Below are 115,343 nucleotides of genomic sequence, written 5' to 3'. Positions count from 1 at the left end.
AACCGGACACCAGACGTAAACGGCTACCGCCAAGAAGGGTTCGGTCCGTTTGATAAGCACGTCAGTAATGGCCGTCGTATGTCAGCGTCACGTGCGTATTTACGTCCAGCAATGAAGCGCAAAAACTTAACGGTTAAAACACGAGCGTTCGTGCAACATATTGACTTTAGTGGTCGTCGTGCGCAAGGGTTAACGTATAAGCGAAACGGGAAGACTCAATATGTCGAAGCAGGTGAAGTGATTCTATCAGGTGGGGCGATTAACACACCGCAATTACTTCAATTATCAGGTGTCGGCGATGCGGAACATTTACGTTCAGTTGGTGTTGATCCAGTTGTTCATTTGCCAGGTGTTGGTGAAAACTTACAAGACCACTTAGAAGCGTATATTCAATATGAATGCCCAGAGCCTGTTTCAGAACAGCCGAACTTGAGTAAAGCGAAAATGCCTTGGATTGGCTTGCAGTGGATTTTCGGCCGCACGGGCCCAGCTGCGACAAACCATTTCGAAGGTGGCGGTTTTATCCGTTCGAACGAAGAAGTAGATTATCCGAACTTGATGTATCATTTCTTACCACTTGCAGTTCGTTATGATGGTCAAAAAGCTGAAGCGGATCATGGTTTCCAAGTTCACGTTGGTCCGATGTATTCGGATGCACGCGGTTCACTAAAAATTCGTTCTAAAGATCCGAAACAACATCCAAGCATGGTTTATAATTATCTTTCAACAGAGCAGGATCGTCGTGAGTGGATTGAAGCAGTCCGTATTACGCGTAAGATGATGTCGCAACCAGCGATGGCAAAATATAATGGTGGCGAGATTTCACCAGGACCAGATGTACAAACAGATGAGGAGATTTTAGACTGGGTCGCAAAAGATGCGGAAACAGCTCTTCACCCATCATGTACAGCGAAAATGGGGCCTGAATCAGATCCGATGGCCGTTGTTGATCCGAAGACAATGAAGGTTCATGGCTTAGACAATTTACGTGTTGTGGACGCATCAGCTATGCCATACGTCACGAATGGTAATATTCACGCGCCAGTATTAATGTTAGCCGAGAAAGCAGCGGACTTAATTCGTGGCAAGAAACCGTTAGAAGCTGAGGATTTACCATTCTACCGTCACGGTGTCGATTCGAAAGACGCAGGGGCAGTTGAAGCCTAAAATTTAGACAAGGCGCTGTTAATTGATTGGCAGCGTCTTGATGTTATATTAAACCTTAACCAATAGGAGTTGATCATAATGACGTTAAAACAAAAACAATACATTAACGGGGAATGGGTCGACGCGAATTCTGGCAAAACGCGTGATATCATTAACCCTTATAACCAAGAAGTCGTCGCAACTGTTCCAGAAGGTGATGAAACTGATGCACAAGCAGCGATCGCAGCTGCACGTGAAGCATTCGACCAAGGTGATTGGGCGACAATGCCAGCGACAGAACGTGGTAAAATCGTGCGTAAAATCGCTGACTTCATCGAGCGTGACCGTGAAGAACTAGCGCGCTTAGAATCATTAGATACAGGTAAAACAGTAGAAGAAAGCCGCGGCGACATGGATGATATCGCCGGTGTATTCCACTATTACGCAGAGATCGCGGACAAAAACGGTGGCGAAATCATCGAATCACCACTACCGAACTCGATTAGCAAAGTTGTCCATGAACCAGTTGGTGTTTGTGGCCAGATTACGCCGTGGAACTACCCACTACTTCAAGCGTCGTGGAAGCTAGCGCCAGCTTTAGTAGCGGGTAATACACTGATCATGAAGCCAAGTGAAATTACACCACTGACAACGCTTAAAACTTTTGAATTAATGGAAGAAGCGGGTGTACCGAAAGGCGTCGCTAACCTTATCCTTGGTGCTGGTCATGATGCGGGTTCTGAGCTATCAACGAATCACGATGTCGACTTGATTTCATTTACCGGCGGTATTGTGACAGGTAAGAAGATCATGCAAGCAGCGAGCACGAATGCTAAGAACTTAGCGCTTGAACTAGGCGGGAAAAATCCGAACGTGATTTTTGCTGATGCTGACTTTGAACTAGCGGTTGATCAAGCATTAAACGGTGTCTTTTTCCACGCGGGTCAAATCTGTTCAGCAGGTACACGTCTAATCGTCGAAGAAAGCATTCACGACGATCTAGTCGAAGCTCTTGTTGAACGCGTAAAACAATTCAAAATTGGAAGCGGGTTTGATGAAGATACACAAATGGGACCACTCATCTCAGCAGAACATCTCGCAAAAGTCGAAAAATACGTTGAGACAGGCATTAAAGAAGGTGCAACAATAGCTGTTGGCGGTAGTCGTCCAGACGATCCCGAATTACAAGACGGCTTCTTCTACTTGCCAACGATTTTCACTGGCTGCACGACAGATATGGAAATCGTTCAAGAAGAAGCATTCGGTCCGATTATTACTGTCGAGAAATTCACACGTGAAGAAGAAGCCGTGCAACTCGCAAATGACTCGATTTACGGCCTTGCGGGTGGCGTATTCACAAATGATGTCGCCAAAGCTGAACGTTGTGCTGCGAAAATGCGCATGGGTACCGTTTGGATTAATGAATTCAACGTTTACTTCCCACATGCACCATGGGGTGGCTATAAACAATCAGGTATTGGTCGTGAATTAGGTAAGCTCGGTCTTGAAGAATATACAGAAACGAAACACATCCTCCAAAATACGAAACCAGAACCACTTAACTGGTTCTAAAATGCAACCCCTCTCACTTGTTCATCTTTGAATAGAGTGAAAGGGGTTTTTGTTATTCTCTTATAAATTCATACTCATTTTCCATAGCTAAATTTATATTCATATAAAATTTTTGAAAATGGCTTACTTCATTATCATCTAGCGGTTGAAAATCAAGATTATTAATTTCTGCAGAATACTTACTAAAGTCTTTTTTACTTTCTTCTAAGTTAAAACCAATTTCTAAGTGTTCATTGTTGTTTTCAAAACGAATTGTAAATTCTTTATCATCACGATCCAATTCATATGTGCCTTTTCCAAGTTGAGTACTTGTGAATTCATTTTCATTCAAAAATTCTAATGTCAGAAAAGTTTTATACCAATCATCATCATCAATCTCTTCTCTAGATACATCTGGTGGGATCAGACTTATTGCTTTTTGACTAATTGCAAACGTTTTTCCAGATAAATCATTTTTACCATCACAAGCTGGTAAAATAAACAAAGTCAAGATTGATAGGAATATTAATCCTTTTTTCATAACGAACCCCTCCTTTCTTAATAGATATTACTTTGACCGAATTTCCATGTACCACTGAATGAAGTGTTAGTTACTCCAATCCTAAGAATAAAACCAATTAAAGTCAAATAATTCAAAAAATTAACTATATTTATTTTTAGTATCCACAAACCCAGTCCATGCAACATAATCACGGCTTAATTGTTCTTAGATTTGCACATTGTATTTTCAAGTTAATGAAACTCAAGTGATTCGACATGAGTTGATTAATGGAATATTTTTGAGTATGATGATAATTGTATGATAGATTACATTGATAACTCGAAACACCTATCCTCAAGGTCTTACTTCATAAGTATTAAAAAGTCTGTTAAGTATTTACCTCACCATTGTTCCTAACCTGCATTGATCCATGATTAATAAAAAAGTACAGAACCATGTTTAGATCTCACATGATTCTGTACATCATAACAAAATGAATCAACTGGTAAATTCATAAATGTTTCCTGTTATTCGGTACTAAAAATTTGTGACTATAAATTCATGTTAATCAATACTACCTAAATCATCTTCAATTTCTCCGCTGGTCGTCACGTAGTTGTCACCCAAGCTTGTTGAATCACTAGCTGATAAATCACCAGCAGAGTACGTTGAAGTAAATGAGACGATTAAAGAAAGACTGAATAAGAGATAAAAAACTTTTTTCATGGTAAACCCTCCTTGTCATATATGATTTCATTATATAACATTATAAAAATATCAGTATTAACTAAATATAAGCAATAGTCAAATAATTTAGGGTATTTAATACGGTTATCTAGCACAGACATCACAAAATATAAAAATAGTTATATTTTAATACTGAGGAGGAAACATTGATGGATGAACAACGGATCGGCGAAAAAATAAAGGATCTAAGAAACTATTATGGCCTATCACAAAAAGAATTATCAGATGGGATCTGTACACAGGCTTATATTAGCCAAGTTGAATCAGGCAATAAAAATGTAGCCTCACATATTTTATATCAGCTAGCAGAGCGACTCGGAGTGGATGTGGATTATATTTTGTTCGCATCTAATAATGAGAGATTTGATTATATAATGGAAGTTGAACGGCAAGCTAGGGTACTAGTTGAAACTAAAGATTTTCAGTCACTTATGAGTTTAGTTAAAGCGGAGGAAAATAGTCCTTTAATGGAAATAACACATTTCCAACAATTCTTATTATGGCATAAAGCGATTGCGATTCGTTACCTAGAAAATAATCTTGACCAAGCCTTATCAGTGCTACAAGATGCGTTGAAATTAGCCAAAACGACTAATAAAACAGCTTCTGAAAGAGAAGTGCATATACTATCAAATATAGGTAATATTTATGTCGAAAAAGAGGATTATTTATCAGCCATCAATTATTATGAGATAGCATTAAAGAATTTAAGGCTGATTCCATTGTATGAAACTAAATTAGAGACAGGATTGTTATATAATCTTGGGCGAGCACACTTAATGGATCATCAAATTGAAGAAAGCTTATCATATTGCGATGAAGCCATTCGATTGTGCAAGAGACATTTTACTTTTCATGGATTAGGAGAGTCTTATTTTATTCAAGGGCATTGCTATAAAACATTGGATGATCTTGAGGCAGCACGAACGTGTTTTATGAATGCTAGAAGTTTGTTCAGTGTGATTGATCATGAGAATTTTGTGGAAAAAGTAGATAATCAATTGAATAAATTACAAGATTGCGAGTAATTTCGACATAACTTAACAAAAAAAGACGAAAATTATTACTATTTTTATAATTATTTAGTCTATGAAAGTAATAAGTAGTATTTCAGATATAATCGAGTGACATGATGCGTGAGTCCAAACGCATCATTTTTTTGTCTGTGATAGTGTGACTATAACGCTCATTAACTTCTTCATAACTCGTTGCTGATCAATCTGAATCTAAACTAGCAAGTGATCAATCAACCAACCAAACGTAGTCTACTATTTTGTAATTGAAAAAGCAAGCCATCGAATAATCTAGTTACACATGTAGATGTTGTGTTGAAGTTAGTGGTGCGAATCAAAGTTATGATGTGAAAGTCATAACAAAAATTTGGAAAGGGGACATGATTGTGAAGAAGTTAATTGTTGTCGTGAGTATGCTGGTATTGTTCTTAGTACCAATGCATACGGTGTTCGCTGAAGAAGGTAATGGCCAAAGCACTGACGAATACTTGGTGCAGTTTGATGGCCCAGCTAAGAAAGGTTTGCTTAATGCTTTCGGTGTCGAGGGTGATAAGGTCTTACATGAATTTGATTTGTTACCCGTCTATCATTTGGAATTAACTGAAGGACAAGCAAATGGACTAAGTAATCATCCCCAGATTAAATTTGTTGAAGAAAATGCAGAAGCAGAAGCATATGCTCAAGATACACCTTGGGGAGTTCCTCATGTAGAAGGTGATACATCACAAAACAATGGCTATACAGGAGCAGGTGTTGATGTTGCGGTTCTAGATACTGGAATCGATCGATCACACGAAGATTTAAATGTATCAAGTGGCCACTCAGTGTTTGGTGATTCACCTTATGCTGATGGACAAGGACACGGAACTCATGTTGCAGGTACAATCGGTGCGAACGATAACAATACAGGTGTTGTTGGCGTCGCTCCTGATGCATCGTTACACGCTGTTAAGGTGTTAGATGACGATGGTAGTGGTTCCTATGCTGGGATTGCTGAAGGAATTGAGTGGGCTATTCAAAATGATATGGACGTTATTAATATGAGCTTAGGTGGTTCTTCAAGCTCATCAATTCTAAAAGAGTACTCAGATATGGCTAACTCTGAAGGTTTATTAGTTGTAGCTGCAGCTGGTAATAGTGGTAACTCATGGGGCTGGGGTGACACAGTTGGTTACCCAGCAAAATATGATTCGGTTATTGCGGTAGCAGCTGTTGACCAGAATAATAATCGTGCAAGCTTCTCAAGTCATGGTCCAGACGTTGAATTAGCGGCTCCAGGCGTTGGTGTGCAAAGTACTGTACCAGGTAATGGTTATGATTCATTAGATGGTACATCAATGGCTTCACCACATGTTGCTGGTGTTGCAGCACAAGTTTGGGAAGCAAAACCCAATCTTACAAATGATGAATTACGCTCGTTACTACAAACAACAGCAAACGATTTAGGTAACCCAGATTACTATGGTAATGGTTTAGTTCAATCATACGACGCGATCACTCAGTAATAGGTTGATAGATTGAGATATTAACTCTTTTAAACATTCAATAAAAAACTTGCTGGGGCAGTAGAGCTCGGAAAATAGGAGTTAGAAATTTCAATTTCTAACTCCTATTTTTATGGTAATCTGATATAATATGTAAAAATGATTGATTAAATTTGGAATTTGATACATACATAGTGTAGCAATAATGAAGGAAATTAAGTGTTTTCTATATTACTCTTTGAAAGGAAGGTTACATGATGAGAGTGTAAAATTAATTTAAGAGTGTTATTCAATTAAAGTAGCGAGTTTACTGAATTATGGGGTCTAATTTTTTCATCATGCTGACGAGTTAAATAAAGACATATGTAAAACGGAGTGGAGGGGGGATTAATAATGTTAATAATTTTGATGATTATTTCAGCTCTGTTGGGCGGAACATTTTTAGTGACACTTGGAATGTGGGAATTAAAAAAAGGGATTAACAAAGAAAGATATATTGTATATATGACAATTGGATTGTTTTTAATATTGGTCATTTTACGGATCTAGAATAGTCAAAGCTATGTCACTAGTGGATACGATTCTTAGATGAAATGGTAGTTGGGGGTACTAACATGGAAGTTAATTTTTTAGAAACACTGATATTATTTATTGGAGTTTATCTACTCTTTGCGGTCAATAAACTAGATGGTCGTGTTAAGAACATGAATTATAATCTAGAACAAATTTCTAAAAAAGTTGATGTCCCTGAAAAGCCAATAAATAATGAATTAAGAGAATTGCTTGATGAAGGTAATGATGTCGAAGCGGTAAAAAAGGTTCGAGAAACAATGGGGCTTTCATTAGTGGAAGCTAAACAGTATGTTGATGCCTTAAAACTTGAAAGTAAATAGGTGTACTTAAACAAACGAAAGCTTAGCATTTCTTGATGAGGAGTCTGAATAGATTAAAATTATTAAGATATTGCTTTTAATGTTATATGCAATCGGGTCAAATATAATTGTTAGTATAACTAATTTGAATTTGTTTCTCGAAAGGAAGGTAATATGACCAAGACGTATGAATTTTTTAGTTTGTTTTTAAAAGGAAATGTTTATAATAAGATGAATTTATTTTGGGTCGTTTTCATTCCGTTAATCCTTTTCCTCATTAATTATAGCAACTGGTTTGTTAATCGACCTCAAGAGCAAGAAGCCTATTTGGTATTGGCTTTTTTTTGGAGCCTCATGATTTTAATTTCGGCGGTGATTAATACAGCTGTGTCCCTTTTTATGATGCGTGAAGAGGGGTTTTTGAAGATGTTTAGTTTTATTGCAGGGTCAAAACGCTCAATTATTTTCGGAAAAGGTTTAGCGAACTTGTTGTTTCTGATTGTATCGATGATCGTGTTCAATTTAGTCGTTGCTTTGCTATTTCAAATGAATCCATTCATGTTGATTATGAATAGTTTACTCTTAATTGCTGTGACCTTTATTCCAGTAGTGCTGTTCTTTTCGTGGATCATGACCTTACCATTTAAGGAGGATTCAATTGCGCCGGCGTTTAGTTTGCTGACCATCGTTTTAATGTATCTAACGAGCGATATGGTTGGGGTGCAATCTCCGTTGTTTCTAATTAATCCGGCTGAATTTATTTTGCGCGTAGCTGAAGCGGTTATTATTTCTGATGTTGTGGATGTAACGAATATGTTGACCCTGGCCAGCGTAGGTTGCATATATATGATCATTGGCCTAGTAACCATTAAACTTGCGAATTTAGAATCCAGGACGATTCGACAATAGGAGGTGTTGGTGTGGAAATTGTGAATATGGATTTTCGGTATCAAGAGGGCGGAAAGAAGATCTTAGACAATGTTAATGTGGGGTTAAAACCTGATCAATTAAATGTCGTACTAGGGTTGAATGGATCGGGTAAGACGACGTTGTTTAATATTATGGCTGGTTCGCTAAAACCAAATGCTGGTGAATTGAGAGAATGGGTAAAGCAGTCTGAAATAGCTTATCAAGTCCAAGGGGTTCCGTTTTTGAATGCATTGAAAGGTAAAGATTTGGTGCGATTATTTTTGAAGACGGCCTCGAAGCCATTTGACGTGCACAACCCTGTCTTCTTCGATGGTATGAATGAAAGAGAGCAATCACTTGCTAAGCATTTATGGCATTTGAAGCTTGGTGATATGTCACTTGGTGAAAGAAGATGGTTGATGGTGACGGCGATGTGTGCACTTGATCGGAAGCTATACATATTTGACGAACCGACATCAGGTGTTGATCCTGATTCGCGGTTAAACGTGTTAAATCGTTTGGAGTCTGTTGCTAGGAGTTCTGGTCAATACGTGGTCATGTCAACGCATACGCTACAAGAACTAGAGCATGTTAACTGCCATATCTTTTTGCTACATGATGGAAAAATCGTTTTTGAAGGATCATATAGCGATTTAACATCCGTGCATCAGAATCCTGATGAGGCGTTTCGTGAGTTGGTTAGTCAATAGTTAAGTAGAGGAGTGTTAGGTGTTGAAGCAATTGAAATATATTGTGTTGGCCAGTTTAATTGGTTTAACTATTATAGTATTAACAGGCTGTGGCTAGGAAGTTGGATTTGGTGAGCAGACTAAAGTCGAAACAGAGGCTTTCGTTACACCGGATTCCTTACATGATGACCGAGCCTATACTAAAGTAAATTCTCACACAGAGTTTTATAATGACGGTGAAAATGTTGTCTCGAGAGTAATTGAAGACTATTATAATGAGGATCATGAATTCGTTGAGTCACGGATTGAATATTCGGCGACTAATGGCGAAGAGGGAGAAGTGACGTTAGATCAACCTCAGACGATTTTACTGCCTGAAGAACCAGAGGAGTTTAACCAACAGGTGAGCTTGAGTGATGCAGAGGTAGAAGAACTTCAGGACCATGTGGATCAATTAGTTGATGAGCATTCGTTGGAGTGATTGTATAGTTAGGATTTGATAATCATTTGGATAAGTTAGCAATTGTTTTACGAGCGATTTATGATCAGAAAAAAATTGCTAACCCATTGGAGAAAGCTAAAATTGAAGTTCTAATCGTCATTATATACATACTTTAAAAAGGAATTTAATTGGATATTAAACTTTTGGATAGACATCTTGAATAATCGTACAAAAACTTTAAAAAGTGTATAACCCGCGAGTGTTCCAAGAAAATTAAATAAGACATCATTAATATCTACGTATCTAGTTGTAAAACCTATTAGTAATGCCATAATTAGTTGGAGCATTTCTAAAGAGATCCCAATAAGTAGACCAGCAGTCGCCATACGTTTAAAAGTAGCCTTGGCTATGAAGGGGAATCCAAAACCAAAAGGGATGGTTAAAACTATATTAAGTATTGAAGTTTTTATAGCAAAATGTTCAAGGTTGAAAGGAATTAAGTTAGCATCGGTCCATACATTTTGCCCAAAATCTTCTGCCATTTGCTCATTTAATATAATAGGGAATTGTGTATAATCAATAACGAAACATAGATATATGTAAAACACTGTGAAGAAAAAGAGATACAAATTGGTAGCTTTTGATTTTAACTTCAAATAAATAACTATAGCAATCCAAAGAATGAAGGCGACAATTAAAATGGGGCCTTCAAAGCCAATCATCATAAATTATTTCCCCTTTAATTTGTTGTACTCTCTTAGTTTTATAGATAAGTTAAGTACTAGTAGACTAGAAAAATTATAGCAAAAAAATTGAATGGTTACATATAATATTTTACAAATAAAAAATCGCACAAAGGATCAAGTCCTCAGTGCGATTTTTGTTTATTTATCCGACGTGCTGTTCGTTTTTTATTTGTTGATTGAGATAGTGCACAAGTGTTTTGGCGATTTCTTGCATGCCGAATTGTTCGACTTTAGCTTCGGCGTTTGAATTGTAGTTGGTATTCGTGTTGACGTCATATGTGTACAGGTATCCAGCTTCATCGCGAATGAATTCAATACCCGCAAATGCAATGTTATTTTGTTTCAAAAACTGCTCGTATTGGGTGATGATTGGATCATCAAAGTCTGTGATGATTTGAAATTTGTCGCGTGTATTCTCGGTCGTCATGCAAAATTGGTCTTCAATTGAACAAGCATCAGCTGGGCATAATTCGAAACCTTCTGATGTGTCGACGTTTACCGCGTAGAAAAACTGCCCATTAATAAATTCGCACCGTGTGATCGATGAATCAGGAGACTCAATATATTGTTGTAGTAATGTGATGCCATCGATTGGCTCTTCGAAATCGTCTGAGTACACGTATTGTTTCAAGCCTTCGATGCTATAAAACAATTGCACGCCAAGCCCTTTGCCGGCGCGATTATGTTTCGTAATGAACGGCGCATCCATTTTTTTCGCCGATTCGATTAGTTGATCTGTGCCAGTGGTGACGATCGTTTTCGGTGTGCGAATTCCGGCTTTTTGCAAGGCGCTATATTGTCTTGCTTTATTAATTTCTAAGTCGAGTGCATGGCTGCCATTTAAGACGACACGATCATGTTCATCTAACCAAGCAAGCACTGCTGAGGTGAACTCAGGTGCGAATCGGTGTGATCGAGTATGTGATGATGCGCTCATGCGATTATAGAAAATGCCTTCAGGTGGTGCCTCGGACAAATCAATCGATCCTTGGTCGATGAACCAATCTTCATACGGCACACCTAATGCGTCGAGCGCGTCGAAAAGGGGTTCTGACCATTCTGCGTTTTCATGGATAACATATATTTTTTGAGTCATTTCAAAAACTCCCTCAATTCTGATGTGTTTACTAGTATATTCAACTTTTAATGAAATGCCAATTAAAAGGTTTTGAGTTTAAGTGATTCCCTTATTTTACTGTGCTACTGGGATAAGCTATAATGAAAGGTCAAAGGCAAAAAGAAAGTTAGGTCATAACTATGAGTAAACGTAAAAAGCAACCAAATCATAAAAGCAACATCAATAATCTAATTATAATCAAACGAAACCACAAGGTGCTAAGCATGGCAACGTGAAACCGCATGACAAGTCACCGCAAAAAGGTTAAACGGGGAAAGTGACGTGAACAGGCTTTACGAATGACGATAAGGGAATCGCTGAATGGGAAGGTAAGCAGTTGGAAGTGCCGTATTTACTCCCAGGCGAGACCGCTGAAATTTACGTCACGAAGAATAGGGCGGTTCGTGAATGCTAGCGTGAAACGCATTCTTGAATCGGCCGATAGTCGCGTGAAGTCACCTTGTCCGTATTATTATGATTGCAGTGGTTGTCAGATTAAGCAGTTGATATGTTTCCGTAAACATATCATATTGAATGCTGTGTGTTGATAGAAGAGATATAAAAATACATTGCAAAGTACAATAATTAACTAGAGTAGTGTATAGCTATAATCTAATAGTAATAAAATGTGTAGCAAGGGGAATTTATGCTTTATTATGCGAAATATAAATATAGAAAATGTTAAAGTAAACGATATATTAGAGCAAAATATCTATAACCTTAGTGGTGCTCGATTGATCACAGAAGGAACAAAACTCCAATCCAGAATGATTGAACGATTAAAAAAGATGGGGTATCGACGTCTAACGATACGCGATGAACGATTCGAAGGTGTAGACATTAAACTCCAGGAATCGTTAACTGAAGAAACAAAAATAAAAGCTATCTCGACTACGAAAGATGTATTAGAAAATTTTCATCAATCCGATCATGTTAGAAGCATGGAAGAAATTACAGATGTGGTGGAGGATATTTTGTCTGAGGTATTGTCAAATGATGATATTGGTATAGATATTACAAGTATCCAAGGCTATGATCTTGGTACATACACTCATTCAGTTTCCGTAACAGTGTTAAGTTTGTATATAGCTAAGGAGCTAGGTTTAAGCAGGAGCCAGTTAAGTGATATTGCTGTAGGCGGGTTGCTGCACGATCTGGGCAAATTATATATCCCACAAGAGATTCTAAACAAGCCTGGTAAACTAACACAGGAAGAATTTGAGGTAGTAAAGAAACACCCCATGGATGGATTTGTGAAAATCAAGGATAAAATTAGCCTTTTAGCTGCACATATCGCCTTACAGCATCATGAAAAATATGATGGAACGGGTTATCCAAGAAATTTGAAAGGTGAAGATATTCACCTTTACGGACGTATTACGGCTATTGCTGATGTTTATGACGCGGTTACGATGGATCGTCCTTATAGGCCAGGGAGGACACCTGATGAAGCGATAGAACTACTCATGAGCAATGCTGGCACACATTTTGATCCAGAAATATTACCTTCTTTTTTGAAAATCATATCCCCTTATCCAAATGGGAAAATTGTACTTCTAAATAATGGAGATAAAGCTATTGTGACTGAGCAGAATAGTGGTTTCCCGTTGAGGCCGAATCTATTAATCTTTCAGTCAAACAACCAATTATTAACTGAATATAATAATTTGGATCTAAGTGTTGTAATGGATATTACGATTGTTGGGGTTGAAGATGAATAGTTGCCACTTTTAAACCGATATAAAAACCTCCACCAAAATCCATGATCCTTAAAAATAAAGATTGAACAGAGTAGGGAATGGAGGTTAGTTTCAAAATGATTATTAGAGTTTATTAACATAACTATCAGTAAATAGATGATCTCCTGTAAGCACATTGCTGTACCTTTGATTTGTTGCATAGTACAACGATACTATTCAAAGAAATATTTAAGGATAGGAACAATAGAGTTTTTTACATTAACAAACAATTTTCCATAAAAGAATTCTTAAGAGTGTATCTTCACGCAAAATAAAATATATGCGTATCGTATTTATTATTATCTTTCTATCAAAACACATGTGTAGTGTGTTTCAAAGGTAGTGAGGAAGTCATAACCACTTAATAAAAACCCAACCCCCGAATAAGAACTAACCCCCGAAAGTTAGATTTTTAGCTCTACTCTAATCTTCGGGGGTCTTTTTAAAACTTTGAATTTTTATTCGAAAGCAACATCAAGCTTATCCAAAATAAACGCATAGCATTCAGCTGCTTCCTTTAAATGGTTGAAACGGCCTGATGCACCGAAATGGCCGGCACCCATGTTTGTTTTGAGCAGAAGGGTGTTATCGTCGGTTTTCATGGCTCTTAGTCGTGCAACCCACTTGGCTGGTTCCCAGAAAGCAACTCGTGGATCGTTTATGCCAGTTGTGATATATAGATGTGGATAGTCTTTTGTTTCCACATTATCGTACGGGCTATATGATTTCATATAAAAATAGTCATCTTGCTTTCGTGGATCGCCCCATTCATCCCATTCTAATGTGGTAAGGGGTATGGTTTCATCTAGCATAGTCGTGACTACATCGACGAAAGGTACTTCAGGAACAATGACCTGAAATAGGTCTCCAGCCATATTGGACACTGCACCTACGAGCATGCCTCCCGCACTTCCTCCGCGAGCAGCCATTTTGCTTGGAGTAGTGTATTCATGTTCAATAAGATACTCAGCTGCAACTACAAAATCGGTGAACGTGTTTCGTTTATTCTGCATTTTTCCGTCTTCATACCAATTCCGTCCCATTTCTGATCCGCCACGCACTTGTGCTGTGACAAATACAATTCCTTTGTCCAGAAGCGGCAGGCGATAAGGACTAAAATGTGGATCGCTGTTTGCTCCATATGATCCGTATCCATCCAGAACCAATGGGGCGGGTCCAGATTTTAGTGCGTCTTCCTGATAGACAACCGTCATCGGGACTTTAACTCCATCATCGGCTACTACCCACAATTGATCTTGATGATAGCGGGATGGATCAAATTCACCGCTAATCGGTTCAACTTGCAACCTACGCTTCTCACCAGTCAACAAATTTAGCCCGTAAGTTGTTCTTGGAGTGATATGGGACTCATATTGAAGTAGTACTTCCTTCGCCTCATAGCTTTGGTGAGATATCAAAGAAACGGTATATAGGGGTTCATCCCATTCGATTTTTTCTAAACGATCATCACGTAGCATCCAAATTTGCGTTAATCCATCCTCCCGTCCAAATAGTAGTAACCTGTCTTGAAACGGATACATGGCTTGAAGATAGCGATTCTCGTTATACTCAATAACTTTTTCCCTTGAATTAAGATCATCGATAGGACAACGGAGTAGCTGAAAGTTCAACGCTTCTTCATTTGTCAGTATGAGAAGGTCATCACCCCAATGCTCAACATCATATTCGATCCCATCTCGGCGTTCATCCAACAGCTGTATCGATGATAGCGGCGAATCTGCATCTATTAGGCGGATTTCGCTCGTTGTTTTCGAACTTGACTCAACAATTATAAATCTACCACTTTGAGATTTCGACATGAATAATGTAAATGTGGTATCTTTTTCTTCATAAAGTAGTTCATCATTATTTACATCACTTCCCAGACGATGCCTCCATAGCTTGAACGGGCGCTGTTGTTCATCGACAGTCACATAAAAAATATACTTACCACAACGACTCCATTCCAAACTGCCAATCAAAAAGACATTCGGAACTCGATCAGGTAAAAGCTCACCAGTTTCCATGTTCTTTATGTAGATGGTAAAACGGTCAGAGCCATCTCGATTTTCTAAGTAAGCAAGAAGGTTATGATCAGTACTCATGCGCTGTACGGTCACATTTAAATATTCATCCTCTGTGGCTAATTCATTTAGATCGAGCACTACTTCCTCTGTTGCTTCTGGCAAAGACTCTCGACTTGCAGCGTGCTTACGTGCATAGATTGGGTATTGCTTGTCTTTGTCGAAGCGTGAATAGTAGAAAAATGGCCCATGCTCCACAGGCACTTTCACTTCTGAATCAGGAACACGGTCTACCATGCTTTGGTAAATTTGTTCGAATTGTTCTTCTAATGGATTCATGATTTCTTCGTAATAGTGATTTTCTTCCTTTAAATAATCGATGACCTCCGGATTATCACGATCCCTCAGCCAATAATAGTCATCTTCTCGTACATCGCCATGCAATTCATGAGAATGTGAAATGCGTTTTGCTACAGGTGGTTTCATAAAATTCTCCTTTCTTCTACATATTAGTTTCGTTTTAGGATCCGTGAATTCCTCTTTTTGTTTTGATTTCTAGTTAACTCTATATAGTTAGGTAAGCCTTATTATTAAGGGTGGGATGTATTGAAGTGTTATACTAACTTGAAGAACTATGTTATTTAATGTAAATGATAAAAGAAATGTTGTCCTATTTCTTAAAAGGTAGATAACTGGAAAAACCTATCCACCGCTTTTACACTAATACATTTTACGGTCAGCTTTGGGTAGTTTATAATTGAATGTCAAACATATTAGAAGAAAAGTTGGGTAGTATCTTATGACTAAACAAAAGAATCAAGGATATAAAAAAACTAGCAAGAAACAACATCAATCGGAAAAACAGAATAACAAACAATCCTCACCGCATGGAAATCGAAAAAACATAAAATCTCAAGGCAAGAATGCTACGGATAAGAGCCAGCAGGGCAAGAAAAATGTAACCACAGAGGTAACCTGCTCAGGTTTGACCATGGAAGGTAAAGGCATTGTTGAGTGGGAAGGGGAGCAGCTTGAGGTATTGAATCTGTTGCCTGGTGAAACAGCTGAAGTGACCATTTCAAAAAAAGGACGCTATTTTAACGCGGAGCTGAAGCGGGTGATAAGCCCTTCAAAAGATCGTGTGAACTCTCCAAGTTCCTATTACCGTGAGGCTGGTGGATGTCAGATACACCACATGAACGAGCAGGCACAAAAGCGTTTCAAGCAGAAAACGATCGATGAGCTAATGAAACCTTTTGGAAAGCCGGAGCCCATCATAACTATGGAAAAGCCACATGGTTACCGGAACAAAAACGTTATGTCATTTGGTTTGAATAAAAAGAAGGAGATTATTAGTGGTCTGTATGCCCCCAATACTCACCAGATTGTACCAATGGATTGGTCCCTCATCCATGATCCGAAAGCGGATGAGATTATTCAAACCATCAAGGGAATGATGAAGTCCTTTAAAATGCAGCCGTATAACGAAGACACCGAACAGGGCTTTTTGCGGCATGTAATGGTAAAGGTAGGTAAGCAGAGTGGTGAGATTATGGTAGTGATGGTAGCTGCATCACCTATATTTAAAGGGAAGAATAATTTTGTTAAAGCACTAAGAAAAACTCATCCAGAAATTACGACCATGATTCTAAACGTAAATAATAGAAATGACAGCATGGTGCTTGGTAATCAGGAAAAGGTACTATTCGGCAAGGGAACCATAACAGACACTCTTTGTGGATTGCAATTCGAAATTTCAGCGAACTCCTTCTATCAGATTAACCCTGTCCAGACAGAAAAGCTATATACAAAGGCTATTGAAATGGCAGAGCTAACTGGAGAGGAAACCGTGGTGGATGCATACTGCGGGATTGGTACGATTGGTCTGGTTGCAAGCCAGAAAGCTGGTAAGGTCATTGGCATCGAGCTTAATAAAGACGCGTTTCGTGACGCCATTCGTAATTCAAAACGTAACGGTGTAAAAAATGCCCGTTTCTATCAAGGGGATGCTGGAGAGATCATGGTGCAGATGGCGGAAAACGGTGAGAATGTAGATGTAGTGTTTATGGACCCACCAAGAAGCGGAAGCGACGAAGCCTTCTTGTCCAGCTTAGTTAAACTCAAACCGAAGCGGGTCGTGTATGTGTCCTGTAACCCTGAGACTCAAGCACGTGATTTAAAGTATTTGGTGAGGTACGGCTACAAGGTTGAAGAGATGCAGCCGGTGGATATGTTTCCACAAACAGCACATGTTGAGTCTGTGGCTAAGTTGACGTTGGAACTGTAACCCAACAATAAAGTCGTAACAGACGTCTGAGAGATAAGGGATAGAAGGTTGATGTCCTGCGTTTCTCAGGCGTTTTTGTGTTACGAATTTATTGTGAATTCATATAAAAGTGGGATCAAATGTTGTTTAACTATTTCAACAATAGCGTTCAATAAGCTGAAACAAAACCTTTTGTTCCACGTCTAATTTCTAAAATGGGGGCATGTGATATGTTTAAAAGAATTGTTTCATTGGTCTTAATGTTATCAATGGTAATGGTTGCCTGTAGTAATCAAACAACATCAGAAAAAACAGTTATTGATAATCCAACTCCCGAAGAAATTTTAACAGAGAATGAAAATGCCGATATATTTGTCTTAAATGATATTGTATATAGTAATGCAGAGGATATTGAATGGGTAAATAAGAAAGAATTAGCTTTAGGCGACGATATTGGTGAGATTAAAAAGCAGACTGAAAGTAGCGCTGATTTTGAAAACCACACTGCAACTAAATTAGAAGTAGGAACTACCATATACGAAACGGTAGAAAAAAGTGATATCTATATCGTGAAAGTCAATAATAAAGAAATTAGATATTTAGGATTAAGAGAAGGATAACTCATCTATATTGTACTAATGGATGTATTAGTCGAAGAAGAATGAGAACTTTCTGTTGATGATTTCAGTTTTTTGCTTATATTCCCCGATGGCTCCAACCGTTTAATCCCTTGTGTTGATAATAGATATTCATATTTTTGCAGAGTAAATGAAAGATTTAGGAGGGAAGAGTATGGAGATTTTCGAATTTTTCTTTGAGAATGCTTTTCTCGTTATAGTTTTACTTATTACTATTTTAATGACCTTTTTTCTGTATAGAAAAAAGAAAAAATAATACTTTGTCTTACTACGGATTACTCATTTAAACACCTCATTGGCTTTAACGTTTACATCCAACCACAACATCGCCTTTCATACCATGAAAATTAATCAGTGATGTTTATTTATCCTTTTTTTACCAAAAGTGTTATGTTACGTTAAGATAAACATAACACTAAAACTGGAGGTGATTTAGATGGACAATACTCATCTTACTTTAACGATGCTCGGTCTTATGTTAGTCATGATCGCTTTAGGCTTTCTTGATGGAGTCGGTCTTATTCAATATCTTGTAGCAGGCATGGGTGTCGTTTTATCTGCAGTAGGCACTTTCAAGTTACTCCGTCATGAGAGAAATGAAAAAGAATCGTAATGCAATAGTATCGTCATGTTAGGGACAGTACCTTTTCGATAAAATAAAGCACTTGGATAATCCAATAATTAGTTTAATTTTGGAGTACTAAATTGCAATTTGTACCCTTGATTGGACTACTTTTTTCATATTAAATTGTAGGGCTAATTGTGATTATAATTGAACAATAAAATGTGGGAAATCCAAAGGTTATTGGTGTTTTTATTGTAAAATGAGTTAAAGGACGTTCTTAAACTAACTGCAGAATAGTTTAACAAACAAATGGTTAAAATACCCGATAATTATGTATTGTCGGGAGAGATAGTAAGTGAAGGAAGAACAATTAAAAGACTTGAATAAAATCAGGTCTATGACTGAAGAGGTACATCAATTTAAATACGAGTATTGGACATCATTATCGAACTTTGGTGCATGGCAATTTTGGTTAGACATTCTATTATTAATCGTACCCCTAATCGTGCTATTCATGTTAATTGATAAAAATAAAATGTTACTTCTTGGTTTTTTTGGACTTAATTATCATGTATGGCTTTCTTACGCTACTTCTATCGCTGTTAGCCTGGGTTTGTGGGAATATCCTTATCAAATTGCCCCCTTTTTACCGGGGTTTTCCTTTAGTGCTTCACTGATACCAGTGTGTTTTATGTTGTTATATCAATGGACGTTAATTCATAAAAAGAATATCTATCTATACGCTGTAATATTATCAGCAATAATTGCCTTTGCATTAGAACCAATTATGGTAAAACTCCACTTGCTCCATCTGTTTAAGGGAGTAAATTATGTTCATTTATTTCTATTATTAGTAGCACTTTTCATTGTATCTAAACTTATTACAAACCTGTTTCTATGGCTACAAGAAAAGGAAACTAAATAAATTGTTCTTGAACAAACGGGCGCAGTAGTTGAAGAAGCAAAGCATAAAGAATTTCATAAGTATGGATTACAGTTATAAGGAATTTATTGAAGTTTTAAATTTGGGAAGTGAAGTTCATTTTATTTATAGAGACGAGAATTATTATAGTTGAAAAAATATTTAGATGAGAATATAACAGGCTGCCGAAATATTTCGGTAGCCTGTTTTATATTTTATCGCATTTTAATTAGGATTATAGAACCGACTGGCTTTAATATAGATGTTCAATTAGATTTACTTCATTATTTTTACATTCTTCCAATTAAGTTCTTCATACATATAATAGATGTAAATGAAAAAGTATAAGGGAAAATGCTAAAAAAGAAAGAAGGCGCAACAATGCACATAATCTTCTCATTATTGTTGTTGGCGTTAAACATACGAAAAAAGACGTGGCGAAACCTCCCGAAGTATTATCATGTCTTGATCTATGTCAGTGTGTTCAATTGTCTTTATTACGTTTTATGTCGAGATTTTCCTATGTGGGAATTAAAATGTAAAACATTAAGCGCTAGGGCAGTGAGGATTTTGCACATCTTAGTCGTAGTTCCGCTTCTAATTCTTTTGTACTTATCAAATGTTCCTAAATCTTTATCAAAACAAATAGTGTATATATGTAAGTGGATTATTGTTTCTATGTTTGTTGAGTTTATCGGGCAAAAATTAAAATTGATTTCTTTCTATAATGGGTGGAACTTGTACTGGTCGATTCTTATTTACACAAAAATGTACATTTACAGTATGCTCATGGTTAAGAAGCCACTACTTACTTGGATGATCTCCATAGTTTCCACCATCTTTTTTCTTCTTATGTTTAAAGTTCCGGTCAAAAACAATTTAAAAATGCAGCTAGCGGGATGTAGGTCTAAAATAAAATTCAAGTACCGCTAGGAAATAAGAAAAAGGAGGATTCGTAGACAAATTATCAATTGTTTAAAACTTAACTTGAAAATTAAATTGCCGTTTGTTTAAACCCACGCTTATTTGCTCAATATAAAGAATAAATCATAAGGTTGCACGAAAAGATAAGAGTGAGAGTGATTTTATAAAAAAGCACCTAATAAATCACCCCGTATGCTAAGTGAGGTTGATGTCTTGTGAAGTCAGACAAATCCGATGAATTGTTTCTTAGGGTTATGACAGTTTTAACCATAGGTGGTTTACTAATATTATTATTTAGAAAGCCACCCATAAAAAATTGGCTATTAGTGTATTTATTTAATGCGGTTACCAATACAATAATCGATAATTTTCTTGTTTCACACAAAATATTAAGGTATCCAGTGCGATTTTTTCCAAAAGTATTTAAAACACATATCCTATTCGATTTTTTAATGTACCCAACTTTTGACATATTATATAATCAAATAACCGAAAAAGATAAGCTTTTTTCTATTGTATATAAATTGATTTACTTTGTGGTTCCTATGTTATTTATTGAAATCTGGGCAGTTAAGAAGACAAATCTAATCGAGTGGAAAAAATGGTGGAAATGGTATCACACTTTTTTAGGCTATATTTTTAAATCTTTAGTAACAAGAAGTGTGCTAGGACTTGCGAATAAAATTGAAAATAAGCAGAAATCTAGAATGATGGCTGACGATAACGCATAAGAGGTGCTAGGAAAAGAGAAATCCTAGCACCTCTTATTTTTAAGGAATAATATTTGAAAAATAGAAAAATTATGTCATTTGTGGTAGTATAACGATTATAATATGAGTTAGGGTGATTTAAAGATGGGGGATCAGAATAGATTTGATGAGATTAATGTTGAAAAACTCAATATTGTGAATGAAAACAATGACATTAAAATGACGTTGTTTATTCAAGAAAAGATTCCGCCTTTGTTGATGAATGGTGAAGATGTGTTACCAGGTCACAGGCAAAACGAGCCGATTTCAGGCATCATGTTTTATAACGGAAAAGGTGATGAGTGTGGTGGTCTTATTTATGGAAGTGAAGAAGACGAAGATGGAAATCTCTATGCAGGTGCTTCTTTAACATTTGATGAATATGAACAAGATCAAGTGGTACAAATGCAGTTCACGGAACATAAAGGTCAATCACAATACGGCTTTTCTATTTATGATCGTCCGGATCAACCGCTTACAGAAATAATAGAAGAAGATAAAAAGATCCGAGAGTCCAATTTAACTGAAGAAGAAAAGAATCAAAAACTTAATGAATTATTCCAAGGTAATGCAACACGAGCTTTTATGGGTAAGGACTCTAATGGTGATGTGAGTGTGAGGCTTCATGATTCTAAAGGTCAACCGCGGATTCGAATGGTTGTTGATGCGAATGATGTGCCAAGGATGGAATTCTTGAATGAAGTGGGGGAAGTTACTTATTCTTTGCCGCCTCAAGAATGATTGAGTTAAAAAGGAGTGCATGGTTGTGGGGATTCTAAATTTTAAATCTATCCTGTTATAAAACTATAAATATAACAGGAGGTTGAATGATGAAACAAGATAATTGGGTCAAACCGTTTTACAAAAATCAGTTTCATATGATGAAGCATTTGCAGACGTATAGCGAATACGATGAACAAGCAGCAAAAGAGATTGTTGATCAAACAGGAAAAGAATTTTTTACGGTTTTAGAAATTGGATCGGGTAACGGGAACCTTGCTCGGGGACTTGCTGAATTTAATAAAGATGTTATGACAGTGGAGTTGGTTCCTGAATTAGTTGAGTTTGCGAAAGAAAATAGTCATCCGAATGTGACGTCGTTATGTGGAAGCTTTTATGATATTAAGTTGCCCCAAACTTTCGATGCGGTGTTGTATATCGACGGGTTTGGTATTGGTGAAGATGCTGATCAGCTCTATCTTTTGAAACGTATTCGAGAGTGGTTAACTGAAGATGGCATTGGTTTGATTGATATTTATAACCCACCATATTGGCGAGAAACTGCTGGCAAACAAATGTATATAGATTCCGATGGGGAAGTTTGTAGGAAATATGGTTACATTCACGATACCAACCACATGACAGACACATGGTGGTATACGGAGGCGCCGGAAGAATCTTTTACTCAAGTTCTAGCTTGTTATCATGTTGATGAAATAAAAACGATGTGTGAATTGGCGGGGTTAGAAGTCATTGATGTGTTTTCTGGTGGTGCCATGGATTGGGATGAGATGACTTTTAATCCAAAAGCGTCACTTTCAGCATGTATGTCATATAGAATTAAAGTAGCAAAATCATCATAAGTCAAAATTTATAATCTATAAGGAGATCAACATGTATTTAGATCAAATTGAAGGTTTTGATGTCAGGAAGGCGACAAATCAGGATTGTGATGAGGTTATTAAATTATTAAAGGTAGTCGCTCTTTGGCTGCAAAATAATGAAATCGACCAATGGGGCTTTTTGTTAGCAGGTGGTGATGATGAAGAAATCAAAGAAGCTATAGCTAACAACGAAACTTATGTAGTGGAGCGGAATGAACAAATAGTAGCGACTTTTACACTCTTATCTGAACAGAGTGAATGGGATGTACATATTTGGGGAGACGATGTTGACACTAGTTCCCTTTATTTACATAGGCTTGCGATTATTCCATCCTACATGAATAACGGACTTGGAAAAGAAATCTTGGCATGGATCGAAAATAATACAACTGATAAAACGTATCTAAGACTAGATTGTGTTGCGGACAATACGAAACTAAATGACTATTATAAGGACCATCATTTCGAATCGGTTGGTTTAACGGATGGTCATAGTCAATATCAAAAGTATATGAGTGAAGTTTAAACTTTGCTGTTTTTATCACAATTTCTGAATATGTTTGAAGCAACCTTATGATAAACTTTGGGGAAGAACTTGAATATCACAGGGGTGGTTCAAACATGGGATTAATGCACCAAGAGGCACAAGAATTTTTGAGCCTTTGTTATGAAGAATTAGGTAAATCAGAAAATGAAATGGAACAACGTATTAAAGATGTTTTTCAAGAAATAGATGAAAAAGGCTTCTATGAACATCACTTTGAAGAGTTAGAGTATGGAGCAAAGATGGCTTGGCGTAATAGTAACCGCTGTATTGGAAGACTTTTTTGGGATCAGTTGCATGTATTAGATAAAAGATATCTTAAAACAGAAGAAGCTATATATCAAGCTTTAATAGAACACATTGATTTTGCTACTAATGGTGGAAAGATAAGACCGACGATTTCTGTGTTTTCTCAGAGTATATCTGGTGAAACGGTACGGATTTGGAATCATCAGCTCATTCGTTATGCAGGTTATGAAACAGAGGATGGGATAGTTGGCGATCCTGATTCTATTGCATTTACAAATGCATGCATCGATTTAGAGTGGGAACCTAAGTATGGACAATTTGATATTTTGCCACTAGTCATTCAGGTTAATGATAATGAACCCAAGTGGTTTAATATTCCCGAAGATTTAGTATATGAGGTATCAATTAGTCATCCTGAATATGAGTGGTTTTCTGCTTTAAACTTGAAGTGGTATGCTGTTCCGATTATATCAGATATGTCACTTGATATTGGCGGGATTTTATATTCAGCAGCTCCTTTTAATGGCTGGTATATGGGAACCGAGATTGGTGCACGTAATTTGGCCGATGATAGTCGATATAACATGCTTCCAACCATAGCTGATTATATGAACCTCAATAATGATCGACCTTCCACACTATGGAAAGACCGTGCGTTAATCGAACTCAATACAGCTGTCCTATATTCGTTTAAACAAGCTGGTATTAGTATTGTTGACCATCATACAGCCGCCCAGCAATTTAAGAAGTTTGAAGAAAAAGAAGCTAAAGCTGATCGAGATGTGACTGGAAAATGGTCTTGGCTGATTCCCCCAGTATCCCCTGCAACAACACATGTTTTTCATAAACCATATCGTGATGCTATAGAGAAACCTAATTATTTTTATCAATCAAAACCATATTCACAAGGGTGATTGAAGAAAAAGAAGCAGTTCCGTTTTGGAGTACAAATGTATCCTTAATTGAACTGCTTTTTGCATATTAAACTGTAGCCTAAAATGTAGAGCTGCTTGTAATATGAATTATATTTATATAGTAAAATAAGTTAAAGAACGTTATTCAACTAACTAGGCAGGTTAATTTAATAAAAATATAGTAACTGGAAGGATAATTAGTGAAATTTGAAGAAGATAAAAACAATAAATCATTGGGGGTACTCATTATCTTTATCGTAAATGTTGAAGGTACTATCAGGAAAAATGATAAGTGGCTAATAATTGAAAGAAGTAAAAAAGAGGATCATGCTGGTGGTCTACTTTCCCTTGTTGGAGGTAAGGTTGATATAGAAGGAAATACATCAGATATATTAGAAAGAACAGTAAAACGTGAAATTTTAGAAGAAGTTGGTGTGAAAGTAAAAGAAAAGGTAGATTTTGTGCATAGTACATCTTTCGTTACAGATATTGGTGAAAATGTAGTGGATATTGTTTTTCATTGCGAATATGCATCTGGTGAGGCATATCCTAAAAATCCTGATGAGGTTGAAGAGGTATTATGGTTAACTACTGAAGAAATATTAAGCCACCCAAATTCACCTGTTTATTTAAAGGAAAGTATTAAACATGCCGAGGCTTTGATTCCAACTCATTCGTCATAATTACATTATTCATATTATTGGAGTGGTTTATGTTGAAGAAAATATATATTATTAGACATTGCGAAGCAGAAGGACAGTCGCCTGAAGCACAACTTACAGATAGAGGTCTTGATCAAGCTTTAGATTTATCTGAGTTTTTCTCCAATATTAAAATAGACCACATTATTTCAAGTCCATATAAACGTGCGATCGATTCTATACACCCACTTGCAAAGAGATTAAATATAGACGTTGAGATTGATAGAAAATTGACAGAACGTATTCTGAGCACCAAAAATCTTTCTGATTGGTTTAAAAAACTAAGAAGTACATTTGATGATATGGAACTGAAATTTGAAGGCGGAGAGTCCAGTCGAGAAGCGATGAAACGAATTGTTGAGATTGTAGAAGAAGCTTTTAGCAAAAACAATAATACAGTCATTGTTACACATGGAAATTTAATGTCCTTACTTTTAATGTATTATAACGTAAATTTTGGGTTCGATGATTGGAAAAGTCTTAGTAATCCTGATGTATTTATCTTAATAAACGAAAGTAATAAGGTAACTTTTCAACGAATATGGAAACAAAAAGGATACGCATAAGGCAGATTGTGAAGTTTTGTACTTAAACTAAATAGGGGCGTTAGTTTAATAGGAGCAAGGCATTAGTTGAAGAAGAATGAGCATAAAATTGCTATGCAATTCAATGCTCGTCCTTGAGGCTTTTCGTTATTTTCTTAACATGAAGCTAAAGTAATTGATGCTTAAAGCACACCGCCTTAATCTCTGTATAACTCACGTCATCAGGTAATGCTTCCTTAATTGGCTTAAACCGCAGTTCTTCTAAACCTAATTCATTAATCGTTTCTAAAATAAGTTTTTCTGTTTCATCTGTGACCAATCGACTGAAATCAAGTTCATAACCTTCTGAATAGGCGCGGAATAGATGGCTCTCGATTGTGTTAGGTGAAAGACCGCGTTCGTCTGAGATGTCGTTAATTGTTTTCCCGCTCGCAAATAATTCGAATGACGTGATGTAGCTTGGTTTCTCGGAAGCGTGTTCATCTTTTTTGCGTGATGGTGCCGCAGATTTCGTTACCGATTGTGTCTTTTCAATCGCATCGCCGTGCTCTGCGCGAAATGCCTGTAATTTCTCTAAAAATGGTTCGCCGTATTGCTCGTATTTCTTCTCGCCAATTCCTTTAATCCTTAGCATGTCAGCTTCTGTTTCTGGAATGTGGCTTGCGAGTTCTTTTAAGGTCGCGTCGGAAAAGATCAAGTAAGGTGGCAAGTTTTGTTCGTCGGCTATAGTTTTACGTAAGTTACGTAATGTCTGGAATAGTTCTTCAGAAAACGTGAGCTCGACTGGCTTGGCTTGTTCAGGGCGTTTCATCCAAACTTCTTTTTCGTTTTTCAGAACAGCAGCTCCCTGCGACGTTAATTTCAAAACAGGAAATTGTGCGTCAGACACGGTTAAATATTGATCAGCGACTAAATAGTTGATTAAATTAATGATTTCTTTTTCGGTGTAGTGATTCAGCAAGCCGTAAGTTGAAAGCTTATGAAAATTCATGTCTAACACCTTTTGGCTTTTAGAGCCTTTTAAGACTTTCGCCGTTAATGTAATGCCAAATGATTCGTTCATGCGTTTCACACAAGACATGATCATCTGAGCTTCCTTCGTCATATCGTCTCGTTCGCCCTCATCTAAGCAGTTGGAGCACTGCCCACAATCGCCTAAAGTCTCTTTGTCACCGAAATAATCTAAAATATAACGCTGTAAACATTGGTGCGTATGGCAATAAGCGATCATGTCTTGCAGTTTGTTGTGCTCATCTTGGCGTTGTGAGTCATCTAAATCCGATTGTTCAATCAAAAATTTCTGTAGCTGAATGTCTTGCGGTGAATAAATTAAGTGGCATTCACTGTCGACACCATCACGTCCTGCGCGTCCTGCCTCTTGGTAATAGGATTCGATATTTTTCGGTAAAGCATAATGAAGCACGTAACGGACATTTGACTTATCGATACCCATACCAAATGCGTTGGTTGCGACCATGACTTGGATGTCGTCTGCAATAAAAGCTTCTTGCGCGGCTTGGCGCTCGTCTTTCGTCATGCCAGCGTGATAACGAGCAGTCTTAATGCCTTGGTCGTTTAATAAATCATGAATTTGGTCCGTCGTTTTTCGCGTTGGCGTGTAAATAATGCCTGATTCATCTGGTCTTGATCCGACGAAATTTTGAACATATTCCTTACGATCTACACCTTTTACGACGTGAAAAGATAAATTTTCACGAGCGAAGCCAGTAACGACTGTATGTTCATTATGAATGGCTAAAAGTTGTTGGATATCATGAATGACGGTCTGTGTGGCTGTTGCCGTTAAGGCGATGACAGGTGGTTGTTGCGTTAATTCTTTCATCGCAGGAACAACTGAACGATAGCTTGGCCGGAAATCGTGGCCCCATTGGGAAATACAGTGAGCTTCATCAAATGCGATGAGCGAAATATCCAATTGGTTTAGCGTATGTAAGAAGTTCGGGGTTTCAAACCGTTCAGGTGACACGTATACCAACTTGTAGTCGCCAGCTGTCATCCTTCTTAAGCGCTGTTGTTGTTCGGATGCGCTTAAAGAACTGTTGATATAGGTTGCATCTATGTCGACTGTTTGTAAGGCTTCCACTTGATCATTCATTAACGAAATGAGTGGTGAAATAATAATCGCAGTGCCATCTTTAACAAGGCTCGGAATCTGATAGCAAAGCGATTTTCCGCCACCAGTCGGCATGATTGCTAATGTGTGGTGATTATCTAATATGGATTGAATGGCGCCTTCTTGTCCAGGGCGGAAAGAAGTGAAACCATAATAATGATTTAAAGTTCGTGTTGCTTGTTCGATCAATTGAGTCACCCTTTTTGACTTAGTGCTTCTATTATAACATGGGTGACAGGTTGAAGTTGCTCTTATTTAATTACAAATATTTATTAAAGTTAAATAATGATATTAGTTACAATAATGGAAACACCATATAATATTGTTTACCTATAATTTTTTAGTGCTTGCTTGAAGTCATTTATGTCACTTAACATTTGGTCTGGTTGAACACCAAACTCTAATGTCTGATAATTTGGCAACCAATGTACTCCGATAGTATGCACGTTAGCTTGTTTACCAGCCAAAATATCAGCGTCGCTATCTCCTAAAAAAATAGCATCGGTATTATTTATTTTAAGCTTTGCCAATGCCTTGTTCAGTCCTTCTGGATGAGGTTTTGGTGTAGAAACATCATCACCAGTGATTATCACATCAAATAAGTCACTAATATTAAGAGAATCTAAAGAGATAAATAAACTTTTGCTAGCTTTTCCTGTTACAATCCCTAATTTATAGCCTTCTTTTTTTAAAAATAGGAGTAAATCGTTAATCTCTTCATTCTTAGGAACAAGTTCTGGGTGTTTTTCACTATACTTCTCATAATATAATTCAATTGCTTTGTCATAATTTGAATCCAAAAGATTTTCTCTGATAATTCCAGTCTCAGATGGACCGAACATAGCCTTTATTTCATCTGGTGTAACCTCTTTGTTGTCAAAGTCCTTAAATACAGATTGAAATGCATAAAAACAAACTGGCAAAGTATCAGCAAGTGTACCATCAAAATCAAAAATAATCGCTTTAATATCTACACACCCTTTATCAAAATATTGTATATTAAAATTAAAAACTACTTCAAATTATTAATAATCTATATTGGTGTATATTGAATCTTTTATACCTGGGAGAAATTTTGTATATGCTTTATTGAGCAGTTTTTCTAATTCGTTTTTAAGTTGTAAAATCTTTTGCAGTGTAGAAAACTGTGTGAAGTTGATCCATGACGTAAAGTATTCGGAATCAGCAAGAGAGTTGCACAAAGTAATCACCTTGTTATGAATATCCTATGTACTGGTTTGTTTCAGATTCGCAACCAACTTTAACTTATTTTACCATATAAATGTTTGTTATTTTGAAATCACCTCAATTATTTTTGCATCTTGCAATACAAATAACCTTACAATTTAAATTAAGGGATTCCATTTTGCAATATTAGTTAGACTAGTGCTACAGTTCATGTGATAGAACTTATTATTCAATAGGTAATCGTAGTTCAACGTTGTACATTATATCTTCACTAAAATTCTGATACCGTCCTTCTACACCTAAATTCATAACCTCTTTATAATAATTAATTTGAAACAACGTTTGTCCGTTATTATTAAAGTGCACTTCATAATCCGGGCCGCGAGCAATGGACATTTCTGCTGTTGAAGCTGTTTTGGCACTATCTAATTCTTTTACAAGTTCTTCAATGAATTCTTGATCATCGATGGTAGCGACAATTTCTTCACTGTCCCATTCATACACCTCAATACTTGTAACCTCTTCATTAAGATCTAGGTTGTTGTTTTGGCATCCTATTAAGATAAAGGTGAAAAACAAGAGTGCAGAAGCGAATTTAATTTTTGCCATAATACTTACCTCCTATAGTTAAATGGACGCCTAGAGTGCTGTGTTGTGTCAGATTTTTATTTAACTAAATTGTTACGTTTGCATTAACCAAGCAATAAAGTTGAGATTGTGAATCTAGATAACCTTAGTGAATCGTACGTTAGAGTTAATCAATAAATAAGCTATTGATAACGTTAGATTGGTTTGTTATAGTATATATTAATCATTAATTATTTGAAAATCGAACGAAACGTTTTTGGATTATTAATTCGTTCGTTTTTTATAAAATTAATCTTGATTACATCTGTTAATCATGTATAATGATAGACAGAAACGAACAATTTCATAAGCTACTTGTATAATAGTGGGGATATGGCCCACGAGTTTCTACCAAGTTACCGTAAATTAACTTGACTACAAGTGATGGATGCGAATAGGGGTAGACTGTCGTTTGAGCAGGTCTAGATCCTTAGCTTTTCGTACTTATTTTGTATAGTCATATAAGTCGAATGCTTGAAATCACTTTTAGTCGAAGTGGTTTGAAGCATTCGACTTTTTTTATTTTCAAATAGTCTAAAGGAGGTTCAATTATGGAGGCATTACACCAAGCCATTCGTGAGCGCGGTCGGGTCTTATCAGAAGATATCTTGAAGGTGGATAACTTCTTAAATCATCAAATTGATACTCAGCTCATGGCGGCGGTTGGTCAGGAATTCGCCAAGCGTTTCCAAGATCAATCTGTCACGAAGGTAATCACCTTGGAATCATCAGGTATTGCGCCAAGTTTCATGGCAGCGAACACGTTAGATGTACCACTTGTGTTTGCTAGGAAGAAAAAAGCGTTAACTGGCTCAGAGGACGTGTATACGAGTCGCGTTTATTCGTATACGAAGCAAGAGCTCAATCAAGTAATTGTCTCAAAAGAGTATTTAGCTGAAGGGGATCGTGTCTTAATTATTGATGATTTCTTAGCTCATGGTAATGCGGCACTAGGTTTAACAGAAGTCGTTGAGGAAGCTGGGGCGACGGTCGTTGGCGTTGGTGCTGTAATCGAAAAGGCGTTTCAAGAAGGACGGACGCAATTGGAGATGGAAGGCTATCAAGTCGAATCACTGGCACGAATCGAATCGTTATCAAATGGCGAAGTTACGTTTATTGATGAGGTCGTAACGAATAAATAAAAAGGGGCGATGAAGATGGAGAAAGCAGTCAATTATCCACTATTTAAGAAAGAAGACACAGATGCATTTTTCGCGTTATTTCAAAATAACTTAGCTAATTTTGTATTAATTGCAGTGACGATGTTGGGGTTAGGTTTTCCGACTGGTATCGTGTTTGGTCAAGTGATCCCTGGTGCAGCTGTTGCTGTCATTGTTGGTAATTTGTATTATGCACATATGGCGAAACGTCTTGCTGAAAAAGAAGGTCGAACCGATGTGACCGCGCTGTCGTATGGGATTAGCACGCCAGTCATGTTTGTCTTTTTATTCGGGGTCTTAGTACCAGCGCATTCTTTAACGAACGACTATCAATTAGCATGGCAAATCGCAGTTGCAGCCGCGTTTTTGAGTGGCTTGATTCAAGTAATCGGTAGTGTTGCTGGTAATTGGATTCGCAAGCAAATTCCACGTGCTGCTCTACTCGGAGCACTTGCTGGTGTGGCGATCACGTTTGTTGCAGGCGAAATGTTATTTAATACGTTCTCGATTCCCGTCGTTGGTCTTGTGACGCTCATGATTATTATTGTTGGTGTGATCGGAAAAGTCGCTATGCCGTTTAATATTCCAGTATCATTATTTGCGATTGTGATCGGAACGGTTTTAGCATTTACATTGGGCTATCAGTCGCCAAGTCAAATTTCTGAAGGATTATCGAATGTGGGCTTGTATCCGATTTTGCCGACCCTCGCTGCTTTTGATGGGATGACGATGTTATTTACCGCGATGGTCGGGTTATTAGCTGTCATCATTCCGATTACCGTCTACAATTCGATTGAAACGATGAACAACGTTGATGCGATGGATGCAGCAGGTGATGGCTATGATGTGCGACAATGCCAAGCAGTCGATGGTGTTGGTACGATGTTAGGCTCTGTATTTGGTGGCCTATTTCCGACAACGGTTTATATTGCATCTGTTGGTTCAAAAGAAATGGGTGCAGGACGTGGCTATAGTATTTTGAATGCCGTTGTATTCGGCTTAGCGGCTGTGACAGGTGTTGTCGCTGCGTTATCAGCAATTATTCCGATGGCTGCGATTGCGCCGATCTTAGTCTTTGTTGGTTTGTCACTAGTCGGAAAGGCGTTTCAATCAAATGAAACGAAATATTACCCAGCTGTTGCACTCGCTATGCTTCCTTACTTTGCGAATTACGTGATGACGCGCTTTAATAGCGATGCTGGTCAAGTTGTGGCTGGTATTTCTGAAGGGATCGTCCCATTAGGTGAAGGTGCCATGTTTACCGCGATTATTTTGGGTGCCGTAACCGTGTTTATCATCGACGGACGCTTTGTAAAAGCAGCTGCTTTCTCACTAGTTGCAGCTGGCTTATCGTTCACAGGCTTCATGCACGCTTCTGAAATGGCATTTAACGCCGCGTCACAATATGCTATCGCTTACTTACTCATTGCTGTTTTCTTCGTATATTGTGCATATAAAGAAGAGAGTAGTACCATTGATGTTCCTGAGCATCGTCCGCTTAAAGAGCGCACTGCTTCATAATGATCAGTCGCCGATCTATTGAGCTAAGTCGCCGAAACAGCTGATATTTAGGCGCTCGCTGTTATATTTCAGCGAACGTCGATAAAATAAGGATGGTGCCGATATATTTGATATAGCGCCGATAAATATCAAATCGCGCCGATAAAATAGGGAAGTCGCCGAAATAGCTGATATATCGGCGCTCGCCGTTATATTTCAGCGGGCGCCGATAAAATAAGAATGGCGTTGATAAAATTTCAAAGTCGCTGTTAAAATTCCAATCGCGCCGATAAATCCAGAAAAATCGCTGATAAAATCTCAATGTCGCCGATAAATTCCACGCACGTGAGGTACTAATATCAGCTTTCAAAAGTTACACATTTTTAAACTTGCAGATCAGCTTAACGCTTTTCTGCAAGTTTTTTATTTCTCATCATTTATTGATAAAATGAAGGCAGACATTCGAAAAGAAGGAGCTTGTCCCATGAATATTGTGTGCGAAGAAAGTTGTGGCAATGCACCGCGTAAGGCTTTGTTAAGAGATTTCTCAATCGCATTGACGTCGGGTGATGTTGATGCCTTTCAAGATTTGGCGGTAGATGATTTGGAGTGGCAATATGTCGGCGGTGATAAGATCGTTGGTTTAGATCAATTACGCCATACGATTCAATCAAAAGGTGAAGATAACATTCAAGAGCTTCGTTTAGAAAATATCATTACTCACGGTAAAACAGCAGCGGTTGATGGCGTCATTCATTATGAGAATGAAACCTATATGTTTTGTGATGTATATGAATTCAATCGTGCTGATAAAAACGGCAAAGTAACAAAAGTTAAGTCCTATCTTATTCCGGTGCCCTCTTAATAATAACTCTCTAATCAAAATAGTTTGAATTAATCCGCTTATCGGGTAGACTATTCTTAAAGGAGAGTGAGACCTATGAACGCGACATTAGAACAACCATCTGGTGAGTCAGTCGAATTAGATGGTCTGATTCAGAATCAAAAATCGATTGTCATTCTTGTGCGTCATCTTGGTTGACCAGTTTGCCGAGAGCATATCACGCAGTTGCGTGAACGTTATGATGAACTGTCCCAATATGGTTATCAAGTTTTAGTGATTGCACCACATAAAGGCTCGTTTGTTCAGGAATTCTTAAACCAATTTGGCGACTATCCATTTCCGTTTTATGGGGATCCGGAGAAACAAGCCTACCGTGAAGTCGGTGCAAAATCGATGCCTAAAAGTAAATTGTTAATGAAGAGTCTGAAAGGGTTCGTAAAAGGATCGATTTCCAATGTCATGCCGAAAGAGAAAGGTCAAAAAGATGTCGTGATGAAATCGATGAAATCAGAAGATGTTTCGATTCAAGGTGCGACGTTAGTGTTTGATGAAAATGGAAATACGATCCATATGCATCTAGATTCTTCGCCTGAAGATCACATTAGTGTTAATCAATTATTCCAGATTTTAGAACAACAAAAATCTTAAGCATAAACACCACCTTATACTCGAAAAAAGATTGTGTATGAAATGGCTGATATGAAACATACTACCATTACATAGCGTCTAATAAACGAGTAGGAAAGGTGGTGTATTGTTTTGAGAAAAACAGCACTTATATTGCTCATTATTGGTGGCTTAAACTGGCTACTTGTTGGCTTGTTTGAGTGGGATTTATTAGGTGGTTTATTCGGTGGTATGGATGAATTTATTCCACGATTAGTTTATATTATTGTTGGTTTAGCTGCACTATACGCCTTGTCATTCGTTGACAAAGTTGATCATGAATAACTGTTAAAGTCGCTTCTATTTAGAGGCGGCTTTTATTTTATTCACTCATGCACCGACTTTCATGTTATTATAGACGTATAAAATTTTGACTTTTCTTATACTTTAGGATTTATTGAAGAGTACTTAAAGTGGGGGACAAAAGTGGAACGTTGTTTTTGTTATGAGAAATTTAAAGATCAATTACCCAAAGACTTTCGCCCTGAATGTTTTAAAGAACATTGTCGTAACTACCGCGAAAATATGAGGGAGTTAGGGTATAACGTAACTAAGCCGAAACCATAATGGTTAGAGATAGAATAGTTATCGTGATGATCATTGAACTTAAGGAGGCATTTATCTATGAACCAGGAAGTTACGGAGCAGCAATCACAAATTCAAGCTTTAATTGATAATATCGAAACGGTTGTTGTGGGGAAACGAGAAACGATTGAACTGACAATCGTAGCATTACTAGCAAAAGGGCATGTACTACTAGAGGATGTACCTGGTGTCGGCAAAACAATGCTCGTCCGTGCGATTGCTAAATCACTTGATTTGGATTTTCGCAGAATTCAATTCACCCCAGATTTACTACCATCAGATGTGACGGGCGTGTCGATTTATAATCAACGTGATATGCAATTTGAATTCCAACCAGGTCCGATTATGGGAAATGTTGTACTGGCTGATGAAATTAACCGAACGTCTCCAAAGACACAATCTGCTTTACTAGAAAGTATGGAAGAAAATCATATTACGGTTGATGGCATGACGCGTGATTTAAGTAGTCCCTTCTTCGTTTTAGCAACTCAGAACCCAATTGAATATGAGGGAACTTATCCCTTACCTGAGGCTCAGCTTGATCGTTTTCTTCTGAAATTAAAGATGGGGTATCCAGTCAAACAAGAAGAAATTATGATGTTAGATCGCACAACACATGAACATCCGATTGAAACAGTTCAACCTGTCATGACGCAATCAGAGCTACTAGCGAAACAAGAAGAGGTACAAGGGATTCATGTGAGTCAGTCGGTTAAGCAATATATTGTTGAAATTGTTGCGAATACGCGCAAGTACCCACTTATTCAGTTAGGTGCGAGCCCTCGTGCTTCCATTGCCTTAATGAAAGCAGCTCAAGCTTATGCGTTAGTCCAAGGCCGTGATTACGTGATTCCGGATGATGTGAAATATATGGCTCCCCATGTTCTTGCTCACCGTCTGCAATTAACGGCTGAAGCGAAGTTTGAAGGCAAGTCTGATAAAGAATTACTGGAAGATCTGATTAAGAAAACAATGATTCCTGTAGAAAGAGGATAAAACAATGATTCAATCCATTAAAACAATCGTTACCTTATCCTTAGTAATAGCGCTGATGGCGCTATTATTTACATATAGTATGTTTCAAGGTGGTTTCGTTAGTTGGTTCTTGTTTTTTAGCTTTATCCCCATATTATTATATGCGATTTTTATGATTTTCTATCCAATGGGTTTAATGAAAGTTGAAAGACATGTGCATCAACATTATCTGAAAGCCGGGCAGACTTTGAGAGTAACAGTCACAATTAGAAGACGTATTCCTTTTCCCTTGTTTTATTTAATCGTTGAGGACGAACTTCCAGAAATGGTGACATGGCATGATACGAAGCAGTATAAGTATCGGTTTTTAGGGTATCCAGACCAGTTAAAGAATCGAAATAAGGCGAAGACGGTTATGTTTCCATTCTTGCGTCAGAAATTGCAATTTAATTATGAAATTGATGCAATTCCGCGTGGGCGTCACCACTTTAATCAAATTAAAGTCGTAACAGGTGATTTGTTAGGATTTGTGAGAAGAGAACAACTGGTGAATGTTGATACTTACGTGTTAGTGGAACCCGGCGAAATTCCGCTCACTCTGGGTATTGAACAATCAACTTTTGAAGAAGGACAACAATCGAATTATACGGTGAAAGCAAATCATACGAATCTTGTCTCAGGTGTACGCGACTATGCTCCAGGAGACCAGATGTCTTGGATTGACTGGAAGACGACAGCTCGGAAGCATGCGCTAGTGACAAAGGAATTTGAAGAAGAGAAACAAAAGGACTTAACGATTATTCTGAATGGTCATGCAGAAGATGATCGGCGTTGGCTGGCATTCGAAGCAGGTGTGGAATTAACTTATTCAATCTCGTTAGAAGCATATGAGGATTATGGAGATGTCAGTGTTGTAGCATTAGGCAAAATACGCGAAGATGTAACATTAAAGCATGGGAAACAATCATTTGAAAAATTAACTCGCATGCTTAGTCAGATTCAAATGGTGAAAGAGAATCAATTCGCTAAACAGTTGAAGCGAGAAGCGTGGCATTTATCGAAGGATCGTCACCTTGTCATTTTGACGCATGATTTATCAACATCTATTTATCAAACAATCTTACAATTAAAACAACAACAAGTTGATGTACAGCTCGTCTTTGTACGTAGTAAGCATTTAATAGGTCATGATGAGCGTCATGGTATGGATCAACTCCATTATGGGGGCGTTCGTGTCACTTGGTTGAATGAGGACCGTTTGACGAAAAGACAGATTGAGGTGAGCGCATCATGAAGCTAAAACTAGAACAATCGAATCGTTTAGTTAGTTTGGCGCTCTATGTCGGCAGTATGTTCCTATTAATGGAATGGGTCTATCCACTAGATATAGTCACAGATACGGGTCAGTCTCATTTATTTATTGTTTTTATTGTTGTCATGTTTGCCTTGTCATTGATTCATTTACCATTCGGGCTAATTTCGGTCATCAAAATAGGGATTTTGCTATTATTTATTCATCATGTCTTTTTCGATACAGCTTTCTTTTCGACTGAATGGTTGAAGCTGTTCTTTGAAGAAATGGTGTTTAATGTCCAAGAATCGGTTCAGCAAAATTGGCAAACATTAACGCCCGTTTTTCGGACGTTTCTCTTTTTAATATTACTATGGATGTTAAGCTATTTATTATATTACTGGTATGTGGTTGTTAAACGTCCACTTGCGTTTATTTTTCTAACAGTATTATATGTGACGGTATTAGACACGTTTACGGTGTATGAAGCTAATATTGCTATTATTCGTGTCTTTAGCTTAAGTGCGCTGTTACTCGTGTTAGCAAACTTTCACCGGATTGTTGAAAGTGAGAGCCTAACAGAACCTAAGGCTCGCCAATTTATTAAATGGTTGGCTCCGATGATCTTAGTGATTGGCATAAGTGCTGCGATTGGTTATGCTGCGCCGAAATATGAACCGCAATGGCCAGATCCAGTCTCATTTATACAATCAGCTTCAGAGAATGGCTTTGGAAGTGGAGCTGGATTTGGCGGCGTTCAGCGTGTCGGTTATGGGGAGCATGATGACCGACTAGGTGGTGGCTTCCAGATGGATGATACGACCGTTTTTTATGCAACAGCTAGTGCTGAACGCTATTGGAAAGTCGAAACGAAGGATGTCTATACAGGCCATGGTTGGGAGCGTTCCAGTGAAGGTGAACGAATCGCGAGTGAGACAGGTCAGTTTCCAGAGATTTCGCAATATGGCGATGTGGTAGCGCGAGAAGAGTCTAGTTTAGATTTACAAATGATTGAACCAGGTAATTTAACTAAAGTTCCTTATATATACGGTACAGAACAAGTGGGAACAACCAATGACCAAATCAATTTTGAATATAATCTCGTAACGAATGAGCTCTTGTCTTTAGATAATGGTGACCAAACGCTTGTAGAGGAAGATTATTCAATACAGGCTGATCGTCCTGATTTCCCAAGGAATGCTATGCGCGAAGTTCCGGTTGCTTATCAAGAGTCGTCAGGCATTAACCAAGATTATTTGCAGTTACCAGAAAACTTACCTGACCGCGTGAGTAATCTTGCGGGTATGATTGTATCTGAAGAGGACCAGAATCGATATGATTATGCCATGGCCATTGAAGACTACTTCAGTGAAAATGATTATGAATATGCGACTGAAGACGTCGCTGTTCCAGATGAAGATGAGGATTATGTCGATCAGTTCTTGTTTGAAACGAAACGAGGTTATTGCGATAATTTCTCAACGTCGATGGTTGTGTTGTTAAGATCATTAGATATTCCGGCGCGCTGGGCGAAAGGGTTCACAGGTGGTGACCGAGCATTCGAACAAGACGCGTTCCCTGAAGCTGGATCCGATGTTTTTGAAATTCAAAATAACAATGCCCATTCTTGGGTAGAAGTTTATTTTCCTGATGTTGGTTGGGTTCCATTTGAACCGACGATCGGCTTTCAGAACCAAGTAGACGTCTCTACTGGTGAATCGATTGATGATATTTTAGATGACAATCAAGATGATGCGCTCGATCAGCCTGAATCATCTGAACAACCCGATGTTGATAATCAGCTTGAAGAAGGTGAAGAGGAAAATGATTCTGAAGCGGCTGGTACTAGTGATGACTCATCTGTTTCACCGTGGATCGTTATTTCGATAAGCGTCATCATCGTCGTCCTTGTCGGATTATTGATTTATTATCGTGATCGGTTAGTCTATGCATGGCGAAAACAGCGACTAAAACGTCATGCTAATCAAGCGACCATAACTGAATCGTATCAGTTTGTGATGAAGTTGCTGGCGAAAAAAGGCTATCCATTTAAGTCTGGGGAAACATTACGCGAGTATGCCAAACACGCCGATCAAATCTTAGACGGTCGTAGTATGAGCGAACTAACACATCACTATGAACAATTTATTTATCGTGAAGACTCCTTCCAATCAGATCAATCGGAGTATTACCGCCTTTGGAAGAAAGTCACGGATATGATTTTGTCGAAATAGTGGTTGACTAAAGTCTAGTATAAAGATAAAGTAATAGTGTAAACAAAATTCGATATGGAACACTTGTATAATATTGGGAATACGGCCCAAGAGTTTCTACCGGACTACCGTAAATGGTCCGACTATGAGTGACTAATAAACGACAGCAGAGGTGTGTGTGACGTTCTATGCGTTGATACCTTTGTGTCGGTTTGTCCTCGTATGCACTCTTGGCGATTACGCTCAAGGGTGCTTTTTTTTGGTGTTTCATAAATGGGGGAGGACAGATTGTTGAAAAATTATTTTCGTTTTGAAGAGTTAGGTACGAATTACCGCCGCGAAATCATGGGTGGGATCACAACGTTTTTAGCGATGGCGTACATATTGTTCGTCAATCCATCCGTACTGGCTTTGTTGGATGTAGAAGAATTGCCACAAGGGGTCACGCGGATGGATCCAGATGCGGTGTTCGTCGCAACAGCTCTAGCCGGTGCAATCGGGACACTCGTTATGGGACTAGTTGCACGTTATCCGATTGCTTTAGCTCCAGGGATGGGGTTAAATGCGTTCTTTGCTTACACCGTTATTTTACAATGGGGCATTCCATGGGAAACAGCGCTAGCTGGTGTCTTAGCTTCTGGATTAATATTTATGGTCTTAACATTAACGGGTGTGCGTGAGAAAGTCATTAATGCAATCCCGAATAATTTAAAACTAGCAGTTGGTGCAGGTATTGGTGTCTATATTGCGTTTATTGGTTTAACCAACGTAGGGATTATTGAAGCGGATAAAGATACGTATTTAACACTTGGAAATCTTGAAGATCCAAATACATTACTTGCGGTCTTCGGAGTGGTTGCAACAGTTATATTATTAACGCTCGGCTTTAAAGGTGGCGTGTTTTATGGCATGATCATCACGGCGGTTGCTGGCATGCTAGTCGGCTTAATCGATCCACCATCTGGTATGAATGATGTCGTCAGTAGCGTACCAAGTTTAGAGCCAACATTTGGAGCTGCATTTGGCAACTTTGGTGAGATTTTTACGTTGCAAATGCTCGTGGTCATTATGACGTTCTTATTCGTTGACTTCTTCGATACGGGTGGAACGCTAGTCGCGGTTGCCACACAAGGCGGTATGATGAAGGAAGGTAAATTACCGCGTGCCAACCGAGCACTATTCTCAGATTCAACAGCAACTGTAGCAGGGTCGATTCTCGGTACATCAACGACAACGTCATTTATCGAATCGACAACAGGTGTTAGTGCCGGTGCTAGGACAGGCTTTGCCTCAGTGGTGACGGCCATCTTATTCCTACTCGCATTATTCTTCTCACCTCTGTTAGGGATTGTGACGTCAGAAGTGACAGCACCAGCACTGATTATAGTTGGAATTTTAATGGCAGCCAACTTGCGTCATATTGAATGGGATCAATTCGAAATTGCAGTCCCAGCGTTCCTGACATTAATTGCGATGCCACTGACTTACAGTATCGCAACAGGAATCGCAATTGGTTTTATCTTCTATCCAATTACGATGTTGGTGAAAGGTCGAGCGAAAGAAATACATCCTGTTATGTATGTACTATTCGTGATTTTCCTACTATATTTTATTTTCTTACCTGAATAAATCAATTTGAGCTCATGTTCTTTCTATAGAGCATGAGCTTTATTTTATCTGAGTTCTTATTTAACTAGGTCGCTGATATTTTAGCTGATCTCGCTGATAAAAATGAGATGGCGCCGATAAAACTTAAATGGCGCTGATAAATTGAGAAAGTCGCTGATATAATTGGGATGGCGCTGATAAATTAAGTATTGAGCTGATATCACAAAAATATCGGCGACTCCCATGAAGATTAGCTCATCTTATAAGGGTCGCCGATAAATTTAGTTGAGTCGCTGATAAAATTCAAAAGTCGCCGATAAAATCAGGATGCCGCTGATATATTCCGTGAGGCGCTGAAATAAATCGCAAGTTGCCGTTAAGCAAAATATATCGGCGCCCAGGTCTGTGATTTCGCTGATATATGTGCGGGGTCGCTGATATATTCTGGAAGGCACCGATATTAGAAAAAGTCGGCTGATCAACAGTGCCTAACCAAAAAAATTTGTCACTCATTAGTGAAACATGCAAAAGATCATTTATCATGATTGATCGGTGCAAGCCGTATAATAAATGTTGTGTACAATATTGATGAAGTATTGACAATAAGGGTATTCGCTTGTAATCTAACCGAAAAATCATTTACGATATGCAATATATAAGCGTTTGGATCTTATTGGAAGAGGAGGCCCTAAATGTTAGAATCTGGACTCATAATGTTATTAATTATCTTTGGTGTTAACATTGTTTATGTATCCTTATTGACTGTTAGGACTATTTTTACGTTAAAAGGGCAAAAATATATTGCAGCTTCTGTTGGTGTATTTGAAATTACCTTTTATACAGTTGGTTTAGGATTAGTCTTGGACAACATTGGCGAAATTCAAAACTTAATCGCTTATGCACTCGGTTTCGGTGTTGGTGTTATTAGTGGTATGAAAGTTGAAGAAAAATTAGCAGTCGGCTATATTACGGTTAATGTCATTTCGTCTGATCCGAGCATTCCATTTACTGAATCCCTAAGAAATCGTGGGTATGGTGTAACGAGCTGGTATGCATATGGCATGGAAGGTGACCGTTTAGCGATTCAAGTGCTAACGCCGCGTAAATATGAATTAATGTTATATAAATCAATTAAGGAAATTGATCCGAGAGCATTTATTATTGCGTATGAACCACGCCAGATTCATGGTGGTTTCTGGGTGAAGAAAGTTAGAGGGAGTCGATTGAAGCGTGAAGAAGAAAAAATTCAGAGTCAGTGATTATCAATCGATTGATGATTGTTTGAATCAGATGCAATCAGAAGGTTATCGGCCGATTAAACGTATTGAAAAGCCTGTTTTTGAAGAGCAACAATCGGGTGAGGCTGAGCCTGTTGAACAGGAAATTGTTTTTCAAGCTGTAAAGGATGAATAATTCGATTACGAAGACATACAAAATCCGAACACGTACAGAAGACGGTTCGGAGTTTTGTATTTGATAGCTGTATTTAATCCGTAACTGGACGATCTGTGGATTGTGACGATTGGTTTTCTACCGAAGAATAATCCTCTGCAGATGATTCACCTTCGATGTTCGTTGGGTCAGAAAATAAGTTAAATGGTAAATTGGCATTGATTTGCTTTTTCACCATGTCGGTTACGGGACAATAGCGTACAATTCCTTCAGCGACCTTCATAGCTGCCGCAAGAATCAAGAGATAATAACGTTGATGCCACGGGCGTTTAGTCGCTTTGACTGTTCCGTAGCTAATCAAAAACAATCCTAATGTTATTCTTACTAATGCATTAATGGTTCCGATGTTTTGTTTTCCCATTTTACCCTTCCCTTCAAGAGTTTAATGTATTAAAATTTTACATAAGTGGATAGTGCACGTTGATGAACGGAGGCATGGATAATGAAAGAACAATTATACAGATGGCGAAATAAACAAATTAGACAACATACCGCCGTGGTTAATGGCGACATTGCACCTACTCTCGTCTTAAAAAATGCGACCTACTTAAATGTTTTTCTAAAACAATGGGTAAAAGCGAATATTTGGATATATGAAGATCGCATTGTCTACGTTGGTGACGATATGCCAGACTACGTGTCAGATCGAACGGAGATTAAAGATTGTTCTGGTCAATATCTTGTACCTGGATATGTGGAACCTCATGTGCACCCATTTCAGTTATATAATCCCCATTCATTTGTGGAATATGCATCAAAGCGAGGAACGACAACATTTGTTAATGATAATTTGATGCTGCTTTTATTATTGCAAAAAAAGAAAGCGTTTTCTTTATTGGATGATTCGCAAACATTACCAGTATCCATGTTTTGGAGTGCGCGGTTTGATTCACAGTCAGAGTTAAGAGACGAGGAAGAATTAATTAATAACGAGACAGTTTTAGATTGGCTTTCACACGATGCGGTCATGCATGGTGGTGAGTTGACGAATTGGCCAGAGATTTTGAATGAAGATGATCGTGGTTTATATTGGATGCAGGAAACGAAACGTCACCGCAAAGTAGTGGAAGGTCATTTTCCAGGTGCTTCGGTAAAAACATTAGCGAAATTAAAATTACTGGGAGCAGATGGTGACCACGAGTCGATTTCAGGTGAAGAGGTTTATAATCGTGTTAGTTTAGGTTATTATACTGGCTTACGCTACTCTTCTATTCGACCTGATTTACCTAATATTCTGGATGATTTAAAAGCATATGACGGCGATTATTACGATTATTTATTTTTCACAACAGATGGTTCAACACCATCATTTTATGAACAAGGTGTCATCGATCGTTGTGTAGAGATTGCAATTGAAAAAGGTGTTGAGCCCGAACAGGCTTACGCCATGGCAACCATCAATTCAGCGCGCTATTTCGGAATTGACCATCGACTCGGTAGTATCGCCCCTGGTCGGATCGCGCATATCAACTTCTTAGAAGCCCCAGATCAACCGAAGCCAACAGCCGTATTAGCTAAAGGCGAATGGATTACGTTTGATGGTTATGCATTTCAGCGGTTAATACCTGATATTGAATGGTTGCGTTACGGATTTAGTGAGTTGAATATCGATTGGTCGTTACGTAAAGATGATTTGATCTTCTCATCACCAATTGGTATGAAAATGTTAAATGACGTGATCTTGAAGCCATATCCTGTGAAATCAGAGTCACAAAGCCAGCATTTGCCTGAAGAAGACGACACTGCTTATGTGATGCTAATGGACCGTGATGGTGAATGGCGTATTTCTTCATTCTTAAAAGGATATACGAAATCAATCGGCGGTCTCGCGAGTTCTTATTCTAACACAGGTGATATTGTCTTAATTGGCAAAAATACAGACGATATGAATATGGCGTTCGAGCGGATGAAAGCGTTAGGCGGTGCGATTGTTGTTGTGAATGATGGTGAAATTATTTACGAATTAGCACTCCCATTACAAGGGGTGATGTCGGATTTATCAATGGATGAATTGATGGAAAAAGAACGTGAACTAAAAACGCTAATAAAGGGTCATGGTTATCCTTATAGTGATCCTGTTTATACATTGTTGTTTTTATCATCAACGCATCTACCTTATATTCGTATTACCCCAAAAGGTTTAATGGATATTAAGAAAAAAGAGATACTCTTTCCTTCTGTTATGCGTTAAAATAAAACTAGACCATTCACAAAAAGGGTGTTGGATATGAAAAAGATGATTTGGCTATGGGCGCTAGTGCTTACAGTCGTGTTAGTAGCTTGTAGTGACGGGGAAGAAAGCGAGCAAGACCAATCAACAGAAGATGAGTCAGCAACAGAAGAGCAAGATACAGAAGAAACGAATGAAACTTCAGACGAAACTGAAGAAACGTCAGAACCAGAATTCACTTATCCATTAACAGGTGAAAAGGCAGACGAAGAGATTAATCGTCGGGCACTTGCGGTTATGGTGAACAATCATCCATCTGCAAGACCGCAAACTGGATTGACAGATGCTGATGTTGTTTATGAGTTTTTAGCTGAAGGCTGGATTACCCGATTAGTAGCGTTGTACCATAGTGAAATACCAGAACAAGTCGGGCCAGTTCGAAGCGCGCGTTCGTATTATATTGAAACAGCTAAAGCTCATGATGCACTATACGTTTATCATGGAGCCGCTAATTTTATTGAAGAAGATCTTCGTAATGGCTGGGTCGATAATTTAAATGGAGCTTATCATGATGATGATAAACACTTATTTAGGCGTTCATCTGATCGGCGTGCGCCACATAATTCATACGTCTTTTTAAATAATGCATATGAGGTAGCGTCGAACAAAGGCATAGAAACTGAAATGGATCATGAAGGGTTTAATTTTAGATCCGTTAATAATGAAGAACCTGTTGAAGGTGAAATAGCTGAATCGGTTAGTATTAGTTACTCATCTAATCGAAGCGTGTCTTATCAATATGATGAAATTGAAGGTGGCTACGTTCGATCAAGTGATGGCCAACAAAACAGTGATTTAGTGACAGGGGACCCAGTTGTTCTCGAAAATGTGTTAATATACGAGACAGGGCATGAAGTCATTGATGATGCTGGTCGCCGTGATATCGATATTCAATCAGGTGGCCAAGGATATGCCTTGCAAGAAGGTAAATTAAAAGAAATCCAATGGGAAACCGTGAACGGTGTCATGACGCCAATGGTTGACGGTGAACCGTTAGAATTATTACCAGGACAGACATGGGTTAACGTGGTACCAGAATCGCCAGGATTAACTGAATCCGTTACATACGAGTAACGAAGGAGGCAAATACATGCAAATTGATAAATTACGTGGTCGTGAATTAGACCAATTATTTGAAGCGATTTTACAATTAAAAGATGTTGAAGAATGTTATCGATTTTTCGATGATGTGGCAACAGTGAATGAGATCCAAGCGTTAGCACAACGTTTAGATGTCGCACGTATGTTACGCGAAGGCCATACGTATCAACGCATTGAGGAAGAAACAAGTGCTTCAACAGCGACAATCTCGCGTGTTAAGCGTTGCTTGAACTATGGCAATGACGCTTATGAATTAGTGCTTGACCGTGTTCATGAAGAAAAATCACAATCATAAATTAAAACTTACCCATTAAGTTTCAGTAGTACAATTTTGGAGAATAAATATTCATTTTCCCTGATTGTACTACTTTTTTTATATGATAAATCACAAGAAAAACAGTAAAATAATAGTAGAAATTAAAGGATTAAAAGTATATATATAGTAAAATAAGTGGAACGTAACTATTCAATAAACATAAGCGAATAATTGTGCATGGAAACAAGATATTTAGGAGGAGTAAGATGCAAGAAAAAGCCAACTTTTGGTCATTTATCTTTTCTGTTATTTGTATACTCTTGTTTCTAACAGCTTCGTTCTCAGGTTGGATTAGTGATTCTGTAGTGGGAATCCACCCATTGACCACCGTTTTAGGGATAACATTATGTACATTTCTGCTTGGTATATTTGGTTTATCTGGGGTTAGAAACTTGATGGGTCTTGCAAGAAGTGTGTCTACAGTCGTTATTACACTTAGTTTATTAGTTTTTCTTGGGGTAATTTTACTATCTGTGAGTTTAATTAACTAACGTGAGCAAGAGTTGAATAAGGAATTGCACTACTTGTTCAACTATAGCCGCAGAAGAGTTGAAGAAGAAATTATTATTACACATCACATGAAAGAAGTTTTTACAGAATGATTAAAGGATTATATGAAGCATATTTACCAGTAAGTAACATAGCAAAATCAATTGAGTTTTATAGCAGCCTGGGGTTAGAGTTAGCGCATCATGGAGAAGCTGTAACATTTTTTGGGATTGAAAAAGGAAAAAAGTTGGATGGGTCTTTGGGAAAGCGATAAAGTTGAAACACCTTATCATCCTTCTCTAACACACATTGCATTTCATGTAGAATTAGATGATTTGTTGTGGGCGAAAGATTGTTAGAGAAAAGAGGTGTTAGTGTTCGAAAAGCCTTTGGTTTTCAACCAAAACAAAAACAATTGTTCTACCGAATAATCCACAAACTCATGCTGCTTTGTATTTTAAAGACCCAGACGGAAATTCTTTGGAGCTTATTACCACATTGAAAACAGATGAGGAAATTGATTTCATAATGATGGATTTCAAAGATTGGAATGACAATAGATTTTGTCATCTTGCTAAAGGTTGTGTTAATTCCTGTGCTAATTCAGGTTAATCTTAGAAATAAATCCCTTTGTATCAATAAAAATTAGCAGCCCAAATCTATTGCTAATTGGACTGCTATTTAGTGTGTTATTTACGGTTTTGTACTCCAAAACCGAACCCGTTACTTTTCAAGCTATTCATTTTTTTCTGGAATAATAATTGAAGAGATGGTTCTTAACCTTCTTTCACTATTTGGCTCGTTATTCATTCTTGACGTAATAATCTCATTTATTTCGTTCTGCATTTGATTTAATTCATTATCAGACAGGTGCAAACTTGCCATTGCATAAGTAGCTAAATCTGGGTCATTATCAATGTAATCCAAATAGTGTTCGTATTCAATTTGGTTTATCATCAGAAAATTTAGGAAAAGAAGTAATTTTTCATCTTTCGGCATTTTTTCTAAGTCTGATGCAGTTAACGATACTCTGTTAAAATTTAATGCATAAACACTTTCAATATTTCCTCTAACTTTTTGTTCACTTTCAACATAAAGTATTTTATTCTCTAAAAGAGTATTGATATGTCTGTATAGAGTTGCTTGAGGAACGTCCTTTATTTCCTTGAATAGTTGCATGGCCGTTAGTTCAGCGTATATGGTTAATGTTCTAATTATTTTTAAACGAACAGGATGAAATATTGTATCAATTATATTTTTAGACAGATTAATCACCTCCAGAATAGGCAATGGTCTATTTTTACCCTTCTTAACTTCCTATTATAATAAATGATAATATAAGCTCCTATCTATTTCAATGAACATAACCCATTGTTATAACTTAGTTCAATTATTAAGACATAGTTTTGACTATTTACTCTTGACCCAGTTATAAACATCAACTATAATTATCTTCAATGATTATCATTTATGGTAATCATTCATGATAATCATAATAACTTCGGAGTAGGAGGAAGAAATGAAAAAATCATTAATATGCATGATTAGTCTTTTTTTTATTGTCTCTTTAACTTTTAATGGTAAAGTAGGAGCAGAAGAAACAATTGAAAACGAACATTGGAAGGATTTCACGAACGATTTCTTTAAAGAAAAAATAGAGAATGAAGAACTTGTAGGAGTTACCCTTTCCGTTGTGGAAGATGGGGAATTAATTTTTTTAAAAGGTTATGGATATAGTGACCTGGAAAAACAAATTGAAATGGACCCATCAAATACAACGATTAGAGCTGGTTCAATAGGTAAATCATTTACTGTTACATCAATTATGCAACTAGCTGAACAAGGTATGCTTGATCTAAATGATAGTGTGTGGGAATACATAGATGTAGATATGCCACAAAAACCTAAACATTCAATAACTATCCATGACTTATTAACCCATACGCCAGGATTTGAAGAAAGTTTCTCAGGCTTTTTCGCTAATAGCAAAGATGATGTTTCAAATGAATATTATATTAAGAATTATATGCCTAAACAAAAAAATAAACCTGGAGCAGAAGTCCAGTATAGTAATTATGGTATGGGTTTGTTAGGGAAAGTGGTTGAAGATGTTTCAAACATGCCATTACATAAATATATAGAAAAAAATATTTTTGAACCATTAAATATGCAAGAATCAACCTTTATTCAAGATCATCAGGAAGAACAACTGGCAAAAAGCTATCATGGTAAAACTGAATTCCCATACCACTATTTTCATATTACTGGGGCTGGTGCATTAACAACAACATCTGAAGATATGGCTAAGTATATGAATGCACATTTGAATAAAGATGCTTTATCTTTAAATAGCAATTCTTTTTTTATGATGCATAATGCACAATATAAATCTATGGATGGAATGATAGGAGGGGTCACATACGGTTTCTTCGAAAAGAAAATTGGTTCTCAAAATATCATTCATCATGGAGGAGATATTGATGCATTCACTTCTGATATGATTCTATTTAAAGACGAAGGTGTTGGTTTGTTTATCTCTTTTAATAGTGTTTTAGGGATTGAAACTATAACGCTAAGGAATAATTATTTAGAAGAATTTGTAGAAAGAAAATTCGGTAATAACAAAGTAGATGTTATAGATAAAGCAAAACAGAAAACATCTAGAGAAATTTTAGAACAGTATGAAGGTAAATATGAAAGAAATAGAGTTATAGAAAGTGGACCAGCAAAAATTCAGAATCTTATCCCTAACCCTAACGATGCGTTGGATGTGGAAGTAGATGTATATGATAACGGTAAGTTTAAAATAGATGACCTAAGACTAAGTAATCAGGAAATTCATTTCATCGAAACGAATGATGATATGGTTTTCAAAAGTGAAGATGGACAATACACAATGGGATTTTCATCAGAAAATGGAAAAATAAAAATGGTAAACTCTGAATATCCAATGATGGAATATTATAAATCTAGCCCAATAAATGAAAAATCGATATCTTCTGTCATTGCTTTATTAATTATAATTTGGTCACTATTCTATATTTTATATTACTTGTTTGGATTTATTTATAAGAAAATTAAAAATAAATCACAGTCATTGGGAAAAATTAATTTTAAATTATTTTTAATCAGTATAAGCTTACCTCTATCGTTAGTTGCTATTACGCAAGCTTTAGATTTGATAACATTCGGTCAGATGAGTATAGCCAAAGCATTATTGATTAGTCCTTATATTCCCGTACTTTTAATAGTTTGGACAATTTATTCATGGAATAAGGCTGATAAAACTGAAAAGAAAAATAAAAAAGTATCCTTTATGGTTTATATATGGTCCTTTGTAATAGCCCTATGGTTGTTATTGTGCATCTATTGGGAAGTTACACCTTTTCATGTATAAGATGAACCTTGTCTTGTTCTACACAAAATCTTAATAAGATATTATAATTCATCATCAACAATTAAAAAATGCTAAGTTGTACACTTACACTTTTGGGTGGCGTTAGTTGAACAAGGCGATCAGGAAATTGATCGTCTTGTTTATTTTACTGATAAATTATTGGAATACTATGTTAACATTGTTTTAGATGTTTTAATTAGATCGGCTGGATGAAAAAATTGAATTGATAAGAATCATAGACTAAAGGAGTAAACCATGAAGGTAATTATTTATGTATATGATGGAATGACGATGCTAGATGCTATTGGACCATATGAAGCTTTAAGATATATGACTGATGCTGAAGTGTTATTTGTTGCAGAATAAAAAGGTGAAATAAAAGCTGACTCTGGATTCATTGATTTAAATGCTAAATATAGTAAAGGACTGGGTTTACTTGTTATACTAAAGAACTTAAAAAACATTCTCAAAATGATTAACTAAACATACTTTAACTAACGTGAGCTTTAGTAGAACATGAAGTTGTTGTTTGGATTGTTCCTATTACTTATTGATGTGAATTTGTGAAATTTTTTAATAGGGTAAGAAAATTAACTTTTAAAGGAAGATGTCTTATGTCAGAAGCTTATGAGCATAAAGATGGTGCTAATCTGTTTAAAGGAATAGAAGCTGTTGGCGGAAAATTATATTTAACCAAGGAAGCATTAATTCATCGTCCCCATAAATTCAATATCCAATCAAGAGAGACTGTTATTGAACTAAAAGATATCACAGAAGTCGTAACCAGAAATACGTTACTAGTTATACCTAATGGATTACTTGTTAAAACAACAGGTGGAAATAAATATAAATTAGTGGTGTTCGATCGAGATAATTGGATCGAAAAAATTAACTTATTCAGACATGGTTGGAATTGAAAATTTAATTACAGGCTTCAAAAGGTTGATGCAAGGGTTTTAATTTCTGATTTAAGTGGCACTTGGATCCTAACCAATAAAAACGACCAGCTTAGCTCATTAAGCTGGTCGTTTTTATGTTTATGACACCTTAGTTGCAACAGTGTTATTCACATTGATAACCCAATCAAATGGATCATCAACTTTTCCGTATTGGATTCCCATGAGTGTATCATATAGGTTTTTCGCGAGGTGACCAGTTTCGCCATTATTGAACTGCATTTGTTTATCCCCCCAATCGAGTTGTCCAATTGGAGAGATCGCCGCAGCTGTTCCTGTTCCAAAGGCTTCAATTACATTTCCTTTTTCATATTCTGTATAAAGTTCATCAATTGTAATGGCGCGCTCTGTCACATGATAGCCCCAATGTCGTAGTAAGGCCATGGCTGAATCACGAGTGATACCGTTTAAGATACTACCGTTTAACTGAGGGGTGACCACTTCATCGCCAATTTTGAAAAAGACGTTCATACTGCCGACTTCTTCAATATATCTTTTTTCAACACCATCGAGCCATAGCACTTGTGCGTAACCATCTTTAGCTGCGACTTCTTGTGCTTTCAAACTCGCGGCATAATTACCACCCGTTTTCGCTTCACCAGTCCCGCCTCGAACCGCTCGTACGTAATTATCTTCGACAGCAATTTTGACAGGGTTAATCCCTTCTTTATAATAAGCCCCGACAGGTGAGAGAATAATCATCAATGTATAATTCGTTGATGGTGCAACACCTAGAAATGGCTGGGTTGAGATAACAGTCGGACGAATATAAAGGGACATGCCCTCGCTAGTTGGAATCCAATCTTTTTCAATTTGAATTAATTCTTTTAATGCATACAAAAGAAAATCTTCATCAATTTGAGGGATACATAGTCGCTCGTTCGATTGATTAAAACGTTGAAGATTTTTCTGAGGGCGGAAGAGTAGTGGTTCGCCTTCAGGGCTAAGGTAGGCTTTTAGTCCTTCAAACACGGATTGGCCATAGTGGAATACCATTGCAGCTGGGTCGATTTGAAGCGGTTGATACGGTGTGATTCGCGCATTATGCCAGCCTGATTCCTCGGAGTAATCCATGAGAAACATGTGATCTGTGAACGTTCGCCCAAATGAAAGTTCATGATCGAAAGGTTTTTCTTGATAGGAAGTGGTTTTAAAAACAGATAGTGATTGTTCAGCCATGTTGTCATCCCCTTTTAATCAGAAAATTTTAATGGTTATCATAATACACGTGATCGCAGGTTTCAACCCCTTTTATAAATGTAAGCGTTTTTATTTGAAAATTATAAAAACTTGTCAACAAAGGGTTGAAAAGCGTAGAAGATGGGAGTAGAATACGGATTAAATTTTCTAACGCAAAGCTATGAAGCATTAATGTTTTAAAGCTTTCTAAAACTAAAGAATTTGAAAGGAGGTCCAGTGATGCTTACATTTCTTGCATCTATCTTATTTTTGATTGTAGGTTACATAACGTACGGAAAGGTGGTTGAACGAATTTTTGGGGCAGACGATTCTCGCGAAACGCCTGCTTACGCGAAGCATGATGGTTTTGATTATAGTCCAATGAGTTGGTGGAAAGGTAGTTTAATCCAGTTATTGAACATCGCTGGGCTTGGTCCGATTTTCGGTGCCATTATCGGTGCCTTATACGGACCAATTGCTTTTGTGTGGATCGTATTAGGATCGATATTTGCGGGGGCTGTGCACGATTATTTCGCTGGCATGATGTCCTTAAGACATAATGGCGAGCAATATCCGGCGCTGGTCGGGAAGTACTTAGGAAAATATGCACAATCATCGATTAACATCGTTTCAATTGCCTTAATGGTGTTGGTGGCCGCAGCGTTTACGGCGGGGCCAGCAGAGTTGATTGCTCAATTAACGCCTTTGACCTTCACTGTTGCGATCATCCTCGTCTTTGTTTATTTATTAGTCGCAGCGGTGCTACCGATTAATAAAATTATCGGAAAGGTGTACCCAGTTTTCGGTGGCATATTAATATTTATGGCTTTAGCGATTGGATTCGGCATGTTGTTTTTATTCGAACATCCGATTCCAAATTTAACTTTTGCGAGTATGCATCCTGGTGAATTACCAGTATGGCCACTCATGATGGTGACGATTTCGTGTGGTGCAATTTCAGGCTTTCATAGTACTCAAAGCCCGATTCTCGCTCGAACGATCAAAAAAGAATCAGAAGGTCGTAAAGTGTTTTACGGTGCGATGATTGGTGAAGGTGTGATTGCGCTCGTTTGGGCTGCAGCTGGTATGACGTTCTTCGGCAATACAGGCGGTTTACAAGAAGCAATCACTGCTGGTGGTGCTGCAGGTGTAGTCAACGAAATTAGCCAGACGACGCTCGGGTCTTTAGGTGGTCTATTAGCGATTTTAGGTGTGATTATTTTGCCGATTACAACAGGAGACACAGCACTCCGATCGTCGCGAATGATGTTAGGGGATGTCCTGCGTCAAACAACGAAAAAGTCATTTAATGGGCGCAAGGCAAAGTTGTTTTTAATTATTCCAGTGGCTCTTCTGGCTTTTCTATTATCTCAAATAGACTATTCATTTTTATGGCGTTATGTCGGTTGGACGAATCAGCTCGTCGCCACAGTGATGTTGTGGACAGGAGCCATGTATTTGTTAAAACAAGCTAAGTTTCATTGGATCTGCAGTGTGCCGGCAACATTTATGACGGGTGTGGTCGCGACGTATATCTTTTATGCGCCAGAAGGATTTGGATTAGACTACGGATTATCAATGATTCTCGGTTCGATTATATGGCTAGCTGTGATCAGTTGGTTCGCTTGGCAAGTTTATCAAGAAAAGCGACAAGATTATCCTAGTGTTGCACGCTCGAATGCAAACTAAGGAGGGGACATGATGAGGGTAGTTGATCAATTATATAATGCCTATCAAGGAGGCCCTGTGTTATCACGTGTTGAAGTGGGCGCTAAATCGTTAGAGCAAGCGTATCAATTACAGAAGCAGGTTGTTGAAGAAGAGGAAAAGCAAGGTAATCCACTTGCTGGTTATAAGATTAGCTTAACAAGTAGCGAAACACAAGATTTATTTGGCGCAACAGAACCGCTTTATGGTGCTTTGTTAAAAGATTCGATTGCAAATAATGTTGTGGAAATTAATAGGTTTAATGAACCACTGATTGAAGTAGAATTAATGTTTTTAATTGATCAACAGATTGATCCAGATGACGATGATGAAACAATTATGCAAAAAACTAGGGTTGCACCAGGCATTGAAATTCCTGATTCGCGTTATGAAGATTGGTTTCCAAACTTAACCTTGAATCAAATTGTGATGGATCGAGCAGTAGCAGGAAAAGTGGTTGTTGGTGAACCGCGAGAAGGGTTAACGAAAGCTGACCTCAATAATCTAAACGTCCATGTTTCCTTAGATCAACAGTTGTTAGTTACAGGGAATTCTAGTGATGTGATGGGAAATCCGTTAAATGCCGTGAAATGGTTGGTTGATGCATTAGCTCGAAATGGGCAGCGTTTAGAAGCTGGCATGGTGGTCTCATCAGGTACCTTTATGTTACCGAAACCGCTTGAAAAAGGTGTTTACCAAGCAGATTTTGAGCGAATCGGAGAAGTTAAGGTGGAGGTCATTTAGTTTGACGCAAGTAAGTTGATAAATGATTCAAGTGATTTGAAGTGTGATGCAAAGAATTTGAACTTTGAAGCAAGAAACTCAAAGGTTGAAGCAAGACATTCGAAATGTGAAGCAACGAACTCAAATTATGGTGCAAACAATCCATAGCGAGATGTTACACAATGATAAACTTGATCCTAAAAACGTTCATCACCTCAGGGGCGATGAACGTTTGTTATTGAATCATCCATGTTGTTAGCGAAAATAAACTGATCGACCCGAGAATCGTGACGAGTGTGTAAATCCAAAACAGGATATAAAAACGTTTTTCAATTAACTGGATGGCTTCAACACTAAAGGTAGAAAACGTGGTAAATGCCCCAAAGAAGCCAACACCACCTAATAGATAAAATAAACCTTCTAATTGACTTACCAACGCTAATCCAACTGCACCCAATAAATTCACGACAATCATTGCGAGGGGGAGTGCCTGTTTTGAACGATTTTGCATAATCATTTGGCCGATTATATAGCGGCTAGCTGCACCTAGACCACCACTGATTGCTAGTAAAAGAATAGTCATACGCGTTCACCTCGATGGATCAAGCGATAACCGACCAAAGCTAGGAGAAGACCGCCTGCGACGGATACAAAACTGTAGCCAACTGAAGTTAACCAAGCGTCGTTACTAGCTAAGGCATGCACGTCGCTCGCAAAAGTAGACATAGTCGTAAAACCACCTAAAAGGCCAACGCCGATGCCGACTTTAAGCCATTCAGGGATAGTTTTTTCAATTGTATAAGCTGTGAATAGTCCTAGTAAGAAGCTACCGACCAAGTTGACAATCAAAGTAGAACTATTGGGAAAGGATAAATCAATCGAATATCTTAATAAAGTCCCTATTGCTCCACCTAAAGCTACAAATAAAGCATTTTTATACATAAAGATCCCTCGAAGTGAGTCATAATGGTTTATTATAGCATATTCGTTAAAGGCGCGTGTAGCGTGGTTTAATTGACGTTATGCCTTTGTTTAGTGTAAGATATAAAAGTAAAATTAATAAATCCTCGTTAGGTGAGGCTCCTGTGTGGAGATATGCTACTGCCCAAAAACGTCCAAAGACGCCAATGGGTCAGCAAAAACGATCGACTTAAGGTGGTTTTTAACGTAGCTGGTTTATCCTATGCCGCGCAGTGCTAAAGCTTGAACGATTGGAGGAAAAATGCCAGAAGTTAATGATCGTTAGATATACACTCGCTTTTCTCCATGTTTGAGAGAGGCGAGTTTTGTTTTTTATAAACTAGGGAAAATTTAATATATTGAGTCAATCATAGTTACTATAACAACTTGGTTGAATAATACGAGCGATTAAAGGAGGTCACAAACTTGATGGTTATGCGTCGAAGTACGAAATTAAATTTATATCAACAGTTACAAGAATTGTTACAACAAGGCCATGTCGAAACGTTTCGCGAATCGCTCTTATCCTTGCATATTCAAGATCAAGTGGAATGGTTTGAAGGCTTAGAGGATTTAGAAATCAGACAGCGTGTCTATGATACGTTGACGCCAGAAGAATTGGCAGACATATTTCAAGGTTTAGAAGTCGATGAACAACAAAAAATTATGTCGGAAATGAACCGTGACAAATGGATCTTAACATTGAATGAGATGGCCTCCGATGACGTCGCGGATTATTTGGAAGAACTCGAAGATGAAGAAGTATCCACGGCCTTAAATGAAATGGATGAAGAAACAGCTGAAAAAGTTCAGCAGATTATGGAGTATCATGAAGAAACAGCTGGTGCGTTAATGGCGACTGAATTCATCGCGATCAAAACGACAGATACTGTTCAGCAAGTGATGCTTAATTTAAGAAATGATGCGCCTGAAGCGGAAACGATTTACTATCTTTATGTTGTCGATACAGAAGGGCGACTTGTAGGCGTTGTCTCATTGCGAGATCTAATTACGAGCGACCCGAGTGAAGTGATCGAAAATGTAATGAGTCAGCGTGTTGTATCGGTTAAATCTTACCAAGACCAAGAAGAAGTTGCGCGCCTCATGCAAAAATACGATTTCTTAGCGACACCAGTTGTCTCAGAGGAAAATCGATTAGTCGGGATTATCACCGTCGACGATATTATCGACGTCATTGAAGATGAGACAACAGAAGACTTTGGAGAAATCTCAGCTGTACGTGGTGCAACGGGTGCGGACATAACCGCGTGGGAGTCTACGAAAAAACGCGCCCCGTGGATCATTATGCTAATGTTTTTAGGGCTGATCACGGCTGAAGTGATTGGTTACTTTGAGGATACGTTACAAACAATCGTGATCTTAGCTGCGTTTATTCCGTTATTAATGGATGCTGCAGGTAATACAGGTACACAATCACTAGCTGTCATGGTGCGCAATATTGCGCTTGGAACGTTCGATAAACGTAACGTCTGGAAAGTATTACGGCGTGAATTGTTAACCGGGCTCATGATTGGAGCCGGAAGTGGCGTAACGATTGCTTTATTAATTATCCTATTTTATGAACAAAACTACGTCATTGCTGGCATCGTCGGGATTTCAATTATGTTGACATTGAGCGTGTCGACCCTGACAGGTTCAATCATTCCACTCATCATCAATCGATTGAAAATAGACCCAGCTGTCGCATCAGGACCGTTTATTACAACATTGAATGATATATTTGGATTGTTGATTTACTTTACGATTGCAACGTCGATGATTGAGTATTTGATGTGATTTAGTGGTGAAATACTTACCATTGATGGGTAGATAGATCAGTGATTTTTTGCGATTATCGGCGAAAGTTTCAACTCTATCAGCGAAAATCTTGAACGTTACGGCGAAAATGAGCAGTTTATCAGCGAAATTTATGATTTTATCGGCGAAAACCGAAATTGACTAAAAAAAGACTGCATGTATAACTAAATAGTTCAATCTTGGAATGTAAACAAAAACACTAACCCCAAAGGTTAGTAGAGAAGAGTGGTTAAGTGATGTATTTTCCAACTAAAAAGGATGTTTTGGCTAGATTATTTTTCTATGGCTTTTTAGCCTTTATTTTATTCATTTATAGCTTTGGTTCTGAGCCTTTTGGTTTGCAGTTGATTATCTATAATAGTCCATTGGGTTTCATCATTACGGGAGCATTATTAGTATTGGTGATCTGGATTTGGTTTGATACGAAATATTATTTAAATAGTGGAGACTTAATAATTAAATTTGGACCATTTAAATGGGTTATTGATATAAATGCTATTAAAAAAATAAGTCATGAAAGAAGCCCTTTTACAGCACCTGCTCTCTCAGTTGATCGACTATCAATTTTATATGGTAATTATAAGGTTATAAGTATTTCACCTAAAAACAAAAATGAGTTTATTCACTTACTAAAAACTAATAATCCAGATATCATCTTTGAAGATAATTAAGTATTTACCATATTTTTAAACCAATTTTTAGACTTTGCCAGACAAAATTTTATTAATCAACTGCCCTAGTATGGTTTGAGTAAACTATAAAAGTAAGGGGAAGATGTTAGATGAACAGCTCAAAACTGCATTATTTAATCGCCTTAATTTCTTATCCCACAATAATCTTGCATTTTCTTTTTAGTGATTATGAAAGTGAAAAGACTGTAACGGGAATTTCATTTTTTTCAATTGCTACTGTTATTTATCTGGTTTTTGTTTATCTGTATTCCAAGAGTGATTTAGGCAAGAAAATAGTGTTATTTGGCTTAATGTTACTTGGTATAATCTCGGTGATACTGGCTATTGTGACTGTTTAATTCTACTTTTATAACGATTACTGAGTTTGATTTATTAATGAAAAATGACCGACTCGATGTAATCGTAAATATTATTTTAAATGATAAAAAAGGTTCGCATGCCTGAATTAAGTAGCTCGATTAAGAGTGCAAAAAGAGATTTGTATCCCTAATTGAGCTACTTTTTTTATAAGTGATTGTAGGTTAAGCTATCAGGCTTTTTGCAATTCGAATTGGATCATTAATCGAGAAAATTTAATAACAATAAATTCATATATGGTAATATAAGTTAAAAGAAGTTGTTCAACTAATTGATCGGGATCATTTAACAAGAGATATGTTGTATTTGAGAAGGGAGGAGTTAAATTGTTAGAAATTCGAATGATTGATAAAGAAGATCTTGGGTTAGTGTCGGATTTTATATCACAAATGAATGCTAGTGAAGAATCTCATATTGGTTATTGCGGGAAAGATAAGAACGAAATTGCAAAATATATGATAAATGATATTTCAGATATTAAATATACTGATAGTTTTGTTGTAGCATACGAAGGTAATAAATTGGTGGGGGTTTTGGGATTTGATGCAGACCTCGATGATAATAGTGCCGAAATATGGGGGCCATTTATTTTACGAGAGAAGTGGGATATTGTTTATGAAATGTGGAAGAAAATGACTGATATACTTCCAAAGAAGATAGACTCAATGGAGATGTTTCCAAATGTGAAAAATACTCGAGTGTGTCAATTATCAAGCTCTCTTTCATTTAAAAAGTATAGTGATGAAAAAATATTGATTTTCCGGTGTAATAATAGCAATGAGTTTGAAAGTACTTTTATTGAAGAGTTGACTCCTGAGTATTACGTAGATATGGTACAACTTCATGATGAAGCTTTCCCTAACACTTATTATAGTGGACAACAAATTATTAAACGTTTAGATGATCATAAAAAGTTTTTATAATAACCAATGAAGGTCTACTCTGTGGATATATTTATGTCGAGGCGGAACCCGAATTTGGTGAAGCAAGTATTGAATTTTTTGCTGTTGAGAAATCTGAAAGAGGTAATGGAATTGGAGCGCAATTATTAACGGGTGCTTTAAAGTGGTTATTTACATTTGATGGCATGGACTCTATCACACTATGTGTCAACTCTGCTAATGTTAGTGCCATTAAGTTATATAAAAAAGTTGGCTTTGAACATCTACATGAAATGTACACATTCACTAAAAACGTAGGAGAAAAGTAGTTAGTAATAAATGTGAATTTGTTATGATTAGAATATTATACTTCGATCAACCGGGGCGTTAGTTTTTACTGACCTTCAATAAAAACTGTAGATTTGCATATGGAAGCACAGTTCCTGTGTAAATTTTGATATAAAAATGTTCGTTTTAATCTAAATAATGCCTCATCCATACATTGGGTTCAATGTAGATGCCCTTATTAGCTGTCTTATCTACGTCTAATGGTGCTAATCCTTCATTTATGATATAGCTTCCCGAAGAATGTAACTTCATACCAGTCCACTCTTCCCATTCTTCAACTGATGCTGGAATGATCATAGAGTTTTCTGCGACTTTTATTATAGAAGCACCAGTCTTAAAATGTGTTCTAATCCAAGGGTCAAAAGGAGTTCCATCATCTCTAATCCAACTAACGTATTCTTCCATAGGAATAAGCGGGTATTTGTGCTTTAATGAAGGGCGAACAGGAGCTACCATATTTTCAAAATTATTTTTAATGGCTAAACTTTTCATTTCCTTAACCATTCTTACACTCAAACCCTTCCCTCTACACTCTGGATGAATGACAATAGCTAATGCTGACAGTGAATTAGGCTGTAAATTGTTTTCGTAATCTAATACTCCTTTTTCAAAGACTTCATCCCATCCTGTTGGTAAGTTATCTTCATTACTATCCCAATTAAAAGGAATTGAATTTCCGCAAGCCATGGGTTTGAATTCCTCATTTAGGAGAATGAATTGAAATTTAGGAAACCGATAAAGTAATTTGTTCTAATACTTTACTGCTATCGGATCCTCTCCCATGAATTTTGGCCACCCTATACTATGTAACTGATCTAATTCACCTTCTAAATCAGGACGCTCTTCTAATGTAACTACGGTATATTTTTCATCCATAAATACAACCTACCTATTCGCTCATTCTTATTAAACAATCATGCCCTTTAGTTGGACAAGAACTTAATATTAGTTTGTTAAAAATCACCATTTATTTGTAATGCTTTTAACGGACTGTTAGACTTCTGAATTGATTTATTCTCGTCTCTAAACAATTCACTGTTAATTTAAATGGTAAAATCAATTATAACGCTTTGTTTCAACAAAAAATGAACACCCTCATTCATTCACATAGAACAAGCGTGTTTATAAGGTAATAGTATTCATTGTTTGCCTGACAGTATTTATAAATGACGTTATATTACTCTCTTTCATTTTCCACCCTTTTTTGCTCTAACGCTATTTTTTCTCGTTCTAATTTAATTTCCTCAAGTTTCACTTCATTTTTCTTTTTTGTTTCATATAAACCGAAAGTGAAAATTCCAATAAAAAGTATCCCCATCAGTAGATAAAATGGAATATCCATACGATTCCCCCTAATTTGAGTAGTTTTATTTAACTTATTTTACCATATAAATGTTAGCCATCAAAAAACATCCTCAAAAAGCTACACAAATTGTATTACAAAGCCTCGCATTTATGACTACACTTTCATATGAAAAAAGTAGTTCAATTAAGGGTACAAATAAAAATTTTGTACGCCAAAACTGAACTACTTAATACCAGAATGCTGTCTTTCTTAATTAGTATTGAATTTTATCTTGTAAAAAGTCTTTTAAATCCGCGATTGGCATGCGGGTTTGTTCCATGGTGTCACGGTTACGGACAGTGACTTGGCCGTCTTCTTTGGAATCGAAATCGTAAGTGATGCAATAAGGTGTACCGATTTCGTCGTGACGGCGGTAACGTTTACCGATTGAGCCAGCGTCGTCGTAGTCGACCATGAAGTCTTGGGCTAAATCCTGGAAGACCTCTTGCGCTTCGTCAGCTAGTTTTTTCGATAATGGGAATACTGCTGCTTTAAATGGTGCGACAGCTGGATGGAAATGCATCACTGTACGTGATGAACCATCTTCAAGTTCTTCTTCCTCGTAAGCGTCTGTTAAGAATGACAGTGCTAGACGATCCGCACCTAAGGCTGGTTCGATGACATATGGTATATAACGTTCATTTGTTTCTTGGTCGATATATTCCATGTCTTCACCAGAATGCTCGGCATGTTGTTTTAGATCGTAATCTGTACGGGAAGCGACACCCCAAAGCTCACCCCAACCGAATGGGAATTCGTATTCTAAATCAGTTGTTGCGTTACTGTAGTGAGATAGCTCGTCTTCATCATGTTCGCGGCGACGAACTTTCTCTTGATCTAGACCTAAGTTGAGTAACCAGTTATGGCAGAAGTCGAGCCAATAATCGAACCAGTTATGTTCTTCACCTGGTTTACAGAAGAATTCCATTTCCATTTGTTCGAATTCACGTGTACGGAAAATGAAGTTACCAGGTGTGATTTCGTTACGGAAACTTTTACCGATCTGAGCGATGCCGAATGGTAGCTTCTTACGCATCGTACGCTGAACGTTTTTGAAATTGACGAAAATACCCTGTGCTGTTTCTGGGCGCATGTAAATTTCGTCGGAAGAGTCATCTGTTACACCTTGATACGTCTTGAACATTAAGTTGAACTGGCGAATGTCCGTGAATTCACTTGATCCGCAGTCAGGGCAGGTAATGCCTTCTTCTTCAATAATTTTGACGAGTTCATCGAATGGTAAACCATCGACAACACGCTCTTCACCTTTTGCTTCGAAATGGTTTTCGATTAAGTGGTCGGCACGGTGGCGTGATTTACAGTCTTTACAGTCGATCATCGGATCATTAAAGTTACCTAAGTGACCACTTGCTTCCCATGTTTTTGGATTCATTAAAATTGCTGAATCAAGTCCGACATTATATGGTGATTCTTGGACGAACTTTTTCCACCAAGCGTCTTTTAAATTTTTCTTTAGTTCAACACCAAGTGGTCCATAATCCCATGTGTTTGCTAGGCCGCCATAGATTTCGGAGCCTTGGAAAATAAAGCCACGATGTTTACAGTGATTGACGATATGGTCCATTTCTTGAGCCATTTGAAAACCTCCCAAAATATTACTTGCAATAGCATTAAAAAACTCCCGCCCAAGAGCTAATCGAATAGCTCAGGGACGAGAGTGTATTTCCCGCGGTTCCACCCTGATTGATGTGGCAAGCACATCCACTTTCAGGCGATCACTCCAGATTGCCGTTTCACATCACCTTACTCCAGGCTCGCACCATCCCTGAATCGCTTGTTGGTAGTGGGTTATGCTACTATTAATCCTTCATTGTCATCATACGTTTATTAATTTTATTCTCATATATACTAGCATACCATATGTGTTTTCTCAACGTTTTAGCTAACAGATTGTCACTTTTTCTCGGATTGGTCGATGAAAGATGAGGGGGTTTTTTGGTATAATAGATAAGGTTAGAAGGATGTTGGAGGAATGACTGTGAGTGAACCGTTTAATAATTGGCGTCACACGTTTAAATTAGACCCGAACAAATACATAACTGATGATGACCTAAAAGCGGTTTGTCAGTCTGGCACAGATGCGATTATGATTGGTGGCACGGATGATGTCACGTTAGACGATGTTATTCATTTATTAGCGCGAGTCAGACAGTATCCCATTCCTTGTCTGTTAGAAGTCTCTAATCTTTCATCGATTACGCCAGGGTTCGATCATTATCTAATCCCGACCGTTTTAAACAGTGGTCATAAACAGTGGATGATTGATCTGCATCATGAAGCGGTGAAAACCTATGGTAATTGGATAGATTGGGACGAGCTATTTATGGAAGGTTACGTTATGCTAAATCCAGCATCCAAAGCTTATCAATATACGAAGGCAACAGCCGTTACCACTGAAGATGTCGTCGCTTATGCGCGCTTAATTGAACATTTAATGCCACTACCGATTATGTACCTAGAATATAGTGGTATTTATGGCGATCCAGCATTAGTAAAGCGGGTGAGTCATGAGCTTGAAAAGACAGTTTTAGTTTATGGTGGCGGAATTGAAACAGCTGAGCAAGCAGAAGAAATGGCTGCTCATGCCCAGGTCATTGTCGTCGGTGATGTGATTTACCGCGATATTAACCGAGCGATTGAAACGGTAGAAGCCGTGAAGCAAGTAGAACAATAAAAGGTGGGAACGTCATGAGTATGACAATGAACGATATTCTAAATGCGATGAACCCTGAGCAACAAAAAGCGGTTAAACATACTGAGGGGCCACTCCTCATTATGGCGGGAGCAGGTAGTGGGAAGACACGTGTCCTCACTCATCGTATTGCTTATTTATTAGCGGAAAAAGGTGTTCAACCTTACAATATATTAGCGATTACCTTTACGAATAAAGCAGCACGCGAAATGAAGGACCGTGTGGAGAAACTAGTTGGCGATGACGCTAAAAGCATTATGATGTCAACGTTCCACTCCCTTTGTGTGCGGATTTTACGACGTGATGGTGATCGTATTGGTCTTGATCGTAACTTTGCAATCTATGATGCGACGGATCAGAAGACGGCGATTAAAGAAGCGCTGCGCATTCAAAATCTAGATCCGAAGCAATACGATCCACGCTCAATTCAAGGGGCAATTAGTCAGGCGAAGAACCAACTAATCACACCGAAACAATTAAAACAAGAAGCGAACAACTACTACGATGAACAAATCGCATCCGTTTATGACACATACGAGACGATTTTACGTAAAAATAGCGCACTTGATTTCGATAGTTTAATTATGGAAACATTCTTCCTATTCGACCGCGTGCCTGAGGTGCTTCATTATTATCAAAATCGTTTCCAATACATTCACGTTGATGAGTACCAAGACACGAACAAAGCGCAATATCAACTGGTGAAAAAGTTAGCTGATCGCTTTCAAAATTTATGTGTCGTTGGGGACTCCGATCAATCGATTTATAAATGGCGTGGGGCCGATATTTACAATATTTTATCCTTTGAGAATGATTATCCTAATGCAAAAACGATTTTCTTAGAACAAAACTACCGCTCAACCAAGACGATTCTACAAGCGGCCAACGATGTGATTGAACGTAACACGTCGCGCAAACCGAAAGAATTGTGGACGGACAATGATGGTGGCGAACGGATTCGCTTATACGAAGCGCGCGATGAGAAACAAGAGGCGCGTTATGTACTTGATCAAATTCAAGAACTCACGCAGGAACACAGTTTTAGCTATGATGATATTGCCATTCTATATCGTACGAACGCCCAGTCACGTGCAATGGAGGATGTGTTCGTGAAATCCGATATCCCGTATCAAATTATCGGTGGCACGAAGTTCTACGACCGTAAAGAAATTAAAGATTTACTTGCATACTTACGATTAATCACGAATCCGAATGATGATATTAGCTTCCTTCGTGTCGTGAATGTTCCGAAGCGTGGTATTGGAAAAACATCGATCGATAAGCTACAAATGCACGCAGAAATGCATGATTTATCGCTATATGAAGCGGTCAAAGATATTGCCTTAGTGGGTGTCAGTAAAAAAGCTGGTCAACAACTGCAAGCGTTTCGTCACCTCATTGAAAACTGGCGATCTCAACAGGAATTTTTAGGGGTAACTGAAATTGTTGATGAGGTGCTGTCTCGTTCTGGCTATGAAGATATGTTAAAGCAAGACAAATCGCTTGAGTCTCAGAGTCGTTTAGAAAACATAGAAGAATTCAAGACGGTGACGCGTCAGTTTGAAGAAGCGAATGAGGATACGAGTTTGATTGCTTTCTTAACCGATTTAGCTTTAGTGTCGGATTTAGACCAATCGGATGATGATGCTCAAGAACAAGTGACACTTATGACATTGCACGCAGCGAAAGGGCTTGAGTTTCCTGTTGTCTTCTTAATCGGACTTGAGGAAAATATTTTCCCACATAGTCGTTCGATCTTTGATGAAGAAGAGATGGAAGAAGAACGTCGTTTAGCTTATGTTGGGATTACCCGCGCAGAGCAACGTTTGTATTTAACGTATTCATCGATGCGTACACTTTTTGGCCGAACACAGTTTAATCAGAAAAGCCGATTTGTCGACGAGATTCCAGATGAATTACGTCAGCAAGAGGGCCAAATCAGCCAAGGGTCCCAGGCTTCGAACGAATCTTTTGAAGACGCGATCCAAGCATTGGCTGATAACAAGAATCAACCCCAGCAGGAGCAAGACAAGCCGAAACGACGGGCGAAGACGATCAAAGAACAACCTGCTGATCCGTCGACATTCCAAGTCGGTGATAAAGTGAAACACCAAAAGTGGGGAGAAGGCACAATCGTTAGAGTGGAAGGTACTGGTGGTGACGCAGAAGTTGACATCGCCTTTCCATCACCTGTAGGTATTAAACGGTTGTTAGCCCAATTTGCTCCGGTTGAAAAATTATAACGAGGAGTGGCAAGCCATGAATCGCGATGAAGCGAAACAACGTATTGAAGCGTTACAAGATGAGTTGCACCAATATAATTATGAATACCATGTACTAGATCAACCGACTGTATCGGACGAATATTATGATAAGATGTTGCGTGAACTCATGAATTTAGAAGAAGAATTTCCTGAGTTTCAAACAGCTGATTCCCCGTCTCAACGTGTAGGTGGACAACCACTCGATCAGTTCGTCAAAGTCGATCATAATGTGCCGATGCTAAGCTTGGGGAATGCGTTTAATGCCCAAGAATTACGCGATTTTGATCGTCGAGTGAAGGAACGAGTGGGTGATCAAGTGCGTTATGTCTGCGAATTGAAAATTGATGGGTTAGCTGTCTCGCTCCGTTATGAAAACGGCCAGTTTGTACGCGGAGCAACCCGTGGTGACGGGAAAACAGGTGAAGATATTACCCAAAACTTAAAAACGGTTAAAAGTATTCCACTTAAAATCCGTGAAGAGGAAACGATTGAAGTGCGCGGGGAAGTGTTTATGCCTAAGCAATCGTTCTTGTCCCTCAATCAAGCACGTGAAGAAAACGGAGATGAACCGTTTGCCAACCCTCGTAACGCTGCAGCTGGTTCGTTAAGACAGCTTGACCCGAAAATTGCTGCTCGTCGTAATTTGGATATCTTTTTATACAGTGTAGGTGAATGGGAAGCGGCGACAACAGCTTCTCATAGTGAACGCCTTGATTATATGAAGGAACTTGGCTTTAAAATTAATCCGCAAACACAGACTTTCGAATCGATTGAGGATGTGATTGCGTACACCGAAGAATGGACGGTTAAACGCCACGAATTGGATTACGAAATCGATGGCATTGTCGTAAAAGTTGATTCTATTGATTTACAAGAGCGTCTTGGTTTTACGGCGAAAAATCCACGCTGGGCAATCGCTTATAAATTTCCAGCAGAGGAAGCGGTAACGACCCTTCATGATATTGAATTAAGCGTTGGACGGACAGGAGCAGTGACACCGACAGCGATTCTAGAACCCGTGCAAGTAGCTGGAACAACGGTTCAAAGAGCATCGCTTCATAATGAAGATTTAATTATCGAAAAAGATATTCGTTTACATGACACGGTCGTGATTAAAAAAGCAGGCGACATCATCCCTGAGGTCGTACGTGTCGTAACAGAAGAACGAACGGGTGATGAGAAAGTATTCCGTATGCCAGAAAACTGTCCAGAATGTGGCGAGCCACTGGAAAAGGTTGATGGAGAAGTCGCATGGCGCTGTGTTAATCCAAATTGTCCAGCTCAGTTAAAAGAGGGCCTCATCCATTTCGTTTCACGTAATGCGATGAATATTGACGGTTTAGGTGAAAAGGTGATTGAGCAACTCTTTGATCATCAATTAATTCAGGCGATTGCTGATTTATATAAATTAACGCCAGATGATTTGTTGCCTTTAGAACGGATGGGACAGAAATCCGTCGATAATTTACTTAAGGCAATCGACGTGTCGAAGGATAATTCACTTGAACGTCTGTTATTCGGCCTTGGTATCCGTTTTGTTGGTAGCAAAGCAGCTGATACATTAGCTGCGGAATTTGGAACAATGGACAAGCTCATGACGGCTAATAAAGAAGAACTTGAAGCTGTTCCTGATATTGGTGATAAAATAGCGGCATCGATTGCGATGTATTTTGAACAGGAACAAGTCAAACAGCTGATTACGGAGTTGAAATCACTTGGATTGAACATGACGTATTTAGGTGAAACAGTTGAAGCGAGTGAGGACTCACCATTTTATGAGAAAACCATTGTTATCACAGGTAAATTTACGGATATGAGCCGACAAGATATTAAAGCACAAATAGAAGCATTAGGTGGACAAGTCACGGGTAGTGTTAGCTCGAAAACGGATCTATTAATTGCTGGAGAAGATGCAGGGTCAAAGTTTGATAAAGCCCAAGAATTAGATGTGACGGTTTGGGACGAAGCGCAACTGAAAGAAGCATTGGAGGCGTAGTGATTGACACAAATGAGTAAATGGCTTGGATTGCCGTTATTAGTTCTATTAATGGCGGCTTGTAGTCCGAATTTTGATTCGGAAGAGGAAGTCGTTCAGGAAACGGATGAAGAGGAACAAACAGAAGAAGATCAGCAAATGATTGTCTCGCCTGATCAATTAGATACAAACGATTATCGAATGGTGTTACCGTATCAGCCGAGCGCGGCTCGAGGTACAATTACCAATCAAATATCCAACCGTTATGATATAGATGAGTTTGAACAAGGACTTACTCGATTGTCGAAGGATCCTTTTTCACCAGATGACTATCTATTTCAAGAGGGACAATATTTAGATGAAAGTACAGTTTTTGATTGGATTAATGATTTCAACCCTGAACGACCAGAAGATTTAGAAGAGGATTTGGAAGATGCTCAAGATGCTAATGCAGAAGATGAAGTTGATGCTATAGTGGATGAGTTAGAAACATACAAAGAAGAGAATCCACGAGTCGTTTCGCATATTCTAGAACAAAATTATCTGACTCGAGCTGAAGAGAACCGGGTCGAACTAGCCGGTGTATCAATCGGTATTGCACTTAAATCAGACTATCAATTTAGTGTGAATTATGAAGCAACCAATAATGTCGCTATTGATAAAAATGAAATGTTACAGATTGGTAAGGAAACAGCAGGTCAAATTTTAGAGCGAGTTCGTGGAATGGAAGAATTACAAGATGTGCCGATCATGCTAGCTCTTTATCGTGAAAATAGTCCAAACGCTTCGGTACCAGGTAGTTTTGTTACAAAAGCGGTTGTCGAACCAAATGATATGACGGTTAATGAATGGCAGTCGTTGGATGAGAAAACTGTTCTTTTCCCATCAAGTGAAGCAGAGGACAATCATTATGAAGATTCCGAAATGTTCACAGGGTTTAGTCAAGATGTCTCAGACTATTTTCCAAATTATATCGGTGTGATCGGCAGAGGTTTTTATAAAGATGGAGAGCTACAGGAGCTGTCGATTAATATTCCAGTAGAGTTTCATGGTAAACAAGAAGTCATCGGATTTACACAACACGCTTCTTCTTTAATGGCCGAGCACTTTCCGTCATATTTTGACTTGGAAGTAACGGTTGAATCAGCTTCACGTCAGGAAGCTGTACTGTTTAGGGATGCAGGAGCAGAAGACATTACACATCATATTTATCATGATTAGTAGATTATTATGATATTTGATTGGCATACGCCCTCTTATAACACGGCTGTTATGAAGAGGGCGTTACTTTTTTATCTGAAAAAACTGCAATTTTATTTGATTAGGAAACAGTGTTCGTTTAAAATAGTTTATGGAAGCGCTGTTATCGGCGCAAAATCGTTTAGAGGAGGCAATTTTCATGGTACAAGCTTACAAGCATGAACCTTTTACGGATTTTTCGGTAGAAGAGAACGCTAAAAAACAAGAAGCGGCTCTTCGTCAAGTCGAACAAGAACTCGGAAAAGATTATCCACTTATTATCGGTGGAGAACGTATTTATACAGATGCGAAAATTACTTCAATTAATCCTAACAACAAAGGTGAAGTAGTGGGTACAGTATCGAAAGCAGATAAAGAACTAGCAGAAAAATCGATGAATGTGGCGGATGAAACATTTGAATGGTGGCGTAAATCTACTGCAGAGATGCGCGCTGATATTTTATTCCGCGCAGCAGCAATCGTTCGCCGTCGTAAGTATGAATTCAACGCTTGGGCAATTAAAGAGTCTGGTAAAGCGTGGAAAGAAGCAGATGGTGATGTCGCTGAAGGTATTGACTTCTTAGAATATTATGGTCGTCAAATGCTAGAAATCGATAAAGGCGGCGAAGTAAACAGCCGTCCAGGTGAGAACAATCGTTTTGAATATATTCCATTAGGTGTTGGTCTTGTTATTTCACCATGGAACCTACTGTTTGCGATTATGGCTGGTACAACGGTTTCACCAATGGTTACTGGAAACACAGTACTATTGAAACCAGCGTCTAACTCACCAGTGATTGCCTATAAGTTTATGGAAGTATTAGAAGAAGCAGGCATGCCATCAGGCGTTGTGAACTATATTCCTGGTAGCGGTAGTGAAGTAGGTGATCACCTAGTTGAACATCCTAACACACGCTTTGTTAGTTTCACTGGTTCACGTGATGTAGGTGTCGGTATCCATGAAAAAGCAGCAAAAGTTCAACCAGGTCAAAAATGGTTAAAACGTACTGTGATTGAAATGGGCGGTAAGGATACGATTGTAGTTGATAGTGAAGCGGACTTAGAATTAGCTTCACAATCAATCGTACAGTCTGCCTTTGACTTCTCAGGTCAAAAGTGTTCGTCTGGTTCACGTGCCATCGTTCATCAAGATGTCTATGATCAAGTGCTAGATCGTGTAGCAGAAATCACAAAAGGACTATCAATCGGTGACACATCGAAAGAGAACTATTATATGGGTGCTGTCATTGATGGCAGTGCTTATGAAAAAATTATGGGCTACATGGAAGTTGGTAAAGAAGAAGGCCGTCTTGTTGTAGGTGGCGATGGTGATGATACAAATGGTTATTACGTCAATCCAACCATTTTTGCGGATTTAGATCCAAAATCCCGCATGCAACAAGAAGAAATTTTCGGACCCGTTGTTGGCTTCACGAAAGCAACAGACTTTAACGAAGCAATCGATATTGCGAATAACACAGATTACGGTTTAACAGGTGCTGTAATTTCGAATAATCGCAACCATATAGAAATTGCTCGTGAAGATTTCCACGTCGGTAACCTTTACTTCAACCGTGGTTGTACAGCGGCGATTGTTGGTTATCACCCGTTTGGTGGTTTCGATATGTCTGGTACAGATTCGAAAGCCGGCGGACCTGATTACCTTTACAACTTCATGCAAGCTAAGACAATGTCTGAAATGCTATAAAATTAGTAAAAAACCTCTCAAGGGCGAGCGAGCCTTTGAGAGGTTTTTATGCTTTATTCGTCGTTGCACCAAAATATGTGACGTTTGCCCCAAAAATGAGGGGTGTTGATTCAAATTTCATAAGCCTTGCGTCAAACTTTAATCGTCTTGCGCCAAAATCACACAAGCTTGATGCAAATGCGAAAAAGGTTGCGTCATTTAGTTATTACCGATCATTTTTAGTGTAGCATTTTGATCGATTTCGCTTGCATAGTCAGTGAAAATAAATGTCCACGGCATGGAATGGTGGGCATCTATTTCAATAGGGAGTGTAAATGTGCCTGTCGCTTGAGTACCCCACGTCATAGATTGATTTTTAATTGTCACAGGTTGATCCGTACAATTATGAACAAGAGCAGTCACGAGTAAATGATGACGATGATTAAAAGCGTGATTTAATACAGTGAAACTTATTCCTGAGTGATCATTAAACGATAGGTTTTCAAATTGTGATTTGATCCATGTTCGGTCCTCTTCTGCAATTGTTTTGTCCCATTTTTCTTCAAACATCAATTGTTGCATATGGATCACTCCTTGTTACTTGAAATTGTACGCTTGTTGTCATGATTTGTCACGAACAATGGGTGTTTTCACGCTATAATAACCTTGGAGGTGTTCCCGTGGCTTTATATGAAAGTTTAGTCCTTATACATATCATTTCTGCCATTATTGGAATGGGACCTGGATTCGTTTTAACGCGGGTGACGAAATCGGCGAAAACATTAGCTGAATTGAGACACGGCTATCAAGTCAAACGTCAACTGCACTACTTTGTTATGGTAGGTGGGACATTGCTTCTTGTGACAGGTCTTTGGATGGGTGCATTAAATCCAACGTTATTTCAACAAGGGTGGTATGTCGTCAGCCTCATATTATATTTGATCGCTTTAGCTATGGGGCCGACTGTTTTAAAATGGTATTCGAAGCCAATTAAACAATTGTTGGCAGATGCGACAGGAGACGCGATTCCAGCTGATTATGATCGATTAGCTCAAAGACTATACACTGTTGAATATTTCGAAAACACACTATTTATTGTTATTATAATATTAATGATTACAAAACCATTTTAACTGATGAAAAGAAAGGAATGAGCTTATGACAACCGTTGTTGTCGGTGGTGGTATACTAGGTGCTTCAACCGCCTATCATTTAGCCAAAAAAGGTGAAGACGTGACACTAATTGATCGAAAAGATGAAGGTCAAGCGACTGACGCAGCGGCAGGAATCGTTTGCCCATGGTTGTCACAGCGCCGAAATAAAGCGTGGTATGAACTTGTCAAGCGAGGCGCGCGCTATTACCCAGACCTTGTCGACCAATTACGTGCGAACGGTATGCGCAAGACAGGTTATAAACAAGTGGGTACCATTAGTCTACATACCGATGAAAATAAACTAGATCAAATGGTAGAACGTGCAGAGAAACGAAAAGAAGATGCACCAGAAATAGGGGAGATTAAACGGTTAACACCTGATGAAGTGCGCGGGATGTTCCCACCTATTTCTGAGGAATACGGTGGCGTCTATGTTAGTGGTGGTGCAAGAGTGGATGGTCGTGCAATGCGCGATGCTCTATTAGCAGGTGCCATTCATTATGGTGCGACCATTCGTACAGGTGAAGCAAGGCTCGTCGCTAAGGGCAATCAAATTAAAAAAGTCGGTATTCAAGGTGAGATTCTTGAAGTTGATCAAGTTATTGATACAGCGGGTGCTTGGTCGAAACAATTAGTCAAACCAGTCGGTATTGATTATGAAGTGACACCACAACGTGCACAAATTGTTCATTTGGATTTAGTCGGTGAAGACACGGGTGATTGGCCAGTTGTCATGCCACCTAGCAACGGTTATTTGTTAACATTTGCAGGCGGTCGCATTGTGGCAGGTGCTACGCGGACTGACTATGCTGAGTTTGATCATCGAACAACAGCAAGTGCTATTCGCGATATCTTAGATAAAGCGCTAACCATTGCACCTGGCTTAGAAGATGCTTCGATATTAGAAACGCGTGTTGGTTTTCGCCCTTATACACCTGGATTTTTACCGATTATTGGGCCGATGCCAGGCTATGAAGGGTTATTTGTCGCTAATGGACTTGGCGCAACAGGACTGACGGCAGGTCCTTATCTCGGTTCAGTTTTAGCCGATTTGTCATTAGGTGAAGAGATCGATTTAGATTTATCACAATATGATGTGAGTGAAGCAATCCAATAAATATAAAAATCGTCGAGTCGAAAAGGCTCGGCGATTTTTTTGTGTTAACTTTCCTAACATAAAATTCAGAAAACCACTTGATTTTTCTGATTATTAATTATATTATGTATATTAATAACATTTGGTGTTAAGAAAGTTAACATAAATTAAGGAGGTTACTTATGAAGAAACTTGAAGCAATTATTCGTCCAGAAAAATTTCAAGAACTTCGTGAAGAGCTTGATCGACATGGCGTTAATGGTATGACGATTTCAGAGGTGGCTGGTTGTGGTCAGCAAAAAGGTCAGGAAGGAGTGTTTCGAGGAAATAAGTATGAAATAAAATTGTATCCTAAAGTGAAAGTTGAATTAGTTGTTGATAATGAAGATGTAGATGTCACAGCAAAGATCATTTCCAAAACTTGTTCAACGGATCAAGTGGGTGATGGCAAAATATTTGTGTCAGCTGTTGAAGATGTTTACCGAATTCGAACAGGTGAAACGGGCAAAGAAGCATTACAATAAAGGGAGGAATACGAGATGATTAAAAAAATTAGTTTAATCTTAATGGTATTACTATTAATTCCAAGCGTGACCACATTTGCGACAACAAGCCAAGAGTTGGCGCCAATTGTGGATTCAATTGATATGGCGTGGATGATGTTGGGAGCTTTTCTTGTATTCTTTATGCACGCAGGCTTTGCGATGGTGGAAACAGGGTTCACGCGTTCCAAAAATGCGTTAAATATTTTGATGAAGAATATGATGACCATATCTATTGCATCGGTTTTATACTTCTTAGTTGGATATGGGCTTATGTTTGGTGATACGTTAGGTGGATTCATTGGAACATCTGGCTTTTTATTGCAAGGACATACAGATCAAATTGGATTCTTCGTGTTTCAAGCGATGTTTGCAGCAACGTGTGCGACGATTATTTCAGGTTCTGTAGCAGAACGCATGAAGCTAAGCTCATATTTGATGTTAACATTATTTATGACAGGGGTTATTTATCCTGTCGTTGGACACTGGATTTGGGGTGGCGGTTGGTTATCCGACTTAGGTTTTGTCGACTTTGCCGGCTCATCTGTCGTTCATTTAACTGGTGCAGTAGGTGGTTTGATGACCGTATTAGTATTAGGTCCTCGAATTGGCAAATATGCTAAAGGAAAAGTGAACGTGATTCCAGGACATAGTATACCAATTGGTGCATTAGGTGTCTTTATTTTATGGTTCGGTTGGTTCGGGTTTAATGGCGGAAGTACATTAGCAGCAGATACGAGTTTAGTACCTTCTGTCATCGCAACAACATTATTATCTGCATCAGCTGGTGTTGTAGCATCAGGATTCTATTCTTATATGAAATTTAAAACCATCGATGCCACGTTAACGTTAAATGGCGCTTTAGCTGGTTTAGTTGGTATAACGGCAGGGACGGCGAATGTTTCACCTATAGGAGCGATTATTATTGGGTTTATTGCAGGTATTATTTTAGTAGAAGCGGTTCAGTTCTTTGATCGCATCCTGAAAATTGATGATCCTGTTGGTGCTATTACTGTTCATGGTATTTGTGGAATATGGGGGACATTAGCTGTTGGATTGTTTGCAGTCGAAGGTGGCTTGTTTTATTCCGGGAGTGTTGCATTGCTCACGACACAACTTATAGGTGTACTAAGTGTGATTCTATGGACGTCGATCGCGACAGGAACCGCGTTGTATGCTGTTACACGTTTAGGTGCTATAAGAGTTTCGCGCGAGGAAGAAGTCACTGGTTTGGATTTTTCGGAGCATGGTTCATCAGCCTATGAAGCTACCAATAGTATTTATAACGAAAATCTGGAAGTGTCTCAAGAGTTTGGTGTCGGTTTATTGAAGCGGTTAGACGGGATCGAACATAAACGAACGGAAACAAGTCAGTAACAGATCTATTGTATGAGTGAGGAAAAAGCCAGGTTGTTGGTGATCAAATTATAGAAGTTTATTAATTATGTAACCCCCAATTTATTCAAAGATACTTTTGAATGAATTGGGGGTCTTAATTTGTTGGTCTTCAAAATAAAAGCAACGCTATTGGGGGTGATATTATTGTTCTTGAGAATTCTCCCACATAGCTGCACGTTCTTCAAAGGTTGTTTCTTCATGCACTTCATGTAACATCCACACATAACCAAATGGATCCATGAAAATCGCATTGGATATACCCATATCAGCCATTTCTGTCACTGGTTGGATTTCGGTACATGCTTGATCCATTGCAAACTGATAGGTCTTATTGATATCCTCAACGGTTACATTGACCCAACTCGTCTTAGGATCCTCAGGTGTTGGTGCAATTAAATACGCCTCACGATTTTCATCTAATAAATGAAATTGCATATTGTATAGTGTGAATAAGACTTCGTTCTGACCTTTGGGTAAGTTCGTTGCTTTAACTTCCTCAAGGTCAAACATGTATTCATATACTTTTAAAGCTTCTAAACTGTCACTTACAACCATATCTAGTTCAACTCCGACCATACATGATTCACTCCTGTTTTAAATATTTATTATGACTCTCGTAACTATTTCGTATCTTAAGTTATAAAATCCTGCACTTATGATCATGAATTGATCATTAATACATCCTTATACGTATAAAACGTCCCTTCAGAAATTGTTTCACTTAACTGAACAGGTAATGCTTTATTAAATAATGGGCCATCTACAACGAAGGTATGAAACTCTCCGTTTTCACCACATGGATCAATAGAGTCTGGCAGTGCTTCTAACGTTGTTTGATCTAATCGTGCACTTAAAAATTCTTTAGGAACTCGATTTGGGTCAATGGTTGTTATCCATGTTTCATAACCTAATGCTAAAAATTCGTTAATTAACGTAGTTGTCGATTGTTCCCAAAGTGGAAAGATCGCTTCAAGTGATACTTCTTCTAATTGACCTTCACGAAAAGCACGCACGTCTGCCAAGTTAATATCGCCGAAAACGATATGAGAAATACCGTCACGTTCTGCTTCTTTAAAACTATCTAACATCCGTTTTGAATAGACCTCGTTCGAGGGTGCTGTTGGAAGATAGATTTTTTGAAGTGGTAAATTTAGTGACTCAGCTTGGAGATCAAGTAACGATTCGGGAGTTTCATGAACACTCATACGAAAATTATCTTCATTTATGGTGGCGATGATCCGATCAATCACTACATCATCTCTATTCGACATTCGGTGTAAGGCTAACATCGAATCCTTTCCGCCACTATGGGATACTGCAACGCGTTTCATTTGAAAACCGCCTTTATTCTAGAAGTATAAGTTCTATTTTAATATAAAATTATTGAATTTTCATTCTTTTATATACTTCAATCATGTAAAATAAAGTAATCATAGGATTTTAAAGTGTGAGTGGGGGAGTGAGATTGTGAAACGAGCAATATTATGGAGTGTAATGATTGCCATCGCACTGATAATGGGGTGTCAATCTGAGGAGGCGGTGGAGGTTGATGATGTAGTGGTTCCTGAACAGAGTGAAGGGTTTTTCTGGGAAACAGAACATGATGGGAACCAGATTTATTTCTTAGGGACAGCTCATATTGGGGTAGAGGACATGTATCCACTTAGTGATGAAATCGAGAGTGCAATGGATCATACAGATTTATTGTTAACGGAGATTGATAATAGCTCTGAAGAGAATACACAAGCCTTGATGGCAGCACAAAGACCACATATGCGTTTGCCACCTGGACATAAATTAGACGAGCATATTGATGCTGAGTACCATGATGAGTTAGAAGATGTAGCAGAATACCGAGGAATTGATTATGGTATGTTGAACCAGTTTCAGCCTTGGGTAGTGGAAGATTTATATAACGAGCTGATGATTATGGAATCAGACTACGACTATAATCTCGGTGTCGAGAATTATTTATATGACAATGTGTTAGATGATCAAACCGAATCAATGGCCTTGGAAAATTACGGAGAACGTCTAACGTCTGTGCGGGCAAGAGATTTGGATTATCAGACGTATGTGTTAGAACAAGTATTTAAACAAAATGAAGAAATGGATTCCGAGGAGATGTTAGAGAGATCTGTGACAGCTTTCCGAGCTGGTGAGGAAGAGTTGCTTGATTATGAACGTGTCGTGCCAGAGGACGTTGATAACCCTGAACATGAGGAAACATATTTAAATGAATTATTGTTTAAACGTGATGAAAAAATGGCAGATCGTATTGATGAAATTGTAACAGAACGTGATGGTGAAACAATTATGGTTGCGGTCGGTTTGATGCATTTTTTTGGTGAGGATAATATAAGATCGTTATTAGAAGATAAAGGATATGAAATCGAAAGACGATAAAATAACACGCCTAACTTGGCTGATTTGCACAAGTAGGCGTGTTTGTTAGTTTATTGTGTTTGATAACTCTTTTCGACTTCTGTCACAAGTGAATCGACGTATGAAACAGCCTTCTTAATCGGTTCTGGCGTTGTCATATCAACACCTGCATATTTCATAAGCTCTTGTGGCGTTTTCGAGCCGCCAAGTTTTAATACTTCTAACCAGCGATCGATGGCAGGTTGGCCTTCTTCTTTGAAGAGTTGTGAGACAGCTGTTGAAGCGGTTAAGCCTGCTGAATACGTGTATGGATATAAGCCCATGTAATAGTGAGGCTGACGCATCCATGTGAGCTCAGCGCCTTCATCAATCTCAACATCATCACCCCAGAAGTTACGGAGCGTCTCACCTTTTTGTTGTTTTAATGTGCTCGCTGTTAACGGATCACCTTGTTCTGCTAGAGCGTAAACACGGCGTTGGAATTCGCCCTCAAGCAAGTGTGTGACAAAGTTATGATAGTACGTCCCTAATAGTTGTAGTACAATCCAACGACGTTTGCGAGGGTCATCAGTATTTTCTAGTAAATGATCAGCTAATAATAATTCGTTCATCGTCGACGGTGCTTCGATAAAGTAAGTCGACGGACGTGTATTGAAGAGGTGTTGGTTTTCATTAGCTAAATATAAATGGCCTGCATGTCCGAGTTCATGTGCTAATGTAAAGGCACCACGCATTTGGCCGGTAAAGGTTAATAAAATATACGGGTGAACACCGTAAGGGCTTGCGCAGAATGCACCTGTTGATTTACCGACGTTATCAGCATAATCGACCCAACGCTCATTTAGACCACGCTCAATAATACTTGTGTACTCAGGTCCCATTACTTTTAGCGCTTCTAAGATTGTCTCGGAGACGTCTTCATAAGATGATTCAGGATTGAATTCGGGATCTAAAGGTGCTTTTAGATCAGCAAAATGGAGTTTGTCTAATCCATATGCTTCTTGTTTGAGTTTCGCAAAACGACGCATCACAGGCGCGAGTTCTTCTTGAATGACGTCAAGTTGGTTGTGATACATCTCTTCCGTTACTTTTTGTGGTTGTAACAACATTTGCGTCGCAGATTCATAGCCACGTGCTTTCGCAAGTGCAACTTCTTTTTTGACTTGTGTCGCGTATGTTGCGGCATAAGTATTTTCATATTGTTTTAAAGTGTTCACGAATGAGTCATAGGCTTTGTGACGAACCTCAGTGTCAGCTGACATTTCATATTCGTCTTCGTATAATGCAAATGAATTGGTATATTCAGTTCCATCACTTGTTGTAAAGGATCCGAAATCCATATCCGATGATTTGCTTCGCTGATAAATCATATAAGGAGCGGAGTGGATTTCGCCTAATGAAGCAAGTACTTCTTCGGTTTCAGGTGCTAGGGTATATGGTTTTTGTTTTAGTAAGTCTTCTAATGTGTTCTGATAGACTCTCAGCTCATCGTTTTCTTGTAAATACTGTTCAATCGTGTCATCTGGTAATGCTAAGACTTCAGAATTGAAAAATGCTAGTTCTGATTGAATCTTAGCAAATGTCGAGGATACTTTTGCTGACATCGCTTGATTTTCCGGATTTGTTCCGTCTTCAGATGAACGTAAATTGGCATACGTTCCAACAAGAATCATGTTCTTTTGGAGTTCTGCTTGGGCATCAAGGCAAGCTTTTAGTACATCAGCCCCTTCGTGTAACCTTCCTTTATATTGTGTCACATTAGGTGTTAGATCTGTTAAGTCGTTCAGCGCTTTCTCCCATTCTGCATTCGATGTGAATAGGTCGTCTAAGCGCCATGTCTGTTCTGTTGGTACTTCTTGGCGTGTTAATCGATTAGCCATAATTTGAAAACCTCCTCAAAATACTTCGTAAGTCTAAATAATAGTATAAAATAAAAAACAACTTGTGTCACATAAATCAGAAAATTTTCATAATAAAATTTTCGACAGATAAATAAGCAGGCTCGACTTTTTCTTACAAATCACCACATATTTCCCGGGTAATAAATGGTATAATAAGCGTGGTGAAAATATTGCCATCATAACGGTAAATTTGCTATGATGAATAGTATTGTGAAGTGAAATATGTACGGAGGTGTAACGGATGTCGAAAATCTCAAAAGACCAGGTTAAACACGTTGCTGATCTCGCTCGTCTCGCTATTTCTGAGAAAGAAGCAGAGAAATACAGTGAGCAATTGAGTGCGATCATCGACTTTTCTGAGCAATTAAATGAGCTCGATACAACAAACGTTGAGCCAACGACACACGTATTAGATATGAAAAATGTCATGCGTGCAGATGAACCGAAAGACTGGATTTCAAAAGAAGACGCACTGAAAAATGCGCCTGATCAAAAAGACGGGCAGTTTCGTGTGCCATCAATTCTGGATTAAGAGGAGGGTTATAAACGATGTCTGTTTTAGATCTATCTATTAAACAGTTGCAAGAGAAACTAAACAATCAAGATGTCACAGTAACAGAACTCGTCCAAGCAGTTTATGATCGTATTCGTGAAACTGATGATGAGATTCAAGCGTTCGTGACCTTGAATGAAGAGAATGCTTTGAACGAAGCGAAAGCATTAGATGAAGCAAATTCTAACGATCAATTATTACCGCTATTTGGTATGCCGATTGGTATTAAAGATAATATCGTAACGAAAGGCATTCGCACGACATGTTCAAGTCAAATCTTATCGAATTTAGATGACCCATTATATGATGCGACAGTCGTCCAAAAGTTATCAGAAGCGAAAGCCATTAACATTGGTAAATTAAACATGGACGAATTTGCGATGGGGTCTTCAACAGAAAACTCTAGCATGCAATCGACTCGTAATCCATGGAATACAGATTATGTACCAGGCGGATCAAGTGGTGGTTCAGCAGCTGCTGTTGCAGCAGGACAAGTACCATTTGCGCTTGGTTCTGATACAGGTGGATCTGTCCGTCAGCCAGCCTCTTATTGTGGTGTTGTTGGTATGAAGCCTACATATGGCCGCGTATCACGTTTTGGTTTAGTAGCCTTTGCATCATCTCTAGACCAAATCGGACCATTAACGAGAACCGTAGAAGATAACGCCCGAATTTTAGAAGTCATTGCTGGACAAGACAAGATGGATTCCACAAGTGCGAATGTAGAGGTTCCGAATTATAGCGATGCTCTAACAGGTAATGTTAATGGGTTGAAAATCGCTGTCCCGAAAGAATACTTTGGTGATGGTGTGGATGAGAATGTCCAAGCCCGTGTTCGCCAAGCCCTTAGTATTTTAGAACAACAAGGTGCGACTTGGGAAGAAGTATCACTGCCGCATTCGGAATATGCCGTTGCGACCTATTATATGATCGCCTCATCAGAAGCATCAGCTAACTTAGCACGTTTTGACGGTGTACGTTACGGACAGCGTGCTGAAAATGCAGAAGATATGATGGATATGTTCAAGAAATCTCGTAGCGAAGGTTTCGGAGAAGAAGTCAAACGTCGTATTATGCTCGGAACATTCGCCTTGAGTTCAGGCTATTACGATGCTTATTATAAAAAAGCACAACAAGTTCGTACGCTCATTAAGCAAGACTTTGATCAAATCTTTGAAAACTACGATGTCGTGATTGGTCCAACCGCACCGACAACGGCATTTAAAGTCGGTGATCAAATTGATGATCCATTAACGATGTACGCAAACGACATTATGACGATTCCAGTCAACCTTGCTGGTGTGCCAGGAATCTCAGTGCCATGCGGTTTCCATCCGGAGAATGATATGCCAGTTGGTTTACAAATCATCGGCAAACATTTCGATGAAGCAACAGTATATAAAGTGGCACATGCCTATGAACAAGCAACGGATCATCATAAACAACAACCACAACTAGGAGGTGCCAAGTCATGAACTTTGAAACAATCATTGGTTTAGAAGTCCACGTTGAGTTGAAAACAAAATCGAAAATTTTCAGTCCTAGTCCAAACGCGTTCGGTGATGATCCGAACAGCAACGTCAACCCAATCGACCTTGGCTATCCTGGTGTGTTGCCTGTTCTAAACGAGGAAGCAGTCAATTACGCGATGACAGCTGCGATGGCACTTAATTGCGATATTGCGACAGATACGAAATTCGACCGTAAAAATTATTTCTATCCAGATAATCCGAAAGCGTATCAAATTTCACAGTTTGACCAACCAATCGGTGAAAATGGTTATATTGAAATAGAAGTGAATGGTGAGACGAAGCGAATTGGTATTACCCGTCTTCATTTAGAGGAAGATGCAGGTAAATTAACGCACGGTGACGATGGTTATTCACTCGTTGACTATAACCGTCAAGGTACCCCACTGGTTGAAATCGTTTCTGAACCAGACATTCGTACACCTGAAGAAGCATATGCTTACTTAGAGAAACTACGTAACTTGATTCAATTTACAGGCGTATCTGATGTGAAAATGCAGGAAGGTTCACTTCGTTGTGATGCCAATATTTCACTACGTCCATATGGCCAAGATGAATTTGGCGTTAAAACAGAGTTGAAAAACTTAAACTCGTTTAACTTTGTTCAAAAAGGTCTTGAATTCGAAGAAAAACGCCAAGAAAAAGTCTTGCGCCAAGGTGGCGAAATGTTACAAGAAACACGCCGTTATGATGAAAAGACGAAAGAAACGGTGTTAATGCGTGTTAAAGAGGGCTCTGATGATTATCGTTATTTCCCTGAGCCAGACTTGATTCCGCTTTATATTGATGAGGACTGGAAGCAGCGCGTACGTGAGGCGATTCCAGAATTACCTGACTCTCGCCGTCATCGTTACGTGCATGATCTCGGTTTAGACGAGTATGATGCGAGTGTCCTAACTAACACGAAAGAAATGTCCGATTTCTTTGAAGCGACAATTGAGCATGGTGCTGATGCTAAGCAAGCAACGAACTGGCTCATGGGTGATATTTCTGCTTATATGAACAAGCAACAATTGGAATTAAATGAGCTACCGATTACACCTGAAGCCCTTACGAAGATGGTCGATTTAATCGAAGAAGGAACTTTATCCTCGAAGCTTGCGAAGAAGGTTGTGACAGAGCTTGTTCAAAACGGTGGAGACCCAGAACAAATCGTTAAAGATAAAGGTCTGGTACAAATTTCTGATGAGAATCAATTACGTGAGATTATTACGGGCATTTTAGACAATAATGAACAATCAATTGAAGATTATAAGAATGGTAAAGATAAAGCACTTGGATTCTTAGTTGGTCAAGTGATGAAAGAAACGAAGGGACAAGCCAATCCACCAATGGTTAACAAGATCATCTTAGAAGAAATGGATAAACGTTAAAGTTCAATTAAGGTGAGAGGAGGTGGTCATATGTCGTTTACTTTTAAACGTATTGACCACGTACAATTAGCAGCACCGAAAGACTCAGAAGATGAAGCGCGCGAATTTTTTGCAGGTGTTTTAGGATTTCAAGAAATGGACAAACCTGAAACGTTAAAAGCCAATGGTGGTGTCTGGTTTGCCTTTGGTAACCAGCAGTTACATGTTGGGGTGGAAGAACCATTTTATCCTGCAGAAAAGGCACATCCAGCATTTGAAATTAAAGGTTTAGACGCATTTAAACACCACTTAGATGAAAAACGGGTGACTTATGCTGTAGATGATAAGTTACCTGGTGCCAACCGAATTTATGTTCATGATCCATTTGGTAATCGACTAGAAGTTTTAGAGTGGTTATAACTGTGTGGATTAATGTTGGTTGAAAACATATGGGGAATGAAGGTGAAACTATGTCAATTAAGCGGGCACGCGTCATTTATAATCCGACTTCAGGTCGTGAGGCGATGCGGAAAGCCTTGCCAGACGTATTGGCACGGTTAGAACAAGCAGGTTTCGAAACGTCAGCTCATGCTACAACTGGAGAAGGTTGTGCGATGGATGCTGCTCAACTGGCTTGCGAGCGTGAATTTGACGTCATAGTGGCAGCAGGCGGAGACGGAACCGTAAATGAAGTGGTCGATGGTATTGCAAGACAATCACATCGCCCTAAGTTAGGCATTATTCCGATGGGGACGACGAATGACTTTGCACGTGCGATTCGTGTCCCACGTGATGTTGATCAAGCGATGAGCATTATCGAAAATGGTTATTCGAAAAAGTTAGACATAGGTCGTGCAAATGATAAGCATTTTATGAATATTGCAGGCGGCGGTAAATTAACAGAATTAACTTACGAAGTTCCAAGTAAATTAAAAACAGCTGTCGGACAACTTGCCTATTATCTAAAAGGAATCGAAATGTTACCATCCATTCGCCCGACTCATATGAAGATTGAGTATGATGGAGAAGTGTTCGAAGGTGACATCATGCTATTCTTAATTGCCAATACGAATTCAATTGGCGGTTTTGAAAAGTTAGCACCAGATGCCGAAATGGATGATGGTTATTTTGATTTACTAATTATGAAATCTACTAATATTGCTGAATTTGTCATGATCGCCAATAAAGCATTAAGAGGCAATCATATTCATGATGACCATATTATCTTTAAACGCGCCCAACACATCACCGTTGAAGCTAAGGATGATGTGCAGCTCAATCTAGACGGTGAATATGGTGGACAATTACCTGGTACATTTGAAAATTTATACCGACATATAGAATTCTTTTTACCTGAAGATTAAAGAGGCCTTAATGGAGGGTCTCTTTTTTCGTCATGAATGGTCCTTGTTTATAGTCTAATCGGCGAAACTGTTATTGTAATCAGTGATCATGATCGTTCTATCAGCGAATTTGACACTCTATCAGCGAAATAGTGTGATCAATCGGCGAAAAAGCGCCATTCATCAGCGAAAATTGATAGTGTATCATCGAAATTCAACTTTTATCAGCGATTATAGTATGCACACCATATTTAGCAATAAGGACTTTAACTTTTAAGCGCATCAAGTTTTAGCTATAATAGAAGCAAGTTAAATAGAAGGACGGGTGACCATGGGAAAAACGAATGCGCCAGTGAGAAAGAATGAATATATAGATTTAGCGTTTAGTGATTTAACACACGAAGGGGAAGGCGTCGGAAAGTTAGACGGCTACCCAATTTTTGTGCCATATGCCTTGCCAGGCGAGTCAGCGAAAGTGAAAGTCATTAAAGTGAAGAAAAACTTAGCGTTCGGTAAACTAATTGAACGTTATGACACGAGTGAACATCGAATCGAGCCACCATGCGATGTGTTCTATAAATGTGGCGGCTGCCAAATCCAGCATATGACGTATGATCGTCAGTTAACGATGAAACAAGACCAAGTCCAAGACGTGATGAAAAAAATCGCGCAAATGCCTGATGTCCCTGTTCATCCAACAATTGGGATGAACGAACCATGGAATTATCGTAACAAAGTCCAAATCCCAGTAGGCGAGCGTGATGGTAAAGTCATTACAGGTTTCTACCAAAAACGAACGCATAATATTATTGATATGGATACTTGCCCTGTTCAGAGCGATGCGAATGATGAAGTGGTTCGCGGCATTCGAGATATTATTGATGAGTTAAACATCCAACCTTATGACGAAGAAACCCATGAAGGCGTGATTCGTCATATAGTTTTACGCACAGGCTACCATACGAACGAAATGATGGTTGTCATCGTGACGAAGACGAAGGATCTGCCTAAACAAAAAGAATTCGTTGAAAAAATTAAGGCCCTTCATTCCGGTATTAAAGGTATTATCCAAAATATCAATGCAGACAAAACCAATGTCATCATGGGTGACAAATCCCACACACTTTGGGGTAACGACGTCATTGTTGATCGCATTCACGATTTAGAATTTGCAATCTCAGCACAATCATTCTACCAAGTGAACCCAGAGCAAACTGAAAAACTTTACGACCAAGCACTAAAATATGCACAGTTATCAGGTAAAGAAACAGTCATCGACGCTTATTGTGGTATTGGTACGATCTCACTGTTTTTAGCCCAGCATGCGAAAAAAGTGTACGGTGTCGAAGTTGTCCCACAAGCCGTTGATGACGCGAAAGATAATGCCAAACGCAATCATATCGACAATGCGGACTTCTTCGTAGGCGAAGCGGAAAAAGTCATGCCATGGTGGAAAGCACAAGGACTTAACCCTGACGTGATCGTCGTTGACCCACCACGAAAAGGCTGTGACGAAAAGCTACTCCAGGCGATGGTCGATATGGAACCAGATCGAATCGTTTATGTATCTTGTAATCCATCGACGTTAGCACGCGATTTAGCAATTTTAGCGGATAGTGGTTATGAAACACAGGAAATTCAACCAGTTGATATGTTCCCTCAGGCTAGTCATGTGGAGAGTGTTACAAGGCTAATTCAAAAGGATAAAGTAAGTTGATGATCATTGAAGAAACCTGTAGCTAGGCACGAATACTTTTGTGGACACAATAAATCAAAAAATAGGGAAGCTTTCATTTTATGATTGCTTCCCTATTTTTTATATTAATCTCAAGTTTTCTTTCTGGTCTTACCTTGTATTCAAACCTATCACTGTTCGCGCAGAAATTTAAAAAATAAAATTTGTAATTTAATAAAATCTCTATTGGATATTTATGATAAAATAGTGTAAATATAGCAATAATTAATGAACATGAACTGAAGCTTGAATGACCGTGAAGCAACTAGCATAGGAATAGATGTTTTTTAGTGAGGAGAATTTCAATGTATTTGCCAGAATCAGATTTGAAACAAATGAGAACAAAACAAATCCTCGTAACAAATGCTTTATTTATATTACTAATGGCTATTTTCGTAGTATTAGTAACTTTAGTAGATATGAGGATGACTTTATTTTTTCTAGTATTAGGTGTTTCATTACTGAGTCAATCAATTGTGGGTTTTATAAAAAAGCAACCGATAAAGTCATTGGTTCCTATTTTTAATCGAGTAGCAAACTATGAACAACAAAAATTGGGTGATGAGTGGGAAAAGCAACGAAAAATTGGACACTTCACGAACTTATTAGTTAGTATGTTAATGTTATTCCAAGCGTATATTTATCATGGTTCAAAAAATTATTATATTCAGATGGATATCATCATCTGGGCTTTTTTATTAACATTATTTCTTGTGGTCATTAATATTAGCATGATTATACATATTAGGAAAGTCGACCGAGCATCCACGAAATTGGAGTTTAAAGGATATTCATGGAGATCATTTCTTGTTGCTTTTGTTCTTGCTTTTATCTTAGTGTTTGTGATTATAGCATTTATTATTATATATGCGGTTTCAATATCTTAGTGCTTATTCGTTTATTAAAAATCCACACTTATTTTCAACAGATCTACGAAGATAAAGAAGTAGTAAGTTCTTTTCTTATCAATTAAGATGAAAAAATATGAGATGATAGTGTGTGAAAAGTTAATTATTTTTTGAATAACTTTCGTATATCTTTAAAACTAGTGGCGAGGAGGACAAATTATGTCTTTTTTACTAGTCATAATAGTACCATTTTTTATCATAGCGTTATATGTTCATCAAAAGTTCGAGTGGGGATCTGAATCCAAGGATGATCGAGGGAAGAAAATACGATCAGAAGCTGCAAATAAAGCTATTCCGATTTTTCCGATTGGTTGGTTATTGATTGAGCTTTATAATGATTATATAGAAGCTGTGTCTTTTGAGTTATATAGAGATTATATAGCGATTTTAGCTCTACTCACATTAACAGTGGTCGGTTTGTCAATTTGGTTTTTAAAGCAGAAATACTAATACTTACATAGACGAAATCTAATTATAAACACATGTGAGAATCTTTTCCCTTGCACTTTAATCCTGAACCCATTAAAGTATATAATGGTTTTAGTAAAGAGATCATTAATGACTTTTTTTATAAATGAGATTGCAAGGAAAGGGTTCGAAGCATGATGACAGATAATTTTTGGCATGAGTTGCCGAAGCCGTTTTTCGTGTTGGCTCCAATGGAAGCGGTGACGGATGTCGTTTTTCGTCACGTGATTAGTGAAGCGGCTCGGCCGGATGTGTTTTTTACGGAGTTTACGAATTCAGAGAGCTATTGTCATCCTGAAGGTCGTGCGAGTGTGCGGGGACGTCTAACATTTACGGAAGATGAGCAACCAATTGTGGCACATATTTGGGGCGATAAGCCTGAATATTTCCGGCAAATGAGTATTGGCATGGCTGAGATGGGCTATCGTGGCATTGATATTAATATGGGATGCCCAGCACCGAATGTGGCAACTAAAGGCAAAGGGTGTGGCCTCATTCGCAAGCCTGAGTTAGCGGCTGATCTTATTCAAGCGGCTAAAGCAGGTGGCATTCCCGTTAGCGTGAAGACGCGTTTAGGTTATACAGATGTCGAGGAATGGCATGATTGGTTAAGGCATTTGTTTGAACAGGATATCACGAACTTATCGATTCATTTACGTACGAAAAAGGAAATGAGTAACTATGATGCGCATTGGGAGCTAATCCCTGAGATTAAGAAGCTTCGTGATGAAGTAGCACCTCATACGTTACTAACGATTAATGGAGATATTCCTGATCGACAAAAAGGCTTAGAACTTGTTGAAAAATATGGCGTGGATGGGGTTATGATTGGACGTGGTGTTTTCCATAATCCATTCGCATTTGAAACAGAGAAGGAAGAACACACGAGCGAAGAGTTACTGGATTTATTAAGGTTGCAATTGGATTTGCATGATAAGTATTCAGAAGAGCTTGAACCACGTATATTTAAACCGTTACGTCGCTTTTTCAAAATCTATGTCAAAGGCTTTCACGGCGCAAGTGCACTTCGAAACAAGTTGATGGAGACGGAATCGACTGATGAAGTTCGAGCGTTACTAGATGAATTTCAAGAACATCAAGGCATCAAAGAAGACCAGGCGTTTTCGGTGTCGAATTGAATAGACTGATTTGAAAGAGGAGAGCTGAGTGCTTTCCTCTTTTTTTGATGACATAGTCTTTTGGAAAAATTCATCATAATCTAATGCGATTTGAACTACAAAAGAGGGCAACCTTCTTCGCGGAAATGTTCACTTTTCTTCAATTAGCGCACTCGTTAGGACACTGCTTAACTACCGTTTAGCAGTGTCCTTATTACCGATTGTAAAAGATATCATAGCAAAAATAATTAAGAAGAAACTCAGAAAGCCATAAGCTGCCCCTTCGAAACCTCTAATGTGAACAAAACCGATATAGAAGAGAATGGCAGCAGCTATAATTAGTAAGATTCCGGGTAATATCCTTATAATTTGATGAAACTCTTTTTTATTGAACCACCACGTGAGTGTCAATACAATAATCCCTGGTATTAAAGCCATTAAGAAAGGTGCTACAACCATCATCAAAATCCCTCCTTACTTAAACCTTATTTCGTAGTTAAATATGCTATTCTCGATTGTTCAATAACAAACTCATTCTGTTTTTACATGATTAAATTTCCTAATCAGCTTAAAAGCGAAGTATGTTGAGACGAACAAAATAATTCCTGCCGTATTAAACTCCAAGAAAATCCTTGCTAAATCTGTAACGGAATTCAGAGGATAAAAACCACTAAAAAGTATAGTTGGAAAAACCGTGACCAGCATGACCCCATAATGAGCCAGGATTTGTTTTGAAAATGGCCATTGAGGGATTTCATATATGACACTGCTCAGACCTAAGAAAAAAGCAATGACACCATAAAAGAAGAAGACACTTGATTCCTCTACTTGCCCTTGCATCCAATTCCATAAAGAAATTATGAATAATAAAACAAGCGGTATTAGCCCTCTAAACAATCCCTTTGATAATAGTTTCAAGCCAATCTTCCTTCCTATGGACCAAATACAATCCTACTCATCATAAAAACAATTCCAGTTAAAAAATGGATATTCATTTTGTGCAATTGTACCATATTAAATGAATCCCAAGTAGTTATAATTTTGCGCTCGAAATAACTAAACGCTTCATATATTCGTCACAACTAACTGATTCACTTTGTTTTAGATCTTCAAAATAAAGGAATACTAATTATAGAGTCATTTAGAGGAGGTATAATCATGAGTAAAACAGCTATTATTACTGGTGGTGGCAGTGGTTTAGGTCAATCAACTGCGAAAAAGCTAGCAGAACAAGGCATTAATATTGCGGTCATCGACATTGATGAAGAAGGTGGACAGGAAACTGTAGAAGTCGTCAAACAAGCGGGAGCTGATGCAACCTTTATTAAAGCGGACGTGTCGAAAGAAAAAGACGTCAAAAACTATGTTGATCAAACCGTTGAACAATTTGGATCAATCGATTATTTCTTTAATAACGCTGGGATTTCTGGAAGTGGACAGTATTTCTTAGATACAGATATTGAAGAAATTGATAAGATCGTCGGCATTAACCTATTAGGTGCCCTTTATGGCATGCATTACGTAGCAGATGTCATGGTGAAAAACGGCGGCGGATCGATTGTGAATACTTCATCAAGCGCAGGTGTGATCGGACAAGATACTGTCGTTACCTATTCCGCTACGAAGCATGGCATTGTGGGTATGACGAAGAGTATGGTTGCTGAATATGCGAAAGATGGTCTTCGTGTGAATGCGATTGCGCCAGGCCCAACTGAAACGCCGATGGTTAAGCAGTATTTCGACAATAACCCACAAATGAAAGAAAACGCTGAACAAGGTATTCCACAAAAACGTTTAGGTACACCAGAAGAAGTCGCAGAACTCGTGACGTTTTTACTGACATCTAATGCTGGTTATGTGAATGGTGATGTGATTCGTATTGATGGTGGATTTACGAATACGAAATAAATTGCGGAAAAGCCACTGTGGAGTACAAATTATAAAAATGTAATAAAAAATGAGCATTTGTTTGTGTTTTAAGTCGTTATTTATACAGGATAATGCAACCCAATTTGTAGGTCTTCAATAATCATTGAAGACCTGCAAAATCAAGTGTAAAAACTAATGCAATTTTAACAATAAAAAATAGAGCAACTTCATTATCAGAAAGTAGTCATTCCTCTTAAAATAATACCTAGTTCTTATTAAACTAACGTCACAGTTATTTGAAGTTTTTTAATTGTCTTTTCCAAAACCTACAACTGATAATATTAATCCTATAAATACGATTAAGTATTCAAATCCGCCTAAATCTGAATTTCCATCAACCGCAATAATTCCACCTAATAAAAGAATACTAAGTCCCAATAACATAAATTTTGTTCCTGACGTATTACTTTTTCTAACCAAAAGAAAAACTAAATAAGTCACTAATATAAGAGCAGGTATAAAAATTAACGTATTCACCACTTCGATTCTCCCCTTTTAATATTAACCTTTCACTTCATAAACTAGCAAAAAAGATAAATCTTTTTTTAAAGATTACGTTCCATTAGTACAATTAGACTAACCATAACTTTAACACTCGCATTTAAGGATGAAATAAGATGAAAGAAGCATAGATAATAGCTACATAAATCATCGCAAATAAGGTGATTAACCCTATAAAAATTAAAGCTATCATAAACAAATCTAAAGAATAGTGTTTTCTTAAAAAAACACAGAATAAAATAATTGACATAAGTACAAGAATACCTGCAATAATAAAACTAGCTCCCCCCACCAATACAAATGAAAATATAAGTATTGCTGCTAGCAAAAAAGCGAGACTAGTTCCTAACTCTTTATTCATAAAACATTCTCCCTTTATAAAATTAACTATACTTACAATTTTACACGAAACTATAATAACCTTGTTTCACTCTACAGCTCCGTTAGTTTAAGAACAATCCTTCACAAGCTCCACATTTATTTTAACTTTAAATTACAATTACCTACTTGGTTAATGGAAATCAACATAGCATACTAATTAAGGTTGTAATTAGTAAGTTGACAACAGCTATTGTCATTCTGTTATTGGGGTTGCGATTTCGTATGTTAATTAAAGTGTTATATCCTAATCATATGAAAATTGGTCTGCTATTTAGTGTGTTAGTTAGTAATTTCTCCACAGAAACGGAACTACTTAGATTATAATCGAGTGGCTTTTTTCATTTTAGACTATTATGCCTCTTTGTATTTATCAAAGTCTTTATAATCGAAAAAGATTAGTGAATCTAGCTCTCCTCAGATACCTCAACCAGATTCCATTCAAACCAACGACCATGACCATCTGTATCGCCAACAACTAGCTTAGTCTCCTTACCATTGATCCAGTAATCAAGGTGCAAGGCTTGATCCCACATATTATTGTAAACATGAATAACATCTCTCTCTCTTTGCCTAATTGCTTAATCTTGTTTAATAATTCATGCTTTCGATCACTAGGTATTTGATTTGCCACATGTGTGTGGAAAATACATATTGCTTGATCGACAGGTATTTCTTTGACGATGTTCTCAAACATGGATATGCCATCACCTTCGATCAGGCTAACTGATTGTTGGTTAAATAGTTCAACAGCTTGGTCAAAGAGCTTTAATCTCTCGATATGTTCAGGCCAAATAAGGGATTTAAGCCAGCTAGATTCTTCGTCATCATTAAGGTTAGTAATGTTTAAATCGATGCCTATTTTGTTTGTGACTGGAGGAGCTGACTTCGGTATTTCCGGCAGTTCACCTTTTACTTCTGATGTAATATGTACGGTTGAATCAACATCCCCATATACCTCATCACTCCCATACGAATAGCTAAACTGATCCCACATTAATTGCAAGCCTGCACTGGTTCCGATTTCGATCATGGCTAAGGGCTTATTCACCTGCTGGTAAGCATAATGAAATACTGGGTAAAGATAAGCGCAACGTCTCACTTCATTTGTCTGTACTAATTTACTGCTGAGCAGGTCTATAATTTGGTCTCGATTCTCTGTGCAAAAATCCTTTAAAACAGGAAAGCAGTCTTTGCTGTTTTTAGGTTGTTTGGTGATGTTGGGATAAAAGTTCTCTAACTCATGATCCACACCTTGTAATAACAGGTGATGAATAGCTCCAAATAGCATATTTGGTTTTGGTTGCCCGTCTCTTGCATAGGTTGATAGTTCAAGTAGTTGTTCATCTGAAGCTATTTCTAACGAAAGATACTCATATAATTCACTCGACCTTTTGCATTCTTCGGCAAATCGTTTAAATCGTTGGGACAAAGCTGCGTGATCCATCTCGTTTCTCCTTTGCTCTTTAGGTATAGATTGTTATCAGAGCCATTTACTGACTCGTGTTTGTTTTAGATTCCTTGAGAAATTTCGCGATTAACCCTGTGCCTACAAGATTCAAAACAATACTTACAGCAAGTAAAAATCCCCATAAAATGCTCGGTGATTCTATTACAATCGATAACATGAGAAACATAAACCCCGTCGTGGTGAAGGTTATCCCCATATTCTTGTTATCCATATGATCCACTCCCATTCGACTACTAGTACTTAAACAAAATTATTCCATTAACTGGAACTAAACGCAAGTTGTAAACTGATTTTATTTACTGATTGGATTACTTAATTATGATAGAAGGATCTTCATCAGAATCACTTTGCATTTCGTCACTTCAAATGGACATTTCATCTGAATTGCCTTCCGTTATATTCCTGCCTTTTATATAATGTGAATTAAATTAACCACTTAATTAAACGATTTTCAGAGAGAGGATGAGTTGATGGAATTAAAAGTTGAGTACGATGATTCTTTGCCTGATGACTTAACGATTTTACGGACTAAATCGCATCATTCCTATGTGGATAAAGTCAGTCAGCTATTTGAGGATCCGTTTCCGTCGAATATGATTATTACCCAAGAAGGATCAAGTTTTTCGCCGATCGAATTAAATCAAATTCATTTCTTTTTTACAGAAAACAAAGCAGTTTATGCCAACACTGAATCTGGAAAACAAAAGGTTCAAGAAAGGCTCTATGAAATTGAATCTCGTCTCCCTAATCATTTCGTAAGGATATCACGGTTTGAAATCGTCAATTTACAGTGGGTTAAACGGTTTGAATATACGTTTGGCGGCCGGATTATTCTTCACCTGAAAAGTGATGAGAAGCTTTATTCGACGAGGTCCTACACAAAGAAGATTAAAAATATCCTGTTTAGAAAGTGAGGCATGTTTAAGATGATTAAAAAGAAATTACTAACTTTATTACTTGTTATCTCTTTATCGGCTAATGCCATGGTTATTGTCACTTGGATCATCACAGATGCAATGGGTTATGATTTAATCAGTCCCATTTTCCTATTTAGAAATATGATTGCTACAGTGGGGATTGTAGGTATTAATACAGTGTTGGGTTGGTTTTATGAAAAAAGCGATAATTTGTTATTTGTTAGTAGTTTACATTTTATTGTGGCGATTACGACTTTCCTTGGTTTAGGTTTATGGGCAAAATGGTTTCCGTTAGAGTGGGGGGTCCTACTTACTGTGACGTTGATTTATACGGGTATATTTATAGTAATTTGGCTTGGTCATTATTTTTACTGGAAGAACCAGATTGATCAAATGAATAGTAAGCTTGGCTAATCAAATGTTTTTCACTTTAAAGAGTGCAATTTTATTTAAGATTGCGCTCTTTTTTTATAGATTGGATATTTCCATTAGGATTGTGATTGCTGAAGTTGGATTTTTTCGAAGATGATTCAATCACTGCTCGAATGATTATGAGTCGCACGATCAATAGTTTGTGAAATATACTGTGACCAATCGGTTGAGCTGATCGTAACGAGTGATTCGCCAGCTTCCTCAGGACTTACTTGAAACCCGCTTGTTACCCAGTCGGATAGAAAACCGATTGTTCCATAGCTAGCAAAGGTTGCATAACTGCGATTGTTGTAGACATGGATAAGCTGGTCTTTCAACAGATTCGATAACGATTGCATAAATTGAGGATCTCGAAAAGCATGCTGGTAAAAAGCGCGATAAGACAGAACATGATGACAAATATTAACGGTCACATCATAAATTGTGACGGTTTGATTCTCTGTGTCAGGCTCTTGTCTGAAATGGGCAAGAAAAGCGTCGGTGATCTTAGCTTCGAGTTGGTCCATTAAGTCATATTTGTCATAGTAGTGTAAATAAAACGTCGAACGACTTACACCTGCATGCTGCACAATTGTTTTGACAGAAATCTGATCGATTGATTTTGTTTCGAGAAGGGTTAATAGACCTAGATTAATGGATTCTTTGGCTGTGTGTTGTTCAGGTTGATGATTCGTCATTGTATTCCCACCTCGGCTGGACATTTGGCCTATAAATGTCGTTTGTTTTTCATCATATCATACCTTACGATATAAGTAGAAAGAATGATAGTTATGAAAGCCAGATAGGAGGTGTTTTTAGTGGCAACGGTAAGCGTTATCACCGGTGGAACGGGTGGAATGGGCCTGAGAACGGCTGAACGATTAGGGTCAGATCACTACATTTTACTGGCGGATTTGGATGAAGAAAAACTGTTAGAGGCAAAGAAACATTTACAGTCGAAGGGGATTCCTAATGTTTCTACTTTAAAAACAGATATCACGAAAGCTAGTGATGTGAAAGAACTTGCAGAGCTTGCTCAGTCACTGGGAACTTTGCATTCTATTATTCATGCGGCTGGTTTGTCACCGACGATGGCTGAGGCTGACAAAATACTAGACGTTAACTTAGTTGGGACAGGTCATATTGTGAATGAGTTTTATCATTTGGCTGGTCCTAAAACAGTGGCGGTATGTATTTCATCGATGAGTGGTCACTTTGTACCTGCAGAGGGACCATATACTGATATTTTGAAAGATCCATTAAATGAACGCGTCAAAGAATTAATGGAACCATATGTCAACGGCGATGCTGGCGCAGCTTATAGTTTATCTAAATTAGGTGTGCAATTAATCGTAGAAGATGAAGCTGAAAGATGGGGCGAAAAACAAGCGAGAATCGTGTCGCTATCGCCTGGAACAATTAATACATCGATGGGACGACAGGAAGCTTCTCAACAGGAACAAATGAAGTGGATGTTAGAAAAAACGCCACTACAACGAGAAGGCGAGTCTGACGAAATCGCATCAGTCATCGAATTTTTAGTGAGTGATGCTGCCTCTTATATGACTGGAACAGATATAAGAGTAGATGGTGGCACGACTGCTAATGTGAAGAAATATCGCTCATAGTAATGGTTGAGTGATAGTCAATATAATTTTTACCTAGGAGGATTTCTTATGAGATTACAAGATAAGGTTGCCGTTGTAACAGGTGCTGCATCAGGTATGGGCAAATCGATTGCAGAAGTTTACGCAAATGAAGGAGCTAAAGTGGTCTTAGTTGACTTAAACTTTGAAGGTGTTGAAGAAGTAGCGAGAGCGATTCAAAATACCGGTGGCGAAGCGAAGGCTGTTTCAGCTAATGTTGCTAAACGCGAAGATGTTGAGAATATGATTGATACAGCTGTTGAAGCTTATGGAACACTTGATATTTTAGTCAATAATGCTGGTATTATGGATTTAATGGAACCAGTCGGCGATATTGTTGATGACAAATGGGATCAAATCATGGATGTCAACGTGAAGGGTGTTATGATGGCAACGCGTAAAGCGGTCCCGATCTTCCGAGAACAAGGACAGGGCACAATCATTAACACGGCATCTACTGGTGGTTTAAACGGTGCACATGCGGGTGCTTCTTATGCTGCATCAAAACATGCTGTGGTTGGACTTACGAAAAACACAGCTTTCATGTATGCTCAAGAAGGTATTCGTTGTAATGCAATTGCTCCAGGTGCAGTTGAGACGAATATTATGAACGAAGAAGCCATGAAAAATGTTAATCAATTCGGAGGCAGCCGTACGCGTTTAGCCCAATCGGTCATTCCACGTACGGGTAAACCAGAAGAAATAGCGAAAGTTGCTCTATTCTTAGCATCAGATGATTCAAGCTTTGTGAACGGTGATGTCATCGTAGCAGATGCAGGTTGGACGGCTGCATTTTAATAGTATCTTAAGTTAATAGTTTAAAGTAGTTCAATTTAGGTGTTTTGATCCTTAATTGAACTACTTTTTTTAGATATAAGATAGTGAATACCATAGCATAGAAAGGTATGATGTTATTGAAACAGGTTGAAATAAAAGATCGAGGTCCATTATTAGATCAAAATGGTCATTTGCTTCAGGCTGGTTATGCACGGTCACTATTATTAGATTATGACCGACAAATGGTAAAAGCTCCTAAATGGCGGATTAAAGAATGGGATTACTACTTTATAGGTAATGATGAAGTAGGTGTGTCACTGACGGTAGCTGATAATTCATTTATGGGTTTAGCTGGTGTTGAAGTTTATGATTTTAACAATCAAGACATGAAGAGCTTTTCAAAGATGATGCCATTTCCAATGGGCAAATTAAATATGCCGACAACGAGCGCGGTAGGTGATATAACTTATCACCACAAATCCATTCAAGTCGATATGATTTCACATGATACTCATAAAGAATTGCATTGTGTTGTACCTGATTTAGGAGATGGACGGTATTTCGAGTTAAATGTGGATCTTTATTACCGTAATGATGACTCAATGGTGATTGCGACGCCGTTTCCTGATAATCGAAAGGCGTTTTACTATAATCAAAAGATTAATAATCTCGAAGCGCATGGCTCAATGCAAGTGGGTGATCAGACATACGTATTAGATGGGATGTTTGGTTTACTTGACTGGGGACGAGGCGTGTGGACGTACAATAATACGTGGTACTGGAGCTCAGCGTCGACACGATTAGAAGACGGATCGTTGTTTGGTTTTAATCTAGGTTATGGCTTTGGAGATACAAGCCAAGCAACGGAAAATATGGCATTTTATCAAGGAAAAGCTTATAAATTAGGTGATGTAGACTTCGCGCCTGAGTCAGAAGATTTCATGGATCAATGGCACTTCGTCTCTAGAGATGGCTTGATCAATATGACCTTTGAACCTATCTTACTAAAACATGAAGATATTAATTTAGGTGTGATTCGTCACCATCCGAAGCAAGCGTTTGGATACTTTGAAGGTACGATTCAGCTAAGTTCAGATCAAACGATTTCAGTCGATCATGTATTTGGTTTTGCGGAAAAAGTTCACAATAAATGGTAACTAATGGTTGTCATATGAAACCTAGTTTTATAAACTAAACTTAATAAGTTAGCAAGTATACTAGATCGTTAGGAGGCAGTTCGTGATGGCATCGATTCTTTTAAAACGTATATATGATGATTATGCTGAAACGGATGGTTATCGAGTGTTAGTCGATCGCTTATGGCCACGAGGGATCAAGAAAGAAAAGGCAAAAGTAGATTACTGGCCAAAGGTATTAACGCCGAGCAACGATTTACGGAAGTCGCTGCATGATGACGACATGGACTGGGAGTCATTTAAGAAAGCTTATCGTGATGAGCTAGAAAGTACTGAAGGTGTACAGGAAGCAGTGACAACGATTAGTGAACAACTGAAACACGGTGATGTCACGTTACTTTTTGCCTCTAAAAACACGCAACAAAATCATGCTCAAGTGTTAAAGGGTTGGTTGGAGAAACGAGTTTGATCAAAGACAAACGTATTTGAAATTAGCAGAATACACGATGTGATTTTATATTGAACTGTATAAGGCTGGTGTGTTTACACCGCCTTTTTTATTGTGTATTTCTTGTTAAAAACGAATGAAAGGAGGAGAGAGATGACTAAAGTAATAGCGTTATTTATCGCAGCTTCTGTAGGGATTTTTCTAAGATGGCAATTTACGGGTGAATTTGATATGAACCAATTACTAATAGCTTTACTCTTATTAATCGCAGCACCTGTTATTTATAGGTTCTCGCGACGTTTAAATACTCGCGATGAACAATATGAACCCGAACATTCTCATAAACCTTGGGCGACATCTATTAGCGAAAAGTGGTTAACGGGGAAGAAATACATATTTCATTACGGCAGGCGTGAAGCGAGTTACCATCGAGTATATCAGCGTCAGTGGCATAAATTAGTTGCCGATTTAATGCCTACTCCAGGATTATGGTTTTTGAATTTAAGGTTTAGATTTACCGATCCAGCTGCAGTTTATCATGTATCAACTGCTAAATCGGACTGGAAAAATGACGCATATCAAATAACTAAAGATGATGAAAGTGTTGCTAGAATCTCAACTGATGTTAATTTAAAAACAGCATCACGCTTTTTAGAGGTTATGCATCTTGAAATGGGTGGGCGTAAGTTTACTTTTCAAGCTAAAAGCATTCGTGCACATATTGAAGTGTATGAAGGTAATACTTTAATAGGTGAAATCTCTAAGGGGAAGTATGGTGAGAAATTATTTCATCCAAAAATCAACTTGGGTGATGAAATAGAACGCGCTTTAATCATGACTTGGATTGTATTTACCTATCGATTTGACAAATACAACTAACATTAAGAAAGCCTTAGTCGGACGATATTGTGTCACGACTAAGGCTTTCTTTGTGAGAAAAAAGGGGGAACTTTAATCAAATGTGTTGTGTTAATTATAATGTACCCCGTCCGCGTCCATTCTAAACACATCATATTAAATTATTTGATTTCATCTGGTTGAATACCTCGTATATGGAGTTCTTTTTCTATTAATTTGATGAAATCTTCAGCTAAGTTTTGTTTGATCGCTTGTTCATAAGCTTCGATTAATGTTGAATTACTTAAATCGTACACTACTAATCCTCCTGCTATGTCTGATAGGGCGTCTTGCTGAAAATTCTTTTTTTACTACAAGGAATAGTATACATGATGTTATAAAAATGTCTATATATTTCAACAAATGTTCAAATATTTTTGTCCCTGCTTAACATTTTGTGGTATTTGCTAGGAATAGAGCATTATTTTTGTGAGGAATTTCGATAATATTCGAGTGCTTTTGTCGAATGGGAAACAAGCGATTTTTTAGACATCATTAATGATCTTGTGTTTATATAAAAATAAAGACGTAATTAAAGTAGGGATATTATGAGTCAGATAGGCTGGAATTTAGAACAAACATATACAGAATTACCGGGATTGTTTTATTCACATGTCGAACCCAATCCCGTAAAGGACCCACAACTGGTGTTCTTGAATGGGAGTTTAGCTCAACAGCTCGGGCTAGATCCAGATGTATTGCAATCAGATGAAGGTGTGCAGCAATTATCTGGCAATGTGTTGCCTGATGGAGCCAATCCAATTGCTCAAGCATACGCAGGTCATCAATTTGGGAGTTTCACGATGTTAGGTGATGGCCGAGCGCATTTACTGGGTGAACATGTGACTGGAGATGGCTCTCGTTATGATATCCAGTTAAAAGGTGCTGGCGCAACTCCATATTCGCGTGGTGGCGATGGGCGTGCAGCATTAGGCCCAATGCTTCGCGAGTATATGATTAGTGAGGCTTTACATGGCTTGGGGGTTCCGACTAACCGGAGTTTGGCTGTGACGATTACAGGTGAAGCAATTCAACGTGATGCGCCAGAAATTGGTGCTGTATTGACACGTGTCGCAGATAGTCATATTCGAGTAGGAACCTTTCAATATGCAAGACAGTTTGGAAGTTATGATGACTTAAAAGCACTGGCGGATTATGCCTTAGAACGCCATTTTACTGGTTACGAAGAAGCGGATAATCGCTATTTATTTTTACTACATGAGGTTGTTAAACGACAGGCCAAAACGATTATTCAGTGGCAATTAGTTGGCTTTGTACATGGCGTGATGAACACGGATAATATGACGATCAGCGGTGAATCGATTGATTATGGACCGTGTGCATTCATGAATACGTATAATCAGGAAACGGTGTTTAGTTCGATTGATTTATACGGACGGTATAAGTATGGGAATCAACCAAAAATCGCCGCCTGGAATTTAGCGCGTTTTGCAGAAACGTTGTTGCTTTTAATTGGCGATGAGGATGATGAAACGTTACGGAAAGCAGAAAGTGTCGTTCATCAATTTTTTGATTATTATCAGGATGAGTGGATGAAAGGGATGCGCCGTAAGTTAGGCTTACAAACTAGCCAGGCGGATGATGAAGCATTAGTAGATGAATTATTAACGTTAATGAAAGACAATGAAGCTGATTTTACGAATACATTCCGTGATTTAACATTAGGAAAGTTTGATGAGTCGACTTGGTTTGGAACTGAAGATTTTAAAGCATGGTATCAGAAGTGGCAATCGCGTTTGGAAAGTGAAGAAGCTACTAATGAACAAATTAAAGCGGTTATGAAGCGGGCAAATCCTTCGGTCATACCTCGTAATCATCAAGTTGAAGCAGCAATTCAAGCAGCAGATGAAGAGGGCGATTTATCAGTGATGGACGATTTATTACGCGTATTAGCAGACCCTTATGCTTACTCAGAAGCACAAGAAGCGTATATAGATCCACCTGAGGAATCTGATGATGACTTTGTAACGTATTGTGGAACTTAGTAAATAAAAACCAGGCAATCGCTAAGGAGATGATTAGCGGTTGCCTGGTTTTTAACTTTTGCAGAATATTGTTAAAAAATTGCTGGCAATTGTTTAACACTCTAGCTGGATTATTAAACAATCTGATTATACTGTTTAACAAAGTCAGGAGATTGTTTAACAATGTTAGACGTTCAGTAATTCTCGGATGTCGTTTTCGGTTAAGTTTTGGAACGTTGTTTCGCCAGGTTGGATCACGTTTTCGATGAGTTCACGTTTGCGTTGTTGCAATTGGTGAATTTTCTCTTCGATTGTCCCTTTCGTCACTAAGCGAAATACTTGGACGACGTTTTGTTGACCCATGCGGTGAGCACGACCTGTCGCTTGTTCTTCTACAGCTGGGTTCCACCAGAGATCATACAAGATGACGGTGTCTGCACCAGTTAAATTAAGTCCTGTGCCACCTGCTTTAAGTGAAATTAAAAAGATATCTTTCTCGCCTTCATTAAAGCGATTGGCCATATCAATTCGGTCTTTCGAGTGTGTTTGACCGTCTAGATAAAAGGCATCGACGCCCATATCGTTTAGCTTGGTTTGAATAATTTGAAGCATACTTGAAAATTGCGAGAAGATTAGCAAACGCTGATTGCTTGCTCGGGCTGTTTCAACCATTTCTAATAATTGATTGAGTTTCCCTGATTCACCGTCATAATCTTCAATGAATAGCGATGGATGACAACATAACTGACGTAAACGAGTCAGTCCAGCTAAAATCTTCATCCGATTCTTTTGAAACTCTTCCGTCGATAATACATTCGCGGCTTCGCTTTGAATTTGTTCTAAATAACCGAGGTAGAGTTGTTTTTGCTGCGTTGTTAACTCAGAGTGTTGCACAGTTTCGATCTTATCCGGCAATTCTGTTAAAACATCTTCTTTAAGTCGGCGTAAGATAAACGGACGACTCATTCTTGCGATTTGTTTCTCAGGCAATTGTCGGAAGGCCTTTTTAGCTGGAAATAGGCCTGGTAATAACACATCGAAAATCGACCATAATTCATCAAGTGAATTTTCGATCGGTGTTCCGCTTAAAGCAAATCGTCTTTGAGCTCGAATCGTACGGACGGCCTTAGCTTGCTTTGTTAAATGATTTTTAATCGCTTGAGCTTCGTCTAATATCATCGTTGAAAAAGTAATATCACGATATAATGATTCATCTTGTCGGACAGATGGATATGAGGTCACGATCACGTCATAGTAATCGCTTTCTTTTAATACCTTCTCACGATCACTGGCAGACCCGTGAGCGATCGCGACGCTCATATGTGGTGCGAACTTCTCGAATTCTGCTTGCCAGTTATAGACGAGTGAAGCAGGCGCGATGATAAGCGCAGGCTTACCACGATCATCACCAGCCAGATCATCTTGTTCAGACACTAAAAACGTTATGCTTTGCAGTGTCTTACCAAGTCCCATATCATCCGCTAATATCCCGCCAAAGTGATAGCGACTAAGCGATTTCATCCATTGAAAGCCAAACCGTTGATAATCGCGCAAGTCAGCTTGAATAGTCGATGGCACTTCAGTTTCGAACATTTCAGGTTGCTTAATGTCTTGGATCAATTGCTCAAACGCTTTATTATATTGTGTTTTTAAACCATCAGCAATTTCATCGATTTGTAAACCACGATAAGCTGGTAGTTGAACGGATTCCTTTTCTAAATCATCGGCACTTAAATTTAATTCATTAACAATAGAAGACACTTGTGATAGATGATCGTCATCAAGTGGAACAAAGGCGCCATCAGGTAGACGATAGAACCGCTTCTTCTCCTGAACAGATTGAATCATTTGGCGGATATCGTCTGGCTGGATATCGCCAAAGTCAAATTGTACATCTAACAAGTTCTCACCAGAATCAAGGTCGACTTGAACGGTTGGGGTCTGTAGATCGTCCTTTACGATGTTTTTCACTGGTTGTGTTGAATAAATGTCGATATCGTCTTGAAATAATGGTAACTGATCATATAAAAATGAGAAGATATCATGGTCATCGTCAAGGTATAATGTTTGTCCATTAAACTTAAATGCCGACTGTTCAATCATATTCATGATTTCTTGTTCTTTGGCAGTATCACGAATTAAAATTTGCTCTGTTTCGCCAGGCCCCTCATTAGTTAAAGGATCAAATGTATGATTATCATATTGATATTTCAAATTTGCTGTTAGCCGATCTTCTGATAAATCGAGATGCATCGTCGCATGAAGCGGTGGTTGAATCATTTTTTCTGACACATCTTCAGTTAGTGTGACCTCACCGACTTCTTCTAATTGCGGATAAACTTCAGACATAAATGAGTCTATCTGATCGTTTGAAACCGAAATAGCAGGTTCAGTTTGTCTAGCTAAGATTTGTTCTAAATCCGATAAAGTTCTCATTTTCTGTTGGTCGACAGGATAAAAATAATTGTCGTACTTCACTAAGTCATACTCGTTATAAATCGTAATGTGTTTAAAATTATCAAATCCAAATAAATACTGACCTTCGTCTTGATAAATCTCATATTGAAAAGGTAGTTCATCGTTGTGCCAATGGATCTCTTGATAAGATTGGTGCTGATCTTCTAACCGACAATCACAATAAGATAATGCTTCAATCAGTGGTTTAGCAAGAACAGGTGTTACGGTGATGCCTTTTGAATTGGGTGGTGTCTGGAAATGACCATCATAAAAGACATCGTTTCGATATAGTTGCAAAAGCAAATCAATCACGCGCTGATCTTCTTCCGAAAACACGTGTTCACTTGGATCATATTGAAAATTAGGAGTGAATTCATGCTCTTCTCCTCGGTCTAGGCTCTCAAGGAATTTACGCATACTCTTAACGACATACAACCGATTTGTTCCAACCTTCATTTCAATCGATAACTTATCATCAAATCTGAGCTGGCGGAAATGTCGTATGGTGAATTCGACTTTTAATGTTTCCCGTTGATATTTCCCTGTCGTTGGTCGATTGGACAATGCTTGGATCAATTCACTCGAATAATCGCGTTTTTGATGGGCACGTTGTTCACGTTGACGCAAAAATCGTTCATAGTCAGATTCATAACTTTCTTCTTTTGCGTTTGTATCTTTGGCCATCTTAATTAGAACAGCGGCCACATGTTTGCACGGAGGATTGTCTTCAAAAGCAGGGCAGTTACAACTACAATTCACTGTGCTGTTCTCTATTGCAGCTCTTACTTGATAAATTTTACTTCCTGAGACCCAGGCATGATAAGTATTTTCTTTGGGATTGTGTTTAAAATGGATGATGTTTCCTTGATGGTAATAGTTTAAGCCGCGTGAATATATATGAGACGGGATCTCTTTTTGTATTTCTGATATCGAAAGCATAAGTGTTCATCCTTTGGTTAAATAATGCATATCTTAACTATTCTACCATATATGAGGCTTGAATGTTGAATTGAATCCAAAGATAAAAAGATCACCACCTTAAAAATAACTAGCGGATTTTGAATTTTATTGTTATAGTAAAATAGGACTATGAATTTAGTGCGATGAAATCGATTACAATGAGGGATGACCATGCTGAAACAACATAAAATTCTAATGGGTAGCATTGTGTGGATAGGGATCTACTTTCTTTTAATTGCTGGTTTACCAAATGAATCAGCAGTAAGACAAATGGTAGGGCCAATAAGCGTCGCAATTGCTGCAATAGGTGTGTCTTTTTGGTTATTTCGCCAATATTGGTTGCTTACCACGCAAAATCGGTATTTTTGGTTATTATTAAGCCTTGGTATGATGCTCTTTGGTTTAACTAACCTTTATGACGTAATCAGTTTCACCGTACAGTCAACTGACCAATTCACACTCGCAACTAATTGGTTATGGGCGTTTAGTTATTTAGTCTTTTTTATCGCATTGATTTATAAATTGTTAATTCTAACAAGTTATTACACAAGTCAACAGTTCGTCTTTAACATCTTAGTATTCTTGACGTTTGTTTTAGCATTGGGCTTGCATTTTATTATAATGCCTCTATTTGATTTGAGCCAGCAGTCAATTGGGTTTGATAGTATTGAGATCATTTATCCGCTTTTAGATTTGAGCATTCTGGTTACGGTTTTTATATTACTTAATTTGACTTGGTTAACGGAAAATGTGAAGTGGTATAGTATGTTCGGATTGATGATACTGATCTTAGGGGATTTACTTTATTTTTATTTTGTGACAATAGAAGGTTTGATAGAGACTGCTTATATTCAACCGTTGTGGTTATTGGGAGTTGTTTTGATCGGTGTTTCTGGATTTTACGCTCGTGACCATGAAGGCGTTCACTTATCGCAGCATGGGCATCAATTCTCGTTACGACAAGAGATTCTATCATATATTGTCATCTTTATTCTGATGACATTTGTTTTTCATAGTTATGGGTGGGAAATCAATAGTTTAAGTTTAGGTCTAGCCTTTATTCTTGTTATCACAGTTGTCCGGAATATCTTTTTAATCCGACAAAACTTAAAACTAGTGGCACAATATCAGTATCTAGCTTATCATGATGATCTAACTGGGCTGTTGAATCGCTCGAAGTTTAATGAAGATCTTACTCGAGTTATGAAAAGTGCAGAACAAAAAGGTGAACGCGTAGCTTTAATCATGGTCGACTTAGATAATTTCAAGCCAGTTAATGACGATTTCGGTCACTCAATTGGTGATGCTTTATTACAGCAAGTCGCTGGTCGATTAGCTCAAGTTATAGAAGATAAAGGGATTTTATACCGATTAGGCGGCGATGAATTTATTGTTTTGGTGCCTCAATTGGAAGATGATGGGGACAAATTAGCAGATGAGATGATGCATCGTTTTGGAGCTCCATTTGATTTAGGGGAAACTGAAGTTCAAGTAACCCCTAGTATGGGAGTGAGTATCTACCCGGAAGACGGTGAATATAGCGACTTATTGTTGCAACTAGCTGACACGGCTATGTATCAAGTTAAACGAGACGGCAAAAACAATTATTAAATTCACCCATTAATGGATCGTTAATCCTTATACTCTGCAAGTGATTCAGGGACATTGAAAACAAAGAACAAAATGCCAGCTAATAATATCATGCCAGCTTCACTTAATGTAACGAATGCTCGTCGTGGCGTGTTAGAGTGCCAATATTCGAAATGAGCTGTTGTAAGTAATTCGATAATACTATAAGTTACAATTAAACTGATGAAATAATATAAAAAATGTATATTTGAGAGTAGACTAGCTAACGGAAACACAAACAAACCTATAAAAGCAGCTGTTAACCGTATCCATATAATGATTGATCCGTGCCTGTCATTTATTCGATAAGGTCGAAACGGTTTTATTTTTCTTTTAGAAACACCTAAAGTTCGACGCACAATCATTTTTACCGTTTCGGTTAAAACGATGAAAATAGCTATTGCGATAAGAATATATGTGACAACCAAAGTGATCCTCCTAGCGGCAACAATTTTATATTAGTTTAACAATAAACAAAAAAGTAGACCAGCTAAAGTTTAAACTTCAGCTGGTCTATTATATTAGCCAACGTCTTGGCTTGTTGTATAACTCTGGATCATCGGGGTTAAAGCAGCGCGTTCCGTATCATTCAATGGAATAAGAGGGAGACGGACGCTTCCGACTGGAACTCCTACTTGATTAAGTGCTTCTTTGACCGGAGTTGGACTTGGTGCCGAGAACATCGCGTTCATAAATGGCATCACATACCCATGCATTCTAGCAGCATAAGCTGTGTCGCCATTTCGATGTGCGTTTAACATATCTTGCATTTCATTGCCGAGAATATGCGATGAAACAGATACAACACCAATACCTCCAACTGCGAATGTAGGCAGTGTTTGGCTGTCCTCACCTGTATAAAGTGTGAAATCATCACTAGTTTGATTAATGATCGTTGTGACTTGATCAAGATCACCACTCGCTTCTTTAATAGAAACAATGTTATCAACTTGCGATAAGCGCACAATTGTATCAGCCGTCATTCCAACGGCACTACGTCCTGGGATATTATAAAGCATCACAGGTGTTTCAATGCTTTCAGCGATTGTGCTGAAGTGTTGGAACATCCCTTCTTGAGAAGGTTTGTTGTAGTAAGGTGTTACGAGCATGACTGCATCGACACCAATGGATTCAGCTTCTTGTGATAACTGGATAGAAGCACGCGTATTATTAGAACCTGTATTGGCAATGACGGGAACGCGACCATTGACTTCTTCTGTTACAAAACGGAAGAGCTGTAGTTTCTCTTCATGTGTTAATGTCGGCGATTCACCTGTCGTACCGGCTACGACTAAGCCGTCCGTGCCATTGTTTAATAAATAATTAATGAGTGTACGTGTTGCATCAAAATCAACATCACCATGTTGATCAAATGGGGTTACCATAGCTGTTAATACTTGTCCGAAATTCATCTAATCACACACCTTTTGTTAATATTTTTACTGTCCTTCTAGGTGTGGAGGACCAAAAAAGCAACAACGTAGCGACTAGGCCCGTTGTTGCTTTAGAACGTCAAAATGTCCTAAGTCAGATAGCCCTCCATATAGTCGCCTATATGACAGCCCTGCACTTCTTTAATGCAGAACCAGCTTCATGATTGTGAGGATCATCAAGCTTCGGCAAATCCCCCTTTCCTCATGCATCGCAAGAGCTCACTCTCCTCAACATAAGTACTTATGGTGTTTGCGCCTCTATCCTTACTTTAAATTCGTTTAAAATAAGAACGTTTAAGTTGTAATTTTACTGTACCAAAGTTCCCGTACTAAAACAAGTTATTTACCCGAAAACTTAACGCTTTTATGACAAGCGAGCATAGAATAAATGAAATATGTTAAAATTTGAATGATTAGATGACAGTTAAGGAAATAGGAGGGAGTTAGATGGACCAACACATCGTCTTTTTTGACTTAGATGGGACATTGCTTGATCGGTCTAAAAGTGTACCTGAATCAGCACGACAAGCGGTCCAAATGTTAAAGGATAATGGGCACATCGTCGCGATTGCAACTGGACGTGCTCCGTTTATGTATGAACATGTAAGAAAGCAATTAAATATTGATACATATATTAGTTTTAACGGGCAATATGTAGTATTAGATGGTGACTCAATTTACCGCAATCCACTTAAACCTGAGAGTTTAGAACGTATGGTGAACCAAGCAAATACTAACGATCATCCAATAGTTTACCTCGACCAAGAAGATATGAAAGCCAATGTTCAATCGAGTAGTTATGTGTCTGAGGCGATTGCGACATTGAAACTCGGACAAATAGCTGATTACGATCCTACGTATAAAGAACGTGATATTTATCAAGGGTTACTGTTTTGTAAAGCCGGGGAAGAGCAAGAGTATGAAGCGGCATACCCTGAGTTTGATTTTCTCCGTTGGCACCCTTATTCAGTCGACGTGATACCTCAAGGCGGATCAAAAGCAGAAGGGATTCAACATGTGCTAAAGCAAGTTGAATTACCAGAAGACCGCGTCGTTGTTTTTGGTGATTCCTTGAATGACCTAGAAATGTTAGCGCAATTCAAGCACAGTTTTGCCATGGAAGACGGTCACGACCGTGCGAAAGAAACCGCATCATATATAACGCCAGATGCTGATCAAGATGGCATTGAGCAAGGATTGAAGAAAATGGACTTGATATAAAAGGAATGCTTTGGGCTCAATCACATTTAGTAGAAATAACCTAATAAATAGTAACCTTAAGCGCTCAGATACTTTTATGAGCGCTTTTTAATGGTTAGATTCAAATTTCGATAGTATTTAATCAAGCTGAAAACACTCATAAGCATGGGGATGGCGACAATAGCAGCTAATATATACCTTGGCGCTCCGTCTAATGTGAATATCGTAGGGTCATAAAAATTTCTAAAATACATAACGCCCACTGTCACAGAACTTGGCACCATCGCAAGTAGAAAAATAGAAATCCAATTCATTATATCTGATTTTGAAAGTTTAACTCTTAAACCAAGAAAAATAGCTAAAATCCACAAAATGAACATAGAGGGGAAGCCAATTAATTCTAAAAGTGATACATTAAGTGGAGCATTTAAAAGATTGTTAATAAAGACTGCTGAAAATATGACTATAATAAAATTTATTAAATGCTTGGTATCTTCTTTTGTTGATACGGTCATGACAGAATCGAGTGCTTTAGCATATGCTTCAGGTGATTTGCCGAAAATATCTTCAACTGATTTGCCTTCTTTTTCACCCTCGATTAAATGCCCCTTTGCCGTTTCCAATAATCCCTCGATTTCTGCATCGGTCTTTCCTTTCGAAGTTAAATAATGACGCATATCAGCTATGAAACGTTCGCCTTCTTTTGAGATCATGCTTTCATTCCTTTCCTTTAATCATTTTGTTTACACTGCAATTTAACTGTTCCCATCGCTCAATAAATGACCTTTAAGAATTAGAAATTTTCTAACACACTCTTTCGCTTTTCAGGCTATAACTTGCAATACCAAGTATATAAATAAAACAGAAATAACTTGTTATTTAGAATATATTTACATTATATCTATATCAACTTGTAATACAAAACATTAATGCCAAATATTTCGTTGTTTATCAATGTGCTGCTTAGCGTCACGACTTCTACCAAGTTATGAGATAAATATCGTGGAGATAGTGAAACAGATATGACCTCATGTAATCATTTTATAATCTTTGATAAAAGAAAATTATGTTAAAATTGTGAAAGTATGTTCTTAAACTAGCGGACTAGTTATGTTCAAAAAAGTTATTGAGTTGAAGAAAGGGGGGATAAAATGGAGGAAACAGATTGGGATATAGAAGAAGTTAAACAATTAAAAACGAAGCAATTAATCCAATTCAATCTTTTGATGCTGTTGTTGTTCGTGCTGATCGGTTATTTTGCCGAGAATGGAAATGTACTCGTTCTTCATGGAATGATTTGTTTATTATCATGGATCGTATTAGCTGTCACTTTGTATATCCTAACGACAGGAAAGTTTGTTGGTACAAAGACAAATAGGCGGGTGCAGAAGTTTGATAGAACTCAATTAGGAGAGGAACGTTGGAGGAGAAGGAAAATAATCGAACTTGTTTTCATGAGTCTGTTAAGTGTCATTGTTACAGTTTTAACGTTTGTTGAGGATTATGAAACTGCAATCTTTAACTTTCCTATCGATGCTTTTCCGTTTATGGGTGCTTGGTTAGGCTTAAATATTGGAGAAATGATCAGAATACATGATTTGTAAGGGTGATTGAAATACTAGAAGAAGCCTTGTTCAAGTAACGGGTACTGTCATTAAATGCGGAAATTAATGATTAAAAAAACGCTCAGAATATTTTCTGAGCGTTTTTAGCTTGCTATTTAAAAAGCGAAGCCGAGTAGATGAATGGCTTAATACTTAAGTTGTTGTAGCGTTCGCAATCGCTTCATTCAATTGACTAACGATATCATCGCCTTCTTCAATACCGATTGAAATACGAACGACGTAATCATTAATGCCAAGGTTTTCGCGTTCTTCTTCTGTTAAGGCGCGGTGTGAAGTTTTGCTCGGGTAGGATACAGTCGTTTCCACACCAGCTAATGTTGGTGCAATTTTAATCCATCCAAGTGATTTAAAAAATGTCGGAACATCAAGGTTGTGAGCTAGTTCAATCGTGACGATCGCACCATTGCCACGATTTGAAACATTTTCAGGATAAAAGACTTGTTTCACGCTATCATTTTCCTCGAGATGCATCGCCACTTGTTGAGCGTTGGCAGATTGCTCACGCATGCGTAAAGCCAGTGTTTTCGCCCCGCGTTCTGTTAACCATGCTTCAAATGGACTTAGATTCATGCCGAGCCCGACAACTTTTTTATTAGCAAGGTCGATCAAATCGTTATGTCCTACTAAGACACCTGATGTCACATCGCTATGGCCACCAATGTATTTTGTGGCACTATGTACGACTAGATCAATTCCCCATGTATAAGGATTTAATAGATATGGGGTTGCGAATGTGTTGTCGACCATTGTTTTGAGATGATGGTTTTTCGCGATCTCTACGAGTGTATTTAGATTTTCAACTCGTAGAAATGGATTTGTAATGGATTCTGTTATTAATAATTTTGTGTTCGATTGAATGGCTTTTTCAATAGCTTCAGAAGAGCTGAAGTCGACTAATGTATAATCGATGCCTAAGCTTGATAATTGTTTTGTAATTAATTGTTGCGTGCCGCCATATAGATCCTGTGCCGCGACAATGTGTTCGCCTGCTTGAACGACGGATAAAATCCCTGCCATAATCGCCGAAATGCCAGAAGAGGATGCAAAGCCTGCTGGAGCTTGTTCGAGCTGGGCAATGGTTTGGCCTACTTCCGCGGTGTTTGGATTGTTTTCACGTGTATATAGATAAGGAACCTCGCCCTCGTAATACTGTTCGATATGATCAAGGTCGTGAAACGTAAAGGCTGACGTTTGATAGATTGGTGTTGTTTTAGAACTCGTTGCTTCAGATTGATTAATTTTTTGATGCACGATTTGTGTATGGAATGATTGTTTGGTCATTTGTTTCACCTCGTTGTCGTTATACTATGATTTATAGTATAACCGATACGACTAAGTCGCTGTCAAAAGTTAATCACCGTTACGAATCGTATTTTTAACCATGACATAATCCACTGTTCTTAGTGCTTCTAGCGTTGTGCCACCCGCATAAGAGATTGCTGACTGCAAATCTTCCGTCATGCTTTGTAAAGTATCCTGTAGGGCACCTTTATAAGGAACATGGAGCTTCTTACCTTCGACATTTTTTCTTTCGCCTTTTTGAAATTCAGAAGCAGAGCCGAAGTAAGTCTTAAAAGTAGTACCCTCTACAGTGACAAGTTCCCCAGGAGATTCATCATGGCCTGCGAAAAGTGAGCCAATCATGACCATCGATGCGCCGAAACGAATTGATTTAGCGATATCACCGTGAGTCCGAATGCCGCCGTCCGCGATAATTGGTTTAGTTGCGACTTCAGCACACCATTCAATGGCATTTAATTGCCAGCCCCCTGTACCAAAACCTGTTTTTAACTTCGTGATGCAAGCCTTTCCAGGACCAATACCAATTTTCGTGGCATCAGCACCTGCTTCTTCTAATTCTTTTACACCCTCAGGCGTGCCGACATTACCTGCGATGACGAAGCTGTTAGGTAATTCGCGTTTAATCGTCTGAATCATATGGATGACTGCGTCTGAATGCCCGTGAGCAACATCAATTGTGATATAGTCTGGTTCTAGTGATGCAGCAGCCAAATCTTGGATAAGCATGATTTCTTCTTCTTTGACACCAATACTTATAGATGCAATTAGTCCTTCTTGTTTCATCATTTCAACAAAATTGAAACGACGCTCAGGGTTAAAACGATGCATAATATAGAAATAGTGGTTTTGGGCTAGGGTTTGAGCTAGGTCTTCATCGATCACCGTTTGCATATTGGCTGGTACCACGGGAAGGCGGAACCAGTGTGGACCAAATTGAATAGACGGATCACATTCTTTACGGCTTTGGACAATACATTTATTCGGGATTAACTGGATATCTTCATAATCAAAACTTGTGCTCATGTAGAATCACTCCTAAAAAACGAATGTTTTATAATTATTTTTTGTTTATGTTCGCTCCAAATAAAAGAATAAATGATTAAGAATAATAATTCAATAGGTTTGTGCTAAAAAATGAACTTTATCTCAAGTTGGATTAAAATCGTTCGGTTTTTCATTAAAAAACCTACATCTGTTTGAGATGTAGGTTAGTAAGGTTGCCAAATTCTTTCGATTGTAGTATCTGTTTCAGAAATCGTTAATAGATGAACGTCTGGGTTTGTGAGACGAGAGAAGGCAGCTCCGTAACCGAAATGGTGGAAGAGCAACGGGATGATTCCGCCGTGAGATACAATGGCTGTTGAAGTGTTAGACTCTTTCTTAATATCTTCAATAGCCTCAATTGCACGCTCACGTTTATTTTCTGGCGAATCAGTCTCGATTGGAGTGAACGAGACATCTTGAAATTGATTGGTTAAATGCGTGAGCCAACGTGAAAATTGCCTCTCATTAATTAACCCTTCGCCAATTCTTCGATCAAGCTCAATAGGATAACCGTGCTCGCGAGCAAAAGGTTCAATCGTATGAACCGCACGAATAAATGGGCTTGTTATAATCCGATCGATCTTGTATTGATTTAAAAATTTAGCTAAACTGTATGCTTGTTGCTCACCTATTGTCGTTAAGCGTGCTTCAGGTTCTTGACCAGTCGCTTGTGCATGACGAATGATGTAAATATGTTGTGTCATTTTGATCACCTCATTATCTGATTATTTCCCGTTGGTGCTAAGGGCTAAACGTTGTGTTGTCATAACAATTATGTAACAATTAAACTATCATTTTGGATAGAAAGGCGGATATTTGATGTTGCAATGGCAAGAAGAGCGAGTGATTCCTGTCCATATTGACTATGTATGGGCGTTATTTCAACCAGATCAACTTCAACGAATTATGCCAAACGTCGTGAAGCACGAATTAATTGAAGGTGAGCCGGGTGAAGCAGGAGCAAAATACGAACAATCCTATCAGGAAGGGAAACGTATTGAGACATATATTGTAGAAACAATTAAACATAGCGACCAACCAGATGAAAAAAATTGGCGGATTCAGTTTTCGATTGGAAAGGCATTTAAAATCGAAACCGAATATACACTGAAGAAACAAAGTGAATCAGAGACACTATTTATCTATGAAGGACAAAATGAAGGGACTAATTGGTTCGGAAAATTGATGATGAAGCTGATGTCTCGAAAAAGTAATGATCAAGTACTGACAACGTTTATGGATCGTGTTGAAGAAGAAGCGAAAAAAGAAGCGGGCGAAGCGTAGTCATTTGACTACGCTTAATGTTTACCCGATCACTTTTGCCATAAATTTGCGATTACGTGGGCCGTCAAATTCGCAAAAATAAAGTCCTTGCCATGTGCCTAAGACGAGTTCACCTTGGTCAATGATTAGTGTTTGGGCGTGACCGACTGTGCTCGTCTTCATATGTGCGGCTGTATTGCCTTCCATATGACGATCTTGTGAGTCATTCCAAGGATAAATTTCACGGAACCGTCTAAGCATATCCGTTTTGACATCAGGGTCGGCGTTCTCGTTCACAGTTAAACCAGCTGTGGTATGCATGGAACTAACAACTATAACACCGTCTTGTAAGCCAATCTGCTTGATCCATGATTTGATTTCGTTTGTGACATCAATCATTTGGTCATGATAGTCTGTTTTGAGGTGGAATGTTTTTAACATATTGATTTCTCCTTTAGAAAAAGTTTGATTTTATCTTAACATGAATGAAGGCTATTTGAGGTGATGTTTGATGACAGGTTTAGTCATATTATTCGTAATCTTAGGTGTTGTGAGCTTGTTACTTTATTTAACGCCCACATTTTTTGCGGTCAATAATCAGCATCCGCATCGTACCTTGATTGTCGTTGCTAATCTATTAATTGGATGGACGTTAGTGGCCTGGATTGGTCTACTAGTCTGGTCGATGAAACCTGAATGGCAGTTTTAATAGTGCTATTTTTAAACGACAACCTTTGTTAAAGTCCGTTGTCGAGATTGTGATACGCTCCCGGTGGACGCTTTCCGCGGGCACGGCTCGAGCCAGGCAACTTCATCGAATAAGCTTCTTTGTTACTTGCACCGAGGAAGCCTACTTCGAAGCTTTGCTAGAAGACGCAGGTGCATCGCTCGGCCAAAAAACGCAGCCTGCGGGGTCTCGAGACTCGTGCTATTCCCGTGACGGCCAGGACGGCCTAATGTCGACGTTGGTCACAGGACGTGACCGAACTTAGTCGACCAGGAGTCGCCACCTTCGCTTCTCACAATTCAACAACTTAGTGCTAGATTAATAGAAAATCAATGCTAAACTTTAACAGAGCAGAACGATAAAGACATTTGAATAACTTACCAAAAAGCTGTGAAATCCTGTTGTGTCAGTAATTTGAATGATTGTATGTTGCATCCATAATTTGGTTTCCTTAATACCCTTGTCCTGTTGCGAGGTCACCTCCATACTGATAGGCGTTGGGGGTCAACAAAAAGGAGGAAACTTTAAATGTTAAGAACAACAGGATTAACGATCTTAATGATCATGTTGTCAGTGGTGTTTGTTGTCACACCAAGTTCAGCTGATATCGAACGACAGTATGAACAAGTACAATTCAATAATACAAATTGGTTCAATGTTTGGGATTGGTTTAACCAGTCTGAGCAGAATCAAAACACTGATCAAACAGGTCAACAAGAATCTACTCAAGAACAAGAGAGTAATCAACAAGAACGAGAACAAGAACAAGCAAATGATCAAATAGAAGAATCTAATCAAACAGAAAATGAACAAGCCGATCAGTCAACTGAAGGACATTCATTCGAAGAACAGGTTGTCAATCTAGTGAATAAAGAAAGAGAGAAACGCGGATTACAACCTTTAACACTTTCAGAAGAACTAAGTAACGTTGCTCGTGATAAGTCACAAGACATGGCGAACCAAGGTTACTTTAGTCACCAGTCACCGACGTATGGGTCTCCATTTGATATGATGTCAGATTACGGAATCGATTATCGTCGTGCTGGAGAGAATATTGCGCAAGGACAGCGCTCTCCAGAGTCTGTTATGCAAGGTTGGATGAATAGTGAAGGGCACCGCGAAAACATCCTAAACGACCAATTTACGCATATCGGCGTTGGCTATGTAGAATCACAAGGAACCACGTATTGGACACAGATGTTCATTACTAAATAGAAGCTCATAGAAAGAGGATGCGCTATTAGGTTAACGGGTTCCGTTGTGAGGTGCAAAACACTAAATCGCATTTAAAATCACAAGGCAATTCACAAAGGAATTCACACTAAATGCACATTAGAAACCACATCAAAAAAGGGACTTAGAATTTTTTCTAAGTCCCTTTATAGTTTGGTCATTGCTGTTAAAGCCATTTTGCCATCAGAAATTTTCTATTTATCAGCAATATGTGCAAGTACAATAATGAAGCAACTATTCCCAATATAAACATATTATATGTCTCTCTTG

114 protein-coding genes, 3 pseudogenes and 4 riboswitches (2 of these 121 cut by a window edge) are annotated in these 115,343 nt (G+C 38.2%); of the genes and pseudogenes, 80 read left to right on the top strand and 37 right to left on the bottom strand.

Annotated features, from left to right (window positions below; genetic code table 11):
- On the top strand, positions 1-1,167 hold the 3' portion of the coding sequence (gene betA, locus FHR85_RS05435) for a choline dehydrogenase (protein WP_167261851.1). It extends 519 nt beyond the left edge of the window; the window shows 1,167 of its 1,686 coding nt (coding positions 520-1,686); its start codon lies beyond the left edge, outside the window; its stop codon occupies positions 1,165-1,167.
- A gap of 78 nt (positions 1,168-1,245) precedes the next feature.
- Entirely contained in the window at positions 1,246-2,718 is a 1,473-nt protein-coding gene (betB, locus tag FHR85_RS05430) for a betaine-aldehyde dehydrogenase (RefSeq protein WP_167261850.1), read from the top strand.
- 52 nt (positions 2,719-2,770) lie between these two features.
- Here the strand turns inward: betB and FHR85_RS05425 are convergent, their stop codons facing one another.
- Both FHR85_RS05425 and FHR85_RS05420 read right to left on the bottom strand, forming a co-directional pair.
- Positions 2,771-3,238, bottom strand: coding sequence for a hypothetical protein (locus FHR85_RS05425; RefSeq protein ID WP_167261849.1), 468 nt, complete (start codon positions 3,236-3,238; stop codon positions 2,771-2,773).
- A gap of 525 nt (positions 3,239-3,763) precedes the next feature.
- Positions 3,764-3,925, bottom strand: coding sequence for a hypothetical protein (locus FHR85_RS05420; protein WP_167261848.1), 162 nt, complete (start codon positions 3,923-3,925; stop codon positions 3,764-3,766).
- Positions 3,926-4,095: 170 nt separating this feature from the next.
- On the opposite strand from FHR85_RS05420, the gene FHR85_RS05415 reads away from it, so the two are divergent.
- From FHR85_RS05415 to FHR85_RS05390, 6 genes are all read left to right on the top strand, one after another.
- Positions 4,096-4,974 carry a helix-turn-helix domain-containing protein gene (locus FHR85_RS05415; protein WP_167261847.1) on the top strand — a complete coding sequence of 293 codons (879 nt, stop codon included), beginning with the start codon at positions 4,096-4,098 and terminating at the stop codon, positions 4,972-4,974.
- Between the two features lie 371 nt (positions 4,975-5,345).
- Positions 5,346-6,464, top strand: a complete 1,119-nt coding sequence (locus tag FHR85_RS05410; protein ID WP_424923979.1) for a S8 family peptidase — start codon at positions 5,346-5,348, stop codon at positions 6,462-6,464.
- A 593-nt stretch (positions 6,465-7,057) separates the two neighbouring features.
- Positions 7,058-7,336, top strand: coding sequence for a hypothetical protein (locus FHR85_RS05405; RefSeq protein WP_167261845.1), 279 nt, complete (start codon positions 7,058-7,060; stop codon positions 7,334-7,336).
- Between the two features lie 153 nt (positions 7,337-7,489).
- Positions 7,490-8,224: a hypothetical protein gene (locus FHR85_RS05400; protein WP_167261844.1), complete on the top strand. Its 735-nt coding sequence runs from the start codon at positions 7,490-7,492 to the stop codon at positions 8,222-8,224.
- An 11-nt stretch (positions 8,225-8,235) separates the two neighbouring features.
- Positions 8,236-8,934, top strand: a complete 699-nt coding sequence (locus FHR85_RS05395) for an ATP-binding cassette domain-containing protein (RefSeq protein ID WP_167261843.1) — start codon at positions 8,236-8,238, stop codon at positions 8,932-8,934.
- A 319-nt stretch (positions 8,935-9,253) separates the two neighbouring features.
- Positions 9,254-9,394: a hypothetical protein gene (locus FHR85_RS05390; RefSeq protein ID WP_167261842.1), complete on the top strand. Its 141-nt coding sequence runs from the start codon at positions 9,254-9,256 to the stop codon at positions 9,392-9,394.
- A 110-nt stretch (positions 9,395-9,504) separates the two neighbouring features.
- On the opposite strand, the gene FHR85_RS05385 is transcribed toward FHR85_RS05390, so the two are convergent.
- Positions 9,505-10,080 carry a VanZ family protein gene (locus FHR85_RS05385; RefSeq protein WP_167261841.1) on the bottom strand — a complete coding sequence of 192 codons (576 nt, stop codon included), beginning with the start codon at positions 10,078-10,080 and terminating at the stop codon, positions 9,505-9,507.
- Positions 10,081-10,243: 163 nt separating this feature from the next.
- The gene (locus tag FHR85_RS05380; protein WP_167261840.1) at positions 10,244-11,197 is read right to left on the bottom strand and encodes an ATP-grasp domain-containing protein; all 954 of its coding nucleotides are present in this window, start codon (positions 11,195-11,197) and stop codon (positions 10,244-10,246) included.
- 677 nt (positions 11,198-11,874) lie between these two features.
- Between FHR85_RS05380 and FHR85_RS05375 the strand changes: the two genes are divergently transcribed.
- Positions 11,875-12,939 carry an HD-GYP domain-containing protein gene (locus tag FHR85_RS05375; RefSeq protein ID WP_167261839.1) on the top strand — a complete coding sequence of 355 codons (1,065 nt, stop codon included), beginning with the start codon at positions 11,875-11,877 and terminating at the stop codon, positions 12,937-12,939.
- A 476-nt stretch (positions 12,940-13,415) separates the two neighbouring features.
- Here the strand turns inward: FHR85_RS05375 and FHR85_RS05370 are convergent, their stop codons facing one another.
- Positions 13,416-15,467 carry a S9 family peptidase gene (locus FHR85_RS05370; protein WP_167261838.1) on the bottom strand — a complete coding sequence of 684 codons (2,052 nt, stop codon included), beginning with the start codon at positions 15,465-15,467 and terminating at the stop codon, positions 13,416-13,418.
- A gap of 313 nt (positions 15,468-15,780) precedes the next feature.
- Between FHR85_RS05370 and rlmD (FHR85_RS05365) the strand changes: the two genes are divergently transcribed.
- The 12 genes from rlmD (FHR85_RS05365) (at position 15,781) to FHR85_RS05315 (ending at position 25,623) form a co-directional block, all read left to right on the top strand.
- Positions 15,781-17,268: a 23S rRNA (uracil(1939)-C(5))-methyltransferase RlmD gene (gene rlmD / locus FHR85_RS05365; protein WP_167261837.1), complete on the top strand. Its 1,488-nt coding sequence runs from the start codon at positions 15,781-15,783 to the stop codon at positions 17,266-17,268.
- 209 nt (positions 17,269-17,477) lie between these two features.
- Positions 17,478-17,867, top strand: a complete 390-nt coding sequence (locus FHR85_RS05360; protein ID WP_167261836.1) for a hypothetical protein — start codon at positions 17,478-17,480, stop codon at positions 17,865-17,867.
- Between the two features lie 454 nt (positions 17,868-18,321).
- Positions 18,322-18,498, top strand: a complete 177-nt coding sequence (locus FHR85_RS05355; protein ID WP_167261835.1) for a hypothetical protein — start codon at positions 18,322-18,324, stop codon at positions 18,496-18,498.
- Positions 18,499-18,805: 307 nt separating this feature from the next.
- Positions 18,806-19,375: a CBO0543 family protein gene (locus FHR85_RS05350; protein ID WP_167261834.1), complete on the top strand. Its 570-nt coding sequence runs from the start codon at positions 18,806-18,808 to the stop codon at positions 19,373-19,375.
- 351 nt (positions 19,376-19,726) lie between these two features.
- Complete coding sequence (locus FHR85_RS14615) at positions 19,727-20,305, top strand: CBO0543 family protein (RefSeq protein ID WP_424923978.1); 579 nt, start codon at positions 19,727-19,729, stop codon at positions 20,303-20,305.
- Between the two features lie 206 nt (positions 20,306-20,511).
- Complete coding sequence (locus FHR85_RS05345; RefSeq protein WP_167261833.1) at positions 20,512-21,027, top strand: CBO0543 family protein; 516 nt, start codon at positions 20,512-20,514, stop codon at positions 21,025-21,027.
- 123 nt (positions 21,028-21,150) lie between these two features.
- Positions 21,151-21,786, top strand: a complete 636-nt coding sequence (locus tag FHR85_RS05340) for a hypothetical protein (RefSeq protein WP_167261832.1) — start codon at positions 21,151-21,153, stop codon at positions 21,784-21,786.
- A gap of 89 nt (positions 21,787-21,875) precedes the next feature.
- On the top strand, positions 21,876-22,628 hold the full coding sequence (locus tag FHR85_RS05335; RefSeq protein WP_167261831.1) for a class I SAM-dependent methyltransferase: 753 nt from the start codon (positions 21,876-21,878) through the stop codon (positions 22,626-22,628).
- Between the two features lie 31 nt (positions 22,629-22,659).
- Positions 22,660-23,175, top strand: coding sequence for a GNAT family N-acetyltransferase (locus tag FHR85_RS05330; protein ID WP_167261830.1), 516 nt, complete (start codon positions 22,660-22,662; stop codon positions 23,173-23,175).
- A gap of 95 nt (positions 23,176-23,270) precedes the next feature.
- Positions 23,271-24,356, top strand: a complete 1,086-nt coding sequence (locus tag FHR85_RS05325; RefSeq protein WP_167261829.1) for a nitric oxide synthase oxygenase — start codon at positions 23,271-23,273, stop codon at positions 24,354-24,356.
- A gap of 248 nt (positions 24,357-24,604) precedes the next feature.
- Positions 24,605-25,039 (top strand): NUDIX domain-containing protein, encoded by a 435-nt coding sequence (locus tag FHR85_RS05320; RefSeq protein WP_167261880.1) that lies wholly within the window; start codon positions 24,605-24,607, stop codon positions 25,037-25,039.
- A 29-nt stretch (positions 25,040-25,068) separates the two neighbouring features.
- A complete protein-coding gene (locus FHR85_RS05315) occupies positions 25,069-25,623 on the top strand; it encodes a histidine phosphatase family protein (RefSeq protein ID WP_341770933.1) in 555 nt (184 codons plus the stop codon).
- A 145-nt stretch (positions 25,624-25,768) separates the two neighbouring features.
- Here FHR85_RS05315 and recQ read toward each other — a convergent pair whose 3' ends face one another.
- From recQ to FHR85_RS05300, 3 genes are all read right to left on the bottom strand, one after another.
- Positions 25,769-27,934: a DNA helicase RecQ gene (gene recQ, locus FHR85_RS05310; RefSeq protein ID WP_341770932.1), complete on the bottom strand. Its 2,166-nt coding sequence runs from the start codon at positions 27,932-27,934 to the stop codon at positions 25,769-25,771.
- A gap of 128 nt (positions 27,935-28,062) precedes the next feature.
- On the bottom strand, positions 28,063-28,704 hold the full coding sequence (locus FHR85_RS05305; protein WP_167261878.1) for an HAD-IA family hydrolase: 642 nt from the start codon (positions 28,702-28,704) through the stop codon (positions 28,063-28,065).
- Positions 28,705-29,149: 445 nt separating this feature from the next.
- Positions 29,150-29,533 carry a DUF5301 domain-containing protein gene (locus tag FHR85_RS05300; protein WP_167261827.1) on the bottom strand — a complete coding sequence of 128 codons (384 nt, stop codon included), beginning with the start codon at positions 29,531-29,533 and terminating at the stop codon, positions 29,150-29,152.
- Positions 29,534-29,846: 313 nt separating this feature from the next.
- Positions 29,847-29,949, top strand: a riboswitch (purine riboswitch).
- Between the two features lie 153 nt (positions 29,950-30,102).
- On the opposite strand from FHR85_RS05300, the gene FHR85_RS05295 reads away from it, so the two are divergent.
- The 11 genes and pseudogenes from FHR85_RS05295 to FHR85_RS05245 all read left to right on the top strand — a co-directional run bounded on the left by FHR85_RS05295 (position 30,103) and on the right by FHR85_RS05245 (position 41,806).
- Positions 30,103-30,693 carry a xanthine phosphoribosyltransferase gene (locus FHR85_RS05295; RefSeq protein ID WP_167261826.1) on the top strand — a complete coding sequence of 197 codons (591 nt, stop codon included), beginning with the start codon at positions 30,103-30,105 and terminating at the stop codon, positions 30,691-30,693.
- Between the two features lie 15 nt (positions 30,694-30,708).
- Entirely contained in the window at positions 30,709-32,232 is a 1,524-nt protein-coding gene (locus FHR85_RS05290; RefSeq protein WP_167261825.1) for a SulP family inorganic anion transporter, read from the top strand.
- A 463-nt stretch (positions 32,233-32,695) separates the two neighbouring features.
- Positions 32,696-33,076, top strand: coding sequence for a nuclear transport factor 2 family protein (locus FHR85_RS05285; RefSeq protein WP_167261824.1), 381 nt, complete (start codon positions 32,696-32,698; stop codon positions 33,074-33,076).
- Between the two features lie 189 nt (positions 33,077-33,265).
- Positions 33,266-33,703 (top strand): annotated as a pseudogene (locus FHR85_RS05280) (AhpC/TSA family protein); the annotation flags it as partial.
- 111 nt (positions 33,704-33,814) lie between these two features.
- Positions 33,815-34,006: a DUF378 domain-containing protein gene (locus FHR85_RS05275; RefSeq protein ID WP_167261822.1), complete on the top strand. Its 192-nt coding sequence runs from the start codon at positions 33,815-33,817 to the stop codon at positions 34,004-34,006.
- A 339-nt stretch (positions 34,007-34,345) separates the two neighbouring features.
- Positions 34,346-35,302 carry an AAA family ATPase gene (locus tag FHR85_RS05270; protein WP_167261821.1) on the top strand — a complete coding sequence of 319 codons (957 nt, stop codon included), beginning with the start codon at positions 34,346-34,348 and terminating at the stop codon, positions 35,300-35,302.
- A 4-nt stretch (positions 35,303-35,306) separates the two neighbouring features.
- The gene (locus tag FHR85_RS05265; RefSeq protein WP_167261820.1) at positions 35,307-36,575 is read left to right on the top strand and encodes a DUF58 domain-containing protein; all 1,269 of its coding nucleotides are present in this window, start codon (positions 35,307-35,309) and stop codon (positions 36,573-36,575) included.
- Positions 36,572-38,806 (top strand): DUF4129 domain-containing transglutaminase family protein, encoded by a 2,235-nt coding sequence (locus FHR85_RS05260; protein ID WP_167261819.1) that lies wholly within the window; start codon positions 36,572-36,574, stop codon positions 38,804-38,806. Before FHR85_RS05265 ends, FHR85_RS05260 begins: the two co-directional genes overlap by 4 nt.
- Before the next feature lie 43 nt (positions 38,807-38,849).
- Positions 38,850-38,951: riboswitch (purine riboswitch) on the top strand.
- 125 nt (positions 38,952-39,076) lie between these two features.
- A complete protein-coding gene (locus FHR85_RS05255; protein WP_167261818.1) occupies positions 39,077-40,414 on the top strand; it encodes an NCS2 family permease in 1,338 nt (445 codons plus the stop codon).
- Between the two features lie 671 nt (positions 40,415-41,085).
- A complete protein-coding gene (locus FHR85_RS05250) occupies positions 41,086-41,652 on the top strand; it encodes a DUF2179 domain-containing protein (RefSeq protein ID WP_167261817.1) in 567 nt (188 codons plus the stop codon).
- Entirely contained in the window at positions 41,624-41,806 is a 183-nt protein-coding gene (locus tag FHR85_RS05245; protein ID WP_167261816.1) for an NETI motif-containing protein, read from the top strand. The genes FHR85_RS05250 and FHR85_RS05245 overlap by 29 nt, the downstream gene beginning before the upstream one ends.
- A gap of 73 nt (positions 41,807-41,879) precedes the next feature.
- Here the strand turns inward: FHR85_RS05245 and FHR85_RS05240 are convergent, their stop codons facing one another.
- Positions 41,880-42,206 carry a YgaP family membrane protein gene (locus FHR85_RS05240; protein ID WP_167261815.1) on the bottom strand — a complete coding sequence of 109 codons (327 nt, stop codon included), beginning with the start codon at positions 42,204-42,206 and terminating at the stop codon, positions 41,880-41,882.
- 81 nt (positions 42,207-42,287) lie between these two features.
- Here FHR85_RS05240 and FHR85_RS05235 point away from each other — a divergent pair, with 81 nt between their 5' ends.
- From FHR85_RS05235 to FHR85_RS14610, 5 genes and pseudogenes are all read left to right on the top strand, one after another.
- Positions 42,288-44,036: an adenine deaminase C-terminal domain-containing protein gene (locus FHR85_RS05235; RefSeq protein ID WP_167261814.1), complete on the top strand. Its 1,749-nt coding sequence runs from the start codon at positions 42,288-42,290 to the stop codon at positions 44,034-44,036.
- Positions 44,037-44,072: 36 nt separating this feature from the next.
- The gene (locus FHR85_RS05230) at positions 44,073-45,149 is read left to right on the top strand and encodes a DUF3048 domain-containing protein (RefSeq protein WP_167261813.1); all 1,077 of its coding nucleotides are present in this window, start codon (positions 44,073-44,075) and stop codon (positions 45,147-45,149) included.
- A 16-nt stretch (positions 45,150-45,165) separates the two neighbouring features.
- Positions 45,166-45,471, top strand: a complete 306-nt coding sequence (locus FHR85_RS05225; protein WP_167261812.1) for a YerC/YecD family TrpR-related protein — start codon at positions 45,166-45,168, stop codon at positions 45,469-45,471.
- Between the two features lie 227 nt (positions 45,472-45,698).
- Positions 45,699-45,983: a hypothetical protein gene (locus FHR85_RS05220; RefSeq protein WP_167261811.1), complete on the top strand. Its 285-nt coding sequence runs from the start codon at positions 45,699-45,701 to the stop codon at positions 45,981-45,983.
- Between the two features lie 107 nt (positions 45,984-46,090).
- Positions 46,091-46,593, top strand: a pseudogene (locus FHR85_RS14610) (VOC family protein).
- A 123-nt stretch (positions 46,594-46,716) separates the two neighbouring features.
- On the opposite strand, the gene FHR85_RS05210 reads toward FHR85_RS14610, so the two are convergent.
- Positions 46,717-47,271: a helix-turn-helix domain-containing protein gene (locus tag FHR85_RS05210; RefSeq protein WP_167261810.1), complete on the bottom strand. Its 555-nt coding sequence runs from the start codon at positions 47,269-47,271 to the stop codon at positions 46,717-46,719.
- A 229-nt stretch (positions 47,272-47,500) separates the two neighbouring features.
- On the opposite strand from FHR85_RS05210, the gene FHR85_RS05205 reads away from it, so the two are divergent.
- From FHR85_RS05205 to FHR85_RS05195, 3 genes are all read left to right on the top strand, one after another.
- Positions 47,501-49,378: a serine hydrolase domain-containing protein gene (locus tag FHR85_RS05205; protein WP_167261809.1), complete on the top strand. Its 1,878-nt coding sequence runs from the start codon at positions 47,501-47,503 to the stop codon at positions 49,376-49,378.
- A 255-nt stretch (positions 49,379-49,633) separates the two neighbouring features.
- Positions 49,634-49,744: a 4-methyl-5(B-hydroxyethyl)-thiazole monophosphate biosynthesis protein gene (locus FHR85_RS14605; RefSeq protein WP_424923977.1), complete on the top strand. Its 111-nt coding sequence runs from the start codon at positions 49,634-49,636 to the stop codon at positions 49,742-49,744.
- 248 nt (positions 49,745-49,992) lie between these two features.
- The gene (locus tag FHR85_RS05195; RefSeq protein ID WP_167261807.1) at positions 49,993-50,295 is read left to right on the top strand and encodes a GRAM domain-containing protein; all 303 of its coding nucleotides are present in this window, start codon (positions 49,993-49,995) and stop codon (positions 50,293-50,295) included.
- Positions 50,296-50,415: 120 nt separating this feature from the next.
- Here the strand turns inward: FHR85_RS05195 and FHR85_RS05190 are convergent, their stop codons facing one another.
- On the bottom strand, positions 50,416-51,513 hold the full coding sequence (locus FHR85_RS05190) for a branched-chain amino acid aminotransferase (protein ID WP_167261805.1): 1,098 nt from the start codon (positions 51,511-51,513) through the stop codon (positions 50,416-50,418).
- Between the two features lie 240 nt (positions 51,514-51,753).
- Here FHR85_RS05190 and FHR85_RS05185 point away from each other — a divergent pair, with 240 nt between their 5' ends.
- Together FHR85_RS05185 and FHR85_RS05180 are read left to right on the top strand one after the other, a co-directional pair.
- Positions 51,754-53,202, top strand: coding sequence for a carbon starvation CstA family protein (locus FHR85_RS05185; protein WP_167261803.1), 1,449 nt, complete (start codon positions 51,754-51,756; stop codon positions 53,200-53,202).
- Between the two features lie 12 nt (positions 53,203-53,214).
- Positions 53,215-53,964, top strand: coding sequence for a 2-keto-4-pentenoate hydratase (locus FHR85_RS05180; protein WP_167261801.1), 750 nt, complete (start codon positions 53,215-53,217; stop codon positions 53,962-53,964).
- Positions 53,965-54,178: 214 nt separating this feature from the next.
- On the opposite strand, the gene FHR85_RS05175 is transcribed toward FHR85_RS05180, so the two are convergent.
- Positions 54,179-54,526, bottom strand: coding sequence for a fluoride efflux transporter FluC (locus FHR85_RS05175; RefSeq protein WP_167261799.1), 348 nt, complete (start codon positions 54,524-54,526; stop codon positions 54,179-54,181).
- Complete coding sequence (locus tag FHR85_RS05170; RefSeq protein WP_167261797.1) at positions 54,523-54,885, bottom strand: fluoride efflux transporter FluC; 363 nt, start codon at positions 54,883-54,885, stop codon at positions 54,523-54,525. The genes FHR85_RS05175 and FHR85_RS05170 overlap by 4 nt, the downstream gene beginning before the upstream one ends.
- 117 nt (positions 54,886-55,002) lie before the next feature.
- Positions 55,003-55,167, top strand: a riboswitch (M-box (ykoK) riboswitch).
- A gap of 165 nt (positions 55,168-55,332) precedes the next feature.
- Here FHR85_RS05170 and mgtE point away from each other — a divergent pair.
- The 4 genes from mgtE to FHR85_RS14355 all read left to right on the top strand — a co-directional run bounded on the left by mgtE (position 55,333) and on the right by FHR85_RS14355 (position 58,980).
- On the top strand, positions 55,333-56,700 hold the full coding sequence (gene mgtE / locus FHR85_RS05165; protein WP_167261877.1) for a magnesium transporter: 1,368 nt from the start codon (positions 55,333-55,335) through the stop codon (positions 56,698-56,700).
- 257 nt (positions 56,701-56,957) lie between these two features.
- On the top strand, positions 56,958-57,392 hold the full coding sequence (locus FHR85_RS05160) for a PH domain-containing protein (protein ID WP_167261795.1): 435 nt from the start codon (positions 56,958-56,960) through the stop codon (positions 57,390-57,392).
- A 704-nt stretch (positions 57,393-58,096) separates the two neighbouring features.
- Entirely contained in the window at positions 58,097-58,693 is a 597-nt protein-coding gene (locus tag FHR85_RS05155; protein ID WP_243864163.1) for a hypothetical protein, read from the top strand.
- Positions 58,690-58,980 (top strand): GNAT family N-acetyltransferase, encoded by a 291-nt coding sequence (locus tag FHR85_RS14355; protein ID WP_341770934.1) that lies wholly within the window; start codon positions 58,690-58,692, stop codon positions 58,978-58,980. Before FHR85_RS05155 ends, FHR85_RS14355 begins: the two co-directional genes overlap by 4 nt.
- A 145-nt stretch (positions 58,981-59,125) precedes the next feature.
- On the opposite strand, the gene FHR85_RS05150 is transcribed toward FHR85_RS14355, so the two are convergent.
- The 3 genes from FHR85_RS05150 to FHR85_RS05140 all read right to left on the bottom strand — a co-directional run bounded on the left by FHR85_RS05150 (position 59,126) and on the right by FHR85_RS05140 (position 61,941).
- Positions 59,126-59,686 (bottom strand): GNAT family protein, encoded by a 561-nt coding sequence (locus tag FHR85_RS05150; RefSeq protein WP_243864162.1) that lies wholly within the window; start codon positions 59,684-59,686, stop codon positions 59,126-59,128.
- A 490-nt stretch (positions 59,687-60,176) separates the two neighbouring features.
- Positions 60,177-60,341: a hypothetical protein gene (locus FHR85_RS05145; protein WP_167261793.1), complete on the bottom strand. Its 165-nt coding sequence runs from the start codon at positions 60,339-60,341 to the stop codon at positions 60,177-60,179.
- Between the two features lie 217 nt (positions 60,342-60,558).
- Complete coding sequence (locus FHR85_RS05140; RefSeq protein WP_167261791.1) at positions 60,559-61,941, bottom strand: glycine--tRNA ligase; 1,383 nt, start codon at positions 61,939-61,941, stop codon at positions 60,559-60,561.
- A gap of 402 nt (positions 61,942-62,343) precedes the next feature.
- Between FHR85_RS05140 and pcrB the strand changes: the two genes are divergently transcribed.
- From pcrB to pruA, 5 genes are all read left to right on the top strand, one after another.
- Complete coding sequence (gene pcrB / locus FHR85_RS05135) at positions 62,344-63,039, top strand: heptaprenylglyceryl phosphate synthase (protein WP_341770931.1); 696 nt, start codon at positions 62,344-62,346, stop codon at positions 63,037-63,039.
- A gap of 14 nt (positions 63,040-63,053) precedes the next feature.
- A complete protein-coding gene (gene pcrA / locus FHR85_RS05130; protein ID WP_167261787.1) occupies positions 63,054-65,300 on the top strand; it encodes a DNA helicase PcrA in 2,247 nt (748 codons plus the stop codon).
- A 16-nt stretch (positions 65,301-65,316) separates the two neighbouring features.
- The gene (ligA, locus tag FHR85_RS05125) at positions 65,317-67,317 is read left to right on the top strand and encodes an NAD-dependent DNA ligase LigA (protein ID WP_167261785.1); all 2,001 of its coding nucleotides are present in this window, start codon (positions 65,317-65,319) and stop codon (positions 67,315-67,317) included.
- Positions 67,318-67,329: 12 nt separating this feature from the next.
- Positions 67,330-68,517 carry a CamS family sex pheromone protein gene (locus FHR85_RS05120; RefSeq protein WP_243864170.1) on the top strand — a complete coding sequence of 396 codons (1,188 nt, stop codon included), beginning with the start codon at positions 67,330-67,332 and terminating at the stop codon, positions 68,515-68,517.
- A gap of 178 nt (positions 68,518-68,695) precedes the next feature.
- A complete protein-coding gene (gene pruA / locus FHR85_RS05115) occupies positions 68,696-70,243 on the top strand; it encodes an L-glutamate gamma-semialdehyde dehydrogenase (protein WP_167261781.1) in 1,548 nt (515 codons plus the stop codon).
- Between the two features lie 198 nt (positions 70,244-70,441).
- Here the strand turns inward: pruA and FHR85_RS05110 are convergent, their stop codons facing one another.
- Complete coding sequence (locus tag FHR85_RS05110; protein WP_167261779.1) at positions 70,442-70,804, bottom strand: SLAP domain-containing protein; 363 nt, start codon at positions 70,802-70,804, stop codon at positions 70,442-70,444.
- 98 nt (positions 70,805-70,902) lie between these two features.
- Here FHR85_RS05110 and FHR85_RS05105 point away from each other — a divergent pair, with 98 nt between their 5' ends.
- From FHR85_RS05105 to FHR85_RS05090, 4 genes are all read left to right on the top strand, one after another.
- On the top strand, positions 70,903-71,355 hold the full coding sequence (locus FHR85_RS05105; RefSeq protein WP_167261777.1) for a DUF2269 family protein: 453 nt from the start codon (positions 70,903-70,905) through the stop codon (positions 71,353-71,355).
- A 25-nt stretch (positions 71,356-71,380) separates the two neighbouring features.
- The gene (locus FHR85_RS05100) at positions 71,381-72,493 is read left to right on the top strand and encodes an NAD(P)/FAD-dependent oxidoreductase (protein WP_167261775.1); all 1,113 of its coding nucleotides are present in this window, start codon (positions 71,381-71,383) and stop codon (positions 72,491-72,493) included.
- Between the two features lie 161 nt (positions 72,494-72,654).
- Entirely contained in the window at positions 72,655-72,996 is a 342-nt protein-coding gene (locus tag FHR85_RS05095; protein ID WP_167261773.1) for a P-II family nitrogen regulator, read from the top strand.
- A gap of 15 nt (positions 72,997-73,011) precedes the next feature.
- A complete protein-coding gene (locus FHR85_RS05090; protein WP_167261771.1) occupies positions 73,012-74,391 on the top strand; it encodes an ammonium transporter in 1,380 nt (459 codons plus the stop codon).
- 162 nt (positions 74,392-74,553) lie between these two features.
- Here FHR85_RS05090 and FHR85_RS05085 read toward each other — a convergent pair whose 3' ends face one another.
- Entirely contained in the window at positions 74,554-74,988 is a 435-nt protein-coding gene (locus FHR85_RS05085; protein WP_167261769.1) for a VOC family protein, read from the bottom strand.
- Between the two features lie 83 nt (positions 74,989-75,071).
- On the bottom strand, positions 75,072-75,743 hold the full coding sequence (locus tag FHR85_RS05080; protein ID WP_167261767.1) for a Dph6-related ATP pyrophosphatase: 672 nt from the start codon (positions 75,741-75,743) through the stop codon (positions 75,072-75,074).
- Between the two features lie 136 nt (positions 75,744-75,879).
- On the opposite strand from FHR85_RS05080, the gene FHR85_RS05075 reads away from it, so the two are divergent.
- Positions 75,880-76,818 carry a TraB/GumN family protein gene (locus tag FHR85_RS05075; RefSeq protein ID WP_167261765.1) on the top strand — a complete coding sequence of 313 codons (939 nt, stop codon included), beginning with the start codon at positions 75,880-75,882 and terminating at the stop codon, positions 76,816-76,818.
- A gap of 50 nt (positions 76,819-76,868) precedes the next feature.
- Here the strand turns inward: FHR85_RS05075 and pepF are convergent, their stop codons facing one another.
- Positions 76,869-78,677, bottom strand: a complete 1,809-nt coding sequence (pepF, locus tag FHR85_RS05070; RefSeq protein WP_167261763.1) for an oligoendopeptidase F — start codon at positions 78,675-78,677, stop codon at positions 76,869-76,871.
- A 262-nt stretch (positions 78,678-78,939) separates the two neighbouring features.
- Here pepF and gatC point away from each other — a divergent pair, with 262 nt between their 5' ends.
- The 9 genes from gatC (at position 78,940) to FHR85_RS05025 (ending at position 87,725) form a co-directional block, all read left to right on the top strand.
- Positions 78,940-79,230, top strand: a complete 291-nt coding sequence (gene gatC / locus FHR85_RS05065) for an Asp-tRNA(Asn)/Glu-tRNA(Gln) amidotransferase subunit GatC (RefSeq protein ID WP_167261760.1) — start codon at positions 78,940-78,942, stop codon at positions 79,228-79,230.
- 17 nt (positions 79,231-79,247) lie between these two features.
- Entirely contained in the window at positions 79,248-80,726 is a 1,479-nt protein-coding gene (gatA, locus tag FHR85_RS05060) for an Asp-tRNA(Asn)/Glu-tRNA(Gln) amidotransferase subunit GatA (protein WP_167261758.1), read from the top strand.
- The gene (gene gatB / locus FHR85_RS05055; protein ID WP_167261756.1) at positions 80,723-82,153 is read left to right on the top strand and encodes an Asp-tRNA(Asn)/Glu-tRNA(Gln) amidotransferase subunit GatB; all 1,431 of its coding nucleotides are present in this window, start codon (positions 80,723-80,725) and stop codon (positions 82,151-82,153) included. Before gatA ends, gatB begins: the two co-directional genes overlap by 4 nt.
- A 30-nt stretch (positions 82,154-82,183) precedes the next feature.
- Positions 82,184-82,552, top strand: a complete 369-nt coding sequence (locus FHR85_RS05050) for a VOC family protein (protein WP_167261754.1) — start codon at positions 82,184-82,186, stop codon at positions 82,550-82,552.
- 56 nt (positions 82,553-82,608) lie between these two features.
- Positions 82,609-83,496, top strand: coding sequence for a diacylglycerol kinase (locus FHR85_RS05045; RefSeq protein WP_167261876.1), 888 nt, complete (start codon positions 82,609-82,611; stop codon positions 83,494-83,496).
- A 310-nt stretch (positions 83,497-83,806) separates the two neighbouring features.
- Entirely contained in the window at positions 83,807-85,192 is a 1,386-nt protein-coding gene (gene rlmD / locus FHR85_RS05040; RefSeq protein WP_167261752.1) for a 23S rRNA (uracil(1939)-C(5))-methyltransferase RlmD, read from the top strand.
- Positions 85,193-85,515: 323 nt separating this feature from the next.
- Complete coding sequence (locus FHR85_RS05035) at positions 85,516-86,097, top strand: hypothetical protein (RefSeq protein WP_167261750.1); 582 nt, start codon at positions 85,516-85,518, stop codon at positions 86,095-86,097.
- A gap of 180 nt (positions 86,098-86,277) precedes the next feature.
- The gene (locus FHR85_RS05030; RefSeq protein WP_167261748.1) at positions 86,278-86,568 is read left to right on the top strand and encodes a hypothetical protein; all 291 of its coding nucleotides are present in this window, start codon (positions 86,278-86,280) and stop codon (positions 86,566-86,568) included.
- A gap of 155 nt (positions 86,569-86,723) precedes the next feature.
- Positions 86,724-87,725, top strand: coding sequence for a tRNA dihydrouridine synthase (locus FHR85_RS05025; RefSeq protein ID WP_167261875.1), 1,002 nt, complete (start codon positions 86,724-86,726; stop codon positions 87,723-87,725).
- 171 nt (positions 87,726-87,896) lie between these two features.
- Here the strand turns inward: FHR85_RS05025 and FHR85_RS05020 are convergent, their stop codons facing one another.
- Complete coding sequence (locus FHR85_RS05020; protein WP_167261746.1) at positions 87,897-88,166, bottom strand: YesK family protein; 270 nt, start codon at positions 88,164-88,166, stop codon at positions 87,897-87,899.
- 69 nt (positions 88,167-88,235) lie between these two features.
- Entirely contained in the window at positions 88,236-88,622 is a 387-nt protein-coding gene (locus tag FHR85_RS05015; protein WP_167261744.1) for a DUF3021 family protein, read from the bottom strand.
- A 240-nt stretch (positions 88,623-88,862) separates the two neighbouring features.
- Between FHR85_RS05015 and FHR85_RS05010 the strand changes: the two genes are divergently transcribed.
- The gene (locus tag FHR85_RS05010) at positions 88,863-89,612 is read left to right on the top strand and encodes an SDR family NAD(P)-dependent oxidoreductase (protein ID WP_167261742.1); all 750 of its coding nucleotides are present in this window, start codon (positions 88,863-88,865) and stop codon (positions 89,610-89,612) included.
- Between the two features lie 267 nt (positions 89,613-89,879).
- Here the strand turns inward: FHR85_RS05010 and FHR85_RS05005 are convergent, their stop codons facing one another.
- The 4 genes and pseudogenes from FHR85_RS05005 to FHR85_RS04990 all read right to left on the bottom strand — a co-directional run bounded on the left by FHR85_RS05005 (position 89,880) and on the right by FHR85_RS04990 (position 92,194).
- Positions 89,880-90,110, bottom strand: a complete 231-nt coding sequence (locus FHR85_RS05005; RefSeq protein ID WP_208379609.1) for a hypothetical protein — start codon at positions 90,108-90,110, stop codon at positions 89,880-89,882.
- A 124-nt stretch (positions 90,111-90,234) separates the two neighbouring features.
- Positions 90,235-90,495 carry a hypothetical protein gene (locus FHR85_RS05000; protein ID WP_167261740.1) on the bottom strand — a complete coding sequence of 87 codons (261 nt, stop codon included), beginning with the start codon at positions 90,493-90,495 and terminating at the stop codon, positions 90,235-90,237.
- A 424-nt stretch (positions 90,496-90,919) separates the two neighbouring features.
- Positions 90,920-91,959 (bottom strand): annotated as a pseudogene (locus tag FHR85_RS04995) (DUF2332 domain-containing protein).
- A gap of 46 nt (positions 91,960-92,005) precedes the next feature.
- Positions 92,006-92,194: a hypothetical protein gene (locus FHR85_RS04990; protein WP_167261738.1), complete on the bottom strand. Its 189-nt coding sequence runs from the start codon at positions 92,192-92,194 to the stop codon at positions 92,006-92,008.
- 259 nt (positions 92,195-92,453) lie between these two features.
- On the opposite strand from FHR85_RS04990, the gene FHR85_RS04985 reads away from it, so the two are divergent.
- Together FHR85_RS04985 and FHR85_RS04980 are read left to right on the top strand one after the other, a co-directional pair.
- Entirely contained in the window at positions 92,454-92,897 is a 444-nt protein-coding gene (locus FHR85_RS04985; RefSeq protein ID WP_167261736.1) for a LytTR family DNA-binding domain-containing protein, read from the top strand.
- A gap of 12 nt (positions 92,898-92,909) precedes the next feature.
- On the top strand, positions 92,910-93,314 hold the full coding sequence (locus FHR85_RS04980) for a DUF3021 family protein (RefSeq protein ID WP_167261734.1): 405 nt from the start codon (positions 92,910-92,912) through the stop codon (positions 93,312-93,314).
- Between the two features lie 116 nt (positions 93,315-93,430).
- On the opposite strand, the gene FHR85_RS04975 is transcribed toward FHR85_RS04980, so the two are convergent.
- Positions 93,431-94,009 carry a TetR/AcrR family transcriptional regulator gene (locus tag FHR85_RS04975; RefSeq protein ID WP_167261732.1) on the bottom strand — a complete coding sequence of 193 codons (579 nt, stop codon included), beginning with the start codon at positions 94,007-94,009 and terminating at the stop codon, positions 93,431-93,433.
- A gap of 120 nt (positions 94,010-94,129) precedes the next feature.
- On the opposite strand from FHR85_RS04975, the gene FHR85_RS04970 reads away from it, so the two are divergent.
- The 5 genes from FHR85_RS04970 (at position 94,130) to FHR85_RS04950 (ending at position 98,197) form a co-directional block, all read left to right on the top strand.
- Positions 94,130-94,939: an SDR family oxidoreductase gene (locus FHR85_RS04970; protein WP_167261730.1), complete on the top strand. Its 810-nt coding sequence runs from the start codon at positions 94,130-94,132 to the stop codon at positions 94,937-94,939.
- A 48-nt stretch (positions 94,940-94,987) separates the two neighbouring features.
- The gene (locus FHR85_RS04965; RefSeq protein ID WP_167261728.1) at positions 94,988-95,755 is read left to right on the top strand and encodes an SDR family oxidoreductase; all 768 of its coding nucleotides are present in this window, start codon (positions 94,988-94,990) and stop codon (positions 95,753-95,755) included.
- 116 nt (positions 95,756-95,871) lie between these two features.
- A complete protein-coding gene (locus tag FHR85_RS04960; RefSeq protein WP_167261726.1) occupies positions 95,872-96,891 on the top strand; it encodes a DUF2804 domain-containing protein in 1,020 nt (339 codons plus the stop codon).
- Positions 96,892-96,976: 85 nt separating this feature from the next.
- On the top strand, positions 96,977-97,339 hold the full coding sequence (locus tag FHR85_RS04955; RefSeq protein ID WP_167261724.1) for a DUF488 domain-containing protein: 363 nt from the start codon (positions 96,977-96,979) through the stop codon (positions 97,337-97,339).
- A 132-nt stretch (positions 97,340-97,471) separates the two neighbouring features.
- Positions 97,472-98,197, top strand: a complete 726-nt coding sequence (locus tag FHR85_RS04950; RefSeq protein ID WP_167261722.1) for a hypothetical protein — start codon at positions 97,472-97,474, stop codon at positions 98,195-98,197.
- 140 nt (positions 98,198-98,337) lie between these two features.
- Here the strand turns inward: FHR85_RS04950 and sda are convergent, their stop codons facing one another.
- Positions 98,338-98,472 (bottom strand): sporulation histidine kinase inhibitor Sda, encoded by a 135-nt coding sequence (sda, locus tag FHR85_RS14350; RefSeq protein WP_167261720.1) that lies wholly within the window; start codon positions 98,470-98,472, stop codon positions 98,338-98,340.
- A 291-nt stretch (positions 98,473-98,763) separates the two neighbouring features.
- Here sda and FHR85_RS04940 point away from each other — a divergent pair, with 291 nt between their 5' ends.
- Positions 98,764-100,221, top strand: a complete 1,458-nt coding sequence (locus tag FHR85_RS04940) for a protein adenylyltransferase SelO (protein ID WP_167261718.1) — start codon at positions 98,764-98,766, stop codon at positions 100,219-100,221.
- A gap of 165 nt (positions 100,222-100,386) precedes the next feature.
- Here the strand turns inward: FHR85_RS04940 and FHR85_RS04935 are convergent, their stop codons facing one another.
- Entirely contained in the window at positions 100,387-103,596 is a 3,210-nt protein-coding gene (locus FHR85_RS04935; protein WP_167261716.1) for a DEAD/DEAH box helicase, read from the bottom strand.
- A 192-nt stretch (positions 103,597-103,788) separates the two neighbouring features.
- On the opposite strand from FHR85_RS04935, the gene FHR85_RS04930 reads away from it, so the two are divergent.
- A complete protein-coding gene (locus tag FHR85_RS04930; RefSeq protein ID WP_167261714.1) occupies positions 103,789-105,228 on the top strand; it encodes a GGDEF domain-containing protein in 1,440 nt (479 codons plus the stop codon).
- 20 nt (positions 105,229-105,248) lie between these two features.
- Here the strand turns inward: FHR85_RS04930 and FHR85_RS04925 are convergent, their stop codons facing one another.
- Both FHR85_RS04925 and dapA read right to left on the bottom strand, forming a co-directional pair.
- On the bottom strand, positions 105,249-105,674 hold the full coding sequence (locus FHR85_RS04925; RefSeq protein WP_167261712.1) for a hypothetical protein: 426 nt from the start codon (positions 105,672-105,674) through the stop codon (positions 105,249-105,251).
- A 93-nt stretch (positions 105,675-105,767) separates the two neighbouring features.
- Positions 105,768-106,658 carry a 4-hydroxy-tetrahydrodipicolinate synthase gene (dapA, locus tag FHR85_RS04920; protein ID WP_167261710.1) on the bottom strand — a complete coding sequence of 297 codons (891 nt, stop codon included), beginning with the start codon at positions 106,656-106,658 and terminating at the stop codon, positions 105,768-105,770.
- Between the two features lie 112 nt (positions 106,659-106,770).
- Positions 106,771-106,948: riboswitch (Lysine riboswitch) on the bottom strand.
- Positions 106,949-107,126: 178 nt separating this feature from the next.
- Between dapA and FHR85_RS04915 the strand changes: the two genes are divergently transcribed.
- Positions 107,127-107,900 carry a Cof-type HAD-IIB family hydrolase gene (locus FHR85_RS04915; RefSeq protein WP_167261709.1) on the top strand — a complete coding sequence of 258 codons (774 nt, stop codon included), beginning with the start codon at positions 107,127-107,129 and terminating at the stop codon, positions 107,898-107,900.
- A gap of 74 nt (positions 107,901-107,974) precedes the next feature.
- Here the strand turns inward: FHR85_RS04915 and FHR85_RS04910 are convergent, their stop codons facing one another.
- Positions 107,975-108,592, bottom strand: a complete 618-nt coding sequence (locus FHR85_RS04910) for an HAAS domain-containing protein (RefSeq protein WP_167261707.1) — start codon at positions 108,590-108,592, stop codon at positions 107,975-107,977.
- A gap of 438 nt (positions 108,593-109,030) precedes the next feature.
- On the opposite strand from FHR85_RS04910, the gene FHR85_RS04905 reads away from it, so the two are divergent.
- The gene (locus FHR85_RS04905; protein WP_167261705.1) at positions 109,031-109,483 is read left to right on the top strand and encodes a hypothetical protein; all 453 of its coding nucleotides are present in this window, start codon (positions 109,031-109,033) and stop codon (positions 109,481-109,483) included.
- 153 nt (positions 109,484-109,636) lie between these two features.
- Here the strand turns inward: FHR85_RS04905 and FHR85_RS04900 are convergent, their stop codons facing one another.
- The 3 genes from FHR85_RS04900 to FHR85_RS04890 all read right to left on the bottom strand — a co-directional run bounded on the left by FHR85_RS04900 (position 109,637) and on the right by FHR85_RS04890 (position 112,554).
- Positions 109,637-110,785, bottom strand: a complete 1,149-nt coding sequence (locus FHR85_RS04900) for a trans-sulfuration enzyme family protein (protein WP_167261703.1) — start codon at positions 110,783-110,785, stop codon at positions 109,637-109,639.
- A 69-nt stretch (positions 110,786-110,854) separates the two neighbouring features.
- Positions 110,855-111,829, bottom strand: a complete 975-nt coding sequence (locus tag FHR85_RS04895) for a GMP reductase (protein WP_167261701.1) — start codon at positions 111,827-111,829, stop codon at positions 110,855-110,857.
- A gap of 185 nt (positions 111,830-112,014) precedes the next feature.
- On the bottom strand, positions 112,015-112,554 hold the full coding sequence (locus FHR85_RS04890) for a histidine phosphatase family protein (RefSeq protein WP_167261699.1): 540 nt from the start codon (positions 112,552-112,554) through the stop codon (positions 112,015-112,017).
- Positions 112,555-112,669: 115 nt separating this feature from the next.
- On the opposite strand from FHR85_RS04890, the gene FHR85_RS04885 reads away from it, so the two are divergent.
- On the top strand, positions 112,670-113,134 hold the full coding sequence (locus FHR85_RS04885) for an SRPBCC family protein (RefSeq protein ID WP_167261697.1): 465 nt from the start codon (positions 112,670-112,672) through the stop codon (positions 113,132-113,134).
- A gap of 21 nt (positions 113,135-113,155) precedes the next feature.
- Here FHR85_RS04885 and FHR85_RS04880 read toward each other — a convergent pair whose 3' ends face one another.
- Positions 113,156-113,554, bottom strand: a complete 399-nt coding sequence (locus FHR85_RS04880; protein ID WP_167261695.1) for a secondary thiamine-phosphate synthase enzyme YjbQ — start codon at positions 113,552-113,554, stop codon at positions 113,156-113,158.
- A gap of 70 nt (positions 113,555-113,624) precedes the next feature.
- Between FHR85_RS04880 and FHR85_RS04875 the strand changes: the two genes are divergently transcribed.
- Together FHR85_RS04875 and FHR85_RS04870 are read left to right on the top strand one after the other, a co-directional pair.
- Positions 113,625-113,822, top strand: a complete 198-nt coding sequence (locus FHR85_RS04875) for a superinfection immunity protein (RefSeq protein WP_167261694.1) — start codon at positions 113,625-113,627, stop codon at positions 113,820-113,822.
- 546 nt (positions 113,823-114,368) lie between these two features.
- Positions 114,369-115,055 (top strand): CAP domain-containing protein, encoded by a 687-nt coding sequence (locus FHR85_RS04870; RefSeq protein WP_167261692.1) that lies wholly within the window; start codon positions 114,369-114,371, stop codon positions 115,053-115,055.
- Between the two features lie 184 nt (positions 115,056-115,239).
- Here the strand turns inward: FHR85_RS04870 and FHR85_RS04865 are convergent, their stop codons facing one another.
- On the bottom strand, positions 115,240-115,343 hold the 3' end of the coding sequence (locus FHR85_RS04865; protein WP_167261690.1) for a hypothetical protein. 277 nt of this gene lie beyond the right edge of the window; 104 of the gene's 381 nt are visible here — the last part of the coding sequence; its start codon lies off the right edge, out of view; its stop codon occupies positions 115,240-115,242.

Source organism: Alkalibacillus almallahensis, assembly GCF_011761495.1.
Classification (GTDB): Bacteria; Bacillota; Bacilli; order Bacillales; family Alkalibacillaceae; genus Alkalibacillus; species Alkalibacillus almallahensis.
Note: the sequence above shows the minus strand (reverse complement) of the source record. Positions and strands in the feature narration are given on the sequence as shown.

Bases quoted from the DNA above. Each gene is read 5' to 3' on its own strand.
- FHR85_RS04980 (WP_167261734.1), top strand. From the start codon at position 92,910: ATGATTAAAAAGAAATTACTAACTTTATTACTTGTTATCTCTTTATCG.
- FHR85_RS05265 (WP_167261820.1), top strand. From the start codon at position 35,307: ATGATTCAATCCATTAAAACAATCGTTACCTTATCCTTAGTAATAGCG.
- FHR85_RS05315 (WP_341770933.1), top strand. From the start codon at position 25,069: ATGTTGAAGAAAATATATATTATTAGACATTGCGAAGCAGAAGGACAG.
- FHR85_RS05020 (WP_167261746.1), bottom strand. From the start codon at position 88,166: ATGATGGTTGTAGCACCTTTCTTAATGGCTTTAATACCAGGGATTATT.
- FHR85_RS04870 (WP_167261692.1), top strand. From the start codon at position 114,369: ATGTTAAGAACAACAGGATTAACGATCTTAATGATCATGTTGTCAGTG.
- FHR85_RS04930 (WP_167261714.1), top strand. From the start codon at position 103,789: ATGCTGAAACAACATAAAATTCTAATGGGTAGCATTGTGTGGATAGGG.
- FHR85_RS05095 (WP_167261773.1), top strand. From the start codon at position 72,655: ATGAAGAAACTTGAAGCAATTATTCGTCCAGAAAAATTTCAAGAACTT.
- betB (WP_167261850.1), top strand. From the start codon at position 1,246: ATGACGTTAAAACAAAAACAATACATTAACGGGGAATGGGTCGACGCG.
- FHR85_RS05080 (WP_167261767.1), bottom strand. From the start codon at position 75,743: ATGAAACGCGTTGCAGTATCCCATAGTGGCGGAAAGGATTCGATGTTA.
- FHR85_RS05025 (WP_167261875.1), top strand. From the start codon at position 86,724: ATGACAGATAATTTTTGGCATGAGTTGCCGAAGCCGTTTTTCGTGTTG.
- FHR85_RS04965 (WP_167261728.1), top strand. From the start codon at position 94,988: ATGAGATTACAAGATAAGGTTGCCGTTGTAACAGGTGCTGCATCAGGT.
- FHR85_RS05140 (WP_167261791.1), bottom strand. From the start codon at position 61,941: ATGGCTCAAGAAATGGACCATATCGTCAATCACTGTAAACATCGTGGC.
- FHR85_RS05035 (WP_167261750.1), top strand. From the start codon at position 85,516: ATGTATTTGCCAGAATCAGATTTGAAACAAATGAGAACAAAACAAATC.
- FHR85_RS04950 (WP_167261722.1), top strand. From the start codon at position 97,472: ATGACTAAAGTAATAGCGTTATTTATCGCAGCTTCTGTAGGGATTTTT.
- FHR85_RS05425 (WP_167261849.1), bottom strand. From the start codon at position 3,238: ATGAAAAAAGGATTAATATTCCTATCAATCTTGACTTTGTTTATTTTA.
- FHR85_RS05030 (WP_167261748.1), top strand. From the start codon at position 86,278: ATGTCTTTTTTACTAGTCATAATAGTACCATTTTTTATCATAGCGTTA.
- FHR85_RS05235 (WP_167261814.1), top strand. From the start codon at position 42,288: ATGAAAGAACAATTATACAGATGGCGAAATAAACAAATTAGACAACAT.
- FHR85_RS04940 (WP_167261718.1), top strand. From the start codon at position 98,764: ATGAGTCAGATAGGCTGGAATTTAGAACAAACATATACAGAATTACCG.
- FHR85_RS05335 (WP_167261831.1), top strand. From the start codon at position 21,876: ATGAAACAAGATAATTGGGTCAAACCGTTTTACAAAAATCAGTTTCAT.
- gatB (WP_167261756.1), top strand. From the start codon at position 80,723: ATGAACTTTGAAACAATCATTGGTTTAGAAGTCCACGTTGAGTTGAAA.
- FHR85_RS05190 (WP_167261805.1), bottom strand. From the start codon at position 51,513: ATGGCTGAACAATCACTATCTGTTTTTAAAACCACTTCCTATCAAGAA.
- FHR85_RS05145 (WP_167261793.1), bottom strand. From the start codon at position 60,341: ATGGATATTCCATTTTATCTACTGATGGGGATACTTTTTATTGGAATT.
- FHR85_RS05360 (WP_167261836.1), top strand. From the start codon at position 17,478: ATGTTTAAAAGAATTGTTTCATTGGTCTTAATGTTATCAATGGTAATG.
- FHR85_RS04955 (WP_167261724.1), top strand. From the start codon at position 96,977: ATGGCATCGATTCTTTTAAAACGTATATATGATGATTATGCTGAAACG.
- FHR85_RS04915 (WP_167261709.1), top strand. From the start codon at position 107,127: ATGGACCAACACATCGTCTTTTTTGACTTAGATGGGACATTGCTTGAT.
- FHR85_RS04935 (WP_167261716.1), bottom strand. From the start codon at position 103,596: ATGCTTTCGATATCAGAAATACAAAAAGAGATCCCGTCTCATATATAT.
- FHR85_RS04985 (WP_167261736.1), top strand. From the start codon at position 92,454: ATGGAATTAAAAGTTGAGTACGATGATTCTTTGCCTGATGACTTAACG.
- FHR85_RS04905 (WP_167261705.1), top strand. From the start codon at position 109,031: ATGGAGGAAACAGATTGGGATATAGAAGAAGTTAAACAATTAAAAACG.
- FHR85_RS05325 (WP_167261829.1), top strand. From the start codon at position 23,271: ATGGGATTAATGCACCAAGAGGCACAAGAATTTTTGAGCCTTTGTTAT.
- FHR85_RS05355 (WP_167261835.1), top strand. From the start codon at position 18,322: ATGGACAATACTCATCTTACTTTAACGATGCTCGGTCTTATGTTAGTC.
- FHR85_RS05160 (WP_167261795.1), top strand. From the start codon at position 56,958: ATGTATTTTCCAACTAAAAAGGATGTTTTGGCTAGATTATTTTTCTAT.
- FHR85_RS05370 (WP_167261838.1), bottom strand. From the start codon at position 15,467: ATGAAACCACCTGTAGCAAAACGCATTTCACATTCTCATGAATTGCAT.
- FHR85_RS05290 (WP_167261825.1), top strand. From the start codon at position 30,709: ATGGAGAAAGCAGTCAATTATCCACTATTTAAGAAAGAAGACACAGAT.
- FHR85_RS05405 (WP_167261845.1), top strand. From the start codon at position 7,058: ATGGAAGTTAATTTTTTAGAAACACTGATATTATTTATTGGAGTTTAT.
- pcrA (WP_167261787.1), top strand. From the start codon at position 63,054: ATGAGTATGACAATGAACGATATTCTAAATGCGATGAACCCTGAGCAA.
- FHR85_RS05240 (WP_167261815.1), bottom strand. From the start codon at position 42,206: ATGGGAAAACAAAACATCGGAACCATTAATGCATTAGTAAGAATAACA.
- FHR85_RS05195 (WP_167261807.1), top strand. From the start codon at position 49,993: ATGTCAGAAGCTTATGAGCATAAAGATGGTGCTAATCTGTTTAAAGGA.
- FHR85_RS05205 (WP_167261809.1), top strand. From the start codon at position 47,501: ATGAAAAAATCATTAATATGCATGATTAGTCTTTTTTTTATTGTCTCT.
- FHR85_RS05415 (WP_167261847.1), top strand. From the start codon at position 4,096: ATGGATGAACAACGGATCGGCGAAAAAATAAAGGATCTAAGAAACTAT.
- rlmD (WP_167261837.1), top strand. From the start codon at position 15,781: ATGACTAAACAAAAGAATCAAGGATATAAAAAAACTAGCAAGAAACAA.
- FHR85_RS05260 (WP_167261819.1), top strand. From the start codon at position 36,572: ATGAAGCTAAAACTAGAACAATCGAATCGTTTAGTTAGTTTGGCGCTC.
- FHR85_RS04975 (WP_167261732.1), bottom strand. From the start codon at position 94,009: ATGACGAATCATCAACCTGAACAACACACAGCCAAAGAATCCATTAAT.
- FHR85_RS05295 (WP_167261826.1), top strand. From the start codon at position 30,103: ATGGAGGCATTACACCAAGCCATTCGTGAGCGCGGTCGGGTCTTATCA.
- gatA (WP_167261758.1), top strand. From the start codon at position 79,248: ATGTCTGTTTTAGATCTATCTATTAAACAGTTGCAAGAGAAACTAAAC.
- FHR85_RS04880 (WP_167261695.1), bottom strand. From the start codon at position 113,554: ATGTTAAAAACATTCCACCTCAAAACAGACTATCATGACCAAATGATT.
- FHR85_RS05420 (WP_167261848.1), bottom strand. From the start codon at position 3,925: ATGAAAAAAGTTTTTTATCTCTTATTCAGTCTTTCTTTAATCGTCTCA.
- FHR85_RS05285 (WP_167261824.1), top strand. From the start codon at position 32,696: ATGAATATTGTGTGCGAAGAAAGTTGTGGCAATGCACCGCGTAAGGCT.
- gatC (WP_167261760.1), top strand. From the start codon at position 78,940: ATGTCGAAAATCTCAAAAGACCAGGTTAAACACGTTGCTGATCTCGCT.
- FHR85_RS04875 (WP_167261694.1), top strand. From the start codon at position 113,625: ATGACAGGTTTAGTCATATTATTCGTAATCTTAGGTGTTGTGAGCTTG.
- FHR85_RS05225 (WP_167261812.1), top strand. From the start codon at position 45,166: ATGCAAATTGATAAATTACGTGGTCGTGAATTAGACCAATTATTTGAA.
- FHR85_RS04890 (WP_167261699.1), bottom strand. From the start codon at position 112,554: ATGACACAACATATTTACATCATTCGTCATGCACAAGCGACTGGTCAA.
- FHR85_RS05170 (WP_167261797.1), bottom strand. From the start codon at position 54,885: ATGTATAAAAATGCTTTATTTGTAGCTTTAGGTGGAGCAATAGGGACT.
- FHR85_RS04895 (WP_167261701.1), bottom strand. From the start codon at position 111,829: ATGAGCACAAGTTTTGATTATGAAGATATCCAGTTAATCCCGAATAAA.
- FHR85_RS05185 (WP_167261803.1), top strand. From the start codon at position 51,754: ATGCTTACATTTCTTGCATCTATCTTATTTTTGATTGTAGGTTACATA.
- FHR85_RS05085 (WP_167261769.1), bottom strand. From the start codon at position 74,988: ATGGTCGGAGTTGAACTAGATATGGTTGTAAGTGACAGTTTAGAAGCT.
- FHR85_RS14615 (WP_424923978.1), top strand. From the start codon at position 19,727: ATGCTAAAAAAGAAAGAAGGCGCAACAATGCACATAATCTTCTCATTA.
- FHR85_RS05150 (WP_243864162.1), bottom strand. From the start codon at position 59,686: ATGGCTTGCGGAAATTCAATTCCTTTTAATTGGGATAGTAATGAAGAT.
- pepF (WP_167261763.1), bottom strand. From the start codon at position 78,677: ATGGCTAATCGATTAACACGCCAAGAAGTACCAACAGAACAGACATGG.
- rlmD (WP_167261752.1), top strand. From the start codon at position 83,807: ATGGGAAAAACGAATGCGCCAGTGAGAAAGAATGAATATATAGATTTA.
- FHR85_RS04990 (WP_167261738.1), bottom strand. From the start codon at position 92,194: ATGGATAACAAGAATATGGGGATAACCTTCACCACGACGGGGTTTATG.
- FHR85_RS05385 (WP_167261841.1), bottom strand. From the start codon at position 10,080: ATGATGATTGGCTTTGAAGGCCCCATTTTAATTGTCGCCTTCATTCTT.
- FHR85_RS05270 (WP_167261821.1), top strand. From the start codon at position 34,346: ATGAACCAGGAAGTTACGGAGCAGCAATCACAAATTCAAGCTTTAATT.
- FHR85_RS05175 (WP_167261799.1), bottom strand. From the start codon at position 54,526: ATGACTATTCTTTTACTAGCAATCAGTGGTGGTCTAGGTGCAGCTAGC.
- FHR85_RS04900 (WP_167261703.1), bottom strand. From the start codon at position 110,785: ATGACCAAACAATCATTCCATACACAAATCGTGCATCAAAAAATTAAT.
- dapA (WP_167261710.1), bottom strand. From the start codon at position 106,658: ATGAATTTCGGACAAGTATTAACAGCTATGGTAACCCCATTTGATCAA.
- FHR85_RS05100 (WP_167261775.1), top strand. From the start codon at position 71,381: ATGACAACCGTTGTTGTCGGTGGTGGTATACTAGGTGCTTCAACCGCC.
- ligA (WP_167261785.1), top strand. From the start codon at position 65,317: ATGAATCGCGATGAAGCGAAACAACGTATTGAAGCGTTACAAGATGAG.
- FHR85_RS05000 (WP_167261740.1), bottom strand. From the start codon at position 90,495: ATGAATAAAGAGTTAGGAACTAGTCTCGCTTTTTTGCTAGCAGCAATA.
- pruA (WP_167261781.1), top strand. From the start codon at position 68,696: ATGGTACAAGCTTACAAGCATGAACCTTTTACGGATTTTTCGGTAGAA.
- FHR85_RS05120 (WP_243864170.1), top strand. From the start codon at position 67,330: ATGAGTAAATGGCTTGGATTGCCGTTATTAGTTCTATTAATGGCGGCT.
- FHR85_RS05050 (WP_167261754.1), top strand. From the start codon at position 82,184: ATGTCGTTTACTTTTAAACGTATTGACCACGTACAATTAGCAGCACCG.
- FHR85_RS05010 (WP_167261742.1), top strand. From the start codon at position 88,863: ATGAGTAAAACAGCTATTATTACTGGTGGTGGCAGTGGTTTAGGTCAA.
- FHR85_RS05110 (WP_167261779.1), bottom strand. From the start codon at position 70,804: ATGCAACAATTGATGTTTGAAGAAAAATGGGACAAAACAATTGCAGAA.
- FHR85_RS04885 (WP_167261697.1), top strand. From the start codon at position 112,670: ATGTTGCAATGGCAAGAAGAGCGAGTGATTCCTGTCCATATTGACTAT.
- FHR85_RS05250 (WP_167261817.1), top strand. From the start codon at position 41,086: ATGTTAGAATCTGGACTCATAATGTTATTAATTATCTTTGGTGTTAAC.
- FHR85_RS05330 (WP_167261830.1), top strand. From the start codon at position 22,660: ATGTATTTAGATCAAATTGAAGGTTTTGATGTCAGGAAGGCGACAAAT.
- FHR85_RS05180 (WP_167261801.1), top strand. From the start codon at position 53,215: ATGAGGGTAGTTGATCAATTATATAATGCCTATCAAGGAGGCCCTGTG.
- FHR85_RS04910 (WP_167261707.1), bottom strand. From the start codon at position 108,592: ATGATCTCAAAAGAAGGCGAACGTTTCATAGCTGATATGCGTCATTAT.
- FHR85_RS05380 (WP_167261840.1), bottom strand. From the start codon at position 11,197: ATGACTCAAAAAATATATGTTATCCATGAAAACGCAGAATGGTCAGAA.
- FHR85_RS14605 (WP_424923977.1), top strand. From the start codon at position 49,634: ATGAAGGTAATTATTTATGTATATGATGGAATGACGATGCTAGATGCT.
- FHR85_RS05340 (WP_167261832.1), top strand. From the start codon at position 21,151: ATGGGGGATCAGAATAGATTTGATGAGATTAATGTTGAAAAACTCAAT.
- mgtE (WP_167261877.1), top strand. From the start codon at position 55,333: ATGGTTATGCGTCGAAGTACGAAATTAAATTTATATCAACAGTTACAA.
- FHR85_RS05090 (WP_167261771.1), top strand. From the start codon at position 73,012: ATGATTAAAAAAATTAGTTTAATCTTAATGGTATTACTATTAATTCCA.
- FHR85_RS05300 (WP_167261827.1), bottom strand. From the start codon at position 29,533: ATGGCAAAAATTAAATTCGCTTCTGCACTCTTGTTTTTCACCTTTATC.
- FHR85_RS05220 (WP_167261811.1), top strand. From the start codon at position 45,699: ATGCAAGAAAAAGCCAACTTTTGGTCATTTATCTTTTCTGTTATTTGT.
- FHR85_RS05230 (WP_167261813.1), top strand. From the start codon at position 44,073: ATGAAAAAGATGATTTGGCTATGGGCGCTAGTGCTTACAGTCGTGTTA.
- FHR85_RS05375 (WP_167261839.1), top strand. From the start codon at position 11,875: ATGCGAAATATAAATATAGAAAATGTTAAAGTAAACGATATATTAGAG.
- FHR85_RS05400 (WP_167261844.1), top strand. From the start codon at position 7,490: ATGACCAAGACGTATGAATTTTTTAGTTTGTTTTTAAAAGGAAATGTT.